This is a genomic window from Pseudomonas sp. X10, from assembly GCF_054889225.1.
The window spans coordinates 920001-1031327 of the sequence record NZ_CM142677.1 but is presented as its reverse complement, the minus strand read 5'-3'; the positions used below and the strand labels follow the sequence as shown (position 1 = coordinate 1031327).

Annotated in this window: 112 protein-coding genes, 5 tRNA genes, 2 rRNA genes and 1 pseudogene (2 of these 120 running past the window's edge); 45 read left to right on the top strand and 75 right to left on the bottom strand. The window is 61.6% G+C overall.

Translation table 11 applies throughout. The features are described 5' to 3' along the window. The 5 genes in view from ACYU03_RS04825 to ACYU03_RS04805 are tightly spaced (at most 4 nt apart) and all read right to left on the bottom strand, a layout consistent with a single transcriptional unit that may run on beyond the window. Positions 1–88, bottom strand: the start of a protein-coding gene (locus ACYU03_RS04825; RefSeq protein ID WP_461888451.1) for a FecR family protein. It extends 896 nt beyond the left edge of the window; only the first 88 of its 984 coding nucleotides appear in the window; the start codon lies at positions 86–88; its stop codon lies off the left edge, out of view. Then, the gene (locus tag ACYU03_RS04820) at positions 85–669 is read right to left on the bottom strand and encodes an RNA polymerase sigma factor (RefSeq protein ID WP_461888449.1); all 585 of its coding nucleotides are present in this window, start codon (positions 667–669) and stop codon (positions 85–87) included. Before ACYU03_RS04820 ends, ACYU03_RS04825 begins: the two co-directional genes overlap by 4 nt. Positions 670–673: 4 nt before the next feature. Next, positions 674–1000, bottom strand: coding sequence for a DUF3325 domain-containing protein (locus ACYU03_RS04815; RefSeq protein ID WP_461888447.1), 327 nt, complete (start codon positions 998–1000; stop codon positions 674–676). Beyond that, the gene (locus ACYU03_RS04810; RefSeq protein ID WP_461888445.1) at positions 1000–2583 is read right to left on the bottom strand and encodes a PepSY-associated TM helix domain-containing protein; all 1584 of its coding nucleotides are present in this window, start codon (positions 2581–2583) and stop codon (positions 1000–1002) included. Before ACYU03_RS04810 ends, ACYU03_RS04815 begins: the two co-directional genes overlap by 1 nt. Beyond that, positions 2580–2885: a DUF3649 domain-containing protein gene (locus ACYU03_RS04805; RefSeq protein ID WP_461888443.1), complete on the bottom strand. Its 306-nt coding sequence runs from the start codon at positions 2883–2885 to the stop codon at positions 2580–2582. Before ACYU03_RS04805 ends, ACYU03_RS04810 begins: the two co-directional genes overlap by 4 nt. Before the next feature lie 396 nt (positions 2886–3281). On the opposite strand from ACYU03_RS04805, the gene ACYU03_RS04800 reads away from it, so the two are divergent. The 5 genes from ACYU03_RS04800 (at position 3282) to ACYU03_RS04780 (ending at position 8186) form a co-directional block, all read left to right on the top strand. Then, positions 3282–3776 carry a sigma-70 family RNA polymerase sigma factor gene (locus ACYU03_RS04800; RefSeq protein ID WP_461888441.1) on the top strand — a complete coding sequence of 165 codons (495 nt, stop codon included), beginning with the start codon at positions 3282–3284 and terminating at the stop codon, positions 3774–3776. Between the two features lie 5 nt (positions 3777–3781). Further along, positions 3782–4708 (top strand): FecR domain-containing protein, encoded by a 927-nt coding sequence (locus tag ACYU03_RS04795; protein WP_461888439.1) that lies wholly within the window; start codon positions 3782–3784, stop codon positions 4706–4708. Positions 4709–4789: 81 nt separating this feature from the next. Then, positions 4790–7123, top strand: coding sequence for a TonB-dependent Fe(3+) dicitrate receptor FecA (gene fecA / locus ACYU03_RS04790; RefSeq protein ID WP_461888437.1), 2334 nt, complete (start codon positions 4790–4792; stop codon positions 7121–7123). A gap of 269 nt (positions 7124–7392) precedes the next feature. Then, a complete protein-coding gene (locus tag ACYU03_RS04785) occupies positions 7393–7746 on the top strand; it encodes an HPF/RaiA family ribosome-associated protein (protein WP_461888436.1) in 354 nt (117 codons plus the stop codon). Between the two features lie 134 nt (positions 7747–7880). Continuing rightward, the gene (locus ACYU03_RS04780) at positions 7881–8186 is read left to right on the top strand and encodes a DUF3509 domain-containing protein (protein ID WP_461888434.1); all 306 of its coding nucleotides are present in this window, start codon (positions 7881–7883) and stop codon (positions 8184–8186) included. A 15-nt stretch (positions 8187–8201) separates the two neighbouring features. Here ACYU03_RS04780 and ACYU03_RS04775 read toward each other — a convergent pair whose 3' ends face one another. The 10 genes from ACYU03_RS04775 to ACYU03_RS04730 form a co-directional block, all read right to left on the bottom strand. Then, positions 8202–9656 carry an HAL/PAL/TAL family ammonia-lyase gene (locus ACYU03_RS04775; RefSeq protein ID WP_461888432.1) on the bottom strand — a complete coding sequence of 485 codons (1455 nt, stop codon included), beginning with the start codon at positions 9654–9656 and terminating at the stop codon, positions 8202–8204. Next, positions 9653–10657, bottom strand: coding sequence for an ornithine cyclodeaminase family protein (locus tag ACYU03_RS04770; RefSeq protein ID WP_461888431.1), 1005 nt, complete (start codon positions 10655–10657; stop codon positions 9653–9655). Before ACYU03_RS04770 ends, ACYU03_RS04775 begins: the two co-directional genes overlap by 4 nt. Positions 10658–10694: 37 nt before the next feature. Then, positions 10695–11621 carry an aliphatic sulfonate ABC transporter substrate-binding protein gene (locus ACYU03_RS04765; RefSeq protein WP_461888429.1) on the bottom strand — a complete coding sequence of 309 codons (927 nt, stop codon included), beginning with the start codon at positions 11619–11621 and terminating at the stop codon, positions 10695–10697. Beyond that, entirely contained in the window at positions 11622–12635 is a 1014-nt protein-coding gene (locus tag ACYU03_RS04760) for an ABC transporter substrate-binding protein (protein WP_461888427.1), read from the bottom strand. A gap of 16 nt (positions 12636–12651) precedes the next feature. Next, on the bottom strand, positions 12652–15330 hold the full coding sequence (locus ACYU03_RS04755) for a TonB-dependent receptor domain-containing protein (protein ID WP_461888425.1): 2679 nt from the start codon (positions 15328–15330) through the stop codon (positions 12652–12654). A gap of 126 nt (positions 15331–15456) precedes the next feature. Further along, entirely contained in the window at positions 15457–16413 is a 957-nt protein-coding gene (locus ACYU03_RS04750) for a DUF4880 domain-containing protein (RefSeq protein WP_461888423.1), read from the bottom strand. Between the two features lies 1 nt (position 16414). Next, entirely contained in the window at positions 16415–16927 is a 513-nt protein-coding gene (locus ACYU03_RS04745) for a sigma-70 family RNA polymerase sigma factor (protein WP_461888421.1), read from the bottom strand. 116 nt (positions 16928–17043) lie between these two features. Continuing rightward, the gene (locus ACYU03_RS04740) at positions 17044–17832 is read right to left on the bottom strand and encodes a phosphate/phosphite/phosphonate ABC transporter substrate-binding protein (protein ID WP_461888419.1); all 789 of its coding nucleotides are present in this window, start codon (positions 17830–17832) and stop codon (positions 17044–17046) included. A gap of 14 nt (positions 17833–17846) precedes the next feature. Beyond that, a complete protein-coding gene (locus tag ACYU03_RS04735) occupies positions 17847–18788 on the bottom strand; it encodes a fatty acid desaturase (protein ID WP_461888418.1) in 942 nt (313 codons plus the stop codon). 543 nt (positions 18789–19331) lie between these two features. After that, positions 19332–19805, bottom strand: coding sequence for a phosphate-starvation-inducible protein PsiE (locus ACYU03_RS04730; protein ID WP_461888416.1), 474 nt, complete (start codon positions 19803–19805; stop codon positions 19332–19334). A 252-nt stretch (positions 19806–20057) separates the two neighbouring features. On the opposite strand from ACYU03_RS04730, the gene ACYU03_RS04725 reads away from it, so the two are divergent. Then, on the top strand, positions 20058–20321 hold the full coding sequence (locus tag ACYU03_RS04725) for a YebG family protein (protein ID WP_461888414.1): 264 nt from the start codon (positions 20058–20060) through the stop codon (positions 20319–20321). A 6-nt stretch (positions 20322–20327) separates the two neighbouring features. On the opposite strand, the gene ACYU03_RS04720 is transcribed toward ACYU03_RS04725, so the two are convergent. Further along, a complete protein-coding gene (locus tag ACYU03_RS04720) occupies positions 20328–21347 on the bottom strand; it encodes a Leu/Phe/Val dehydrogenase (RefSeq protein WP_461888412.1) in 1020 nt (339 codons plus the stop codon). A 124-nt stretch (positions 21348–21471) separates the two neighbouring features. Between ACYU03_RS04720 and ACYU03_RS04715 the strand changes: the two genes are divergently transcribed. Beyond that, the gene (locus ACYU03_RS04715; RefSeq protein WP_461888410.1) at positions 21472–22278 is read left to right on the top strand and encodes a SirB1 family protein; all 807 of its coding nucleotides are present in this window, start codon (positions 21472–21474) and stop codon (positions 22276–22278) included. Here ACYU03_RS04715 and maiA read toward each other — a convergent pair. From maiA to hmgA, 3 genes are read right to left on the bottom strand one after another with little or no spacing between them, the layout of a single operon-like run. Further along, complete coding sequence (gene maiA, locus ACYU03_RS04710) at positions 22272–22904, bottom strand: maleylacetoacetate isomerase (protein WP_461888409.1); 633 nt, start codon at positions 22902–22904, stop codon at positions 22272–22274. The genes ACYU03_RS04715 and maiA overlap by 7 nt on opposite strands. Positions 22905–22918: 14 nt before the next feature. Beyond that, positions 22919–24211, bottom strand: coding sequence for a fumarylacetoacetase (fahA, locus tag ACYU03_RS04705; protein ID WP_461888407.1), 1293 nt, complete (start codon positions 24209–24211; stop codon positions 22919–22921). Between the two features lie 3 nt (positions 24212–24214). Next, on the bottom strand, positions 24215–25513 hold the full coding sequence (gene hmgA / locus ACYU03_RS04700; protein ID WP_461888406.1) for a homogentisate 1,2-dioxygenase: 1299 nt from the start codon (positions 25511–25513) through the stop codon (positions 24215–24217). Positions 25514–25701: 188 nt separating this feature from the next. Between hmgA and ACYU03_RS04695 the strand changes: the two genes are divergently transcribed. Then, entirely contained in the window at positions 25702–26484 is a 783-nt protein-coding gene (locus ACYU03_RS04695) for an IclR family transcriptional regulator (RefSeq protein ID WP_461888405.1), read from the top strand. A gap of 271 nt (positions 26485–26755) precedes the next feature. On the opposite strand, the gene ACYU03_RS04690 is transcribed toward ACYU03_RS04695, so the two are convergent. From ACYU03_RS04690 to ACYU03_RS04675, 4 genes are all read right to left on the bottom strand, one after another. After that, positions 26756–27670, bottom strand: coding sequence for an SDR family oxidoreductase (locus ACYU03_RS04690; protein WP_461888404.1), 915 nt, complete (start codon positions 27668–27670; stop codon positions 26756–26758). Between the two features lie 115 nt (positions 27671–27785). Next, on the bottom strand, positions 27786–28691 hold the full coding sequence (locus tag ACYU03_RS04685; RefSeq protein ID WP_461888402.1) for an alpha/beta fold hydrolase: 906 nt from the start codon (positions 28689–28691) through the stop codon (positions 27786–27788). A gap of 177 nt (positions 28692–28868) precedes the next feature. Beyond that, positions 28869–29555 (bottom strand): LrgB family protein, encoded by a 687-nt coding sequence (locus ACYU03_RS04680; protein WP_461888400.1) that lies wholly within the window; start codon positions 29553–29555, stop codon positions 28869–28871. Then, positions 29545–29931, bottom strand: a complete 387-nt coding sequence (locus ACYU03_RS04675) for a CidA/LrgA family protein (RefSeq protein WP_461888398.1) — start codon at positions 29929–29931, stop codon at positions 29545–29547. The genes ACYU03_RS04680 and ACYU03_RS04675 overlap by 11 nt, the downstream gene beginning before the upstream one ends. A gap of 97 nt (positions 29932–30028) precedes the next feature. Between ACYU03_RS04675 and ACYU03_RS04670 the strand changes: the two genes are divergently transcribed. Further along, the gene (locus ACYU03_RS04670) at positions 30029–30937 is read left to right on the top strand and encodes a LysR family transcriptional regulator (RefSeq protein WP_461888396.1); all 909 of its coding nucleotides are present in this window, start codon (positions 30029–30031) and stop codon (positions 30935–30937) included. On the opposite strand, the gene ACYU03_RS04665 is transcribed toward ACYU03_RS04670, so the two are convergent. Continuing rightward, entirely contained in the window at positions 30918–31373 is a 456-nt protein-coding gene (locus ACYU03_RS04665; protein ID WP_461888394.1) for a flavodoxin, read from the bottom strand. The two genes, ACYU03_RS04670 and ACYU03_RS04665, sit on opposite strands and share 20 nt — an antisense overlap. A gap of 204 nt (positions 31374–31577) precedes the next feature. On the opposite strand from ACYU03_RS04665, the gene ACYU03_RS04660 reads away from it, so the two are divergent. After that, positions 31578–32195 carry a hypothetical protein gene (locus ACYU03_RS04660; RefSeq protein ID WP_461888392.1) on the top strand — a complete coding sequence of 206 codons (618 nt, stop codon included), beginning with the start codon at positions 31578–31580 and terminating at the stop codon, positions 32193–32195. Here the strand turns inward: ACYU03_RS04660 and ACYU03_RS04655 are convergent. Next, complete coding sequence (locus ACYU03_RS04655) at positions 32180–33109, bottom strand: MerR family transcriptional regulator (protein WP_461888391.1); 930 nt, start codon at positions 33107–33109, stop codon at positions 32180–32182. The genes ACYU03_RS04660 and ACYU03_RS04655 overlap by 16 nt on opposite strands. Before the next feature lie 226 nt (positions 33110–33335). On the opposite strand from ACYU03_RS04655, the gene ACYU03_RS04650 reads away from it, so the two are divergent. From ACYU03_RS04650 to ACYU03_RS04635, 4 genes are all read left to right on the top strand, one after another. Continuing rightward, entirely contained in the window at positions 33336–33908 is a 573-nt protein-coding gene (locus ACYU03_RS04650) for an antibiotic biosynthesis monooxygenase (protein ID WP_461888389.1), read from the top strand. 76 nt (positions 33909–33984) lie between these two features. Continuing rightward, positions 33985–34677: a dihydromonapterin reductase gene (folM, locus tag ACYU03_RS04645; protein WP_461888387.1), complete on the top strand. Its 693-nt coding sequence runs from the start codon at positions 33985–33987 to the stop codon at positions 34675–34677. Positions 34678–34687: 10 nt separating this feature from the next. Beyond that, the gene (locus ACYU03_RS04640) at positions 34688–34984 is read left to right on the top strand and encodes a DUF1244 domain-containing protein (RefSeq protein WP_461888385.1); all 297 of its coding nucleotides are present in this window, start codon (positions 34688–34690) and stop codon (positions 34982–34984) included. Then, entirely contained in the window at positions 34977–35318 is a 342-nt protein-coding gene (locus ACYU03_RS04635; protein ID WP_461888383.1) for a HopJ type III effector protein, read from the top strand. The genes ACYU03_RS04640 and ACYU03_RS04635 overlap by 8 nt, the downstream gene beginning before the upstream one ends. Positions 35319–35412: 94 nt before the next feature. On the opposite strand, the gene ACYU03_RS04630 is transcribed toward ACYU03_RS04635, so the two are convergent. The 5 genes from ACYU03_RS04630 to ACYU03_RS04610 all read right to left on the bottom strand — a co-directional run bounded on the left by ACYU03_RS04630 (position 35413) and on the right by ACYU03_RS04610 (position 40316). Continuing rightward, the gene (locus ACYU03_RS04630) at positions 35413–36333 is read right to left on the bottom strand and encodes an alpha/beta hydrolase family protein (RefSeq protein WP_461888381.1); all 921 of its coding nucleotides are present in this window, start codon (positions 36331–36333) and stop codon (positions 35413–35415) included. Between the two features lie 85 nt (positions 36334–36418). Then, entirely contained in the window at positions 36419–37117 is a 699-nt protein-coding gene (locus ACYU03_RS04625; RefSeq protein ID WP_461888379.1) for a GNAT family N-acetyltransferase, read from the bottom strand. 165 nt (positions 37118–37282) lie between these two features. Further along, the gene (gene fabV, locus ACYU03_RS04620; protein WP_461888377.1) at positions 37283–38494 is read right to left on the bottom strand and encodes an enoyl-ACP reductase FabV; all 1212 of its coding nucleotides are present in this window, start codon (positions 38492–38494) and stop codon (positions 37283–37285) included. Positions 38495–38690: 196 nt separating this feature from the next. Continuing rightward, complete coding sequence (locus ACYU03_RS04615; RefSeq protein ID WP_461888375.1) at positions 38691–39245, bottom strand: nucleotidyltransferase family protein; 555 nt, start codon at positions 39243–39245, stop codon at positions 38691–38693. A 66-nt stretch (positions 39246–39311) separates the two neighbouring features. After that, positions 39312–40316 (bottom strand): AraC family transcriptional regulator, encoded by a 1005-nt coding sequence (locus tag ACYU03_RS04610; RefSeq protein WP_461888373.1) that lies wholly within the window; start codon positions 40314–40316, stop codon positions 39312–39314. A gap of 290 nt (positions 40317–40606) precedes the next feature. Between ACYU03_RS04610 and ACYU03_RS04605 the strand changes: the two genes are divergently transcribed. Genes ACYU03_RS04605 through ACYU03_RS04595 form a run of 3 tightly spaced genes read left to right on the top strand, consistent with a single transcriptional unit; the run spans position 40607 to position 44591 of the window. Continuing rightward, the gene (locus ACYU03_RS04605) at positions 40607–42589 is read left to right on the top strand and encodes an alkyl/aryl-sulfatase (protein ID WP_461888371.1); all 1983 of its coding nucleotides are present in this window, start codon (positions 40607–40609) and stop codon (positions 42587–42589) included. A gap of 14 nt (positions 42590–42603) precedes the next feature. Further along, positions 42604–43869 carry an OmpP1/FadL family transporter gene (locus ACYU03_RS04600; RefSeq protein ID WP_461891387.1) on the top strand — a complete coding sequence of 422 codons (1266 nt, stop codon included), beginning with the start codon at positions 42604–42606 and terminating at the stop codon, positions 43867–43869. Positions 43870–43919: 50 nt separating this feature from the next. Further along, positions 43920–44591, top strand: coding sequence for a DUF3313 domain-containing protein (locus ACYU03_RS04595; RefSeq protein WP_461888369.1), 672 nt, complete (start codon positions 43920–43922; stop codon positions 44589–44591). A 308-nt stretch (positions 44592–44899) separates the two neighbouring features. Here ACYU03_RS04595 and ACYU03_RS04590 read toward each other — a convergent pair whose 3' ends face one another. The 7 genes from ACYU03_RS04590 to ACYU03_RS04560 form a co-directional block, all read right to left on the bottom strand. After that, entirely contained in the window at positions 44900–45184 is a 285-nt protein-coding gene (locus ACYU03_RS04590; protein WP_461888367.1) for a hypothetical protein, read from the bottom strand. A gap of 302 nt (positions 45185–45486) precedes the next feature. After that, complete coding sequence (locus ACYU03_RS04585) at positions 45487–45918, bottom strand: arsenate reductase ArsC (protein ID WP_461888365.1); 432 nt, start codon at positions 45916–45918, stop codon at positions 45487–45489. Positions 45919–46110: 192 nt separating this feature from the next. Then, entirely contained in the window at positions 46111–47460 is a 1350-nt protein-coding gene (locus ACYU03_RS04580; RefSeq protein ID WP_461888364.1) for a hypothetical protein, read from the bottom strand. Between the two features lie 513 nt (positions 47461–47973). Further along, positions 47974–50091 (bottom strand): TonB-dependent receptor family protein, encoded by a 2118-nt coding sequence (locus tag ACYU03_RS04575; protein ID WP_461888362.1) that lies wholly within the window; start codon positions 50089–50091, stop codon positions 47974–47976. A gap of 101 nt (positions 50092–50192) precedes the next feature. Then, positions 50193–52406: a membrane-bound PQQ-dependent dehydrogenase, glucose/quinate/shikimate family gene (locus tag ACYU03_RS04570; protein WP_461888360.1), complete on the bottom strand. Its 2214-nt coding sequence runs from the start codon at positions 52404–52406 to the stop codon at positions 50193–50195. A gap of 221 nt (positions 52407–52627) precedes the next feature. Beyond that, positions 52628–53173, bottom strand: a complete 546-nt coding sequence (locus tag ACYU03_RS04565) for a cytochrome b (protein ID WP_461888358.1) — start codon at positions 53171–53173, stop codon at positions 52628–52630. Between the two features lie 262 nt (positions 53174–53435). Next, positions 53436–54362: a LysR family transcriptional regulator gene (locus ACYU03_RS04560; protein WP_461888356.1), complete on the bottom strand. Its 927-nt coding sequence runs from the start codon at positions 54360–54362 to the stop codon at positions 53436–53438. 87 nt (positions 54363–54449) lie between these two features. On the opposite strand from ACYU03_RS04560, the gene ACYU03_RS04555 reads away from it, so the two are divergent. Continuing rightward, positions 54450–55328 carry a DMT family transporter gene (locus tag ACYU03_RS04555; RefSeq protein ID WP_461888354.1) on the top strand — a complete coding sequence of 293 codons (879 nt, stop codon included), beginning with the start codon at positions 54450–54452 and terminating at the stop codon, positions 55326–55328. Between the two features lie 653 nt (positions 55329–55981). On the opposite strand, the gene ACYU03_RS04550 is transcribed toward ACYU03_RS04555, so the two are convergent. The 4 genes from ACYU03_RS04550 to ACYU03_RS04535 all read right to left on the bottom strand — a co-directional run bounded on the left by ACYU03_RS04550 (position 55982) and on the right by ACYU03_RS04535 (position 61779). Further along, a complete protein-coding gene (locus tag ACYU03_RS04550; protein ID WP_461888352.1) occupies positions 55982–58435 on the bottom strand; it encodes a TonB-dependent siderophore receptor in 2454 nt (817 codons plus the stop codon). A gap of 117 nt (positions 58436–58552) precedes the next feature. Continuing rightward, positions 58553–59521 carry a FecR domain-containing protein gene (locus tag ACYU03_RS04545; RefSeq protein ID WP_461888350.1) on the bottom strand — a complete coding sequence of 323 codons (969 nt, stop codon included), beginning with the start codon at positions 59519–59521 and terminating at the stop codon, positions 58553–58555. Beyond that, entirely contained in the window at positions 59518–60021 is a 504-nt protein-coding gene (locus tag ACYU03_RS04540) for a sigma-70 family RNA polymerase sigma factor (protein WP_461888348.1), read from the bottom strand. Before ACYU03_RS04540 ends, ACYU03_RS04545 begins: the two co-directional genes overlap by 4 nt. 435 nt (positions 60022–60456) lie before the next feature. Continuing rightward, positions 60457–61779, bottom strand: coding sequence for a tyrosine-type recombinase/integrase (locus tag ACYU03_RS04535; RefSeq protein WP_461888346.1), 1323 nt, complete (start codon positions 61777–61779; stop codon positions 60457–60459). Between the two features lie 333 nt (positions 61780–62112). On the opposite strand from ACYU03_RS04535, the gene ACYU03_RS04530 reads away from it, so the two are divergent. Then, positions 62113–63321 (top strand): tyrosine-type recombinase/integrase, encoded by a 1209-nt coding sequence (locus ACYU03_RS04530; RefSeq protein WP_461888344.1) that lies wholly within the window; start codon positions 62113–62115, stop codon positions 63319–63321. Here ACYU03_RS04530 and ACYU03_RS04525 read toward each other — a convergent pair. Continuing rightward, positions 63314–63808, bottom strand: coding sequence for a hypothetical protein (locus tag ACYU03_RS04525; RefSeq protein ID WP_461888343.1), 495 nt, complete (start codon positions 63806–63808; stop codon positions 63314–63316). The genes ACYU03_RS04530 and ACYU03_RS04525 overlap by 8 nt on opposite strands. A gap of 152 nt (positions 63809–63960) precedes the next feature. Here ACYU03_RS04525 and ACYU03_RS04520 point away from each other — a divergent pair, with 152 nt between their 5' ends. The 4 genes from ACYU03_RS04520 to ACYU03_RS04505 all read left to right on the top strand — a co-directional run bounded on the left by ACYU03_RS04520 (position 63961) and on the right by ACYU03_RS04505 (position 65347). Then, positions 63961–64161: a helix-turn-helix domain-containing protein gene (locus tag ACYU03_RS04520; RefSeq protein ID WP_461888341.1), complete on the top strand. Its 201-nt coding sequence runs from the start codon at positions 63961–63963 to the stop codon at positions 64159–64161. Continuing rightward, entirely contained in the window at positions 64161–64532 is a 372-nt protein-coding gene (locus tag ACYU03_RS04515) for a hypothetical protein (RefSeq protein ID WP_461888339.1), read from the top strand. The genes ACYU03_RS04520 and ACYU03_RS04515 overlap by 1 nt, the downstream gene beginning before the upstream one ends. An 86-nt stretch (positions 64533–64618) precedes the next feature. After that, complete coding sequence (locus ACYU03_RS04510; protein ID WP_461888337.1) at positions 64619–64888, top strand: helix-turn-helix domain-containing protein; 270 nt, start codon at positions 64619–64621, stop codon at positions 64886–64888. 57 nt (positions 64889–64945) lie between these two features. Beyond that, on the top strand, positions 64946–65347 hold the full coding sequence (locus ACYU03_RS04505) for a helix-turn-helix domain-containing protein (protein WP_461888335.1): 402 nt from the start codon (positions 64946–64948) through the stop codon (positions 65345–65347). A gap of 340 nt (positions 65348–65687) precedes the next feature. Here ACYU03_RS04505 and ACYU03_RS04500 read toward each other — a convergent pair whose 3' ends face one another. Together ACYU03_RS04500 and ACYU03_RS04495 are read right to left on the bottom strand one after the other, a co-directional pair. Next, positions 65688–66158 carry a hypothetical protein gene (locus ACYU03_RS04500; protein ID WP_461888333.1) on the bottom strand — a complete coding sequence of 157 codons (471 nt, stop codon included), beginning with the start codon at positions 66156–66158 and terminating at the stop codon, positions 65688–65690. 91 nt (positions 66159–66249) lie between these two features. Further along, on the bottom strand, positions 66250–66480 hold the full coding sequence (locus ACYU03_RS04495; RefSeq protein WP_461888331.1) for a hypothetical protein: 231 nt from the start codon (positions 66478–66480) through the stop codon (positions 66250–66252). A 1484-nt stretch (positions 66481–67964) separates the two neighbouring features. On the opposite strand from ACYU03_RS04495, the gene ltrA reads away from it, so the two are divergent. Next, the gene (gene ltrA / locus ACYU03_RS04490) at positions 67965–69671 is read left to right on the top strand and encodes a group II intron reverse transcriptase/maturase (protein ID WP_461885033.1); all 1707 of its coding nucleotides are present in this window, start codon (positions 67965–67967) and stop codon (positions 69669–69671) included. A gap of 228 nt (positions 69672–69899) precedes the next feature. On the opposite strand, the gene ACYU03_RS04485 is transcribed toward ltrA, so the two are convergent. Then, the gene (locus ACYU03_RS04485; protein ID WP_461888329.1) at positions 69900–70139 is read right to left on the bottom strand and encodes a hypothetical protein; all 240 of its coding nucleotides are present in this window, start codon (positions 70137–70139) and stop codon (positions 69900–69902) included. Positions 70140–70931: 792 nt separating this feature from the next. On the opposite strand from ACYU03_RS04485, the gene ACYU03_RS04480 reads away from it, so the two are divergent. The 8 genes from ACYU03_RS04480 to ACYU03_RS04445 are packed head-to-tail and all read left to right on the top strand — an operon-like array spanning position 70932 to position 74666. Further along, the gene (locus tag ACYU03_RS04480) at positions 70932–71099 is read left to right on the top strand and encodes a hypothetical protein (RefSeq protein WP_009682986.1); all 168 of its coding nucleotides are present in this window, start codon (positions 70932–70934) and stop codon (positions 71097–71099) included. A gap of 17 nt (positions 71100–71116) precedes the next feature. Beyond that, positions 71117–71827, top strand: a complete 711-nt coding sequence (locus ACYU03_RS04475; protein WP_461888327.1) for a hypothetical protein — start codon at positions 71117–71119, stop codon at positions 71825–71827. Between the two features lie 10 nt (positions 71828–71837). Continuing rightward, positions 71838–72293: a DUF5681 domain-containing protein gene (locus ACYU03_RS04470; RefSeq protein ID WP_461888325.1), complete on the top strand. Its 456-nt coding sequence runs from the start codon at positions 71838–71840 to the stop codon at positions 72291–72293. Continuing rightward, positions 72290–72715, top strand: a complete 426-nt coding sequence (locus ACYU03_RS04465) for a hypothetical protein (RefSeq protein WP_461888323.1) — start codon at positions 72290–72292, stop codon at positions 72713–72715. The genes ACYU03_RS04470 and ACYU03_RS04465 overlap by 4 nt, the downstream gene beginning before the upstream one ends. Then, positions 72693–72905, top strand: a complete 213-nt coding sequence (locus tag ACYU03_RS04460) for a hypothetical protein (RefSeq protein WP_461888322.1) — start codon at positions 72693–72695, stop codon at positions 72903–72905. The genes ACYU03_RS04465 and ACYU03_RS04460 overlap by 23 nt, the downstream gene beginning before the upstream one ends. Further along, positions 72896–73741: a hypothetical protein gene (locus tag ACYU03_RS04455; protein ID WP_461888320.1), complete on the top strand. Its 846-nt coding sequence runs from the start codon at positions 72896–72898 to the stop codon at positions 73739–73741. The genes ACYU03_RS04460 and ACYU03_RS04455 overlap by 10 nt, the downstream gene beginning before the upstream one ends. Beyond that, on the top strand, positions 73741–74082 hold the full coding sequence (locus ACYU03_RS04450; protein ID WP_461888318.1) for a hypothetical protein: 342 nt from the start codon (positions 73741–73743) through the stop codon (positions 74080–74082). Before ACYU03_RS04455 ends, ACYU03_RS04450 begins: the two co-directional genes overlap by 1 nt. Then, complete coding sequence (locus tag ACYU03_RS04445; protein WP_461891385.1) at positions 74082–74666, top strand: tail assembly protein; 585 nt, start codon at positions 74082–74084, stop codon at positions 74664–74666. The genes ACYU03_RS04450 and ACYU03_RS04445 overlap by 1 nt, the downstream gene beginning before the upstream one ends. A 19-nt stretch (positions 74667–74685) precedes the next feature. On the opposite strand, the gene ACYU03_RS04440 is transcribed toward ACYU03_RS04445, so the two are convergent. Further along, entirely contained in the window at positions 74686–75201 is a 516-nt protein-coding gene (locus ACYU03_RS04440) for a competence protein CoiA family protein (protein ID WP_461888316.1), read from the bottom strand. A gap of 406 nt (positions 75202–75607) precedes the next feature. On the opposite strand from ACYU03_RS04440, the gene ACYU03_RS04435 reads away from it, so the two are divergent. Next, positions 75608–76237 (top strand): recombinase family protein, encoded by a 630-nt coding sequence (locus ACYU03_RS04435; protein WP_461888314.1) that lies wholly within the window; start codon positions 75608–75610, stop codon positions 76235–76237. Between the two features lie 7 nt (positions 76238–76244). Here ACYU03_RS04435 and ACYU03_RS04430 read toward each other — a convergent pair whose 3' ends face one another. The 4 genes from ACYU03_RS04430 to ACYU03_RS04415 form a co-directional block, all read right to left on the bottom strand. Further along, positions 76245–76727, bottom strand: coding sequence for a hypothetical protein (locus ACYU03_RS04430; RefSeq protein WP_461888313.1), 483 nt, complete (start codon positions 76725–76727; stop codon positions 76245–76247). 1 nt (position 76728) lies between these two features. Beyond that, positions 76729–77655: a hypothetical protein gene (locus tag ACYU03_RS04425; RefSeq protein ID WP_461888312.1), complete on the bottom strand. Its 927-nt coding sequence runs from the start codon at positions 77653–77655 to the stop codon at positions 76729–76731. A gap of 303 nt (positions 77656–77958) precedes the next feature. Next, positions 77959–78034: transfer RNA gene (locus tag ACYU03_RS04420), tRNA-Thr, on the bottom strand. 82 nt (positions 78035–78116) lie between these two features. Next, on the bottom strand, positions 78117–78527 hold the full coding sequence (locus ACYU03_RS04415) for a pilin (protein WP_461888311.1): 411 nt from the start codon (positions 78525–78527) through the stop codon (positions 78117–78119). 218 nt (positions 78528–78745) lie between these two features. On the opposite strand from ACYU03_RS04415, the gene ACYU03_RS04410 reads away from it, so the two are divergent. The 4 genes from ACYU03_RS04410 to yacG are packed head-to-tail and all read left to right on the top strand — an operon-like array spanning position 78746 to position 81643. Beyond that, complete coding sequence (locus ACYU03_RS04410) at positions 78746–79954, top strand: type II secretion system F family protein (RefSeq protein ID WP_461888310.1); 1209 nt, start codon at positions 78746–78748, stop codon at positions 79952–79954. A 2-nt stretch (positions 79955–79956) separates the two neighbouring features. Then, positions 79957–80826 carry a prepilin peptidase gene (locus ACYU03_RS04405; RefSeq protein ID WP_461888308.1) on the top strand — a complete coding sequence of 290 codons (870 nt, stop codon included), beginning with the start codon at positions 79957–79959 and terminating at the stop codon, positions 80824–80826. Then, positions 80823–81446 carry a dephospho-CoA kinase gene (gene coaE / locus ACYU03_RS04400; protein WP_461888307.1) on the top strand — a complete coding sequence of 208 codons (624 nt, stop codon included), beginning with the start codon at positions 80823–80825 and terminating at the stop codon, positions 81444–81446. The genes ACYU03_RS04405 and coaE overlap by 4 nt, the downstream gene beginning before the upstream one ends. Further along, on the top strand, positions 81443–81643 hold the full coding sequence (gene yacG, locus ACYU03_RS04395) for a DNA gyrase inhibitor YacG (protein WP_461888305.1): 201 nt from the start codon (positions 81443–81445) through the stop codon (positions 81641–81643). The genes coaE and yacG overlap by 4 nt, the downstream gene beginning before the upstream one ends. Positions 81644–81646: 3 nt before the next feature. Here yacG and ACYU03_RS04390 read toward each other — a convergent pair whose 3' ends face one another. Beyond that, complete coding sequence (locus ACYU03_RS04390; RefSeq protein WP_461888304.1) at positions 81647–82336, bottom strand: energy-coupling factor ABC transporter permease; 690 nt, start codon at positions 82334–82336, stop codon at positions 81647–81649. A gap of 188 nt (positions 82337–82524) precedes the next feature. On the opposite strand from ACYU03_RS04390, the gene ACYU03_RS04385 reads away from it, so the two are divergent. From ACYU03_RS04385 to ACYU03_RS04375, 3 genes are all read left to right on the top strand, one after another. Then, positions 82525–83154, top strand: coding sequence for a DUF1780 domain-containing protein (locus ACYU03_RS04385; RefSeq protein WP_461888303.1), 630 nt, complete (start codon positions 82525–82527; stop codon positions 83152–83154). Between the two features lie 132 nt (positions 83155–83286). Then, positions 83287–83460: a DUF3094 family protein gene (locus tag ACYU03_RS04380; protein ID WP_461888302.1), complete on the top strand. Its 174-nt coding sequence runs from the start codon at positions 83287–83289 to the stop codon at positions 83458–83460. An 84-nt stretch (positions 83461–83544) separates the two neighbouring features. After that, a complete protein-coding gene (locus tag ACYU03_RS04375) occupies positions 83545–84840 on the top strand; it encodes an NAD(P)/FAD-dependent oxidoreductase (protein ID WP_461888300.1) in 1296 nt (431 codons plus the stop codon). Between the two features lie 124 nt (positions 84841–84964). Here ACYU03_RS04375 and ACYU03_RS04370 read toward each other — a convergent pair whose 3' ends face one another. From ACYU03_RS04370 to rluD, 8 genes are all read right to left on the bottom strand, one after another. Then, positions 84965–85507, bottom strand: coding sequence for a dihydrofolate reductase family protein (locus ACYU03_RS04370; RefSeq protein ID WP_461888298.1), 543 nt, complete (start codon positions 85505–85507; stop codon positions 84965–84967). Positions 85508–85609: 102 nt separating this feature from the next. Further along, a tRNA-Pro gene (locus ACYU03_RS04365) sits at positions 85610–85686 on the bottom strand. Positions 85687–85786: 100 nt separating this feature from the next. Next, positions 85787–85862, bottom strand: a tRNA-Lys gene (locus ACYU03_RS04360). Positions 85863–85867: 5 nt separating this feature from the next. Continuing rightward, a tRNA-Pro gene (locus ACYU03_RS04355) sits at positions 85868–85944 on the bottom strand. Between the two features lie 4 nt (positions 85945–85948). Further along, positions 85949–86024 (bottom strand) — tRNA-Asn (locus ACYU03_RS04350). Positions 86025–86451: 427 nt separating this feature from the next. Further along, positions 86452–89016 (bottom strand): ATP-dependent chaperone ClpB, encoded by a 2565-nt coding sequence (gene clpB / locus ACYU03_RS04345; RefSeq protein ID WP_461888296.1) that lies wholly within the window; start codon positions 89014–89016, stop codon positions 86452–86454. Positions 89017–89148: 132 nt separating this feature from the next. Next, complete coding sequence (pgeF, locus tag ACYU03_RS04340; RefSeq protein ID WP_461888294.1) at positions 89149–89889, bottom strand: peptidoglycan editing factor PgeF; 741 nt, start codon at positions 89887–89889, stop codon at positions 89149–89151. Then, positions 89886–90848 (bottom strand): 23S rRNA pseudouridine(1911/1915/1917) synthase RluD, encoded by a 963-nt coding sequence (rluD, locus tag ACYU03_RS04335; protein WP_461888292.1) that lies wholly within the window; start codon positions 90846–90848, stop codon positions 89886–89888. Before rluD ends, pgeF begins: the two co-directional genes overlap by 4 nt. Positions 90849–90998: 150 nt before the next feature. On the opposite strand from rluD, the gene ACYU03_RS04330 reads away from it, so the two are divergent. The 3 genes and pseudogenes from ACYU03_RS04330 to ACYU03_RS04320 form a co-directional block, all read left to right on the top strand. After that, positions 90999–92018, top strand: coding sequence for an outer membrane protein assembly factor BamD (locus ACYU03_RS04330; RefSeq protein ID WP_461888291.1), 1020 nt, complete (start codon positions 90999–91001; stop codon positions 92016–92018). 94 nt (positions 92019–92112) lie between these two features. Beyond that, on the top strand, positions 92113–92343 hold the full coding sequence (locus tag ACYU03_RS04325) for a PP0621 family protein (RefSeq protein WP_461888289.1): 231 nt from the start codon (positions 92113–92115) through the stop codon (positions 92341–92343). Between the two features lie 178 nt (positions 92344–92521). After that, a pseudogene (locus ACYU03_RS04320) lies at positions 92522–92938 on the top strand (amidase family protein); the annotation flags it as partial. Positions 92939–93027: 89 nt separating this feature from the next. On the opposite strand, the gene thiO reads toward ACYU03_RS04320, so the two are convergent. The 5 genes from thiO to pilV are packed head-to-tail and all read right to left on the bottom strand — an operon-like array spanning position 93028 to position 96105. Next, the gene (gene thiO / locus ACYU03_RS04315; RefSeq protein WP_461888287.1) at positions 93028–94125 is read right to left on the bottom strand and encodes a glycine oxidase ThiO; all 1098 of its coding nucleotides are present in this window, start codon (positions 94123–94125) and stop codon (positions 93028–93030) included. A 55-nt stretch (positions 94126–94180) separates the two neighbouring features. Then, positions 94181–94588, bottom strand: a complete 408-nt coding sequence (locus ACYU03_RS04310) for a type IV pilin protein (protein WP_461888285.1) — start codon at positions 94586–94588, stop codon at positions 94181–94183. Between the two features lies 1 nt (position 94589). After that, on the bottom strand, positions 94590–95084 hold the full coding sequence (locus ACYU03_RS04305; protein WP_461888284.1) for a pilus assembly PilX family protein: 495 nt from the start codon (positions 95082–95084) through the stop codon (positions 94590–94592). Further along, positions 95081–95743: a PilW family protein gene (locus ACYU03_RS04300; RefSeq protein ID WP_461888282.1), complete on the bottom strand. Its 663-nt coding sequence runs from the start codon at positions 95741–95743 to the stop codon at positions 95081–95083. Before ACYU03_RS04300 ends, ACYU03_RS04305 begins: the two co-directional genes overlap by 4 nt. Beyond that, positions 95740–96105, bottom strand: coding sequence for a type IV pilus modification protein PilV (gene pilV, locus ACYU03_RS04295; RefSeq protein ID WP_461888280.1), 366 nt, complete (start codon positions 96103–96105; stop codon positions 95740–95742). The genes ACYU03_RS04300 and pilV overlap by 4 nt, the downstream gene beginning before the upstream one ends. 109 nt (positions 96106–96214) lie before the next feature. Here pilV and ACYU03_RS04290 point away from each other — a divergent pair, with 109 nt between their 5' ends. After that, on the top strand, positions 96215–96712 hold the full coding sequence (locus ACYU03_RS04290; protein WP_461888278.1) for a GspH/FimT family pseudopilin: 498 nt from the start codon (positions 96215–96217) through the stop codon (positions 96710–96712). Here ACYU03_RS04290 and ispH read toward each other — a convergent pair whose 3' ends face one another. From ispH to murJ, 6 genes are all read right to left on the bottom strand, one after another. After that, positions 96713–97660, bottom strand: coding sequence for a 4-hydroxy-3-methylbut-2-enyl diphosphate reductase (ispH, locus tag ACYU03_RS04285; RefSeq protein WP_461888277.1), 948 nt, complete (start codon positions 97658–97660; stop codon positions 96713–96715). A 14-nt stretch (positions 97661–97674) separates the two neighbouring features. Then, positions 97675–98112, bottom strand: coding sequence for an FKBP-type peptidyl-prolyl cis-trans isomerase (fkpB, locus tag ACYU03_RS04280; RefSeq protein ID WP_461888275.1), 438 nt, complete (start codon positions 98110–98112; stop codon positions 97675–97677). Next, positions 98105–98620 (bottom strand): signal peptidase II, encoded by a 516-nt coding sequence (gene lspA, locus ACYU03_RS04275; RefSeq protein ID WP_461888273.1) that lies wholly within the window; start codon positions 98618–98620, stop codon positions 98105–98107. Before lspA ends, fkpB begins: the two co-directional genes overlap by 8 nt. Further along, on the bottom strand, positions 98613–101444 hold the full coding sequence (gene ileS, locus ACYU03_RS04270) for an isoleucine--tRNA ligase (protein ID WP_461888271.1): 2832 nt from the start codon (positions 101442–101444) through the stop codon (positions 98613–98615). The genes lspA and ileS overlap by 8 nt, the downstream gene beginning before the upstream one ends. After that, positions 101441–102391: a bifunctional riboflavin kinase/FAD synthetase gene (gene ribF / locus ACYU03_RS04265; protein ID WP_461888269.1), complete on the bottom strand. Its 951-nt coding sequence runs from the start codon at positions 102389–102391 to the stop codon at positions 101441–101443. Before ribF ends, ileS begins: the two co-directional genes overlap by 4 nt. A 118-nt stretch (positions 102392–102509) precedes the next feature. Next, positions 102510–104048, bottom strand: a complete 1539-nt coding sequence (murJ, locus tag ACYU03_RS04260; RefSeq protein WP_461888268.1) for a murein biosynthesis integral membrane protein MurJ — start codon at positions 104046–104048, stop codon at positions 102510–102512. A gap of 252 nt (positions 104049–104300) precedes the next feature. Between murJ and rpsT the strand changes: the two genes are divergently transcribed. After that, the gene (gene rpsT, locus ACYU03_RS04255) at positions 104301–104579 is read left to right on the top strand and encodes a 30S ribosomal protein S20 (RefSeq protein WP_133216804.1); all 279 of its coding nucleotides are present in this window, start codon (positions 104301–104303) and stop codon (positions 104577–104579) included. A gap of 163 nt (positions 104580–104742) precedes the next feature. On the opposite strand, the gene ACYU03_RS04250 is transcribed toward rpsT, so the two are convergent. The 5 genes from ACYU03_RS04250 to ACYU03_RS04230 form a co-directional block, all read right to left on the bottom strand. Next, positions 104743–107043, bottom strand: coding sequence for a PqiB family protein (locus tag ACYU03_RS04250; protein WP_461888266.1), 2301 nt, complete (start codon positions 107041–107043; stop codon positions 104743–104745). Further along, complete coding sequence (locus tag ACYU03_RS04245) at positions 107036–107659, bottom strand: paraquat-inducible protein A (RefSeq protein ID WP_461888264.1); 624 nt, start codon at positions 107657–107659, stop codon at positions 107036–107038. The genes ACYU03_RS04250 and ACYU03_RS04245 overlap by 8 nt, the downstream gene beginning before the upstream one ends. Then, positions 107646–108305 carry a paraquat-inducible protein A gene (locus ACYU03_RS04240; RefSeq protein ID WP_461888262.1) on the bottom strand — a complete coding sequence of 220 codons (660 nt, stop codon included), beginning with the start codon at positions 108303–108305 and terminating at the stop codon, positions 107646–107648. Before ACYU03_RS04240 ends, ACYU03_RS04245 begins: the two co-directional genes overlap by 14 nt. 361 nt (positions 108306–108666) lie before the next feature. Then, positions 108667–108782, bottom strand: a 5S ribosomal RNA gene (gene rrf / locus ACYU03_RS04235). A 130-nt stretch (positions 108783–108912) separates the two neighbouring features. Then, a 23S ribosomal RNA gene (locus ACYU03_RS04230) occupies positions 108913–111327 on the bottom strand; it runs 476 nt beyond the window's last position.

Below are 111327 nucleotides of genomic sequence, written 5' to 3'. Positions count from 1 at the left end.
CGCTTTCAGCCGGCTGCTCGTTGATCCGGCTCAGCCACTGCAGGGCCGCTTGCGTCTGTTCGGCGGTGATCTGTGTCGGACGGTTCATCGGGGCGCGCTCCCTGGCCTGGGCAACGTGGAAGCAGGCTCGGCGACACTCGCCTTGCACGCTTCGAGGGCGCGCATCATATGCTTTTCCACCGCGCTCTGGGACAACTGCATGACCTTGGCGATCTCGCCGTACTTGCAGCCATGGATGCGGTTGAGCAGGAAGATCTGCCGGGTTCGCTCCGGCAGTTCACGCAGGGCGGCTTCGATGCGCCGCAGGTCATGGTCGACCTCCAGCGCCTGCTCAGGCGCCTGGCCGGGCGACGCCTGCTCATCCAGCGGTTGTAGGCCTTCGGTTGCACGCCCGCGGCTACCCTCGCTGCGCAGGTGGTCGATGGCCAGGTTGCCCGCGCACCGCAACAGGTAGGTGTCCAGGGACTCGACCTTGACCTGCGGACGTCGCCAGAAACGCAGAAACAGCTCCTGGACCAGGTCCGAGGCGGTAGCGCGACAACCGACCCGGCGGCTGACCAGTGCTTCCATCCGCGCACGCTGGGCCAGGAATACCTGAAGAAAACGCGCCCGGCCGCCCGCCACCTCGGCGTCATTGCCTGGCTCGCGCACGTCCAGTGGGTCGCTCAACGACTCACCCTGGCAGCAAGGCCAGCAGCGGGCCGAGCAGCAGGCTGGCAGCGGCCAGGCCCAGCAACAGGCGCGGCTGGTACGGCAACAGGAACACCCACAGGGTCACCCCGGCCATCAGCACAGCGATCCACTCCACCAGCCCCAGGCCCCAGCCACTCTTGTGGACGGCCAGCACCATCGCCAGCAGCAACAACGCCCATCCGGCGACCCGCAGGACACGGAGCTGCAGCGCCGTTGGCTTGCGCTTGAGCAGTTCACTGAAGTGTTTTTCCATGGCCAGGCACAGGGCGGCGAAGCCGGAAAACCCGAACAGGGCAACGCTCAACATCAATTCACCTCGGGTTCGGCCAGGGGTTTACGGGGCGCCTTCGCGGCACGCGGCGCGCGTTTGGCAGCAGGCTTGGGGTCGCGCAGCATCTTGCCCGCAGCCCAGGCGAGGAACAGGCCAACCGCCAGGGCCGTCAGGTCGAAACCAGCCATGGCCCAGTCGCCGATGGCAATGGAATGGTTCAGGCCCTGGCCAGTGGTCACGGCGTTGAGCAGCGGCAACAGGGCGAATGCCAGCGCGCCCAGCGCCAACTGCTCGCCCCAGGCCCGGCGGCCGGGCCGCAACATGGCATGCAGCAGCGACAGCGCCCAAAGCAGGAAGAAGCTATTCACCTCCCAATCGGCGCGCCCCTCCAACGCCACCGGCAGCAGGCGGTTGGCCCAGAAGAAGGCCGCCACGCCGAGCAGCAAGCCGCTCATGCTGGCGATGTTGAGCACCTCGACCAGGCGCAGTTCGGTGGGCATTCTCTCGCTCTTGGCATGCTTGAGCTGACGCTTGCCCAGCCACATCACCAGACCGGTACCGATCACCGCCGTGCCGGCCACCCCGAACACGAAGTACAGCCAACGCAGCCAGGGGCCGGCGAAGTTGCCCATGTGCAAACCGACGAAGGTGCCGGCCACCAGCACCGGTGCGCTTTCCGCCTGGCCGCTTCGCAGCAGCTCGCCGCTGACACCATCGAAACTCCAGTTGCCACTGCGCCGGTAGGCCACGCTATCGGCCGCGGCGCGGGTGAAGTTCACCCGTGCGTTCTGATCGCCAGGGTTCTGCACCTCGATCCAGCCCAGCCGGGCGCCGGGTACCTGCTCCTGGACCTTGGCATAGAGCGTCGGCAGAGACGTCAGGGGCGCTACCACGCCAGCCGACTTGGGCGCTTCGGACTGGCCGAACAGCTCATTGAAGTAACTACGGGGGTTGTCATAACTGGCCATGATGCTGGCCGGCATGACCATGTACATGAAGATCACCAGGCTGCTGTAGCTGATCATCAGGTGGAACGGCAGCACCAGCACGCCAATGGCATTGTGGCCGTCGAGCCAGGAGCGCTGGCCCTTGCCGGGACGAAAGGTGAAGAACTCCTTGAAGATCTTCTTGTGGGTGATGATCCCGGTAACCAGGCCCAACAGCATGATGAAGGCGCAGAACGTGGACAGCCAGCGGCCCCACGGGTGCGGCATCTCTAACTGGAAATGGAAGCGGTAGAAGAACTCGCCACCCCGGCTTTCGCGGGCCTCGACCACTTCGCCGCTGCGGGCATCCAACTCCTTGTTGGTGAAGCCGCGACGGCCGCTGGCGCCGTCTTCCCGCCAGCCGACCTTCAGGGCCGGCTCGCGCTCGCTGGGCAGGCGGATGAACCAGCTGCTGGCGTTGTTGGCGTGACTTTGCAGGTACTGCTGCGCCAGCCCCAGGCTGGCAGTCGGGTCGGGTGCGTAACTGCGTACCTCCGGCCGGCTCCAGTGATTGATCTCTTCCTTGAAGTAGGCCAGGGTCCCGGTCAGGAAGATGGCGAACAGCAGCCAGCCGAAGATCAGGCCGGTCCAGGTGTGCAGCCAGGCCATGGCCTGACGGAAGCCCTCTTTCATGGGTTTTTCATCCAGTAGGCCAGGCCGTTGATCATCCCCAGCACCAGGCTCGGCAGCAGCACGCCGAACCAGGCGCGCCAAGCGCTACGGCAAGCGAAGCACCAGATGAACGCCAGCACGTAGAACACGAACGACAACATCATGCCGCTGAGCACGGCATCGACCTTGGGCAACGGCGCCAGCAGGGTGATGCAGATGCTGGCCATGGACGCCAGCAGATAACCGCCCAGCAACGCAGCCAGGCTGCGTGAAGTCACGGCCAGACGGTAGCTGATGGGCAGCCCGGCAGTTTTGCTTTTCATGGCAGCGGTCCAAAAAACGAGGATGCAATAGTAATGATTTCAATTCTCATAAGCAAAGCAGCCTGACGTATCACCTAACAGCCGGTTAAAGCACGAGGCTGCGGCTCCTCCCATTAGGGCCTAGCACGCCTCAACTTCCGCGACCGACGCAGGACCTGAGCAGCGGTTCGGCTGCCCCGACTTTCCCGCGTTCGAGGGCAAAGTTCTCGCCTTGCTGATTTGCTTCCTGCACCGGCCCATCGCGGGCAAGCCCGCTCCTACAGGTTGCAATCATTGAGGGATATCCGCACCGAAGCCTGCCGTCAGTCCGCGAGGATTGCCGACGATGAGGGTTAGCCCATACAATGCGAACAATTCTTACTTACAGTTGCGCCTCCAAGCGCCGGAGTGTTCACGGTGCCCAGTGCCCTCTCTTCCTCGGTCGAAGGCCTCTATCACGCTCATCACAACTGGCTGACCGGCTGGTTGCGCCGCCGCTTGGGCTGCCCGCACAGCGCGGCGGACCTGGCCCAGGACACATTCGTACGCTTGCTCCAGGCCCGGGAGACCCCGCAGTTGGTCGAGCCCCGAGCCTTCCTCACTACCGTCGCCAAGCGCGTGCTGTGCAATCACTACCGCCGCCAGGAACTGGAGCACGCTTACCTGCAAGCGCTGGCTCAGGTCCCTGAGGAACTGGCGCCCTCAGAAGAACACCGGGCGATCATCTTCGAGACCCTGCTGGAACTCGACCGCCTGCTCGATGGCTTGCCTGCCGTGGTCAAGCGCGCCTTCCTGCTGGCCCAGGTCGATGGCCTGGGTTATGCCGAGATCGGCAGTCAGTTGGGCATCTCCCTGGCCACGGTCAAGCGCTACCTGAACAAGGCAGCCATGCGCTGTTATTTCGCCCAGTGAATGGAATGAATAGCGCCTTCTCCCCACAGGTGGCCGAACAGGCCGTGCACTGGTTGATCGAGTCCCAGGACGAGGGTTTCGGCCTGTCCGGGCAACAAGCCCTGGAGCGCTGGCTGCAGGCCGACAGTGAACACCAGCGGGCCTGGGCGCACATCCAGCAGGTCAACCAGCGCCTGCGTGGCGTGGCCTCGCCGCTGGTGCACGCGACCCTGCAGGCTCCGCCGTCGCCAGCCCGCCGCCGCGCCCTCAAGGCCCTGCTGTTGTTCGGCGTGGCCAGCGCTGCCGGCCTGGGGCTGCAACAGCACAACCCGTTGCCTGGCCTGATGGCCGATTACCGCAGCCCAGTCGGCCAGCGTCGCCGCATGACGCTGGAAGATGGCAGCGAACTGCACCTGAACACCCGCAGCGCCGCCGACGTGCGCCTCGATGGCCAGCAGCGCCGGGTGCACCTGCTCGAAGGCGAATTGCTGCTGGAGGTGGTCAGCGATCCACGCCCCCTGGTGCTGCGGACGGCCAACGGCGTGCTGCAACTGGGCCAGGGCCGCTTCAACGTGCGGCAGTTCGATAGGTTCAGCCAGGTCTCGGTGTTCGCCGGTACGGCCAGCCTGGCCGGGCAGGTGCTGCCGGCCGGCCAGCAAGCACGCCTGGGCAATGCCGGTTGGCAGGACATCGCGCCCCTGGACCGCAACAGCGGCGCTTGGGTCGACGGCATGCTGGTGGTCTCGCAAATGCGCCTGGCGGATTTTCTTGCCGAACTGTCACGCTACCGCAGCGGCCAGCTCGGCTGCAGCGACCAGATCGCCGACCTGCGCATTTCCGGTACATATCCACTGGCCGACAGCGAGCGCATCCTCGAGCTACTGGAGGTGGCGCTGCCGGTCCGCGTCCGGCGCTTCACCCGCTACTGGGTGACGGTCGAAGCCCGCGCCTGATTTTTTTTCGTTCCACCTGAGCCGATTTTTCATCTCGCGTGACAGAGGAGGTAGAACCCCTTCTTCTCAAGGATCCCGTGCATGCTTTTCCGCCCCAGCCCCCTCGTCCACGCCCTGCTGCTCGCCACCAGCCTGAGTGCCGCCTACCTGCCCGCCGCCTACGCCGACGAAGCCAGCGTGCGCACCTACCACATCGCAGCCGGTTCGCTGGAGGACGCCCTGAACCAGTTCGGTCGGGAAAGCGGTGTACTGATTTCCTTCGGCTCGCAACTCACCCAAGGCCTGCAAAGCCCCGGCCTGGACGGCCAATACAGCGCCAGGGAAGGACTGGACAGGCTGCTGCAGGGCAGTGGCCTGCAAGCCCGTGCCGAAGCTGACAACGCGTTCAGCCTGCAACCGCTCGGCAGCGTCGGCGCCCCGGTCGAACTGGGCGCCTCGACGGTAGTGGGTGACTGGCTGGCCGAAGCGCGCCAGGACGATGTCTTCGAACACCCCGGCGCACGCGACGTGATCCGCCGCGAAGAATTCGAACGCAGCGGCGCCAGCAGCGCCCGCGAAGTGCTCAACCGCATCCCCGGCGTCAACGCCCCGGAAAACAACGGCACCGGCAGCCACGACCTGGCCCTGAACTTCGGTATTCGCGGCCTCAACCCGCGCCTGGCCTCGCGCTCGACCGTGCTGATGGACGGCATCCCGGTACCCTTTGCGCCTTACGGCCAGCCACAGCTGTCCTTCGCCCCGGTGAGCCTGGGCAACATGGATGCGGTGGATGTGGTGCGCGGTGGCGGCGCGGTGCGCTACGGCCCGCAGAACGTCGGTGGCATCGTCAACTTCGTGACCCGGGCGATCCCCCAGGATGCGACTTTCAAGGCCGGCCTGCAGAGCCAGATCAGCCCCTCGTCCAGCCATGACGGTTTCAAGAACAGCGCCAACCTGATGGTCGGCGGCACCAACGCCAACGGCCTGGGCGGCGCCCTGCTCTACTCCGGCACCCGTGGTGGCGACTGGCGCGAGCACAGCGACACAGAGATCGACGACCTGATCCTCAAGGGCAAGCTGCAACTCGACGAGGCCAACAGCCTGCACGCCATGGCCCAGTACTACGAAGGCGAAGCGCAAATGCCGGGGGGCCTGAGCGTGGCCGACTACGCCGCCGACCCGTACCAGTCGACGCGCCTGGACGACAAGTTCTGGGGCCGCCGGACGCTGTTCAATTTCGGCTACGACTACAAGGAAGACGCCCGCCAGTTCAGCGTCAACAGCTTCTTCACCAAGACCCTGCGCAGCGGCTACCTGGACCAGGGCAGCTTCCTCTCCCTGTCGCCACGCGAATACTGGGTACGCGGCATCGAGACCCGATTCTCCCAAGGCCTGGCCCTGGGGGACAGCTGGCACGAGCTGGGCATCGGCTACCGCTACGTCAACGAAGCCGGCCACGAGCTGCGCTTCCGCGAGCCGATCGGCGCCGACCGCCTGCCGACCACCGCCAGCAGCAATGACCGCGACACCCGTGGCAGCACCGAAGCCCACGCGATCTTCCTCGACGACCGCATCGATATCGGCCGTTGGACCATCACCCCGGGCATTCGCTACGAGATGATCGACTCCGAGCAAAGCAACAAGCTCAGCGGCGAGCGTTACCAGGGCGACTACAACACTGCCCTGCCAGCGCTGAACGTGATGTACCACCTGACCGACAACTGGAACCTCTATGCCAACACCGAAGGCTCCTTCGGTAGCGTGCAGTACAGCCAAATGCCCAACCGCGTCAGCAGCGGCGAAGTGAAACCGGAGAAGGCCCGTACCTGGGAAGTCGGTACCCGCTACGACAATGGCGACCTGCAGGCCGAGATCGGCGCGTTCCTGATCAACTTCGACAATCAGTATGAAAGCAACCAGACCAACGATTCGGTGATCGCCCGTGGCGAGACTCGCCACCAAGGCGTCGAGACCAGCGTCAAGTACGCCCTCGACGGCCTCAGCCCAGCACTCACCGGCTTCGACGTCTACGCCACCTATGCCTTCGTCGACGCCACCATCCGTGAAGACGGCCCGAACAAGGGCAACCGCGTGCCCTTCTCGTCCCGCCACAAGGGCAGCCTGGGCATCGGTTACACTGACGGCCCCTGGCAGTTGAACCTGGACAGCAGCTTCCAGAGCAGCCAATTCGCCGACAACGCCAACACCCGCAGCGAGAGCGCCGACGGCAGCAACGGCCGCATCCCCGGCTACATGCTGGTCAGCAGCCGCGCGGCCTACGACTTCGGCCCGCAGCTGTCCAACCTCAAGGTGGCGGTGGGGGTGAAGAACTTGTTCAACCGCGAGTACTACACCCGCTCCTTCGATGACAACAACAAAGGCAAATACGTGGGCGAACCCCGCACCCTGTACCTACAGACCTCCGTCGAGTTCTGATTCAGAGCCCGGCGGATGGCTCAATGCTGGTCACCCAACGGCGGTAGGAGCCAGCGCCAGCTGGCGCTGGCTCCTACCGGTCCCGTGTTGACCTTGGGCAACGAAGCATGCGGAGAGCGCCGGGCTTTTTGATACAAGAAATTTATCTTCGCGGGGGGCTTGAAATCGGCGATCAATTGCCTGACCTTAGAGTCAAGAGGCGAACATTTTCCACAGGCTGCAACGGCCTTGGCGCGCCTCTTGCGAGCTAGCTGAATAAGGATTGAATCATGCAAATCCAGGTCAACAGCGACAACCATATCCAAGGTAACATCCGGCTGAGCGAGTGGGTTCGCAGCACGGTGGAAAGCACGCTCGAACGATTTGAAGAGGACCTGACCCGCATCGAAGTTCACCTGCGCGACGAGAACGGCGCCAAGCCCGGTCCGCATGACAAACGCTGCCAGATGGAGGCACGCCCAAAAGGCCATCAACCGATTTCCGTGACCCACACCGCCACCTCGCTGGAACAGGCGGTCGAGGGTGCCGCCAGCAAGCTGAACAATGCGCTGGATCACTTCTACGGCAAGTTACGCAGCAAACGCAGCGTGCTGCAGCAGAGCGAAAGCGATATTGAAGCCTGATCGAGGCGGGTAACGAAAATGCCCGGTGCAGCGCACCGGGCATTTTCGTTCATGACAGAGAAATCATCGCCCCCCCTGAACCAACCGCCCCTCCCCCGGTCAATCCCTGCAACCCCATCCACAGACTCAGCATCATGACCAACCCATTCGACCTGATCAGTGACGCCTTCGCCCCGGAATACCGTGTCAACCTCAGCATCGAACGGCTCGATGGCAGCATCATGCTGACCTTGTCCAAAGACAACGCCGTGGTGGCCAAACGCTTGATTACCGAAGCCCACCGCAATAACCCGGAACGCCTGCGCCACCTGATCGACAGCATCCGTTTCGGCCTGGCCATCGAACAAGGCCAGAGCGCCATGGCGCTCCTCACGGCGATGGTCGAAGACAACACACGGCGTCACGCGCCTGACGGCCAACGAAATGCCGACAACGCCTAACGGCATCCGTGGCCACTAGCGCCAGGGCGCCATCAGGTCCAACGCCCGATCCTCGTCGACGAAGGCAACGTTGCGCCGAACCTCGTCATACGCCCGCTGCACTCCCTCTCCCAAACGAATCCCTCCGCGCAAGTCGACGGCCTGTGCGGCCGTGATCAGCTCGATGCGTGACAGCCACTCCAGGCGCTCGGTCAAGGCGCAGGTCTTGTCGATGACCGCCAGGGCCTGGCCGGCATAGTCCTCCACTCGGTCGGCCACGGGAATGCTGATGGCCGGGATAGGGTTGGCCAAGTGAGTGATCTGCGCCACCAACGCCGCGGCCGTGCGATGCAAGGCGGCAAGGCCAACCCGGCCAGGGCGTGGCGCCAGCGAGCGCGGCAGCTCGCTGGCACCGGGAGACAACAGCTTGGCGATGCGCTCGGCACTGGCCACGGCCAGCCGGCTGAAGGCCAGGCCAAGCCCTTCGAACGCCAGCGCCAAGTGAGTACTGTCGAAATTGGCGGTGACCAGCACCTGCCCTTCTTCTTCGATCAGCGCCGGGTTGTCGGCGCCACTGGCCAGTTCCATCTGCACCACATCGCGTGCCTGGCCCCAGGCATGCTGGGCTGCGCCGAGGACGATGGCGGCACAACGAAAACTCAAAGGGTCCTGCAAGCGCCGTGCTTGCTTCGGGTCCTCCAGATCGCTCCCCTCCAGCAAGGCCAGCAATGCCGCCGACTGCTCCGCCTGCCCCGGCGCCGGACGCAGGCGCGCAGCCCAAGGCTGGAACGGGCTGAGGTTGGCGCGAAAGCCCTCGCATGACAACGCCAGAGCCGCCAGTTGCCGCTGTAGCACCCGCTGTGCATCAGCCACCAGCAATGTCCCCAGACCAATGCTCGCCGCGTTGACCGAAACCAGTGCAAGCCCGTCCTTACCCATCAGCCGCGCAGTGGGCAAGCCCGCGAGCGCCAAGGCCTGGGCCGCGCTCATCGTCTCGCCGCGATACTCGACCATCCCCTGGCCCAGCAAGGCCAGGCTCAGGTGCGCCAGCGGCGCCAGGTCGCTTTCACCCAGCGAACCGAGCAACGGCACCTGTGGATGAATCCCGTGTTCGAGCAAGGCCAGCAACTGTTCGGCTGTCGCCAGGGAGATGCCCGAACGCCCTTGCGCCAGCCCTGCCAGGCGGGCACAGAGGATGGCGCGCACTTCCCGACGCTGGGCCAGGCGCCCGACACCCACCGCCCGGCCCGGCGCAATGCGCTGCTGGAACAACCGGTCATCGGCAGCCTGCGCCTGGTCGACCGCCGCACCCAATCCAGTGGTGACGCCGTAGACCGGTTGCCCCGCATCAATCCGCTCGAGCAGCAGAGCATGCCCGGCACTGATGCGCTCCCGAGCACAGGCATCAAACGCCAGAGTGGCGCTGCCATCGACCACCGCCAGCAACTGCTCCAGGCCCAGGCCGCCCGGGCCCAGCGGGATGCGGGTCATGAGAAACGCAAGCGCTGGCCGATCCCCAGGCGCTTGGCTTTTTGCAGCAACGCGTGCCCTAGGGCGATATCGCTCAGGCTCAAGCCTCGGTGCCAGAACAGGATGGTTTCCAGCGGGCTCTGCCGAGCGCTTTTCAACCCGGCAACGATCTGTCCGAGTTCGGCGTGCAGGGTCTGCTCGGTGAGTTTTCCGGCGTCGACATGGGCCCGCAACGCACCGAACTGGCCGCCCTTGCACTGCCCCCAGTCGTCGACCACCAGCTTGTCCATGATGTCGGTCAACGACAGTTCGACCGCGCTCATGGTGCCGTAGGGCACGACGAAGGCTCCGGGCTTGATCCACTCGGTGCGCAGGATGGGCTCGGGCCGTTCCAGGCGCGAGGCCTCGACCACGATGTCAGCCCCACGCACCGCGCTTTCCCAGTCCTCGGTGACGGTGACCGGCTTACCCAGGTCGCGGCGCAGGCGTTCGGCGAAGGCTTCGCGGCTCTCGTGCCGGCGCGAGTGCACGCGGATTTCCTCGAAGTCGAACAGGTGGTCGAGCAAGCGCACGTTCCAATAGGCCGTGCCCCGCGCGCCAATATGCGCCAACACCTTGCTCTGCGGATTGGCCAGGTACTTGGCGCCGAGCGCCGTCACCGCACCGGTGCGCATGTCGGTGATCACCGACGCATCGAGGATGGCCTTGGGCACGCCAGTGGCCGGGTCGAGCAGGTTGAGGATCGCCAACTCCGACGGCAATCCATGGCGGTAGTTGTCGACGAAGTCGCCCACCACCTTGACCCCGGCATACCCGATGTCGCCACCCAGCACACCGCGCAACACATTGAAGTGGCCCTTGACCTCGCCGCCGGGAATCAGGTGCGTGCGCGGCTCTATCACCGCCTCGCCACGGCCCTGGATGGTGAGGCTGGTTTCGATGGCTTCGAGGATTTCATCATTGCCCAGGTCCAGGGCGGCGATGTCCGGCCCGTTGAGGAAGTCGATGTAGAGGGGCTGCATGGTCAGGAAACCTTTGCCTGGAAGTGAATGGAGCCGGTCATGGCTGGAAGACGATGTCCTGCACCCGCACGGCCTTGGGAATCAGGCGGTTGGCAAGGAACAGGTCAGCGGTGCGTTGCTGGTTCTCGATGGTGGTCGGGTCCAGCGGGCGGATCGGGGCGCTGTAGCGATGGCTGAAATAACGCTCCACCACATTGCGTTGCAGCCCGAGCACATGAGTCATGCTGTCGATGCTGGCCTCGGGTTGCTCGACTGAGAGTTGCTGCGCCTGCCGGAACGCATCGAGCAGCGTGCCGATGACCTTGCCGTGCTGGTCGGTAAAGCGCCGGCTGGCGACATAGAAAGTGCCGCTGGGGTTCAGGCCCTGGCCATCGCTGAGCAGCCGGGCACTGCCATCGAGCAACGCGGCCGAGTAGTACGGGTCCCAGATGACCCAGGCGTCCAGCTTGCCTTGCTCGAACGCCGCACGGCCGTCGGCCGGCGACAGGTAGACGAGGTTGACATCCGTCAGTTGTATGCCCGCCTGCACCAGGCTCTTGAGGAACAGGTTGTGGGCGCTGGAGCCCTTGAGCAAAGCCACGCGCTTGCCCTTGAGATCCTCCAGGCGCTGCACCGGGCTGTTGCTGGGCACGATGATCGCCTCGGTGCGGCCATCGCTCGGCTCGACGCCGATGTAGCGCAGGTCGATACCGGCCACTTGGGCAAAGATCGGAGGAATGTCGCCGATGTTGCCAATGTCCAGGCTGCCGCCATTGAGTGCTTCGATCAGTTGCGGGCCACCGGGAAACTCGATCCATTGCACCCGGGTCTGCGGCAATGCCGCTTCGAGCAGCTTGTGCTCGCGGGCCAGGACCATGTTCACCGAGCTTTTCTGGTAGCCGATGCGCAATACCTGCGGATCGGCCGCCTGTGCCAACGAGGTCGACAGCGCCAGCACGAGGACTTGCAAAATGAACTTGAACATCTACAGGCTCCGGCTGACGTTGGCGGCGATATCGGCTGGCACCCAGGCGCTCCACACCTGGGGATGCTCGCGCAGGAACGACTGCGCCACAGAGCGCGGGTCCAGGCGCTTCTCACTCATGCGTCCGAGGGTCTGGTTCAACAGGTCGATGGGCAGGTCGACCTGGCTGAAGAACGCCACCAGTTCCGGGTAGCGGGCACGAAACGGCGCAGACACGCCGATCGCCAGGTGCGCCGGCAACGAACGCGAACCCTGGGGGTTGGGGTGGTTGGCGTCGGCCAGGGTCTTCCAGGCCTCGGCGTCGAACGGCGGCTCTTCCAGCTTCACCAGCTTGTAACGCCCCAGTAGTGGAGTGGGCGACCAGTAATAGAAGAGCACCGGCTTACCCCGGCGAATCGATGCGCTGACCTCGGCATCCAGCGCCGCGCCGGAGCCGGTGCGGAAGTTCACGTAGCTGTCGGTCAACCCATAGGCCTTGAGCTTCTGGCTGTTGACGATCTCCGAGGTCCAGCCGGTCGGGCTGTTGAGGAAGCGGCCCTGGCTCGGCGACTCGGGGTCCTTGAACACATCCTTGTAACGGGCCAGGTCAGCCACCGACTTCAGGTCGGGCGCCAACGGCTCGATGCCCCGCGCCGGGTCACCCTTGATCACGAACTCGGGCACCCACCAGCCTTCGGTCGCCCCCTTGACCGTATCGCCGAGGCCGAACACCTTGCCTTCGGCCTCGGCCTTGACCCAGAACGGGCTGCGGCCAACCCACTGCTCGCCGATCACCTGAATGTCGTCCTTGGCCAGCGCCGCTTCCAAGCTGACTGTGCTGCCCGGCAAGGTATCGGTGCGGTAGCCATAGCCCTTCTCGACGATGGTGCGCAGGATTTCCGTGATCAGGCTGCCGCTTTCCCAAGTGATGTCGCCAAAGTGGATCGGCTCCGCCTTCTCGGCTGCCAGGAGCGGTTGGCCGAGCAGGCCGATGGCCAACAGTGAATAGCTCAGCAGTTTCTTTATCGATGTCATGGTCGCCTCGTGGAACTCAGAAGTCGTAGCTCAGCCGGGTGTAGTAGAACGTCCCCTCCGGTGCCGAAGGAGCGAGGTAGCTGTACTGCTGCCCTGGGGTCTGGCGCAGGCGCGTGTTGAAGTCGTCCGGCTTGCTGTCGAACAGGTTGTTGGCCCCCACCGACAGGGTCAGTTGCTTGTTGAACGCGTAGTTCACGTCCAGGTCGGTATTCCACTGCGCCGAAAAGGTCTGGTCGTACTGTGCGTTGTCCGCCGAGGCGGCGTACTTGCGGTACTTGCCATAGCGGGTCTGCGCCAGGCTTACCGTCCAGGGGCCGTAGCGGTGGGTCGCCCCCAGCACCAGCTTGTCTTCGGGGTAGCCGTGCTCCAGGAAGCCTCGGGCTTCGCGGGTCAGCACATCGAAGCCGTACGGGTTGCCGTGGACCTTCCTGATCGTGGTCTTGGCCTTGGTGTAACCGGCCGACAGCGCCAGGTTACCCAGGCCCTCGAGGTCCAGGTTGTACTTACCGACGATGTCGACCCCACGGGTGCGGGTGTCGGCGGCGTTGGTCATGAACTGCGCCCAGCTGTACTGGCCGAAGCCAGCTTCGGTGAGAATCCGTTCGGCCTCGGGGCCCGAGATGCCACCGCTGTACAACAGGCGGTCACGGATGCTGATCTGGTAGGCATCGACGGTCAGCGAAGCCTGCTCGGTCGGCCGCAACACCAGACCCAGGGAGTAGTTGGTGGACTTCTCCGGCTTGAGCTTCTGCGCGCCCAACGCCTGCGCCGCAGGATGATCGACCGGCAGGATGCGGGTGAGCACTGGGTTGCCATTGACATCGACGTTGGTCGTGGTGGTCCAGGAGGTGCCGATCTGGCCCAGGGTCGGCGCGCGGTAGGCACTGTTGATGGTGCCGCGCAGGCCCACCTGCGGGGTGAACTCGTAACGCGCCGAAAGCTTGCCGGTGGTGGCCGAGCCGAAGTCCGAATAGTGTTCGGTGCGCCCAGCGACACCGACCTGGAATTTGTCGGTGACCTGGTTTTCCAGACCGAAGTACACGCCGCCGACTTCGCGCCGGTACGTATCGGCGTCGTCCGGCATCAACCCGGATGCCTGCACCGCCCCGACTTGCACACCGTCGATGCCGCCAAAGGAGTAGGAGTCGAAGTCGCCATCCTGCAACTGGTACTGCTCGCGGCGGTAGGCGATGCCTGCCGAGAGGGTCAGCGGGTTGTCCGACCAGGCGACCTCCAGGTCACGGGCATAGTCGATGGCCAGGTTGGTCTGGGTATTGATCAGCGTGGCGACATCGAACTTGGTCGGGCTGCGCGAACCATAGCTGGGGTTGACCGTATCGAAGGCCAACTCGTCGTGTTTGTCGCGACCATAGGTGGCGCTGATATCCAGGCGCCCGATGGACGCATCCTCGAAGCGCGTACCGATGGTCAGCGAGGCGTCTTCGTAACGATAGCGGTACTTCGGAATGGTGCCGTTGGGGTAGAGCGAGGGGACGTTGTTGGGGTTGTCGCGCAACAGCGGCGGCGTATTGTTGACCGACTTGTCCTGGCCGTAGGTACCGAAACTGTACAACCGCCACTGGTCGTTCAGGCCGACTTCGGCATTGGCGGCCAGGTTGAACTTGTCCCGCCCGGCGCCACCCCAGCGCGGGTCCTGCAACTCACCATCGGCCTCGTATTTGTCGCCAATATCGGTCGGTTTGGTGTTCACACCGTTGAAGCTCAGGGTCAGGAAACCATCCCCTGGCAGGCCAAGGCCATACCAGCCGTCGACGTTCTTGCTGAAACCGTCACCCTGGGCGTACTTGCCCAGTTGCGTGTTGAGCTGCCCACCACTGTCGCGTTCTTTGAGCACGATGTTGATCACCCCGGCCACCGCGTCGGAGCCATACTGCGCCGAGGCGCCGTCACGCAGCACTTCCACATGGTCGATGGCGCTGATCGGGATCATGTCCAGATCCACCGGCTGGGCACCAATGAACGGCACGCCGCCGGAAATGTTCACCACCGCCGAGGCGTGGCGCCGCTTGCCGTTGACCAGCACCAGGGTCTGGTCCGGGGACAGGCCGCGCAACGACGCCCCCTTGGGGTTCTGTCCGCGAGTGGCGCTCTGGTTCTGCGGGAAGTTGAACGACGGCAACAGTTGGAACAGCGCCTGGTTGAGCGTGGTCGCGCCGGTCTGCACCAACTCTTCGCTGCCGATCACGTCTACCGGCGCGGCGCTGGTCAGGGCCGTGGCGTCATTGCGCCGTGTACCGATGGCGATGACCCGGTCCAGGGTCGGCGCACTCGCGGCGGCGACCTGGCTTGCCTGGGCATCGGCAGGCCCAATGGCGGCGGCTTCGCTGCCAGTGTCGCGGACGATGAACGCGCCGCCCGGGCTGACCTGCAATTGCAGGCCCGTGCCGCGCAGGGCTTCACTGATCGCCTGCTCGGCCGTCAGGTCGCCCTCGATCGAAGAAGACGAAAAACGCTCAAGCCCCGGGGTGAACGAAATCACCTGGCCGCTTTGCCGACTGATGCTCAGCAACACTTCGTCCAGGGGGCCGGCACTGATGTGATAAGCCTGCTTGGCCTCATCGGCGGCATAGGCACAGGCCATGAAAAGCCCGACCAGCGGGCCGATGGCAAAGGCCTTGAGCGCGGGGTGGAACGGGGTCGCCGAATGGTTTCTGGTGATGCTCTTGTAGGTCATGCGCACAACGATTCCCTCTCCCGGAATCAACAACGCTGCTCCCTCGGCAGCGCTTACGGAAATGCTGTGGCACGGCGGCGGGAAAACTTGCAGATCGATTGGTTATGTCGTTAGAACCGGCCGCATTCAGGCCGGGCTCAGCATCACCCAGTAGTCACTGTGGCGCGTGACGCGGATGGGCAAGGTCCGGCTCAGCGCCTCCAGGACGATGTCGCTGTCGTCCAGACGGAAAAGCCCGCTGACGCGCAAGCCGGCAATGTCCGGGTCAACACGCAATACCCCACGGCGATAGGGCCTCAAGGCATCGATGACCTCGGCAAGCGGGCTGTCGCGGACCTCGAGCAGGCCATCGACCCAAGCGCCCTCGGTGCTGCTCAGGGCCTGCACGGCACCAAACCTGAAGCGGTCGAAGGTGACGCTCTGCCCTGCCTGCAACAGCAGACCGTCGCCCTGCTGATTGATCAGCTCAAGCTCCGCGCTCAAGGCGCTGACCCGGCAGCTCGCGCCACGCTCATGCAGCAGCAGACGGGATACCTGAGCGCTGATGCTGCCGGCGCGGGTCTGCACCCTGAACGGTCGGGAATCACCGGCGATCTCGATCAACCCCTCCCCGCCACGCCACTTGAGCAGCCGCCACTGATCATCGAAACGCACATCCGCCGCGCTTTCGGCATTCATCGTCAATTGGCTGCCGTCCTGCAGGGCGATGCGTTGGCGCTGGCCCGTTCCGGTGCTGATGTCGGCGCCCAGTTGCATCGGCGCCAGCAGCGGGTTGTTGAGTCCCCAACCAGCCCCCAGCGCCACACCAGCCCCCAGCAGCGCCCCCTGGATGAACTTACGCCGACCCGATGGCGCGGCAAGGGTGCGCTGCAGTACGGCGCCGCCGATGCCCTGGGCCTTCGGTACCTGGAACACGCTCAAGGTGGTCTCCAGCCGCTGGCACAGTTGTTCATGACGCGGGTCCTGGGCGCGCCAGGTCTGGAACGCCTGGTGGTCCGCCTCGCTGGCACTTCCCGAGCGCAACAGCACGATCCAGTGCGTGGCCTGTTCGATCAGTCGTTCCTGGTCGTCGGTTGCGTTCATGTCAATCCAGACTGGCCTTCAGGCAACGGTTGATGGCCTTGGCCATGTAGTCGCTGACCGAGCGTTGCGAGATGCCCAGCTCCCGGGCGATCTGCGGGTAGGTCAGGCCATTGAGTTGCGACAGCAGGAAGGTTGCCTTGACCTTGGCCGGCAAGCCGTCGAGCAAGGTGTCGATGGCCTGCAGTGCCTCGATCATCTGCGCCAGTTGCTCGGGCGATGGTGCCAGCCGTTCCTCGTCGGCTTGCAAGGCTTCCAGGTAGGCCCGCTCCAGATCGCGACGGCGCCACAACTGGTACATCAGGCGCTGGGCAATGGTGGTCAGCAAGGCGCGGGGTTGGCGGATCGGCACCACGCCCGGCGCGCTCAGCAACTGCACGAAGGTGTCGGCGGCGATGTCTTCGGCGTTGCCGCTGCCGGAGCCCAGGTGCCGACGCAAGCGTGCGCACAGCCACGGATAATGACTGCGGAACAGGCCGCCCACGTAATCACTGTGTGAGTTTCCGATGCCGGACATGAAGGCTCCACAAGGGGTAGGTTCGTGGTATGTCCGGTGTTCCGGTGAGCGCATGCTAGCCTGACGTCTTATACTTTAAAAATACTTAAAAAACATTTTTATATTCGATAAAGAAATTAAAGATACTCAAGCCCGAGCAGCCTCGCCTCCTCCTGGTAGTCGAGCAGCACCTGATAATCGGCCTCGCTGGCAGGCAGCACCTCGGCGATGGCCAGGGTCTTCGCCACCTCAGGCAGGTCCGCTAGCGCCTGATTCATCGCGGCGCGTACCCGCTGCACTGCCCGCTCATCGAGATGGCCAGCGCCGATGTAAGGCAGGCAGGGGCCGCTGGCAGTGCGGGCAACGATCCGCAGGCCCGCCACCTCATCGCTGTGGTCACGGGCGAGGTAGCCGTAGGTCACACTGTCGATGGCGGCCAGGTCACCGCGCCGTTCGCGCAACGCCCGCAAGCTGTCGCGGTGCCCGCCCGTCAGGCTGATATCCGCGAAGAACCGCCCACCGCGCTGCAAGGGCGCCAGCCGATGACGGAACAGGTTCATCCCGGAGTTGGAGTCTGCGTTGTTGACCAGGCCATGGCTGCCGCGAAAGTCCATCAGCACCTCCCGCGGATCGTCGCAGCGAGCCAACAGCAGACTGCAATGGTCGCCCCCATGCCCATGGGGTAGCTCATACAGCGGCCGGCCGATCACCCGGACTTGGCCACGCAAGGCCGTCATCAGCGGATAGCCGCAGGTCTGCGCCAGCAGCAATTGCGGCGACTGCCACAGTTGCGGCAGGTCCAGGCCAGCGGCGTCCCCGCGGGTCGCGCCGAGCAATTGCAGGATGCGTGCAAGCCAGGCCTCGCTGGCGGCGCCTACTCGTGGTGGGGCGGTATACATCGACAACTCGGCGAAGCCATGGGTCATGCTCGGACTCCAAGTCAGACAAAGGGGTGTTCCGGGCTATCGACCGGTTTCAGGCTGTGACGGCGAAACAACTCACCGTAGCCCCGCACCAGGAAACCACCGCTGCGGGCCAGCCATTGCTCACGCCGCTGGCGGTAGACCCGGGGCAGGAAGTACCAGGGCAGCCCCGGCAAGTCGTGATGCACCAGGTGCAGGTTCAGATTCAGAAACAGCCAGCGCCAGGGCCAACCGGCTTCGTTGATCACCGTGCGTTGCTCCGGGCGCTCGCTAGGCCGGTGCTCGTAGTAGGAGCGCAGCATTGCCACCGCCAGCGCCGGCACGCTGACGAACGCCAGGTAGTGCACCACCGACAGGGCGCTGTAGCGGGCGATGAACACGAACATCACCCCGCAGAACAAACCGTGGGTCAGCCACATCAGCCAGGCCTGGCGATCACCTCGGGCCAGGCGAGCCAGCTCCTCCCGGACCAGGCCAAGCAGCGCCAGCGGCGCCCCGAGCAACAAGCGGCCAGGCAAGGTCTTGTCCACCCAGCGCAGGGCACGCGTGAATGCGCCGCTGCGCTGCCAATGCAGGCGGCTGAGGTAACGGCTTTCCGGGTCGCGGCCCGGCAGCGTCAGGTCCTCGTCGCGGTGATGACGAAGATGGCTGTCGCGGTACAAGGTATAGGGATACCAGACCGCATACGGGGCATAGCCCAGGGCCTTGTTCAGCCACGGCAGTCGAGTCGGGTGACCGTGCAGCAGCTCGTGCTGGAGCGACAGCCACAACACCAGCAGCGGGACCAGCAGCACAGTGGTTGGCCATACGCCCAACTCGTGGCTGAAGATCATCACGGCAAACCAACCACCCTGCACGGCCACGAGCAACAGCCAGGTCGGCCATTCGCTGCGACCAAGGAAACTGGCATACAGGCGCTGCACATCTTCGCGCTGGGCGTCATCGAGGTAGTGGGGCATCGCGGGGTCCTGCGTCATGTCCGGTATGAACATGTGCAGCGACGCGGGGAAATCTTGCAGATCGTTTGGTTATGAGTTCAGAACCACTAATGACAAATGGAGCCTGGAAGCTTAATGCCAGTCAGTTAAGGCCAATGGCTCCGCTGTGCGGCCCATCGCAGGCTTCGCCAGCCCCACAGAATCCCTGCATACCTCAATTCCTGTGGTTTACACAGAATGGGCCGCGCCCCAAATGTTGGACAGTAAGTTTGTAAGGTGACGCAGCGAGACCCGCTTTAAGCGATCTGCTCCCAATGAGCGGTCAGGTGGCGGGCGTCTGACTTTCAGGTTCCTGCCACGGCTTACCGTCCCGCAGCATGGCATTCAAACGCACCAGCAAGACCGGGAACAGACCGGTCTGTCTGCGGGACTCTACTTGGATGTAGACCATAACGAAAAATGCTCCGTATCTTCTGATACGGAGCATTTTTTGAAGGGCCAGGCAGATGTTTTCACACAATCTGTGCAGGCTTCATTGTCAGTCAGACGCGGGCACCCCAGCCGTCAGACCTTACCGTCGTCGAGGTCCTTGCCACTGGCATCGATGACCTTGGTCGAAGGGTAGCGGTACGACGCATAGCGCACCACCAGGATGGAGAAGGCCAGCAGCAGGATGCCGCCGCACAGGTACAGCAGGCCGACATCCGGCGCCTTGTGGTGCGACACATCGCCGATCAGCAGGCGGGTCAGCGCGGTGATCGCCACGTAGAGCAGAAAGCGGATCGGCATGTGGTTGGTCTTGAAGTAGATCCCCACCATGGCCCCCAACTCAAGGTAGATGAACAACAACAGGATGTCGTCGACGCTGACCCCGCCCTTGTTGAGCATCTCCAGGAAGGTCATCACCGCAGCCCAGGCGGTGATGCCACCGATACCGAACAGCGCCAGGTAGTGGAACGACTCGACACACAGGTTGCCGAGCGAATCGGCCGAGCCATGCAGGCCCTTGCGCAGCTTTTCAGCCCATTTGATGTTCACGATGCTAAGTCCCCGATACGACATGAAGGATGATGCGCCAGGCACATGACGCTTTGTGCCATGCAGTTAAAAGGCCAGGCCCCTGCCTTGAGAAGGCGACCGATTGCCGCAAGGCACTTGGCGGCTACGCTGTACCGGGTGATTCGAGATAAATCGCCACTATCGGGTTGCAGCCGGAAGGCTTATCCTGAATACTGTATATAAATACAGTTAATCCTGACTCAACCAGCAAAAAGGCACATGAGGTGATGAATGGCCGTCGAAGTGGTATACCGCAGCAGCCGCGACCCGGAGCGCTTGTTCATGGATAAGGCCGAAGCAGACCGTCACGACAAGATGCTCGAGCTGGCCGAACGGCTGGCCGAGGTACTGCACAAGGCCGTGCCGTCGCTGAGCGAACAGCAGGTCGAGGAGGCCGGTATCTACATGGCGAAGAACCGCGACATCTTCGCCCGCGCCTTCAAGAACCAGCCCGACGCCCTGGTCGAACTGCTCGACGGCAACGCTGCCGGCTAAGCCCGCTCAACCGTAAAGCAGGCGCTCGGCGAGCATCTGCGCCACCCGCGCTGGCGAACGTTTTTCCGCCTGGGCGTGGGCGAAGACTTCGGTGAGCCGCGAGGGAATGCGCGCCAGGTGCGCGGTAATGGTGCCGAGATCCTCGCCTTGGTGCCTGAGTGCCACATAGATCAGCCCGCCAGCGTTGATCACATAGTCCGGCGCATAGAGGATGCCTCGGCTTTCCAACTGATCGGCCACCTGCAAGGTGGTCAACTGGTTGTTGGCAGCCCCGGCCACTGCCGCGCAACGCAGTTGCATCACGCTCTGACCAGTCAGCACCGGGCCCACGCCGCAGGGCGCGAAGATGTCGCAAGGGGTGCTGATCAGCGCCTCGTTCGCCACCGGGTGGGCATTGAACTGCTGCATGGCCAGTTGCACCCGTCCTGGGTCCAGGTCACTGACCAACAATTCGGCACCGGCCGCATGCAACTGTTCGGCGAGGGCATAGCCGACATTGCCCAACCCCTGCACCGCCACCCGCAAACCTTCGAGGTTGTCGCTGCCCAGGCGCGCCATGGAGGTGGCCCGTATGCCGGCGAACACGCCCATGGCTGCGTGCGGCGACGGGTCGCCGGAGGCCGTGGTGCTGGTGACATGGGGCGTGGCCTGGGCGATGCAGTCCATGTCCAGGGTCGAGGTGCCGCTGTCCACCGCGGTGATGAAGCGCCCCTGCAGCGAGTCGACGAAACGCCCGAAGGCCTCGAACAACGCCGCGCGGTTTTCCACATGGGGGTTGCGGATGATCACCGCCTTGCCGCCTCCCAACGGCAAGCCGGCCAACGCGGCTTTGTAGCTCATGCCCTGGGCCAGACGGATGGCGTCGATCATCGCGCTTTCGTCATCCGCGTACGGCAGGTAGCGGCAGCCGCCCATGGCAGGGCCCATCTGCTCACTGTGGATCGCCACCACGGCCTTGAGGCCAGTGGGCGGGTCGATGCACAGGTGCAGGGACTGGGTGCGGGTGCTTTGCATGAGCGCGAACATCGACGGGCTCCCCCGATGAGGTGCTCCTACCAGTATAGGCATGTCCTTCCTGCACAAGCCCTCGGCGGACCACTGGACGAAAAGCGGCGCTGGGGCTACAACAGAAGCTTGAGCGGAGATACCCATGAACCCACGCCAAGCCTGCCTGGCCTGCCTGGAACGCGAGCCAGTCGCCCTGCTGGAAGCCGCGCTATGGATTGCCGCCGAACATGACCGCAGCGTCGATATCGACGCCTGCCTGTCACAGGTCCACGACCTGCAACGGAACATCAGCGCCGGCCTGCCGATGCTGCCGGTCAACGAGCTGGCCCAGCCGCTGCTGCGTCAGTTGAATGCCCTGGGCTTCCAGCAGGACGAGTACCATCCGCTGCGCCCTCAGGCGGCGCTGATGGACAAGGTTCTGCATCGGCGCCGCGGCCAACCGTTGGCCCTGGCCATCCTGGCACTGGAGCTGGCCCGGCGCTTGTCGATCCCCTTGGAAGGCGTGAACTTCCCCGGCCACTTCCTGCTGCGCGTGCCGGGTGCCGATCACCTGCTCGATCCCTGCGGCGGGCGACGCCTGTACCCTACTGACTGCCGCGAATTGCTGAGCCGCCAGTTCGGTCCGCAACTGCCATTGACTGCGGAACACCTTCGCAGCGCCAATCCGATGCAGATGCTCCAGCGCCTATCACGCAACCTGCGCCAACTGCACTCAAGCAATGACAACGACCTGGCCGCTTTGATCGATGCCGAACGGGTCATGCAGTTGGGCCCGGTCCAGGTCAGCGACTACCTGGCCCGCGCCACCCTCTATCAACACCTGGAATGCCCCCAGGCCGAACGCTTCGACCTGGAGCATGCCCTATTGCTGACCGACGACCCGATCCAGCGCCTGCGCCTGAGCGAGCGCCTCGGCCAGTTGCCGATATCCCCCCGCTCGATTCACTGAGCCGGCGTGTCGGGCTGCCTCGCCGGGTGCGCCGTGATGAACGCCGGATGCTGCTCGGCCAGGGCGGCAACCCGGCGGATGCGCGGATAATCACCAAGATCGACATTGAAGCGCTCAGCCGCATACAACTGCGGAATCAGGTAGGCGTCCGCCAGCCCCGGCTCATCGCCGAAGCAGTAGCCCTGCTCGCCGATCAACTGTTCCACCGCCGCCAGGCCCTGGCCGATCCAATGGGCGATCCACTGGTTGACCTGCGCCTCGTCATGCCCCAGCTGACGCAGTTGGTTGAGCACGCTGACGTTGTGCAATGGATGGATATCGCAACCGATCAGGGCCGCCACGCCACGCACCCTGGCACGCTGTTCGGCGTCTTCCGGGAGCAGCGCAGGCTGTGGATAGGCTTCTTCCAGGTACTCGATGATCGCCGGCGACTGCACCAGCAACGCGCCGTTGTCCGTGCGCAGCGCCGGCACTCGACCTTGGGGGTTGAGCGCGAGAAAACCGTCGCTGCGCTGTTCGCCCTTGAGCAGGTTGACCGGCAGGGCTTGGTAATCCAGGCCCTTGAGCGCCAAGGCAATCCTCACCCGGTACGAGGAGGTGGAACGGAAGTAGGTGAAGAGTTCCATCGCCCTGCCCTCGCTCAGCGTGTCGGAAGGATCTTGCCGCGGCATTCGCCGAAGCCGATGCTGGCCACGCCATCTCGCGTGCAACGGGCGCGCAGGATGATCTCGTCACCGTCCTCGAGGAACTTGCGCACCTCGCCACTGGCCAGCTCCACCGGATGCTTGCCGCCCTCGGTGATCTCCAGCAGGCTGCCGAAGGAACCTGGGACGGCACCAGACAAGGTGCCGGAACCGAACAGGTCGCCCGGCTGCAGCTGGCAACCGTTGACGCTGTGGTGGGCGACCATCTGCGCCACGGTCCAGTACATGCTGCGGGTGCTGCTCAAGGTCAGGCGGTGGGCCGGCAGGTTCTGCTCGCGCATGCGCTCGGTCAGCAGCAGCACTTCCAGTTCGATGTCGAAGGCGCCATTGGCCTGGTCGCGGGTGTCGAGCAGATAGGACAGCGGCTGCGGATCACCCTCTGGACGGGCGCGCTGGGCACAACGGAACGGCTCCAGGGCCTCGGCGGTCACCACCCATGGCGAGACGCTGGTGATGAAGCTCTTGGACAGGAACGGGCCCAGCGGCTGGTATTCCCAAGCCTGGATATCCCGCGCCGACCAGTCGTTGAGCAGACAGAAGCCGGCGACATGCTCACCTGCATCGGCGACCGGAATGGCCTGGCCCATGTCATTGCCCTGGCCGATCCAGATGCCCAGCTCCAGTTCATAGTCCAGGCGCGCGCAGGGGCCGAAGCTTGGCTCGCTCTGCCCGGCCGGCAGGGTCTGGCCGTTAGGCCGGCGCACGTCGGTACCGGAGGGGCGGATGGTCGAAGCGCGGCCGTGGTAGCCGATGGGCACGTACTTGTAGTTCGGCAGCAGCGGGTTGTCGGGGCGGAACAGCTTGCCCACGTTCTTGGCGTGCTCGATGCCCACGTAGAAGTCGGTGTAGTCGCCGATCCGCGCTGGCAGGTGCAGTTGGCAGTCGCTGGCGGGATACAGCGCCGCCTTCAAAGCGGCCTGGTGCTCGCTGTGCTCGCCGAGCAGCGCCAGCAGGCGCTCACGCAGTGCCACGCGGGGCTCGCGGCCCAGGGCGAAGAAAGCGTTCAGCGCGCCACCCCGGGTGGCTTCGACAGCGGCCTTGGCCTGGCCCTCGAACAGGCCGGCGGCCAGGACCGCTTCCAGGTCGAGGATGGCGTCGCCGATGGCCACGCCGCACCGCAGCGCTTCGCCCGGACGGCTGAAGATGCCCAGGGGCAGGTTCTGCAGCGGGAAGTCGCTGTGCCCGTTGGCGTGGTCGACCCAACTGCGGGCAATGGCGGTCTGGTTCATGGCTTATCTCCGGTTCGGGTTGAAGGTGCTCGGCAACGTGGCCCAGCAACTATCGTAGTCGGCCTGCAATTGCGGGCATTCGAGGGCATGGCGGCTCGGGCGCAGCACTTGGCTGGTCTCGAACATGAAGGCCATGGTGTTGTCGATTTTGTGCGGCGCAAGGTCGGCGGCGATCGCCTTGCTGCAAGTCTCGGCATCCGGGCCATGGGCGCTCATGCAACTGTGCAGCGAGGCGCCGCCGGGCAGGAAGCCTTCGGCCTTGGCGTCGTAGGCCCCCTGGATCAGGCCCATGAACTCGTTCATCAGGTTGCGGTGGAACCATGGCGGACGGAAGGTGTTCTCGGCCACCATCCAGCGCGGCGGGAAGATCACGAAGTCGATGTTGGCCAGGCCTGGCACGCTGGTCGGCGAGGTCAGCACGGTGAAGATCGACGGGTCCGGGTGATCGAAGCTGACCGTGCCGATGGTGTTGAAACGGCGCAGGTCGTACTTGTAGGGCACGTTGTTGCCGTGCCAGGCCACCACGTCCAGCGGCGAATGCTGCAGCTCGCAGCCCCAGAGTTCGCCAAGGAACTTCTGCACCAGTTGAACCGGGCCGCTGGATTCTTCATAGCGGGCCACCGGGGCAAGGAAGTCGCGTGGGTTGGCCAGGCCATTGCTGCCAATCGGCCCCAGGTCGGGCAGGCGCAGCGGCGCGCCATGGTTCTCGGCGATGTAGCCGCGAGCCTGGCTATCGAGCAGTTCGACGCGGAACTTCAAGCCACGCGGCAACACAGCGATCTCCAAGGGTTCTAACTCCAGCACGCCCAGTTCGGTAGTGATACGCAGGCGCCCTTGCTCCGGCACCAGCAGCAACTCGCCATCGGCATTGAAGAACACCCGCTCCATCGAACGATTGGCGCAATAGGTGTAGATGCTAACGCCCGCGGGCTTTTCCGCCGCTGAGTTGGCTGCCATGGCTACCCAACCCTCGATGAAATCGGTGGGTTCGCTAGGAATCGGCTGTGGGCTCCAGCGCAGGCGGTTGGGGGTTACCGAACCCAGCGGGCCACCGCTGAGCTGGCGCTCCAGGCGCTCGAAACGCGGGTGCAAGGCCGAGGGCCGGATACGGTAGAGCCAGGTACGACGCAGCTCGCTGCGCGACATGGTGAAGGCGGTACCGGAAAAAAGTTCGGCATACAGGCCATAAGGGGCCTTCTGGGGCGAGTTCTGCCCAACCGGCAAGGCGCCGGGCAAGGCTTCGCTGGCGAATTCGTTGCCGAAACCACTCAGGTAGCTGATGGGGGACGTATCGAGGTTCATCTGCGCCTCCGGGCCCGATGCAGGCCGGTTGATGGCAGCTGGCTGCGGGCCCTGCCGAGGGACGGCTCAGGGGTAGCAGCATGTCTGCATTGTTTTTATCGTAATCAGATTACGAATAACGTAATTTGATTGCCGAAAGGCGTCAAGCTATAAAGACGCCCACCTGTTCTCCCTGGATGCCCACCCCCATGGCCAAAGCCAGCTCCCCTGCCGACAACGGCAAGCAAAAGGTCCGCTCGGCGGAAGTCGGCACCGACATCCTCAAAGCCCTTGCCCAACTCTCGCCCTCCACGCCGCTGTCACGCCTGGCCGAACATGTCGACATGCCGGCCAGCAAGGTGCACCGCTACCTGCAGGCGCTGATCGCCAGCGGCTTTGCCGAACAAGACCCGGCCACCAACCATTACGGCCTGGGACGCGAGGCCTTGCGGGTCGGGCTGGCCGCCCTGGGAGGGATCGATGTACTGAAAGTCGCGGCCCTGCCGCTGTCGCAATTGCGCGACGCGCTCAACGAGAGTTGCTTCATCGCCGTATGGGGTAACCAGGGCGCGACAGTGGTGAGCATCGAACCGGCCGTGCGCGCGGTGACGGTGGTGACCCAGATCGGCTCGGTGCTGCCGCTGCTCAGTTCGTCCACTGGCCTGGTGTTCGCCGCCTACCTGCCGGAGCGCGAGACCGTGGAACTGCGCGATCAGGAACTGGCGGCGCTGAACCACACCGCCAGCGAGTACGCGCCCCTGCTGGCCAGCATCCGCGAGCGTGGCCTGCACCATGTGCACGGGTTGCTGATGCCGGGTGTGGATGCCTTGTCGGCACCGGTGTTCAACGCCATGGGGCAGATCGCCGCGGTGATGACCGTGGTGGGCCCGACCTCGATCTTCCACGCCGATGAACAGGGGCCTGCCGCCCAGCGCCTGCTGGCTGCCACCCAGGCCGTCAGCTGGCGCATGGGCTACGAGCCTGTGCGGTGACAGAGGCATGGCCCTGGCCAGGTACTGTTACCCGAACGGTAATAGAGAATGTCAGAAGCCTCTATTTTTCTCGTCGGATCAAGCCCTTATCCTGATCTCACTGGCACGGCGCGAAGGGCTCTCCCCCGCCTTCCGGGCCTGCAAGGTTCACCGACGTTGATTTTGAAGCTCCTTGATCTAACGTCTCAGTTGGCCGCTGCATTTGCAGCGGCCTTTTTTATCGGCGCAAGAAAATGCATCGCTCAGATGATGGGCCGGAGCATGCAGCGCCTCAGCCCAGCGGATACTTCTGCAAGTTAGCCATCATCTGCTGCAATGCCTGCAGGCTGTCTTGCGGGTGCACGGCGCCGTCGAAATCACAGATCTGCTGCCAGCTGTCCGCCACCTGCTCTGGGGTGAAACCTTCACGCGGGTCGAAGCCCACGCCCAAGCTGCGCTCCCAGCGCACCTTGCCGACCCAGCCGCCTCCCACCTCGAACAGCTCGCCGCTGTCCTGACACTGGTCGCTGCCCAGGTACACCACCAGCGGGCTGATCAGCTCGGGCTTGAGCCGTTCGAACACTTGCGGTGGGATCAGGCCTTCGGTCATGCGCGTGCCGCCAGTCGGGGCGATAGCGTTGACCAGGATGCCGTGCTTGCGTCCTTCGATGGCCAAGGTGCGGGTCAAGCCGTAGAGGCCGAGCTTGGCCATACCATAGTTGGCCTGGCCGAAATTGCCGTAGATGCCGGAGGTCGATGAGGTGAAGATCACCCGCCCCCAGTTCTGCTCGCGCAGATGCGGCCAGGCGGCATGGGTGAGCTTGAAGGCGCCTTCCACATGAACTCGGTAAACCTGGTCCCAGTCGCTTTCATCCATTTTGTGGAATGTCTTGTCGCGCAGGATGCCAGCATTGTTCACCAGCACGTCGACCCTGCCGAAGCTGTCCAGTGCCTGTTCGACGATGCGCTGGCCGTCGGTGACCGAGTCATGGTTGGCCACCGCGTTGCCACCGGCCGCGTGGATCTCGGCCACCACCCGATCAGCCGCCGAGGCGCTGGCGCCTTCGCCGTGGGTCGAGCCACCGAGGTCGTTGACCACTACCTTGGCCCCGCGAGCGGCGAACAGCAGCGCATGGGCGCGGCCCAGGCCTCCCCCGGCCCCTGTGACGATCACCACTTTATCTTGCAGACGTACCGGTTCGCTCATGCTCAAGGCTCCAGGGAATGACGGGAACAACGAGTGTCCGCCAGCACCGGCCGGCGGACAATCAAGCGTACTCAGGCTGAATAGCGGGCGATAAGACAGACCGATGATCGCCCACTCAGGACCAGGCGACCCTCTGTTCGGGGTAGCTCATCGGTTGCTCGCGAAAGGCCAGGTAATGGCGCATCACCTGTGTCGGCGCCTCGGTATGCGGATAATGGCCAATGCCTTGCAGCAGCACGGTGTCGGGCTCCGGCACCAGTTGTCGGTAGCGTTCGACCATATGCACCCCGGAGATCGGGTCGACCGCGCCATTGATGAAGCGCAGCGGTACGCCGTCGCGTTGCAGCGCTCCAACCCAGCGCTCTCGCTGCGCACGACGCTCGGCCAGATAGCCGATCAGCTTGTGCAGGATGCGTGTGCCGCGGTTGGAAACGATCAGGCTCCAGTAGTCATCCAACGCGCTTTCGCTGGGATGGGTGCAAGGCCCGTAGATCTGCGTGACATTGCGCACCAAGTCGTCACGCCCGAAGGAGCGGCCCACCAGCCAGCCCAGGCGGCTGAGCAGCAGCTTCTGGATCAGGGGTGGCTTGTAGCTCTCGGGGAACAACCCGCAGTTGAGAAAGACGCAACTGGCGATCTCGGCACGTTGTTCATGGTGCCGGGCCAACAGCTCCTGGGCTACGCTGCCGCCATAATCATGGGCCAGCAGGTGCACCGGCCGCCCAACGCCCAAGTGGGTGAGCAAGGCCTGCTGCAGGTCGGCTTGTTCCATCAGGCTGTAGTGGTGATCCAGCGGTTTGGCCGAATCACCGAAGCCGAGCATGTCGCAAGCAATCACCCGGAAGCGTTGGGCCAGTGGCGTCCACAGGTAGTGCCAGTCCCAACTGGCGGTAGGGAAGCCGTGAAGCAGCAGCAAGGGTTCGCCCTGCCCTGCTGTCCAGTAACGGATGCTCTGGCCCCGGAAGGAAAAGTTCTGCCCCCGGGTTCGCCAGACGCACAATGGTATTTCGGCCAAAGGCATCAGATTCAATCCCGGTAGTGTGGCAAAAAGGAATCAAGGAAGGCTGTGACTGCGATCATTGCATTCACCTCGGCACATTCGTGTGCTTCTTGAAGACTCAAGTCTAGTCAGCAGCGCTTTGCCGGTAAGTTGCATTGGCAGCCAGCTTGATGGCCGTACGAGTCAGGGGGCGAACGGTCAGAGCAGCGCCGCCAGCAAGGGAGTGGCGAACAGGTTGAGCAAACCGGTCAGGACCATGACCAGGCCGGCCACCGAGCCCTCTTCCCCGCCTACTTCCTGGGCCCGGCTGACGCCAGCGCCATGGGCGCCGACGCCGAACAACGCGCCGCGGGCCAAGGGGGTGCGCAATGGCAGGTACTTGAGCAGGATGCCACCGAGTATCGCCCCCAGCACCCCGGTGAACATCACGAACACAGCGGTCAGTTCCGGCACTCCGCCCAGGTCGCGGGCCAGCGGCATGGCGAAGGGCGTGGTGATCGAACGCGGCAACAGCGAGAGACTCACGGCATTGTCCAGGGCCAATAGGTGCGCCAGCCCCCAGGAACTGCCGATGGAGGCGGCGCTGCCGACCAGCATGCCCAGCGACAACGCCGGCCAATGCCGGGCCAGCAACGCGCGCTGCTGCCAGATCGGCACCGCGAAAGCCACGGTCACCGGGCCCAGGACACTCATCAACCAATGGGTATTGCGCGCATATTCGGCATAGGCGGTGTGCAAAGGCACGGCCACCGCCAGCAGCAAGGCCGGCACCAGGATCAGCGGCGACAGCACATAACGCCCGCTGCGCCGGTACAGCCAACGGCTGCCCAGGTAGGCCAGCAAGGTCAGTGCGAGCCAGAACAGCGGCATGGGTTCAAGACTCATGGCGCAACCTCCAGCGGCAGACCGCCTCCACGGTCACAGCGGTCATCACCATCACCAGCAAGGTGCTGACGCCGATCACCAGCAGGATGCGCCAGCCCTCGTCACGCATCAGCACGCCATAGTCAAGCAGGCTCATCAACGCCGGGATGAAGAACAGCAGCATCTCCGCCATCAGCCAGCCGGCCCCCAGTTGCAGCATGTTGGGTTTGAGCCACCCCAGGGCGAACAACAGCAGGAGCAGCGCCAGGCCCATGACACCACCAGGGATCGGCCACCCCAACCAGGTAGCGAGCTGACCGCCGAAAAGGTAAAGGGCCAACAGCACCGCCAGTTCGGCCAGCAGGCGCAGGGACTTTTTCAGTAACGCGGATTTCATGTCAGGGTTCCTCGAGAGGCCCCTATTTTAAAATCCCAGCACCTAGGCCAGAAGCGAATTGTTAGACTGCTCACCATTCCATAATGGAATCCTGATCATGGAATTCAAACAGCTGCGCAGTTTCATCGAAGTGGTGCACCGCGGGGGCTTCACCCAAGCCGCTCAGACCCTGCATATCAGCCAATCGGCCGTGAGCAAGCAGGTCGCCCAATTGGAGCAGGACCTGGGCGTGCCTTTGCTCGAACGCCAAGGCTCGCAATTGCACCTGACCGCCGCCGGGCGCATCGTCCAGGAGCGCGGCGAGGCCCTGCTGCGCCAGCGCCAGGAATTGCTCAGCGAACTCGACGACCTCAGCCAACTGGCCCGTGGTGAACTGCGCCTGGGCCTGCCGCTGCTAGGCAGCGATGCCCTGTTCGCCCAATTGTTCGCCGAGTACCGGCGCCGCTATCCGAACATCAGCATCCAGTTGCTCGAAGGCGGCAGCCGCACGGTGGAACAAGCAGTGCTCAGTGGCGAGCTGGAACTGGGCGGCAGCCTCACACCAAGCGATCCAGCCTTCGAATTCCAACCATTCTGCAATGAGCCACTGGACGCCCTGTTGCCGCTCGGCCACGGCCTGGCCACGCAAACCCAGGTCAGCCTGCTTGAACTGGCCGAGACACCATTCCTGCTATATCAGCGCAGCTTCGTGCTCAACGACCGCTTGCTCAGCGCCTGCCAACAGCTGGGTTTCACCCCGCGCGAGGGTGGCCGCAGCGGCCAGGCGGACTTTCTCGCCGCACTGGTCGCGGCCGGACAGGGAGTGGTCTTGCTGCCACGGGTGGTGGCCCGCGGGCTGGAGCGCCCAGGGGTGGTGCGGGTGCCCCTGTTGGCACCGGAGCATCTGCGTTGGGACATTGCCTTCATCTGGCGCCGCGGCGCCTATCTGTCCCGTGCCGCCCAAGCCTGGCTGCAGCTGCTGAGGGAACAGCCGCAGCCGGCGATGATCAAGCCTTCAGCGCGCTGATCAGCTCGGCCAGCCAGGGCTCGGCATCGGTTTCCGGGGTCACGGTCTCGCTGGCGTCCAGGCGCAGCATCGGTTGCACTTCGCGCAAACCCAACTCGGCGAACAATTCACGCATCTGCTCGCCACCGCCGCAGTAGGTATCGCCATAGCTGGAGTCGCCCAGGCCGATCACTGCGCCCGGTAGGCCACGCCACTCGGCGGGCAGCACATCGCGGATGCTGCTGAACAGCGGCATCAGGTTGTCCGGCAATTCGCCCATGCCAGTGGTCGAGGTCACGGCCAGGAAGGCCTCGGGGGCGAAACCCTGCAGGTCCTGGAGGGTGGCGCGGGAGGCATGCCAGGCATCGAAGCCGGCGGCCTTGAGCAGGGATTGTGCGTGACGGGCTACTTCTTCGGCGGTGCCATAGACCGAGCCGGAAAGAATGGCGACTTTCATCTGAGGATTCCGAAACTGAGTAAAAGCGTAGGATACTAGCATCGACTAATGGCAAAAGGCCGCCAATTCATAGCAAACGCCCTCCCCTGGCCCACAGACAGCTCGCCGAACAGGAAACTGACAAACGGGTCTAACAAAACGCTTTTTTCGTTGTCCACCCGTGAAGAAAAAAACCTGTACGACCGACAAGCCTTGAGTGTGACCATGCAAGCAAACGCCCTCCTGACCCAGGATGAGCTGGATTTTATCCAGGACATGCAGCATTCGCCCCAACTGAACCAGGCCGACCCAATGTCGAGCCTGCAGGTCAATGGCGAGCGCCGGCTCAAGGATCTGCTCACGCTCCTGGCGGCCAACGCCCAGGTCACGCTCCAGGCGCAGGTCGACAACCAGCAGATCAGCTTCCCGCTGCAACTGGTCGAGGATGAATTCCATGCCCAGCACCTGCAACTGGGCCAGCCCTACATCTACGAAGATGGCCCCATGCCGCGCCCGTGGCGCCTGTCCCTGGATGCCCCGGTGGAGTTGCGCGACGACCAGGACCAGCCCAGCGGGTTATGGGTGAGGGAGATCTCCTTCAAGGGCGCGCTGCTGGAGGTACGCGGTCTGCCGCAACCACCGGAAAGGTTCAGCCTGCATTTCACCCCTGAAGGCATCCCGCCGATCGGTGTGCAGGGGGTGCTGGGCCGGCGTATCGGCAGTGACCTGGCGGCCTATGACCTCAGCCACACCCCGGAAGAAGAAATCGGACGCCTGCGCGAGTACATCCTCCAGGCCCATCGCCAGGCCCATCCGGAGCTGCACACTCAGGTGTCCAGGTGACCTGCCAGGCACCGGCGCATCTGCTTTCCTCCAGCGCCCAGGCAAGCTACCTGGGTTCCAGCCAGGCTCTCCCGGGCCAGCTCGGCAGCCTCACCGGCCAGCAATAGCGGACACGTCAAGACCGGCGCCAGACGTATCAGGCGTTTGCTCTGGTCAAGGGTCGGCTGGCGGTTGGAAAACAGCACCAGTGCCTGCGGCGCCAAGCGCTCGCAAACCAGGGCCAGTTCCTCCAGCGGCTGCCCGCAGGCCAACACCGTCACCGCAATTTCACCGCCGCCCAACAGCAAGCCGGCCACCAGCAACTCCAATTCAAGGCTGTGCCCATCCAATGGCGCCAGCAGCACGCGCCCGGCCTGCGTCTCATGGGCCAGGTGCAGGCGCTGCAGCACACGGGCACGCAGGAAGTGGTCGAGGAACAGCCATTCGCTGGTCTGTCCGAACCCTTCCCTGCAACTGCGCAGCTCCTGCCATACGGGCATGAACACACCTTCGAACACCCCCACCAGCGGATAGCAGGCGAACACCTGGCCGTACAGCTGGTCAAGGCGCCCGGTGTCGAATCCATGCACTGCCTGACGCACCAGGGATTGCCAACGGGCCTTTTCCTCGGGGCCAGCAAAGATTTCCGCGCCAGCCTTGAGCGCGTGGGCCCGCACCAGGATGCCGCCGACCTTGCTCACCGCCACACCTCGCTCAAGCCAGCCGAGGATGCTGCGGATATCGTCGATGTCCGCCTGAGAGTAGAGCCGGTGCCCACTTTCGGTGCGTGTTGGCTGAAGCAGCCCATATCGGCGCTCCCAGGCACGCAGGGTGACTGGGTTGACACCCGTCAACCGGGCGACTTCACGGATCGGAAACAGCACTTCTTGCTTGAGTTCGCTGTTGATCAATGAAGCGGGAACCTGTTCGTTCATTGCCGGAAAACCGCGTTCATGGGTACGAACACGCATTCTACGCCGGGAAACACAGCCGGTCACCGAAACGACCAGCGCCCCCTCTCGTCCACCAGCACTGACGAGTCATGAAATTTAAGGAATAATCCGCGCCCGATTCTTGCATGCACGCCTACGTCGCCCACCACCCCGGGCGGCGTACCAGGGGTCAGCTACCCGCCGGCCCCTCGTTGCCAGGAGATACACGATGTCTACCCCACCCGTTACCTTGATGGTGTCGCGCCGCGCCGCCCACGGCCGCTACCAGGACCTGCTGGCCTGGCTGCACGAAGGCGAGCAGCTGGCCACCGACTTTCCCGGCTACTTGGGCTCGGGCATCCTCGCCCCGCCTGCCGAGGGCGACGAATTCCAGATCATCTTCCGCTTCACTAACGAGCAGACCCTGAATGCCTGGGAGCACTCGGCCTCGCGCCGGGCTTGGCTGCAACGCGGCAATGGCCTGTTCGAGCGCCCGCTGGAGCGGCGCGCCAGTGGCCTGGACGGCTGGTTCGGCAGTTCCTTGGTGCAACGCCCACCGCGTTGGAAGCAGGCCGTCGCGATCTGGCTGGCCTTCTTCCCGGTCTCGCTGCTGTTCAACCTACTGTTCGGCCATTGGCTGGGAGCGCTGGACCTGGTGCCGCGCGTGCTGCTCAGCACCTTGGGCCTGACGCCGGTGATGGTGTATCTGTTCATCCCGTTGTCGACCCGCCTGCTGGCTACTTGGCTCAATGCCAGTCCGGTGCCAGCCAGGGATACCGCGCGCGGCCTGCGCAGCCGCTGAGCCGGGGCACAAGGGCGCGCAGTTCGGGTATGCTGGGGACATTCAAGCACAGCCGTATAAGTTGACCGTCCCTGACATGAACAGCCCAATCCTTGTTACCGGAGCCAGCCAGCGTGTAGGGCTGGCCCTGGCCCTCGAACTGGCACAGGCCGGCCATACAGTGGTCAGTGCCAGCCGTAGCCTGCGCTCTGAAGCGGCGCATCCGAACATCATCCAGTTCCAGGCCGACCTGTGCCAGGAGGCCGACCGCCTGGCCCTGATTGCTCACCTGCAGAGCAACTATCCTGGCCTGCGGGCGATCATCCACAACGCTTCGCTGTGGCTCGACGACAGCCTGGGCAACCTCGACACCATGTTCCGCCTGCACGTCGAGGCGCCCTACCACCTGAACCTGGCCCTTGGCGATCACCTGGCCAAGGTGGATAAGGCCGACATCATCCACATCTGCGACGAGACCTCCTCGCGCGGTAGCAAGAGCCATATCGGTTATGCCGCAACCAAGGCAGCGCTGCAAAACATGGTGCTGTCCTTCGCAGAAAAATACGCGCCCAAGATCCGCGTCAACGGTATCCTGCCCGGCCTGCTGATCTTCAAGGAAGATGGCGACGAGGCCTACCGTGAGCACGCTCTGAAAAAGGCCTTGCTGGAATTCGAGCCTGGCGCCCGCCCGTTGATCGAAGCTGTGATGTTCCTGCTCGAAAGCCAATACAGCACCGGCAGCCAGGTGGTCATCAATGGTGGCCGCCATTTGAAGAACCGCATTGCCTGAGAGAAGCCCAATGACCCCGCAACAACAACTCGAACTCGAAGCCGCCGCATTCCGGCGCCTGGTCGAACACCTGCGTAATCGCACCGATGTGCAGAACATCGACCTGATGAACCTCTCCGGCTTCTGTCGCAACTGCCTGTCCAAGTGGTACAAGGCCGCCGCAGACGAGCGACAGGTCGAGCTGAGCCTGGATGATGCCCGCGAAGTGGTGTACGGCATGCCCTACGCCGAATGGAAAGCCCAATACCAGAAAGAAGCCAGCGCCGAACAACAAGCGGCGTTCGACAAAGGAAAACCCCGTGACTGACCTCGATACCCTGCGCAACAGCCTGAACAGCGGTGAACACGCCTTCGCCGATACCCTGGCGTTCATTGCTGCGAACTACAGCTACCAGCCCCAGGCCTTCAACAACGGCGGCGTGGAAAACGCGGCTGGGCAGAACGAAGGCTCCTGCAAGACCCTGGGCCTGGCCTTGCTCGAAGGCCTGAGCGACCAGGAAGCGCTACTGGCGTTCGGCGAGCACTACCGCAGCGTCCTGGCCACTCCGCAAGGCAGCGACCACGGCAACATCCGTGCGCTGATGGCCCATGGCCTGGCCGCTGTGAAGTTCGCCGAACAGCCGCTCCAGCGCCTGGGCTGATCAACCTGGCGCCAGCCTGTAGGGGGTAGGCGCCAGTTTACGCTGGCGCCTACCGGTATAGCGTCGACCGCACGAATCAAGACAGCATCCCTCCTCAACCGCCATAAGGCGCCACCCGTGCGCCCGGCGTCCCTTCCGTCAGCCGTCCCTGTTGCAACCATGCCAAGGCGATGGACCAGAGCTGTTCGCGAAAACGATCATGAAAGAAGGCGAAATGCCCGATTTCGCTGACGCCGATATCCTCGGGTGCCAGGCGCAGGTGCAGGCGCTCTGCGTCGCTGAAGTAACCCAGCAGACGCTCGGTGGCCTCGACCGTGCCGAAGGGATCGTCCGTCAGGCTGATGGCCAGGGTTGCCGCCCTGAGCGGGGCAAAGGGTGGCTCGCCCAAGGCGCGGCCACTGGGGCGCTGCTCGAATAGCGGCGTGCGGGTGCTCCAGTCATGTACCACGCCTGCGGGCGTATCCTCCAGCCAGCCCAGGCGCTTGCCCGGGAAGTAGCCGAACCACCAGGTCAACAGCGGCATGAGCACATGCCATTTGCCGAACAACTGCCAGCGGCTGCCTGCCGCATAATCACGCCAGTAAGCGAACTGCGCGCCGACCATGACCAAGCGCCGCACCCGCTCCGCCGACGGCGCCAGCCCCGCCGCGCAGCCGCCGAAGCTATGCCCCACCACATCCACCGGCTGTCCGGGAAATGCCTGCGCTGCCAGTTGCAGCATGGCCTCGAAATCCAACCGCCCCCAATCGCTCCAGGAAGCCTGGAAGCCACGCAGCGAGGCCGGCCGCGACTCGCCGATGCCCCGATAGTCGTAGGTCAGCACATCGCAGCCATGGGCAAACAGATAGTCGGCGAAACGCGAGTAGTAGCGGCAACGCACCGAGGTCGCGGCGTTGATGATCACCAGGGGACGCTGGGGATCAGGCTCGGCATGGCGCCAGCAGAAACCTCCGAGGCTGTAGCCATCGGCGGCGGCGTGGCGAAAGGCAGTGGCGGGTTGGGTGATGCTGCTCATGGCATGCTCCCTGCTGCGGCATCGCGCCGCGGCAAGGCGGGTGGACGCGCTGTTGTTGTCCACCCACGCTAGCAAATTTCAGCGGTCAGGCCACCCCCTCAGGGGAGGGAGCCACCCGCGGTGCGCGCTCCTTTCGCAGGCCATCGAGGCGCGACCCCTCGTAGCGGCTTTCACGGAACAGCTTCCAGCGGCCGAACAGGCCATAGACATGAGTGACCCTGCCCTGCTCCTGGTACCCCATGCGCAAGTGCAGTTTCATCGCCGGGATGTTGTGAGTCTCGACCACGTCAACCACTCGCGTGCAGCCTTTGGCATGCATGGCCTCCCACAGCCCGACCTGGGCCGTCACCGACAAGCGGCTACCAAAGAACCGGCGGATCATCTCGCCACCGAACTCGAAGAACTCACCCGGCTGCACCGGGAAGGTACAACCGTAGTAATGACGGTCGTGATAATCGCGCACGCTGGCCCAGATGAACGCGACGGCATCGCCCTGTTCGTCCAGGTACATGTGCCCGGTATGGCCTTCAGCAGCCAGTTCACGCATGGTTTCGACACGATCGCCGAAATGCCGGGCAAAGGCGTCGGCGTTGTCCGTGGTGATCTCCACCAGGGTCACCGGCGGATGATCCTTGAGGTTATGCGGCGGTACCGGGCTGACCAGGTCACGCTCCATCCACAAAAGCTCCCAGTGGAAGAACACGTAGCGTTCGAACAGCGTCTTCAGGGTCCGCAGCAGGCCTTTTTGTCTGATCCGCTCTTTCAATTTTTGCAATGCGCTCATACACCCTCCCCAGCCACGGCAGTTTTGCCCGGCAATTAGGAGCGGTATAGATCAGACGCAACAGCCTCATAGCAAAAGGCCAGCGAAGGATTTGTTTCAGTTTATGTACAAGGCCCGGCGGGAACAGCGCAACCGGAAAAAACGGTTGCGCTGTCAGGGACTTGCTTACAGCTCGATGCAGTCGAACCGTACGTCAGTAGCCACGTCTTCGTCGTAGTTGACGTCGCTGCGCTCGAAGCCGAACAGGTTGAGGAACTCGCGCTTGTAGCCCGCGTAATCGGTCAACTGGAACAGGTTCTCGGTGGTCACTTGCGGCCACAGATCCTTGCAGGCGTCCTGCACGTCATCACGCAGTTCCCAATCGTCCAGGCGCAGGCGGCCCTTCTCGTCGACCTCGCCCGGCTGGCCATCGGTACGGTACAGACGGTCGCGGAACATGCGGTTCAACTGCTCGCCGGTGCCTTCGTGAATGCCCTTTTCCTTCATGACCTTGAAGACCATCGACAGGTACAGCGGCATGACCGGGATAGCCGAGCTGGCCTGGGTCACCACCGACTTGAGCACCGCCACGTTGGCGCCGCCAGCGATCTCGCCAGCCAGCTTGGCGTTCAGGCGCTCGGCGGTGTCGTCCAGGTCCTGCTTGGCCTTGCCCAGTGCGCCGTGCCAGTAGATCGGCCAGGTGATTTCAGTACCGATGTAGCTGAAGGCAACGGTGCGCGCGCCTTGCGCCAGCACGCCGGCCTGGGACAGGGCATCGATCCACAGCTGCCAGTCCTGGCCACCCATGACGGTGACGGTGTCAGCGATTTCCTGCTCGGAGGCCGGCTCGATGGACGCCTCGATGATGGCGTCCTTGTTAGTGTCGATGGCCGTCGACTTGTACGGCTGACCAATCGGCTTGAGCGCCGAACGCACCAGCTCGCCAGTCTGCGGCAGCTTGCGTACCGGCGAAGCCAGGGAGTAGACCACCAGGTCGACCTGGCCGCCCATTTCGTTCTTGATCAGTTCGATGACCTTGGCACGGGCCTCATCGGAGAAGGCGTCACCGTTGATCGATTTGCTGTACAGGCCCTCTGCCTTGGCGAACTTGTCGAAGGCCGCGGCGTTGTACCAACCGGCGGTACCGGCCTTGGTCTCGGTGCCTGGCTTCTCGAAGAACACGCCCAGGGTATCGGCCTTGAAGCCAAAAGCTGCGGTAATGCGCGCCGCCAAGCCATAGCCGCTGGACGCACCGATCACCAGGACCTTCTTCGGGCCATCCTCGCGCACGCCCAGCTTGCGGGTGGCTCCGATCTGGTCACGGACATTCAGCTCGCAGCCCTTCGGGTGGGTCGTGGTGCAGATGAAACCGCGAACTTTTGGATGAATGATGGCCAATGTCTGTACCTCATCAGGTGTTTATGCATGGAACGCACGCCGCGCAGGGCGGTGCATCCGGTGATTAGAGGGTGAGACTACACCCGGAAGCTATCCGACACATCTTAAGGGTTGATGGCGGGCGGCAAAAGCGCAGGTGGGCTGGCGACGACCACATCGGTATTTCGGTATGCAGGCCAAAGATGCGGGAAAAACCTCAACCCAGACGCTGTAAACCCGGCCAGCGGCTCAACCAGCCCTTGCTGCGGATCCGCTCCTCGTACACCTCCCGCTTCTGCGAAACGAAGCGGCGCGTCGGCCTGAGCACCAGCTCGAACAAGTCCTCCAGCCCCAGCGGCGCCAGCACCTCGCACTGGTCCGCAGCCGTGCGCCGCACTGCCACCGCCGTGGCGGTTTCGGGCCAATGGGACATGGCCTCGCCCGTGGAGCCATAAGGCGCATCGCCATTGCGCAGGTGCATCCGCGCCTGGTTCTTCACCGACCAATCGACTCCCGGCGCCCTGGCCAGCAGTTCAGCCTCCAGGCGCTGGTCCTCGGCGGCATCGGTTCGCCCGGGGTCGAACCACAGCACATCCACATCGCCCCCGGGCACCGCAGGCGCTCTGCCGTGCAGGTGATCCCACACGGCATTGCGCACGAAACCGGCGCCGATCCAGCAGTCAGGGAGGCCCAGGGCGCGGACGTGGGCGAGCATCTGCCAGCGCTGTGGGTCGCTTTGGATGATCGCCTGGAGCTGTTCATGGTCATTCAAGTTCGGGAGTCCTTGAGTCTGCTCCTACCCCCATGGCAGGCCTGGCAGCCCTCGATTCTACCGCGTCTACCCAGCCTTCTGGCCAAAGCGCCGCCGGTGCTCCGAAGGCGTAGTGCCGAACCAGCGGTAATGCGCTCTGCTGAAGGAGGTCGCGCAGCGGTATCCCAGCTCCAGGGCTATCAGTGCCACGCTGAGCTTCGAGTCGCGTAGCAGTTGTTCGGCTTGCACACGGCGTAGCTGGTCGACCCGGCGCTCGAAGTCCACGCCTTCGTCCTCCAGGCGCCGCTGCAAGGTGCGCGAAGTCATGCCCATGGCCTGGGCGACCTGCTCAAGGCAACAACGCTGGCGTGGCAGCAGGTTGCGGATATGCTGGTCGACCTCCTCGCCCAGGCCGCCGGCCGGATCGCAGTGCGCGTCAAGGTAGAAGCGCACGATGGCATGCAACTGCGGGTCGTGGTGCACGCAGGGTTTGCACAAGTCGGCGCTGTCCAACACCAAGGCGTTGCGCGCCTGGCGGAACAGCACCGGGCAGTCGAAGTAGCGCCGGTACAGGACCAGCCCCGCCTGCGGCGGATGGCGCAGCAGCACGGCCCGAGGGCGGAAGCCGGCGCCGAGTAATTCGCCGATCATCAGGCAGCCGTGCAGCACAGACTTCTCGATGATCTGCGGCACTTCGGTGGGGCACGGCAGATTGTTCTGGAACTCCAGCAGTGTGACGTCACCCTGGCGTTCGAGGCTGTAGCGGATCGACGGACTGTAGAAGCGCAGGTAATGCAGCACCGATTCGACACCCTCGCCCACCGTGGCGGCCGAACGCGCCAGGTGGCGCAGTGGCCCGATCATCGTCGAGCCCTGGCGGGTCGCCAGCTCCAGGCCGAACTCAGGCATCCCCAGGGCATGGGCGCTGCCCTGGAAGATCTGCGCCAGGCTGCGGTACGACACCCGCTTCTCATAATCCCCCACCACCTCCAGGGCGATGCGGTGCGGCGCCAGGTAGTCGCGCAGCGAGGCGCCACGCTGGTCGAGTATCTTGTCGACATGCAGGAAAGCCGTGCCGCGTACGCTATCCATCGTGATCGTCCGTCCTGATCAACGGGTCTCGGAGCCAATGCTTTGGGAGCAAACCTTGAGAGTATGGCCCAGGCCAGCCACGGTGAGGGGAGTTGGCGAGAGCTGTTGCGAGTGTTTCGCTATCGACTCTATAGCGCTGGATTCTAAGGTGGGGAGCAATTGGCATCAGATGCCAGGCCCCTGTCGTGAAATGCTCGAAGCAGGTCAAAAGGCCTATTCCATACTGGATGCACTTGCCATCCACCCTGCCCCAGGTAGGCGCTGGCAATCGGCTTCAGGAAGGAATGAGCATGAACAAACACACCCGATCACTGCTGCCATTGGGCCTCTCGGCGGCACTGCTGCTGACCGGCAGCGCTCACGCAGACCCGGCAGCTGGGCCCAAGCCGGCCAGCGAGGCGACCAAGGCGGCCAATGCAGCAGTGCTGAACGCCCTGCCGTTCAACGACAAACGCGATTTCGAGGATGCCGAACGCGGCCTGCTGGAGCGCCCGGCCACCCTGACCATCAAGGATGCCAGCGGCAACGTGGTCTGGGACCTGGAAAGCTACAAGCAGTACATCAGCCTGGACAAGCCGGCGCCGGACACCGTCAACCCCAGCCTGTGGCGCAACGCCCAGCTGAACATGCAGTACGGCCTGTACAAGGTCAGCGACCGTATTTACCAAGTGCGCGGTTATGACCTGTCGAACATCAGCTTCATCCAGGGCGACAGCGGCTGGATCGTCTTCGACCCGTTGCTGTCTGCCGAAACCGCCAAGGCCGCCCTCCAGTTGGTGACCGACAAGTTGGGTAGCAAACCCGTGGTGGCGGTGATCTACAGCCACTCGCACGCCGACCACTACGGAGGCGTGCGCGGCGTGGTCGACGAGGCCGACGTGAAGGCCGGCAAGGTACAGATCATCGCGCCCAAGGACTTCACCGAACATGCTGTGAGCGAGAACGTCATCGCTGGCAACGCCATGGGCCGCCGCGCCGTCTACATGTACGGCGCCATGCTGCCACGCAACGCGCAGGGCGGGGTCAACGCCGGCCTCGGCCAGACCAACTCCATGGGCACCGCGACCCTGATCGAGCCAACTCTGTTCATCGAACACACCGGCCAGGAGTTGACCGTGGACGGGGTGAAGATGGTCTTCCAGTCAACGCCCGGGACTGAGGCACCGACCGAGATGAACACTTGGTTCCCGCAGTTCAAGACGATGTGGATGGCTGAGAACACCACCAACACCATGCACAACATCCTCACCCTGCGCGGCGCCCAGGTGCGCGACGCGCTGAAGTGGGCAAGCTTCCTGGACGAGACCATCCGCCTCTATGGGGCGGAGGTCGAAGTTAAGTTCCAGAGCCACCATTGGCCGATGTGGGGGCAAGACAGGATCATCGACTACTGGAAGAAGCAGCGAGATCTCTACAAATACATCCATGACCAGTCGGTGCGGCTGATGAACGAGGGGTACAACGGCGCCGAAATCGCCGAGATGATCACCTTGCCAGCGGAACTGGAGCAGTTCTGGCCAGGACGGGGCTACTACGGCACCCTGCGCCACAATTCGCGGGCGGTCTACCAGCGCTACATGGGCTGGTACGACGGCAACCCCTCGTCCCTCAACGACCTGCCACCACAAGATGCCGCGAAGAAATACGTGGAATACATGGGCGGCGAAGAGGCCATCCTCAAACGTGCGAGGACTGACTTCGACAAGGGCGAGTACCGCTGGGTGGCCATGGCGCTCAAGCATGTAGTCTTCGCCAATCCGCAGAGCACCCAGGGCAAATACCTGCTTGCCGACGCCTATGAGCAAATGGGCTACCAGGCCGAGTCCGGCCCGTGGCGCTCGGTGTACCTGCAAGGCGCCTTTGAGTTGCGCCAGGGTGTACCCAGCAGCGGCGGTATGAAGACCGCCAGCCCCGATACCATCCGGGCGATGGAACCGGACATGCTCTTCGACTACCTGGCCGTACGCCTGAACGGCCCCAAGGCCGCCGGCAAGAAGCTGACCTTGAACATCGACTTCACCGACCTGGACAAGCAGTACGCCCTGCATGTGGAGAACGGTGTACTCAATTACACCCACGAACTGGCGGACAAGGCCGACGTCGGCCTGACCCTGACCAAGGCAACGCTGGACGATATCCAGCTCGGCCAGGCCTCCATGGAGCAGCAGATCGCCGACGGCAAGTTGAAGATCGACGGCAACCCGCAGGTGCTCTCCGACTTCATGGGGATGCTGGATACCTACAACTTCTGGTTCAACATCGTCACGCCATGAACTCCCGGCCCCTGATGATCCTGGGCCTGGCGTTGCTGCTCGGCAGCGTCAGTCCACGGGCCTTGGCCGGTGGCATCCTCATCTACGAGGCCGGCCAGGAAGGTGCCGGCCTGGCCAATGCCGGCGCCGCAGCCCTGGCCAGCGATCCCAGCGTGCTGATGAGCAACCCTGCCGGCCTCACCGAGCTGTCCGGTACCCAGATCAGCGCCAACGCCCAGTTGATCCTCGGCGACCTGCGTTTCTCCCGCGATGGCAACAATCAGTTCAACGGCAATGAAGGCGGCAACGCCCTGCACTACCTGCCCGGCGCCAGCCTGTTCATCAGCCATCAGCTCGACGAACGCTCGGCCATCGGCTTCGGCCTGTACGGCAACTTCGGCCTGGCGCTGGATTATGACGACGACTGGGCCGGACGCTATTTCAGCCAGGAAACGGCGATCATCGGCGTATCCCTTCAACCGACCTTCGCCTACAAGGTCACCGACGACCTGTCCATCGGCATCGGCCCACGGCTCATGTACGCCTACTACCGCGCCGAAGTGGCAGTGGACAACAACCTGCTGGGCCTGCGCGACCGCCCTGACGGCCAGCTGCAATACAAGGACACCGACGTAGGCACCGGGATCAATCTTGGCCTGCTCTACCACCTGGACGCACGGACCCGGATCGGCCTCGCCTACACCAGCAAGGTCAAACTGGAATTCGACGACAAGCCGCACCTGCGTAATATCAGCAGCCCATTGATCAACGCCGCCCTGCGCCGCCTGGATGCCGACGCACTGGAGCTGGATATGGAAGTCCCGCAGACCGTCCTGCTCAGCGTCGCCCATGACCTCGACTCGCAGTGGACACTGCTGGGCAGCCTTGGCTGGCAGGACTGGAGCGCATTCGGCGACATCGGCGTCGAGGTGGATGCCAACGCCGCCGGAGTCAGCCGCAGCGTCGACCGTCAGTACAAGGACACCTGGCACCTCTCCCTTGGCGCCCGCTACCAGGCCACGCCCCAGCTACGCTGGAGCCTGGGCCTTGGCTACGACAGCTCAGCGGTGAACGACCGCGACCGTACCGTGGACAACCCCATGGGCGAGACCTGGCGCCTGGCCACAGGCCTCAACTACCAACTCGAGGAAGGCCTCGACCTGCATCTGAGCTATACCCTGATATGGCTGGGCGACATGGACACTGCCCAGGCCAAAGCGCGCTCCGGCACTACACTGTCCGGCAGCTACCACAACGCGGCCCTGCACATTTTCGGAGGTGGCGCGACCTGGCGTTTCTAGGGCAGCGCTCGCCTGCACACCCGGTACGGTCAATCACAAGGAGCCTCACCATGAAATCCAGATCTCTCCTGACCACGCTGTGCATCGCTTCACTCACTCTTGCCGGGTGCGCGAGCCAGTACGTCGAGCCCGATCAGTACTCCGGGTTCCTCAGCGACTACAGCGTGCTCAAACCAGAAACATCGCCCTCTGGCGCCCCGGTGATGCGCTGGGTCCGCCCTGGAGTGGAAGCCCACCGCTACACCAGCATCTACCTCGAACCGAGCCAGCTTCACCCTCAGCCCCAGCCCACCGAAAAGATCCCGCAGACCACCCTGCAGGGCATCACCCAGTACTACGACCAGGCCCTGCGCCGTGAATTCTCCAAGGCCCTGCCCATCGCCAGCCAGCCTGGCCCCGGTACTCTGGTGGTCCGCCCGGCGATCACCGCCGTCAGTGCCCAGACCAAGGGCCTGCGCCCTTACGAAGTCATCCCCATCGCCCTCGTGGCCGCCGGCGTCAGCACCGCCACCGGCATCCGCGACCAGGACACCAGCATTGCCACCGAAGCCGCCTTCATCGATGGCGGCAACCAGCAGGTCGTCGCTGAAGTCCTACGCAAGGGTGCCGGTGCCGACCTGGACAGTGCCGACCAGGTCATGCAAGTGCAGGACGTGAAAGCCGTGTTGGATGTGTGGGCGTCAGACATGCTCAGGTCGTATCAGATGCTCCACCAGAAGTGATCGGGTGGGGGCTGGTCGTTGGGGGGCTGCGGCGCAGCCCATCACGACGCAAGACCGCTCACCACAGGGCCCCTGCATACCTCAGCCCTTACGGTCCAGAACCTTGTGGGAAGCTGGCTTGTCGGGGCGCCGAACCGCTGCGATTGGGCTGCAAAGCGGCCCCGGCTCACTGGACCGCTTTGCTCTGGACCATAGAATCTCCCACAGGCCAGTGGCAGCGGCCTTGTGTCGCGATGGGGCGCGTAGCGGCCCAATTCGTGAGTGCAGGGACCTGTCGAAGGCGTCAACGAAGCCGACGCCCTACGTCGCTAGACATAAGGCTGATCGCCAAACCCTCTGGGAAGGCGCTGATGCCCTGGCATGTCGGTGAGTCGTGTTGCCCAGGCTACGCGCCAATCAACCGTGGCATGAATGGCTTTCGCCTTGCGCGCGGCCCTGCGCGCCGCGTTCCGTGCGGTTCTGCGGGCATCCTTGAACGCCTCTGTATTACGGCAGTTGCGGCATTTCACACGTGCCAGTTCAGGGGTGGATGTCAGGTTGTCGCCCTGACGACCGCAGGCGAGATGCCCGGCGATCCTGTAGTGAGTAACCATCTGTGCATCTCCTTCGCTGTAAGTGCGACATAGAGCGGGCATCGCTCTAATGTCCACTTCAACGTTGGCAGAAGGCGGGACCGTTCAGCCAAGAGTGAGCGGTGAATCCTGAGAGTGCCTCTCTTAGAAACAAGAAATGGGTGATCTATTCCCGTTTGATTCACACCATGACCATCGAATGAGCGGTCGCGACGTCCTCACTTGTTTGACTCCGGCGCAGGGACGAGGTTCGTGCCAGAGGATGCATTGACGGCCATTAGGCCGCAGTCGGCACCTCCCCTATCGAATGGGAAGAAGATGCGTCACTGCCCCTCAGGCTCATGCGGCCGGTTTTTTACCATCAGGAACAGCTTGATACGATCACTCACCTCCTGGAGCAGGTGCCTGAACCCCTCTTGCCCTTCCTGTCCAACCGGGTCGACAAAACTCCAGGTGATGGTCTGGCTGGAATGAGGCAACTGCTCCAGTTCATCCGTGCCCTTGTCGCAGAGGTCGATGAGGTAATCGAACGGCAGGCCAGCGAACTCCTCGAGCGGTTTGCTTCTGAGACCTTCTGTGGAGATCCCCGCATGCTCGAGTACGGCGAGCGTCCTGGGGTCCGCAGCGGTGGGCTGGACACCGGCGCTGAAGGCTTCGAAATGCTCAGGGTCAGCGTTGCGCAGCACGGCTTCAGCAATCAGCGAGCGGGCATCGTTGGCGACGCAGACGAATAGAACACGCAGTCGATCAGTCATATCTCAATACCTCCGGCGTCTACAGCCTTCAGGGAGTCATGACCATCTTAGCTGCGCCCTTGCGGGGCGAAATTCCTGTAAGGAAAATTTAATAGTGGCGGTCACTCGCTCAATGCCGACCAACAGCTGCAGCTGCTGGATCAGGCCCCAAAGTCAGCCTCCGGGCAACGGGTGCCCGGAGGTTGCCGCACGTTACTCCAGCAATTGTTCGAGGCTCGGGTCGCGGAGCACCCTTTGCATCGGCTGTGGCGCCGCGCTTCCAGGTTTCACCATCTTCAGCTGCATGCTGGCGGCTTTGGCACAGGCGTTTGAACCGTCCGCATAGATGCCGCTCATGTCGCACTTCCATTGATAGAAGTTCACCAGTCCGCCCGACATCTGGAGACTGTAATCCGTGCTCTGGGTGCCCGGAGTGAACGAGTCGCCTGCCGGGATGTTCTGGAACCACTTCATCCATTCAGCCGACCCCACCGCCGGAGGGTTTTCCTGGAAAAGCGGGTTCAAGATCGCCGCTTGTGGCGACTCGGCGGTCATGTGACAGCTCAGGCAGGAACTGCTGGGGTTGTCCACTGGACCATTGAGGCGCCCGTTCCAGCCCAGATGCGTCGGCGGCAACTCCTTGGTATCGGCATTGATGGCGGTCTGTTGCAGCGCGGTGTTGATCTTGGTGACCGTCGGCTGCGGGTTGGTGAACTCATCGCTGGTGACCTGCGGGTCGTTGCCCCACATGATTCCCACCGGCACCAGGTTGTCCCAACCGGGCTTGCCGGTCTTGGCGCCGTTGTACTGGAAGGTGCCGAAGATCCAGCCGGTGTCGCTCATGCGGGTATCACGCACAGCGATGTCCATCTGAATCAGGGCGACCTCCTTCACCACACGGTTGGCGGACTTGAAAGTCTCGGTGATATAGCCTTGCCACACTACCGGGTTGGCCAGAAACGGCACGCTGCTGCGGTCAATATCAGCAAACAGCGCCTTGCACACCACGGTGCCGTTGGCGAAGCTGTTGGGCTTGGAGGTGTAGCTCGGGTCGGGGTTCTGAGGGTCTTTCCAGACCTGCCCGATGGTGTAGGCGCCAATGTCGTTGTAGATACCCACCGCATAGGTCTGGCCGGTGCCGGTTTGCCCAGCCGCCAGCTGTTGGGCCTGGATCTCTGCTTCCTTGGTCAGGCCGTGGATACCTTCACGCCCCAGCGGGCCGTAGTGTTGCCACGGCATGTGATACCACTGCCGCACCTTGTTGTTCTGCACGTACCAATCGGCCTCCACGTTGCCTTCCAGGCAGTAGTCTTTCACTCCGTCCATGTAGGCGCGCCAGGTTTCGAAATTATTGTCCGGCTTGGCCGGCAACTTCTCGAAGAACCCCGGCAGCCCACCCTGGGGCGGTGTGGCGGGATAACTCTGGCTGAGTACGAATGTGGGACCGGTATAGCTCGATGGCGGCGCGTAACCATAGTCAGGGTAGGTTCCGGCCACGGCCTCGACACTGAACAAGGCGGTCGCCACGGCCAATGCTGCAAGCGTTCCTTGGGGCTGCTTCATCGATCATCTCCTTGAAAGAGAGCGCGCCTGCCATCGTCCGAGCTCATGCCCGTCAATGCAGGGCCTCTTTTATTCTTTTAAGTCAGGGCCCCGGTTCGATAGCCGGGGCTGGCTTCACGGGTGAACGGAGTATTGGGTGATGCACCTCCTCGGCAGCGCCGGACGAACGAACACGTTCAATCCCGCCGACTTGCCCGGCGTGACAAAAAAGAGAGGGAAAACGGATGGTGCATGGGGGGATGCGAGGGATAGCGCATGTCGACTCCTGTCGATCGCTTGCCGTTCTTCCTTGCTATCAGGTGTAGGTCATTTCCAGGAAAGCGCCATCCTGCCCATAATCGATTTGCGAATAAGGGGGAGCGTGTAACTAACCAAGCTTGTGTCAGCCAATATGAGGGAGACTCAACTGGCTACTACGGCAATCAAGGTTAGCCGGCATTGATTCGATCGAGCTATTCGTAGTCCATTAGCCACTCTCCATGCGAACTGGCGGATAGCCCGCCGCCTGAAGAGCTAAAAGCGATACTCCACCCCCGCCCCCGCATACCATGAGCGCCCCGGTGCAGCCTCGTAGTACCGGCCGTTGCCATCCCCAACGATCACCGATCCGACATATTGACGATCCAGCAGGTTGTCCACCCGCACCATTTCATAGACGGTGAACCGGTCGAGTTGCTGTTCCATCCGTGCCCGCCAGTTGAAAACCGTATAGGCCGGCGCGGCCTTCTGGTCGTTGCTGTCTTCGACATACACCTGACTGCGGTATTGACCCTCCAGCGCGGTGCTCAGCCCCTCCACCGGCCTCCATACCAGCTCGCCGAACAGGCTGTCCTTGGGCACGCCCGGCAGGCGATTGCCCTTCTCGATCTGGCTGCTGCCCTGGGTCACGTCGTCCCGGTATGTGGCGTCGAGGTGGGTGTATGCAAGGTTCAGTTCCCAGTCCGCGGCGAGTTGGTGTTGCAGCCCGACCTCGAGGCCACGGCGCAGGGTCTTGCCGGCGTTGGTGTAGCTGGTCCGTCCGGAGTTGGACCCCGCCACCACGATTTCATCTTCGGTGTGAATCTCGAAGACGGCGACATTCAGGCGGCTCTGCTCGGTGGGGCGGGCTTTCAAACCGACTTCATATTGGATGCTGGTGGCCGGTTTCAGCCCGAAGTTGAAAGTCTCCGTTACACCCGGCGCATAGGCCATTTCCGCCTGGGTCGGGGTTTCGAACGCTTTGCCGGCGCTGGCATAGCCATGCAGGTCCGGGGTGAAGGCATACATCACCGCTAGCGTCGGGCTGGTGCGCTGGTATTTCTTCGAGCCGCTGGCGTCGCCATTGGACAGGTAGTGGTCATCCACTTCCATTTCCATGCTGCTGTGGCGCAGGCCAGCGTCGAAGGTCCAGCGATCCAGTTCCCAATGGGCCTGGACATAGGGGTCCAGGCTGGTGGCGGTGTCGATCTCGTCACGGCGCAGTTCACCTTTCACACCCAGTACGTTGCCGCTGTAGTTCTGGTAACCACGGCGGTCGTCGCGACTCTGGTCGTAGTCGGCGCCGAAGGTCAGGGTCAGTGCACCCGGTGCGGCCGTGATCGGCTGAATCCAGCGCAGGGTGCCACCGTGGAATTCGCGGTCGAAGTCCACCACGCCGCCGCCCCGCTCATTGGCCGGGGTACCTTTGGGAATGGACAAGTACTGGATCACGCTGCGCTGGCCGGCGTAGAGGTTGAACTGCAAGGTCGCGTCACCGAAGTCACGTTCGTAGTTCATCCCCACCTGCTGGTGATGAATGCTCTTGCGGGTGTTGTATTGCTCGGCCTGAGGAATCACCGAACGCGGATCCTGCTTGTACCCGCTCCAGGTTTGGCCCAGCGGGTCTTCGGTGCCGTTCTGCTCCAAGGTGTTGAAGATCAGCGCCAGGCGGCTGTCCTCGTCGGGACGGACATGGACCTTGGCGAAAGTCTGGTCACGCCGTGCGGAGCTGTGATCGCGATAGCCATCGGTGTCCATGCGCGATGCATCGAGCACGAACCCAGCTTGGTCATTGCCGCCCTGGCTGTAGAGGTGGTTCTTGATAAAGCCATCGCTGCCCAGCAGCGTGCTCGCGCCGATGGTCGCGGGACCGCTGCCGTCTTTGGAGAACATCTGGATCACACCGCCAGCATTGCTGCCGTAGATCGCGGAAGCCGGACCGCGCAGCACTTCGATGCGCTCAGCCACATCCAGATTGAGCGAAGCGGCCTGGCCCTGCCCGTCCGGTGTGCTGGCGGGGATGCCATCGCTGAGCACCTTGATACCCCGGATACCGAAGGCTGCGCGGGCGCCGTAACCACGGGTCGATACCTGCAGGTCCTGGGCATAGTTCTGGCGGTTCTGCACCACCACGCCAGGCACCCGGGACAGGGCTTCGGAAAGGTTGACGCCCGCTTGGCCATCAGTGATCTGGTCACGGTTGACGATATCGATGGAGGCCGGAACGTCGAAGGTCGAGGACGGCACATAGGTGCCGGTCACCGCAACGGGATCGAGGGTAACGGCCTGTTCCTGTGAGACCGCCGGAGCGCTGACAGCAAGGCAAACAAAATAAAAGGAAGCGCGGCTACCGCAAACGAAGAAACGGCTGCGGTCCTTGGGCTGAATGGGCATAAAAAAAATCTGCGCAAGCGGTGTTGAAGAACCCACCCGGGTCGGCGGGCTTCGGAAAACGGCCGTGACTCAGAAGCGCTGAACCACGGCCGGTTTTGCATTTACTTAGCCACGTCTGGCAGTGCGTAGGCAATCACGTAATCGCCACGGTTGTCGTTAGTGCCGGTGCGAGTTGCACCGCCGACAGTAACCACGATGTATTGCTTGCCATCACGACCGATATAGGACATTGGCGCCCCCTGGCCACCGACCGGCAGACGGCCACGCCAGATTTCCTCACCGGTGTCATTGTCCAGGGCACGGATGTAATAGTCCAGGGTGCCGTGGAAGAAGGTCAGGCCACCCTTGGTCACCAGCGGACCGCCCATGGTCGGCATGCCCAGCGGGATATGGACCCCAGGAACGATACCTCGCACCGGCGCGTCCTGGATGCTGCCCATCGGCACCTGCCATTTGGTTTTGCCATTGGTCAGGTCGATCGCAGTCATGGTGCCGAACGGCGGCTTGAAGCATGGAATGCCCAACGGCGAGACGAACATCGAACGCTCTACGCCCCATGGAGTGCCCAGCTGTTCAGAGTACTCACCCTCGGTGCTCGGTTTCAGACCGGTACGTTTGGCATCTTCGCGCTTGATGAAACGCCCCCACTGCGCCATGCGGATGTCGTTGACGATCAGCGTACCGGTGGAGGCATCCAGCGCACCGCCGCCCCAGTTGAAACCACCGTAGTAGCCCGGGTAGATCAGGGTCGCCTGGCCTTCTACCAGCGGAGTGAACTCCCCCTCCCAGCGCATGGCCTTGAAGTCGATACGGCACATCAACTGATCGAAGACGGTACCGCCCCACATATCCGACTCTTTGAGGCGCTCGGTACCGACGGAAAGTTGCGAGTACGGCTGGGTTGGCGAAATGCGCATGCCCGGCACACCGTCAGTGGCAACCTGGCGCTGCTCTACCGGGAACACCGGGGTGCCGTCACGACGGTCGAGCACGAATATCTGGCCGCGCTTGGTCAGGGCAATGACCACCGGAGTCTTGCCGCCTTCCTTGTTGGGCAAGTCATAAAGGATCGGCTGGGCGGACACGTCATAATCGAACATGTCGTTGTTGGCGGTGCGGAAGTGCCACTTGTCGACACCGGTGCGCACGTCGATGGCGACGATGGAGTCGTTGTACTCATCGGAACCAGGGTTGCGGTCGCCATTCCAGAAGTCCGGAGTCTGGTTACCAGTGGGGATGTAGGCCAAGCCCAGCACTGGATCGTAGGACGCAGTACCCCAGAAGTTCGGCGAGTCGCTCGGGTAGTTTTCGCCTTCCGGCAGCGGCACGCCACGCTTCGGATTCAGCGCATCCCAAGCCCACAGCAGGTCACCGGTACGCACATCGAAACCACGGGTCACGCCCGACGGTTCACCAGTTTTGAGGTTATCGTTGATCTTGCCGCCGACGATGACCACATTGCCGGCCACCAGAGGTGCAGAGGTCAGGTAATAAGAACCGTCGGTGTTCGGGCCGATACCCTTGAGCAGATCGACCTGCCCATGTTCGCCGAAGCCTTCGCAGGGCTTGCCTGTCTCGGCATCGAGCGCGATCAGACGGGCATCGACTGTGGTCGTGATGATGCGGCGACGGCACTCGACCGGCTGCGCCACCGCAGTGGCTGCGCTCGATTCGGCAGGCATCGAAGCGTTCTGCGGCGCTTTGTCGGCATCGTAGTAGCCCACGCCACGGCAGCGCTTCCATGCCTTGTTGGACGGGGTTTCCTTGATCTGCGGATCGTATTTCCACTTCTCGGCACCGGTGACCGGGTCCAGGGCGAATACCTTGTTCAGCGGCGTGCACAGATAAACCGTGTCATCGACCTTCAGCGGGGTGCCCTGATACTCCGCGCCGTTGATAGCCATATCGCCAGTGCGGAACGTCCAGGCCACCTGCAGGTCTTTGACGTTGGATTTATTGATCTGATCGAACTGAGCGAAGCGTTCACCGTGTGTGCCACGGCCGTAGGCAGTCCAGTCCTGGCCGTCCTCCGCTTCGCCCGCATCCGGTACCAGCACAGGTGCTTTGCTGCCCTTCTCTGCAACCACGGTCGGATGGGGCTTGAACATGCCATAACCGAAGCCGATCAGGCTGACGACAAGCGCCAGGCTGATCCCGCTGCGAACACCGGCGCCAAGGAATTTACGGCTGCCGTCCAATACAGGCACCAACAGCGTCAGCACCAGCGCAATCACGATGAAGGTCATCAGGCGTGGCACCAGTTGCCAGAAGTCGAAGCCGACCTCCGAAATCGCCCAGACCACAGTGATGAGCAAGAAAAAGCCCCGTCATGCGATAATGCGGTTCACTTAAGACATCTGTCGTATGGCTTGGAGCCGCTGCGCGCCCCATCGCGACACAAGGCCACTTGCAAGCCCTCTGTGGACGGCCTAGTGTCGCGATAGGCTACGTAGCAGCCCCAGCTGAAGGCACTCCAGCTTAAGTGAACAGCATTACCGTCATGCGAGGCTTGTTCATTCGAAAAACAGCGCGGTTACTATCTACGCCCCGGCAACATACCGGACAGCACCCCGTCCCGATCGACGAAATGATGTTTGAGAGCCATGGCGACATGTCCAATGATCAAGGCCCCGCAAAACCAAGACGTATAGGTGTGAATGAGTTTGGCGAGGGCATACTGATCCTGGTCGGGAGCCACCAGTGCCGGCAACTGCAACAATCCCAGCAGCATGATCGGTTTGTCCGCTACCGAACTCCAATACCAGCCAGATAACGGCAAGAACACCAGCGCCACGACATACAACAGCACATGACCGGCAAATGCGCCCTGTTTCAAGCGTGGGCTCATCGAGTCCGGCAGCGCAGGCGCGGGATGGCTCGCACGCCAGAACAGGCGAACCACCACGAGAAAGATCAAGGTGCTTGCCAACGCCTTGTGCAATACCGTCAATGAGTGGTTCGAATTGAACTCATCTCGCCAGTGGGTAGCAACGAAGCCGATGCACCACGCCGCCATCCATATCGCCGCACTTCCCCAATGCAACAGCATCGCCGTCGGTGTATAGCCCTTGCTGCCTGTCATCGGTAATCTCCTCAGCCTGACCGGCGTGCCATTGCGAGTGAGCGATAAATCTAACAGCACCACTGCGGGAGTCGCAGAGCGATAGTGGAATTCAGATTTTCATGAATGGAAATCTGCGTGGGGCGGATAGGCAAGCGAGCATTACTAATGCTGTCCCACAGACACCTTTGCCGCAATGATGGGGCGATGTTGACCATCCCTCATTTAAAGTGTGTTCCGCTGCCAACTGTTCAGTGTGGCCACTCGTTCGATGGCGGCAACTCTACTCCGCCTTGTCGATGGTTACCGCTTCAGCCAGCCCGGTTGCCAGATGATCGAGCAACGCTCGCAGCTTGGGTGGCAGGTGGCGGTTGGATGGGTACAGCGCCCAGGCAGTGCCCTGGTAACTGCCGGTGTAGCGCCAATCGCCCAACACCTCCAGCAGTCGGCCTTCGGCCAGTGCTCCGGCGGCGGTGAAGCTCGGCAGACAGGCGATGCCCAGATGGTTCAGTGCACCGTTCAGGCGCACCTCGCTATGGTTGCTGGCCAGGCGCCCACGTACTACGACCATGCACTGCTCACCATCGCGGGCAAAGTGCCAGCGGTGATCGTCCGATCGTTCATCCAGATACAAGCACTGGTGGCGCACCAATTCCTGCGGGTGCTGTGGTGTGCCATGACGTGCCAGATACTCCGGCGTGGCGCACAGCAGTTGCCGTACCTGGCACAAAGGTCGACCAACCATCTGCTCCGGCGGCTGCTCGGTGATCCGCACGATCAGATCGAAACCATCGGCGATCGGGTCTGGGCTGTGGTCACTGAGATTGAGGCTGACGTCCACCTCCGGATAGCGAACAAGAAAGTCCGCCAGCAACGGCGCCACGAGGTACTTGCCAAACGCTTTGGGCACCGACAGGCGCACCTGCCCACGCGGGTGACTCATCAGCCGCTCGCCCACCGCCATAGCTGCCTGCCCCGCCGCGAGCATCTCCCGACAGCGCTCGAACACCTCGGCGCCAGCCTCGGACAAGCGCAGCCGCCGAGTGGTTCGCTCCAGCAGGCGCAAGCCGAGGGCCACCTCCAACTGGGCGACCTGCCGGCTCAGAGCCGAGGCGCTGGTGTTCGACTGGCGGGCAGCGGCGGAGAAGCTGCCACACTCCACCACGCGGACGAAACCGGCCATTAGCGGCAGTAGATGATTAATGCTCATGGGGAATAGGTCTTTCACGAAATGAACCTATTATCACGCTCAGCATAGCAATGGACAATTGCCGGGTTCCTTTCACGAGTACCCGCCATGACCACACTGACCACTGCCAGCCGCCTCCGCCTGGTCCAGACCAGCGACCTGCTACTGCTGCTGGTCGCGCTGGTCTGGGGCACGAGCTATGGGGTCGCCAAACAGGCTCTGAGCTTCTACCCAGTGCTCGGCTTCCTCGCCGTGCGCTTCTGCATCACCTTCCTCTTGCTCGCCCCACAACTGCGCGGCCCCGGCCGTGCCGCACTACTCCCGGGGCTGCCGTCCGGCCTGGTGATGCTGGCGATCTTCCTCTGCGAAACCTATGGCGTCGCCCACACCAGCGCCAGCAACGCGGCCTTCCTGATCAGCCTGTGCGTAGTATTCACCCCATTCGTCGAGTGGGCGCTGCTTGGCCAGCGACCGGACGCGCGCCTACTGCCGGCGGTGATGTTGTCGCTGCTCGGCACCTGGCTGCTCAGCGGCGGAGTGGATCTGGATTTCGGACTGGGCGACGCGCTGATGCTGGCCGCTGCCCTGGTACGGGCCTTCGGAGTGTGCTTGATCCGTCGCCTCACCGCCGACAGCCAAGTGCCGCCACTGGCCTTCACCGCAGTTCAGACGGGCGTAGTGGGGGGCGGCTGCCTGCTCATCGGCAGCCTGCTACCCGGCGGCCTACCGCCGCTGCCGAACGCCCCCACGTTCTGGCTGGGCAGCCTGTACCTGGTACTGTTCGCCACCCTGTTCGCCTTCTACGTACAGAACTGGGCGCTCGTCCGCAGCAGCCCGACCCGGGTCAGCCTGCTAATGGGCAGCGAACCCCTGTTCGGTGCGCTGTTCGCTGTCCTCTGGCTTAGCGAACGACTGAGCCTGCAAGCCTGGATCGGCGGCCTGCTGATCGTCACCGCCACGCTGTGGACCGGCTGGTCGCGGCGCTGACTGACTGTCCGGGACGGGACAGGACGGGACAGGACGGGACAGGACAGGACGGGACAGTAGACATAAGAAAGCCCGCGGAGGGCGTAATGCTGTTCGCTTAAGACATCGGCCGTAGGGTTTGGGGTTGCTGCATGTGATGGGCTGCAAAGCAGGGGGCTATTACTGATGATGCGGTACTTGAGTGAACAGCATTGCGTACAGGGCGGGCTTTTCTGGGGGGCGGATATAAGGGGATATGTGGGAGACAGGAATCGTATCAACACGAAAGAGGCTGAATTCAATGGGTATTGTTCTTCAGGGTATGACTCTTTATCTCTAAAATTATCCTCAGCCTATTTCCGGGTTGAGGACCAGCGTGAAAAAGCCCTGACAGGACGATGGAAGTCGCTGAAGCGTTCTGCCACCCATGCACCAAAGCGGGCCTAAGGCGCTATTGCGGACAGTAAATGGGCTGAAGTGTTTTCCTTGGCATCCCCGGCGCCCGCGAGATCGAGCGCCGCGGGCGGCGCATCGATCTTGATAGGTGAAGCAGGGCACACTGTAATCGGTGGGAACGGATCATGGAAAAGGCGCAACCAACTCTCAAGATCGATGATCTCGACACAGCGAATACCATGCTGCTCACAGAGGATGTAGCTCTCGACCGAATTGGCTCAGAACGTTCCGCGTAGCGTCAACATATAGTTGCGAGGCGCTCCGTACCAGTTACCGCCAGCAGTGGAGTCGACCGTCTGGTAATAGGTCTTGTCAAACAGATTATTGCCATTGAGTTGCGCGGTCCAATGCTGATCAATCTTATACTCGACCAGGCCATTCCACACCGCATAACCTGACTGTTCGAATGCATAAGCCTCGGCGCTGCTCAGGCCACCGTCAGGCAACCGCTGCTGTACGGTGCCACTCTTGTAGCTGTCGCTCTGGATCGTCGCGCCGACGCCCACCTTCCACCGCTCGAAATTCCCCGGCAGCTGGTACGTGGTGAAAAACTTGAACAGGTGCTTGGGTGTCTGTGAGCTGGTCGGCTTGCCGTTATTGCTGGTTGTATTACCCGAGCGCTGTTCGTTGAAGTTCAGCGTGTAGCCCACCATGGCCTGCCAGCCCGGCGCCAGTTCGCCGGAGATTTCGCTGTCCAGCCCCTTGCTTATGGCTTCGCCAGAGGCCGTATAGAAACCGTTACCTGTGCTGATAGCTTCGTTCATGCGCTTGGTGTAATACAGCGCAGACGAGACGTTCAAGCGACCGCCGAACAGTTCGCCTTTTGTCCCGAACTCGTAGGTCTCACCTTCGATCGGATCGAGTGGCGAGCCGCTGAGGCTCTTGTAGGCAGTTTGAGGCTGGTAGATTTCAGCGTAGCTGGTGTACAGCGACCACTGCTCACTGACATCCAGAACCAGCGAACCGAATGGGGTAATAACCCCGCGGTTGCTCTCCTTGACTGGGGTGTCCATGTTGAAACTGGGCACCACTGTACGCACATAGTCACGGTAGTCGGAATAGCGAGCACCAAGGGTCAGGTGCAGCGGCTCTGCCAGTTGTGCTTTGAACGTGGTGTAAGCACCGGATTTACGCTGGTTCCAGTCCGGATTGTAGTAGTAGATACCCGGTTTGGCCGGCTTGGGCATGGAGCCGGCGTCATCGGTGTCAGGGTCGAACGGCACATTGATATCGCTGACAGTCCTCAGGTCCGTGTGGTCCGAATAGGTGCGTTTGACTTCCGAGTAGTCAGCCCCTATCAACCATTCGTGCTGCAGGCCGAACGCCTCGAATTTGCCAGCCAGGTTGATATCGAACAGATCTTGCTCGTTGGTGTAGCCGCGGATGAAGCGCGAGAACGTTCCACCATCGGCAACGCCCTGGGTGGAGTCGAACTTGGTCTTGGTGTAGCTGCTGTTGATCTTCCAGTTTTCGTTGAAAGCGTGCTCGACCTTGGCAAAGTAGTCGGTGCGTTTGTAGTTATTGGAGGACCAGTCGGCGGCCAGTGAAGTGCTGCGCGAGGCGTTCAACGGCGTACCGTCCTTGTAGCGGACCAGGCCTCTGTCCCAGTAACCGTCCATGTCGCGCCACTCGTAGGTACCGCCCACCGTCAGCAGTGTATCGGGCGTCAGGTCCGCTTCCAGGGTGCCGAAGATCACGTGCTTTTCGCTGTCGGCATTGTCGTAGAAATATTGCTTATCCTCATACGACATGGCCACTCGACCACGCAGGGCACCCTCGAAGGCCAGAGGGCCGGTGAGGTCGATCTCGCTGCGGTAGTTGTTCCAGCTGCCGGCGGACTGGCTGATCTTCAACTGGTTGTACGGCAGCGCACGCTTGCGCACCAGGTTGATGCTGCCTCCGGGGTCGCCTGTTCCGCCAAAAAGGCCGTCGGACCCGCGCAGCACTTCGACGTGATCGAAGGCGGTCATATCCGGCAGGCTGTCATACGCCTCGTTGCGAAGCATTGGCGCCCCGCCATCAACCTGGATACTGCGGATGAGAAAACCGCGGGAGTAGATCTCGTTCTTCGAGTCGTTGCCACCGACTACAGTGATGCCGGTGGTCTGGTCGAGCACCTGGGTCAAGCTGTTGAGGTTCTGATCTTCCATGCGTTGCTTGGTCATGACCGTGACCGATTGCGGAATCTCACGCAGAGTTTTCTGGGTCTTGCCACCGATGCTGGCAGTACCGGTGGTGTATGAGCCCGTACCCTCTGTGGTGGCGCCGAGCACAATGCCCACTACACTGGTCGGCTCCAGCGCCACCGTACCCGCCGGAAGGATATCCGGGGCCATTATCAGGCGATAGCCGCCGTCCTGCTGTAACACGGCCTGCAGGCCGCTGCCGGCCAATAACCGCTGAAGTGCCTGGGCGCTGCTGAAGCGGCCTTGCAGCCCAGGGGTGTACTTACCGGCCAGGTCGCCAGGGGCGAACGCAATGTTAAGGCCTGTGCTGCGGCTTAGCGCGGTGAGCGCGGCATCCAGCGAGCCGGCAGGCAGTGCCAGGTCATGTACCTGGTCGCTGTAACCGGCCGTGGCCGCCTGGGCTAGGCAAGGAATGCTACCGAGGCCAAGGCTGGCACAGAACATGGCACAGTGGATGGCGATGCGAAGTGGCGAGTGGTGGGGCACGTGAAGGTCTCGTTGGCAAATGAGTTGTTCTGATGTGTATGCCGGACGAAAAAGGAAACCCCTTCACAAACCGCTGATTTTTTTATTCTCACCTGCCAAAGCCCAGCTATAGCGAGCTCAAGCGCCCAGGCGCACCCAGTATTGAGTCATGGACCGCAGGCGCAGGCCATGCGTCTGGGCGATGAAGGCCAGCGTCGCATCGGTGTCTTTGAGATTGAAATTGCCGCTGACGCTGCGCTGCGCAATCCGTGGCTCGCATCCAAGGTAACCGCTGCGGTAGCGGCCCAGTTCAGCGAGCACGTCGACCAGGGGCATATCACGTGCAATCAACACGCCTTCGCGCCAGGCCGCTGCATCCTCCGCATTGCCAGGCATGCGCTGCACACTGCTGCCCGTCATCGCCCACGTCTCCCCCGCCTGGGCAACGGCGCCCGCGCCTGTCAGCGGTTGCAACCTTACCGTGCCTTCGCTTACGCCCAACAGGCAGCTTTGCTGGAGCCTGCGCACGCTGAACCGGGTACCCAGGGCTTCAAATGCACCGAATGCTGTCGATACCTGCAGTGGTCGGTGCCTCGGGCTGGAGCCATCGGCGCCGGTGGCCAGGTACAGCTCACCGCGCAGCAGTTCGACCACACGCGCATCGGCGTTAAAGCGGAGGCGCACCGCACTGTCGGTGTTGAGCTCCAGCAAGCTGCCGTCGCTCAGTGCCCAGCTTCGATGCTCGCCAACCCGGGTGCTGTAATCAGCGACTAGGCGCTGCCAGGACACGTTATCGCGACCGGTCCATGCCAACGTAGCCGCCCCCCCCCACAGTGCGAGCATACTGAGCACCTGCCGGCGCTGCAGCCGCGCCTCTGGTAGCTTGCCCATTGCCTGACGCACCAGCCCGGCAGGCATGTTGCTGAAGCGACTGCTCAGGCTCTGCAAACGCGCCCAAGCCAGGCGATGCGACTCATCACTGGCCAGCCAAGCCTCGAAAGCGTTGCGAGTGGCCGCGTCGGGCTCGTTATAGGTGATACGAATGGACCACTGGATGGCCTGTTCGAGCGCCTGTTCCGGCAGGCTCTGCAGCCCGGCGCTTTTCAAACCGGTGCCTCGAACATCAGTTGGTAGCAATGGCGCAAAACCTTGGCCAAATCACGTTCGACGGTCGACAGCGAAATACCCAAGTGTTCGGCAATGCGCGGGCACGGCAACCCATCGAGCTGTGCCATCAGGAAGATGCTGCGCATGCGCTCAGGTAGCGTGTCCAGCATGCGGTCGATGCTGACCAATGCCTCAATGGCCAACGCACTGACTTCCGGTGACGGCACTTGCGCTTCCGGCAGCCCGGCCAAGGTTTCCAGCCAGGCCTGTTCAATGTCGCGATGCCGCCACAGGTCGATCACCAGGCCCCGCGCAATGGTACGCAGATAGGCCCGTGGCTCCAGCACCGCGGGAACCTGACGGCGCTGCAATATTCGCAGGAATGTGTCATGAGCCAGGTCTGCGGCATCAGCTGCGTTGTTCAAGCGCGTATGCAGCCAGCTTTGCAGCCAACCGTGGTGCTCGACGTAGAGGCGTTGCAGGGGGTGCGGAGCGGACATGCCGAAAGATTCCATTTCGGTGTTATTGCTAATCAGTCGCATTATTACCTGGAATGGGCAACGGCTACCAGATGTGATTTGAACAAGGCCCGGACGAAGTTGGTCCGCGTCCGGTTAACTAGAAACCTAAGCGGACGGTGAATGGCCAAAGGGTATGCTAGGAAACTTACAGCGCCTGTGGAGATTGAGCGACATGCGCGGCACCTAATCTTCACAAGCACCTCGGATGCCAAGGCAAATACTTCAGGCTACTCACTGTCCACACTCGAAAGCGGTTGAAAATGGCATTGGGCGTGTACGGAACACCGTGGCGCCCAGTGGCCGATTTGGTGCTTTGGATTTTTAGGTGAAGTCCATCCAAACAGGGCGGCTTTGCAGCCCTGTTTGGATGGACCCGCATGGAAGGCAGATCACCGAAATTTCAAAGCCGTGCGCTCACTCGACTGCGCCACGCCTGGCTCTTAGGCTAGAAACGTTTACCCCGGTCTGATTCGCGAACTCATGCGGAGAGATATGCTCCTGCCGGTTCGCTTCGAGGTAACGGCTCCACCAACTCATGATCATTCGCCGCTCCTCCAAGAACTCGGCCTTGTGGATATACGCCGCCCGAACATTGTTGCGCTCCCTGTGGCTCATCTGCCGTTCGATAGCCGTCTCTGACCACAGCCCGGATTCGACCAAAGCACGGCACGCCATGGAGCGAAAGCCATGCCCGCAAACTTCGGTCTTGGTGTCGTAGCCCATGTTCCGCAAAGCGCTGTTGACCGTGTTCTCGGACATAGGCTTCCACGAGCGAGCGTCACTGGTGAACACCAGGTCGAAGTACCCCGTGATCGCATGAATCTGTTCGAGCAACGCCACCGCTTGCTGTGAAAGCGGGACAAGGTGGATGTCGCCCGCCATCTTCGTACCTCTGGTCGAATACGGAACGCCGTCCAACGCGGGCCGCGTGTCAGGTATCTCCCAGATACCGCGCTTCAGGTCGAACTCACTCCAGCGCGCGAAGCGCAGTTCGCTGGACCGGACAAACACATGCAGCGAGAGCATGACGGTCAGCCGAGTGAGCGTGCGTCCCTTGTAGTGCTCGATGCGGTCCATCAACTCGGGCAAACGAGAGAGCGGAAGTGCAGGCCGGTGCGTAACTCGTGGCGCGCTGATGAAGCCCTCAAGGTCATATGCAGGATTTACCATGATCAGCCGCTGCCGCTTCGCCTCACGCATGATGCTTTGTAGGTAGTTTTGCACCCTCAAGGCCACATCGATCGTGCCGCGTTTCTTGATCTCTTCCAGCGGCTGCATAAGGTCAAAGGTATCCAGATCAACGATGGCGCGTGCGCCTAGCAGCGGGAATACGTGAGTCTTCAAACGACTCAGCGCGGTCCTCGAATGGCCAGGCGCCCACTTCACGGACATTTCCTTATGCCAGTCCAAGGCAACGCGTTCGAATGTGTGGCCTCTGACAACCGCTTCGGCCTTGGCCTGCTGCTTGGACGCAATCGGATCAATGCCCTCAGCCAGCATCCGCTTAGTCTCCAGACGCTTCTGCCGGGCATCTGCGAGACCGGTGACGGGATAGTTGCCAAACGAGGTCAGCCCCTCTCGCCCATCAGGTTTCACATACCTGAAGCGCCAGCCTTTGCGGCCATTGGGGTAAACGAGGAGGTAAAGACCGTCACCGTCGAAAAGCTTGTATGGGCGGTCAGTAGGCTTGGCCGAGCGGCAGGCGGTGTCAGTCAAGGGAGCAGTAGTACGAGCCATAAGGGTAAACCCCTTTATCGAATCGACTTTATCCCAAACGTTACCCCTAAATCGGCTGGCAGCTGTCGGATTCCAACGGAACGCCATAACGAAAAAACCCGCCAGAAGGCGGGTTTTACGGGGGTTCCAGAGATTTTGGTGGCCTTCGCTGGAACCTGAACTGGTGCGGAGACAGGAATCGAACCTGCGACCTTCGCGTTACGAGTGCGTTATAGCGCCCTGCCATTACGGGCAAAGTCCCGAATTCATTGGGCAATATCGTCTGGTTGAGTCCACCGAGACAGGTCCGTATAGTCATTTTTGCTGTCACCCTGCTGTCACGGACGCCAACCCATGAAAACCAAGATCACCGCCAAAGTCCTCTCCAGCATCCAGCCCCAGGAGAAGGCCTACCGCATCCACGACACCGCCCAGCCAGGCCTGTCTATCCGCGTCCTGCCCAGTGGCCACGCCAGCTATATGGTGACCTGGGGCCGGAACCAGGCCGCCACCCTGGGCCGGGTTGGAATGATGACCTTGGACCAGGCGCGCACCGAGGCTGCACGCTGGCTTGCTGAGGCCCACGCCCACGGAGCGCCGCTGGTTGCAGCCAAGAGCAAGCGCCGGGCCGCTCACACTCTCCAGAGCTATCTTGAGGAAAGCTACTATCCATGGCTGGAGACCCACCACAAGGCCCACAAGAAGACCCGACACGCAATAGAGTACAGCTTCGGCGCATTGATGCGTAAACCGCTGGCAGACATCACCCAGCGCGATCTGGAGGCTATGCGCGTGAAGTGGCTGGCTGCCGGCTTGAAGGATGCCACCGCCAACAGGAAGCTAGCGGCCTTGCGCGGCGCGCTTTCCAAGGCCGTCGAGTGGGGCGCGCTCGAACAGCACCCGATGACCAAACTGAAGCCCATGCGGCTCGACTCCCGCGCCCGGGTTCGATTCCTATCCTCGGAAGAGAACCGGCGACTGCGCCAAGCGCTGGACGATCGGGAGGAGCGCATCAGGGGCGAGCGTGACAGCGCCAACCGGTGGCGTAGGGAACGGAAAAAGGCCGAACTGCCGGATCTTCGAAAGGTGGCGTTTGCTGATCACCTGAAGCCAATGGCCATCATCAGCCTTAATACCGGCCTGCGCCGAGGCGAGTTATTTAATCTAACTTGGGCTGATATCGATCTTGGGCAGAAGACGCTGACAGTAGTTGGCGAGGGTGCGAAGTCCGATCAAACCAGGCACATTCCATTGAATAAGGAAGCGCTGGAAACTATCAAAGAGTGGAAGGCGCAATCTAATGGCCTCCCCCTGCTCTTCCCGAGCCAAACTGGCGGAGTAATGGATAACGTAAAGAAGTCCTGGGACGGGGTTCTGAAAGAGGCAAAAGTCAGTTCATTCCGCTGGCATGACCTGCGCCATACTTTCGCGTCAAACCTGGCCATGAAAGGCGTGCCGCTGAATACGATCAGGGATCTGCTGGGGCACGCCGACCTCAAGATGACACTGCGCTACGCACACCTGGCGCCAGACAGCAAGGCGGCTGCAGTCGAGCTTATTTAGGCTCGTAAGGCACTACGGTCGGAGAGCTTTTATGCTCATCTACGTGTTTCAGTAGGCTGACCCAATGCTCTCGAAGGAGATCAGTGTGTATGTCTTCTGTAGGTTTTACACTTTCAGGATATTCATCCCAGAAAAACTCTGAACTATAAATTGTTTCTTTAAGCCTGAGCTCCTCATAGCTTAAAAGTCTCGGACAATGCCATACCAGCATCATGAAACGGAAAGAATCATCTGTGGTATAAAGCTCTTTAGAGAGCTTATACATTGATACTAACTGTGTTTTCTCTTCTCCATCTTCCTCACTCCACAAATCTGCCTCAATGTGGAAATTCGTTGCGTAAGTCTCAATCGCAGATTCAATTACGCCGGTTATTGACTGTCGCTTCTGCCTCGCTAATAGGTCGATGAGGAACCGCACCTTGGGGTCCAAGCGGAGCGTCAGCGCTTCAGTTTTGCGCGCACCCTGATTCGGCTTGTTTTTGCTCATCACCACTCCTCCATCGCAGACCGGCAAGCGTATACGGCACGTCCACAGAAGTCCATGCATTCACATTACGCACTGCACATCAGTTGACGTGCATCGACCCCTTCGCCTAGCATTCCTCTCGAGCCCGCGCCGCGGGATGAAGGAGAGACACCATGGAACAAGCACCACAAGCCGCCCCACTTTCCGTGGGCGTAGAGGAAGCAGGCCGTATCCTCGGGATTTCCCGGTCAGCCACCTATGAGTTCATTGCCAAGGGCGAGATCAAGACGTTCAAGATTGGGCGCCGCCGCCTGGCCCTGATGTCGGAACTGAAGGCGTTCATCGAACGCGCAGCAAAGGAAGGTGGGCGCTAATGGCCAGTGACGAGCAAACACCGAAACTGGTGCTTGTGAAAGGCGGTGCTGAGCCAGTGTTAGAGGCACTGGCCCAGCGTGCCGCAAAGCAATCTGGAGACAGCCCGCAGCGCCTCGATTCTACCCATTCGCCCGCCCCGGGCGCCACTCCCTACCGCCCCACCTATGACGACTTGCGAGAAGCCGTGGACGAAGCCCACGCAATGCTCAGCCTCTTGGCTACGGGTATGCGGATGATTGCCGGCGGCTATGGCAGTGCGCAGGAGGTCAGAAAGTTGGCCAGTTCAACAGCAAAAGCTGCCGCTACGAGTCAGCACTACCTTGGGCGTCTGCTTGAGGGGCTTGTGGCAACTGATGGCCGCGAGGCATAGCGAAGGGATGGAGACGAGGAGAGAGAAATTGCCCAGGCAGTGCACCACCACCGCCTGGGCCTGACCCCTATCGAAAAGGAGCCTGTATGACGGCCGAAACTATCGCAGATGCTGATCTGCCTGACAACCACTCCAGCAATGCCCAGGCCTTGCGGATGATCGCCGCATTGCGCAAGGGCCCTGTATCGTCCATCGAGGCGGCGCAGGCGCTGGATATCGTCCACCCACCATCCACGATCCGCCACCTCAGGCGCCAAGGCTGGGGCATCTTGACCCGGTGGTGCTACCAGGCGGCAGCGCCAGGTCGGCGCCCGCATCGGGTGGGCCTGTATGTCCTGGACAAGGAAATCGACTGAGGCAACGGCCGGGGCGCGATACGGTTCGCGCTCCGGCTTCTTGGTGTGAGCCGCCGAATGGCAAGAAAGAAACAGTACAAGGTCGATTTTGGCGGGCGGGTGTTCGCCCTACCCTATCGATTACTCGTGCACCCCGCTTTCGACAATCTCAGCCCAAAGGCAGTGACCGTCCTCATCAAGCTGGGGCGGCACTATAACGGGCGCAATAACGGCGATCTGGCGTGCACGGTCGAGATGATGGCCGAGGGGCGCAAAATGGACGCCAAGACCCTCGCGTCTGCTCTCCAAGAGCTGATTGATGCAGGCCTGATCATTCGCACCCGCACCTACCGGAAGGGCGGCAGGGAACCGGGAATGGCGCAGTGCGCGCTCTATGCGCTCGCCTGGGCGTACATCGACGAATGCCCCGGGAAAAACCTCGAAGTGGCACCAGGGCCGGCACCTTTCAAGTTCACCTGATTTCGATTTTTTCGGTGGGATTTTTTCCGCCATCGACTGGGATTTTTTCCCATACGGTTTTCCGGTTGTGTCCGAGTGCGTTGGGCGCCCTCCTAGCGACTGGGATTTTTTCCTAGTCATCTGCCGAATTTGCTGGGTTTGCCGGGAGTCTGTGAACGGAAAAAATCCCAGTCTTTATAATTTACCACCCCCAGGGGTATTAATTACGCGCACTGCAGGACCAGGGCGGCGACACCGTGATGCAGATCCGGACTACCGGGCCAGCAACGAAAAAGGGCACCACCCCGATCCAGGGTAGTGCCCAATTATCAACATTATGGTGATGGTTTGCTTGCTGCCCTCAGTTCTTCCACTCTGCCGGAGCTCTGAACGCGAGGCCCTTGTTCGCCTCCTTGAGTAAATTCTTCTCGTCCCAGGAGTCAGTGTCGTAGCCGGCGTGGAGCAGGCCGCCGATTACCGCCGCCTCAACGGTACGCATGAAGCCGAGCACCTGGCCGCGCAACGTTACGAACTCCTCTGGTGTGGCCTGCTGAGCGCGTTCCAGCCAGCTCGCCGCGACCCCGCCGAGGTGGCCTATCGGATTGTCGTGATGGGCCTTGATGTGTTTAAGGGCGATAAGCGAGAGAGCCTGGCCAGTGTCCCATCCTCCCCAGTAGTCACCGGTTAATGGGACATCCCACAAACAGTGCCCATGGGATCTGGGAGTGTAAAAATCGGTGCCGATATAGGGCAGCCTCGCCGCCGGATGCTTGCGCCGCTTGAACTTAAGTTGGCCTTGTTGCTTGGTGCTGGTATCTTGTTTACGTTGCATGACGTGTCTCTCTAAGGTCGTCGTGTGATAGGCCCTCCCGGTGTTCGCGCACCGGGTTGGCCACCTTCCACATGTGGGGGAATCCCACCCTTTACTGCTTGCCCTTCTCGTTCAGCCACCCGATCGCCCAGCTTATAGGGTCTTTGCTCCCCTGGGGCTTGAGTGGCTTGCCGTCTCGCGCCGCCTGGCGCCCTTCCTGCTCCGTTTCCGTGTGAATCCATACCGAGGTATGCCTAAAGCCAGCTTCGCGCTGACGCTCCTTGAAGAGCCTTTGGCGCTCTGCTGCCGATAGGGGCTGCTTTGGGTTTTCTGAATCGCCCATACAATCTCCGTTACCACTTACGATGAACCAATAATGGATTAATGTGAGTGGTAACGCAAGAGGCGGGATGAAATTGTTTTGCACCCCTCTCGAAGGAGGCGACCAAAGTGATGCACCCTTGATCGAGCCGCATCGACTCTTCCTCAAATTGAGGATGTTTCCAGGCTGGATGAACCGGGCGGTATGTCCAAAGCTGGACGGATCTCTGTGGGAGCGGGCCGGCGAGATGTGAGCAAAGCTGCTCACAATGCCCAGGTGGCCCGTTTGGGGAAAACCAGCAACCAAGGATGCGGAAAACCAACAGGCTGGTGGCAAAGGTGTCTCCGAGACGGAGATGCCCTGAAATCTGAGGACATTGCCAGGCCGGGAGATGCGCTCAGATCTGAGCACATCGAGATGCCGGTAAATTATCCGCCATCTCGTGCGACACGCGTAGCGTGTCTCCTCCACCAAGCTGTATGGTCAGCTTGATGGGATTTCCGGGAGGAAATCGAATACTTGGGTATCCATCCCCAAGAAACAAAACCAGCCCAGAAGTTCATTGCCTTCAAGAACTTACCGCTGCGGCGGATGGCAAAACCCAAGGTCGTTCAGCTCTCGGTAGCACGACCGCAAAACCAGCAACATCCGGTTTTGGAGAGCCCTCTACATACCAACCCAAGCGGGGGATCTGACCCCCGCAGGGGTCTCCTCCTGCTCATTTTGAACCAGGAGGCATCAACTTTCCGACCAACGGCTATCTTGCTGTCTTGGTTCGGTCTTCCAGGAGACATGAGCGAAAGCTCTGTCTGTCATTGTCCAACTGCCGCCTCTATGGAGCAGTAGCGGACTCGTTGTGCGACCAACGGTAGCCTACGACGGCATGCATCACTGACAACGGTGGTGTGTGAAGCCCGTCAGACAACGTAGCCCCCATATGGGTGCATCTCTCCCGCGAGGAAGAATGCAGAGACTCGGAGCAGTACCGGGTTGAGGCGCTAGGCTGGCTGGTACGGCCAACACAAGTGAATCGCTGATAAACACCGTAAGGATAACCATGCCAAAGCTGCTGTTAGGCATGAACCAAAATGGTACGAGGTTGGATATCCCTGTGGGATGTGGGGATACGTCGCCATCATAACCTCCGGTGAAAAGGCGGGGCCTAACCCAGTCGTGTGACAGACAGGGAACGTGGTAAGCCCGTATATCTGCCCTCAGGGCAGGTGGACCGTAAGGAACACTGTTAGTTATGCGGGTATGGGATCGCAGAGAAAGCGAATGCCAGACCGTAATATTCTGGATAGAGGTTGAAACATCACCTCACGGGAAACCGGGCAGACTTCTGCGTGGTCTTTCGTCGCAATAACTCTGACTGAGACCGTCTCATTAACCTCAGGGCCTAGCTCCATTGGCCCTTGATAATCCTACCCTGACGGGGTGCATGCACCCCTCAGGGGGTACGTGCGCCTTCCGCTCGGGTGGTTTCACTTTGAGAGGAAAGCAGCATGAAAGAGCTCAGCCAGCAAGGTGAGTCTGCGCTTTCCGGCACTCCGCAACAGTGGCACGACGTCGATTGGCGCCGAGTCCACCGGAATGTCCGGGGAATGCAGATGCGAATTGCGAAGGCTTGTCGGGAAGGCAAATGGCGCAGAGTCAAATCTCTGCAACGGATGCTCACCCGCTCGAAGTCGGCCAGATACCTGGCTGTACGGAGAGTCACGGAAAATCAGGGGAGCCGCACGGCGGGAGTCGATAAGCAACTCTGGGATACACCCAACGCAAAATGGATTGCGGTTGGTCAGTTGAAGACGCGGGGATACGAGGCTCGGCCACTACGGCGAGTCTACATCCCGAAGTCGGACGGACGGGAACGCCCACTGGGAATACCGACCATGACGGACAGAGCCATGCAAGCGCTGTACATGCTGGCCCTGTCTCCCATCGCTGAAACCCGAGGAGATCCGAACAGCTACGGCTTCAGGATCGAACGCTGTACGGCGGATGCGATGGCGCAATTGTTCTTGTGCCTATCCAAGCGGGCTTCGGCCTGCTGGGTATTAGACGCGGACATCGAGGGATTCTTCGACAACATCAACCACGAATGGCTATTAAGGAACGCCCCCACGGATGCACGGATTCTCCGGCAGTGGTTAAAAGCTGGAGTTATCCACAAGGGGCAGCTACACGCAACGGACGCAGGTACGCCACAAGGGGGAATTATCTCCCCCGTGTTAGCGAATCTGGCACTGGATGGTCTGGAAAGACTCCTTAAGCAGCACCTAGGAGTGACAAGGGCGAAGAAGCTGAAGGTGAACGTGGTGCGATACGCCGATGACTTCGTAATCACAGGGGCCTCTCCGGAGGTTCTGGAAAACGAAGTTAAACCTTGGGTAGAGCAGTTCCTCGCAACGCGTGGGCTGCGGCTGTCACTCAAGAAAACGCGTATCGCCCACATCGACGAAGGCTTCGACTTTCTTGGATGGAATTTCCGGAAGTACGACGGAACGTTACTGATCAAGCCGAGCAAGAAGAACGTCAAAGCGTTCTACAGCAAGATCAGAGAGGCGATTGACTCTCACAAGACGGTCAAGCAGGAGGATCTGATCCGACTGCTCAACCCGAAACTGAGGGGCTGGGCGCTGTACCACCAACCAGTTGTCGCGAAACAGGCGTACAGCCGAATGGACCACAGAGTGTTTATCAAACTCTGGCGTTGGGCGAAAAGGCGACACCCCAACAAGTCCCTCGACTGGGTAAGGAAGAAATATTTCCGGACCTCAGGCGACAGGAGCTGGGTGTTTGCCACCACGGTAGTAGACGAAGCTGGAGGTAAAAGGGAGGTCGAGTTGTACTCGCTCGCGAGTACTCCGATCGAACGGCACAGGAAGGTGAGTGGGGACTATAACCCCTACGATCCCACCATGGAGGCTCAAGGCGAGAAACTGCGGATGGACCGGATGCTGAGCAAGCTCAAGTACCGGAAACAAATCAACAGCCTCTTCGCCAGTCAAAATGGACTGTGTCTGCTGTGTAAGCAACCGATAACCAGGGAAACAGGGTGGCATGACCACCACATCATTCACCGCGCTTCGGGCGGTGGCGATGAATTGGGCAATCGGGTACTCTTGCACCCCAACTGTCACAGCCAGCTCCACACGCGTGGTCTGCACGTGAGCAAACCGGCTCCCCATGGGAGCTTCGTAAAGGCTTGAGCCGTATGCGCTGAAAGGTGCACGTACGGTTCTTAGGGGGGGAGGGGTCAGGAATGGCTCCTCCCTACCCGACTCGCCGGTGCCCGAAACTACCAAAATCAGTCGACTCGACAACCAGAGATCGGCTGAAACCTCAGCCAATCCCCTTTAGCGACTTGGTCGTAAAAGCCGGTCCGTGTTGATCTCTACACAGTGTGTCGTTTTCCACACGATGGATGCGCTGCTGCATCAGGCTGAAGGTTTGCGCGCCCGGCGAATGCTGAGGCGGTAAATCGGAGGCTTGCCTTTGTTGCTGATGGTAATGCCGATCGCGTACCTCTCAATGGCTTTGCGGCCCTTCTCTGTCGGTGCCTGGTACCCACCAGGAACCTTGACGATATCGCCGCTCTCGATGAGCGCATTCAGGTCTGGCCGAGGCGGAAAGTTCTCGACCGCCTCCCGCATCTTGCGCAACAGCTCTTCATCCATACCGACTCTCCTTTCGTGGTAGATGATGGCGATCGTACATCAGCGCAGCACGCCAGTTGCCAAAGCCGTGATTCCGGCTTAGACCCAAAGTGGGGATTCCCGCTTTGAGGTCCGATCCTCGGACTACAGCCGAGTCAGACCATATCGTCCGATTCGGACCTTCAGGCCTGACAGCAGGCCGGAGCAGGTAATTGTGACGGTGGCTCACATTTGAGCCATGGGGGTCAGCGAAGTGCGACCCCCTTCCAATTCTGCTACCGGGCAGAGTTGGCCAGGGGTGTAGGGATAAGCCCATTCCCTCGATGTGAGGAAATCCCACTTCGCTTCAGCTAGGCCGGGTGCGGGGCGCGATTTCAAATCGAACCCCTCCTGCTGCCGGGTATTCCCCCGTTGGGGGTGAACGATTCGTTCACCTGGTGGCCGGGGCGTCCTCAAAAATGAGGAGCCGGTAACTACCCAGCAATTGGGTAGTTCGCGCGCCACAAAATGGAGAGGTTCGGTTTCGTGGCGCGAAGTTTCCACCAGCGGTGTGAACCTGCATCACCTCCTGGGTGATGCTGAGACAGCAACCCCTTTCCATTCTCGTTATACCCGACCGTATCACTTAGGGTGATGATCAATAAGTGCAACGAAAATACCCCCTCTTGATCGCCTGAAATCTAGGGCTATTCGTCCAGTTGTGTCCCGTTATGTGTAGCACCTGGGGTGCACCCATAAAGCACTGGATAGAAAGCCAGATACGACCTAATTTGACCTCTGCAAGGCTTTCAACAGCTATCAGAGGAATGCCCCATGACAGCCCCCACCAAGGCCCGCGGCCAGCAGATCAAGCCAACCATTGCCGAAGTGAATGCGGCCTGGGCACGCCTGCGCGCTGCTGCCGGGAAAGGCGATGTGCACGCAAACGCTTTGCTTATCGCACTCACTGAGCAGCGACCAGTAATGAGCCTCCCGGCCTGACCTCAAAGGAGAACCATATGTTCGAGAAGATCACCACCATCGTGAACGGCAGGGACCGAATCCTAGCCGTCTGGCAGGGCGACCAGACCAGCGAGCTCTACAGCATCGCCAAGGCTGCAGGGCGCGAGGTTGAGAACACAGCCCTACGCCTCGACCGCATCACCAGCGACACCCGCCTGAGCACAGCCGCGAAGCGCGACGACCGCAAAGCGGCGGGGATCGACAGCCTCCGGAGCCTGGCCAAGTTCTCTACCCGCCTGGAAGCATTGCGAGGCGACTATCAGGAGCGGATGAATCGCCTGTCGGCTGTGACTCCGTACCGTGATGGCGACACCGCAACCCCGCTGATCGATATGGAAATTGCTCGCAAGCTGAGCTCCATGGATGACGCGAGCGCCCGGCGCCTACTCCTGCTGACCGGCGAGCAACCACGACTGACCGAAGCCGTTTTGCGCCTCCCCCCCTTCCTGTCCGGACTGAATGACGCCGAGCACCGCCGCATTGCCAACGTCACGCTGGAACGGGCCAATCCGGAAGCATTTGCCCTGATCACCCAGGAAGGCGAAGACCTCGACTCAGCAACCAAAGCGGTTAGCAAGGCCTTCCGCTTAGTCGTAGAGGCCACTGGTGCAGAACTGGTTGCCCAGATCGAGGCGGCAGGCGATCGGGCGGAGTTTTTGGTTAACGCCTCTCCGGAAGTAGTTCATGGCCTCAGCGGCGCTGCATAGGGAGCGCGCATTGAGTCAGAACGACGAAGGCTTGGTTGGTTCACCGAAGTCCACGCAGCGCCGCGGGAACGGCACGTTTGCGCCAGGCCACAGCGGCAACCCGGGCGGCCGATCAGGCCAAACACAAGCCATCCGCGCGCGCCTCGCCGAGGGCGCAGAAGCTGTCACCAGGAAGGTATTAGCCGCCGCCAAGAAGGGTGATATGCAAGCCTGCCGGCTGATCTTGGAGCGCCTGGTTCCGCCAGTGAAGCCAATAGCCGAGCCGGTCCAGTTCAACCTAGACGACTCCGATCTGCCAAGCGCGGCGAAATCCATCCTGCGGGCCATTGCTGCTGGCGAGTTGCCGCCGGATCAAGGCCGCCACCTGATCGAAGCAATCAGTTCAGTTGCCAAGGTGATTGAAGTGGAGGAGCTACAGAAAGCCGTCGAAGGCCTGCGGGAGCAGATCGAGGAGATGCAGCGATGAATGCGCGCAGCCTTCGTTCCGAGGTGAAACGCCTGGCAGCACTCGTCGGAGCAGATGAGGAGCCGGTACACCTGGTGACGCTGACCGTTGTGGATGCATCCGCCGGGCAGATGGATTTCCCTGACGACACGGGCCACGTCCTGTCATATCGCGTCCAGGGGCGTCCCGCATCGTTCTTCTTCCCCTTCTCGGCGATGAGTAGCGCTCAGGCAGAGGAACTAGCCCTGGCGATTGTCCAGCACGCCCGAAAGACCGAGCGGCTGGGTCGCAGGAGCCCGGCCGGCCTTCTCGATATGACATTCCCTTCACCTGGAGCGGTTACAGCTGAACAGCTCCCGGCAGGCGTCTCCATTCCCGATTACGCGGCCGCCCTCTATCAACAAGCCATCGAGGCACGCCATGAGTACACGCAAGCGCATTGATGGCCTGCGCAGGCAGGTCTCTACCCTGAGCGAGGACCAGACCGTGATGGAGATCAGCAAGATCATGGATGAGCTGAGCGCCGCGGCCGGCGGCGAAAGCAGCGCCAAGACAAACGACCTAGCAACCCTGTTCTCCGAACTGGAGGCAGAGCAGAAAACCACCCAAAAAGGGATCGAACCATGCAACTGAATCACGCTGTAGGCACCCTCACCCGCATCGGTGACGCGAGCGCCTTCGTAAACGACTTCGTCCAGTATCAAGGTCAGAACCTGCCGGGCACCAAGTGGGCGCTCTGGCCGAACGTTGGCCCACTCATGCGCCTACAGAACCTGATCATGGATCAGCACGGGACCGCGCTCGCCAAGGCTCAGCGAATCCGCGAGAACGCCGATCTGACGACCGCGGCCAAGGCCCGCCAGTCGCTCGACGCATACACCCTCTTCGCCGACGCCGCTAAAGCGGCTTTGCCCAGCATCGCCGAAACAGCGACCAACCTTCACGCCTTCGCATCCACCCAGTTGTTGCCGGTCCAGCCACTAGCTCCGACCGATGCAGCAGGCGCGGCGATGGATGCCGAGTGCAGGGCCTACGTCTATGACCTGACCTCCAAAGACCGCTCCGAGCTCATGAGCGAGATTCGTCTAGGCCGTGAACAGCGTATTACCGCGGCCATCCTGCGCGGTCCCGCTCGCCTCAGCGGATTCACCAATGCTCAGTTGGTCCAGCTCGGCGCCGCCGGCATTGCCGTGAACCACGCCGACGCCGTGTTGACGCTGGGCCGCCTGGCGGGCGGTATGCGCGACCTGTTGCATATGGTTCAGACCTTGGGCCACGACGTCATCCGGGCCGGGGTAGAGCTTGACAGCAAAACGGCAGAGATCGGTTCTCTCACCAAGGTAAGCCAGGGCCTGATTGATCTGATCGAATGGCTCAAGCCGATTCCACTGGAACTGCCAAGCAACACCCCTCTTCCGCCTGAGATGGCTGAGCGGATGAAGCAGCATACCTCTGGGGAGGCGGCCTGATGAGCTACAAAGATCGATTCAGCGAGGCGTGCAAGACCGCCGACTTCGCCGCCAATCCTATCGCCATCAGCGGCTATGACGTCTGGAATGTGCAGTGCGTACAGAGCGGTCGCCACGTCAACATAGACGGCCCATTTTTCACCGAAGAAGAGGCGCGCATCTCGGCCGACCTGCTACGGGGGTCTTACCGCGGCGTGAAGGCGGTATCGGCCTGCCACTGCGCTGCCTGGAACCCTGACCCAGCCCGTGAGAAGGCTATCCGCATCCAGGGCCTGCAGAGCCGTGAGATGTTAGCTCGCCGACTTGGTGTGTATCTGCCGATGCCCCAGGAGAACCCATGATGGCTGCCAAAGTCCAAAACGCATCTTCCATGACCACCGTTTACCTTTCCGGGCCACTGATTCGTAAATTCTTCCGCAAGAAGGATTACCTGCTGGATAACCAAAATACTTGGGAGGTTTTTCGGGCCTTGAAGGCGACGCTGAAAGGGTTTGAGCAAGAGATCAAACGACTTGAGGCGCTGGGCATGAGGTTTGCGATTTTCAGGAACCGGAAGAACGTAGGACAACAGGATTTTGCACGTAGCGGTACGCGTGAGGTGCGTATCGTTCCAGTTGTGGCTGGCAGCAAGCGGGGCGGTATTTTACAAACGGTAATTGGGGCCGCCCTCATTGTCGCCAGCTTCTTTGGTGCACCGACCTTGCCGGCTGGTATCGCCATGGTCGCCGGCGGCGTCGTCCAGATGCTCAGCCCCCAGGCTAAGGGCCTTTCCCAGAGCGCAGCGCCGGAGAACCTGCCGTCCTACGCCTTCGGCAGCGCCAAGAACACCACGGCCAGCGGCAACCCGGTACCGATCTGCATCGGCGACCGCCGGTGGGGCGGGGCGATCATCTCGGCCTCGATCCGCGCGGAGGACAAGGCATAAGCGACTAGGCTCTAACCATCTAATCCGATGAGGCGCTAGGATTTGATGCAGAGGGCATCAGAGCCGATAGATCTTCACCTGCAACAGAGGTTAGGAACCGGCGGATTGTCAAAGGGGCCAGCGCAAACTGGCCCTTTGCCTGACGACTCACCAAAGAACGGCAAGCGGCGTTGGTCGCTAGATAGTACACTTGGGAGCCAAAATGTAAGAATACGTGCGCCCGGGACTGCTTCCACTTGTCCAGCATCGTACCGCGCATGATCCACTCCATATGGTAGAAATCATGCCCCCCGATTTTCTCGCGCATATTTTCTTTGAAATTGAGACACTGCTCAAAACTGAATGCAAGGGATTTGGTTCTGTGCATGTTCAAGAGCCAGAACATTCGATGCTCCTTTGAATAAAAGGCCTCCCTAGCAGAACGCTCCTCCTCTGAAATATGGGAGTGCTGCAGCTCGAGAACTACACCCTTGCCTTTATCACTAGGGCACATGACGTCAGCTCTGTGTATTTCCTGGGTATCAGGATCGCGCATGAACACTTCGCAATGGATAGGTTTGAAGAACCCTTTCCAGGTCCTGTGCCATTCCCCCTCAGGTTCACTCCATGGGTCGCAGTCACCTCCTTCATGCCGCCAGTGCGCGACTTTAAATTGAGGCATTACCGCTGTGAGGGTACCTCCGCACCCACTGCATATGGTTCGCTCGCCCTTCATTTTTGGAGGTCGTTTTTCCCCGTCGATCATTGCTGAGATCATCGCGCACCCAATGCTGGCCATTGGCAATTATGCTAGGTGGTACTGCGCCTCTGCTCAAGAGTGCTCATTAGGTATGCCTAGGCTGATACGGGCAGTCTGAGCCTTTATCAGCCTTTTCGCTTGATAAGTACCACCCAAAATGCAACAGTATTAGGAAAACACCCTAACTGATACAGGTTGCACTATGTTTATCCGCGCCTACCTTCGGGCATCCACCGATGAGCAAGACGCCGGTCGCGCCCGGGCCTCCCTGGATAAGTTCGCCAGCGATAACAACAAGGTCATCGCCTGCGAGTACCTGGAGAATGCCAGCGGTGCTGCCGCAGATCGGCCGGAGCTTCTGCGCCTGCTCAAGGATGCCCGCAAGGGTGACGTGTTGCTTGTTGAATCTATCGATCGCCTTTCTCGCCTCCCCGCCGCTGACTGGGCCAAGCTCAAGGCTACGATCGACGCCAAAGGCCTGCGCATCGTCGCGCTCGACCTGCCCACCAGCCACCAGGGTATGCGCGACACCAAGGGTGACGAGTTCACCGACCGTATGCTGGCCGCGATAAATTCAATGCTGGTGGAAATGATGGCGGCAATCGCCAGGAAAGATTACGAGCAGCGCCGAGAGCGGCAAGCTCAAGGTATTCAGAAGGCTAGGGCGGCCGGCAAGTATCAGGGCCGCCCAGTGGATGAAGAACTGCACAATCGAGTGAGGGAGCTACTGGCAGCTGGCCTTGGCATCCGTGCCACTGCCCGGCACGCTAACTGTTCAACCACAACCGTGCTACGTATCCGAGAAAAACAGCTCAGCCAGCAAACTGCTTAATCGCTGATCATTCTGGTTTTTTTTGAGCCTCGACAAGTTCATCATACCGATCAACTTGCAGCTCCATAAGACGATTTGGAAGAGTCAACGAGATGATAAAAGCGTAGGCAGCAAGACTGAGATACACATACTCCAATTTTACAGAAATTGAAATATACTCATTCTTTTTGCTATCAATCAGCAGATTATCAATAAATATCATACCCAAAACAAGCAAATAGGACATGAACAGCCACTTATACCGAATAATCCTCCTCACAAAGTTATTCTTTTTGGCTGCCGTACCACGCCATACTTTTGCATCAGCTTTGGGCTCCATCAATAAAGTTAGCACGGTCATTAGGAAGCCGGCTAAAATTGCAAATACATCTGTGATCATAGAGCGCGCATCACTACTCTCATGAATCAGAGGTTGCCCCTTCCAGCCACACCAAATGGCTACAATGCTCGCCCCAATAGCAAATGACACACGCCGATAATCAACAGACATATTATTGCTCCAAAAGCTTTTGCTTTTTAAGCTGCCCGAAATACACCTTCATTCCATCCCAAATAATAGCACGACTCAGCGAGCTGCCTTCTTTTTCTGGACGGACTGTAGTGTGTAATCGCACATCACCACCGGTAATAGGCGTATTTTCTCTTGTGAGGATCGTGAAGCTATCTAGGTCGAATAGCTCATCATCCTCGATGATTTCCTTGGCCAAATCTACCACCGTGGCCTTAGAATCCTCAGCGGCACGAGAATTTCCCTCCAAACCTACTTCGATGGAAACCATCAAATCCTCAAGGGCTTTCTCCTCAGAGCGTGTGGCATCCTTCTTAATTAGCGCTGCGAGCTCATCAGTCACCGAAGTGAAAGATTGAGAAATCCAATTTCTCCTTACTTTAGGCAGGCTTAATTTATACGCAGCAATATTAAGACGGATCGACTTCACGCCCTGCTCATTCAAGAGCTGTAGCTTATCGACATTACTAATAGGCATAAATCTAAAGTTATCGACCTCCCTAGCATTATCCTTAAGAAGCCTGAAGAAATATTGCGCTGCCTTGGCATGAGTCAATCCATGCCCACAAAACAGAATATGAAAACCGGAGACAAAAATGTAACACTCACCAGATTTAAATTCTTTTCCTTTGGGCGGATCCACGCCGACTTCTTCATCCTCTTTTACCGCCGCTCTCGGGGTGAGCGTAGTGTTCTGCGAGCCTGGAGAATATTTTGTAATATGATAAAGCCGACCGTCAGCGGTATCTTCGAATCGCTGAATCCGAACCACTTCATCAATCATTGTGATCTCACTATCACCGATAGTTATACGATCAGAAATTTCTGCTAACGCTTCACTAAAATCTAACGCACTGCCTGAACCATCAAGAACACGGAAGTAATAAATTCTCTTATTAACCTTTGCCATAAAAAGCCCTAGCCAATCGCAAATTAATTATATTTATATGATAATACAAAAACCCCGCTTTAAGTTCTAAAGCGGGGAAGTAGAAGTTTTAAGGTATATGATTTACCGCCAAACATTGATGCCCACCGAAGAAGGCATGAATATTGCCAGCGTATGCAAAGTACAGAGGGATCATCCATGAAAGCCTCTAGCCTGTGGCAGGTTATCCATTCTTTTCAGGGTCAGTCATCTCGGTTTTGCTGTCACGATGCTGTCATGATAAAAAATCAGCTGATCACAAAACCTTGAGAGCCCTGTAAATACTGGTGCCGGAGACAGGAATCGAACCTGCGACCTTCGCGTTACGAGTGCGCTGCTCTACCGACTGAGCTACACCGGCGTGTGCGCAACGCTACCACTGCCGTGGCGGTTACGCAAACCCCTGTTTCCTAACGGCTATTGCCGTTGCCCGTGCCTGTACTTCAGGGGGCCTTGCAGCCAGCGGGGGCGAGGTCTTCCTCTAGGGTACTGGTGCAGGCCCAACCGTTGGCGGCGCGGGTTAGGGTTAGGGTCTTGCCGAGGACGTTGGCCGGGGCGTCGATCAGGGTGCAGGTGATGGTGCCAGCGCCGCTGGCTGCCGAGCCGGTCGCGGTGATGGCGCAGTGGGCGGTGTCGGGTTTGCCGCCCAGGGCGGCGACGTCAGGGACGTCCTTGCCTTCGTTCAGGCGCAGGTCCATGGCGGTCTTGAGGGCGGAGATTTCCACCAGGGCGGCAGCGGCCTTGGTGCGCGATTGGTTGTTGGTGTACATGGGAATGGCGATGGTCGCCAGGATGCCGATGATCGCCACCACGATCATCAGTTCGATCAGGGTGATGCCTCGTTGCCCTTTCATGAACGCTTTTCCTTGTTGATACGGGTTTGCCTTGCGGCTTGTGTATGACGCCGCGCCAGCAGGCGCGCAGTAGGCCTGAACAGACACCTTTTGTCACCCCTGCCGGTCATTACGTCATCTTCGCTGGACTACTCTAGTGAGCATCATGAAGACGCGCCCAGTCAGGGGCCCGGCAAGCTGTTTCCAGGCTTGTCGCCGACAGCAGCAAGGACCTACGCATGAACAACAGAACCCGTCTGTACGCCTGGGAAGGCACAGACGCCAACGGCACGCGCGTGAGTGGTCGCAGCCAGGGCCGCACGCCAGCCTTCGTCCGGGCCGGGCTGCAGCGCCAGGGTATTCGCGTGTCGCGGGTACAGCCAGCCAAGGCCCTCGCCTGGCGCTGGCCGGTACGCGAGGGGCGCAGCGATCCCGCCGGTTTCAGCCGTCAGTTGGCAACCTTGCTCAAAGCCGGCGTGCCGCTGCTGCAAGCCTTCGAGGTCATGGGCCGCAGTGGTTGCAGCGCCAGCATGGCGCGGCTGCTGGAGAACCTGAAGCGCGACGTCGGTGCCGGGCAAAACCTGGCCGATGCGCTGCAACGCAATCCCGGCTGGTTCGATACGCTCTACTGCAACTTGGTCCGTGTTGGCGAACAGTCCGGTACCCTCGATACCCAGCTCGAACAGCTGGCCAACCTGCTGGAGCAACGCCAGGCGCTGCGCAAGCGGGTGCGCAAGGCCATGCTCTATCCATTGCTGCTCCTGCTGACCGGGCTGGGGGTGTCGGGGTTGTTACTGCTGGAGGTGGTACCGCGCTTCCAGGCGCTGTTCGCCAGCTTCGACAGCGCGTTACCAGCATTCACCCAGTGGGTCATCGACTTGTCCACAGGGCTGGGGCAGTATGCGTTGCCATTGCTGCTGGGCCTTGGTGCCACCGGCCTGGGCCTGCGCTTGCTCTATCAGCGCCATCAGCCTGCGCGCCTGTGGCTGCTGCATCAGGTCATGCGGTTGCCGGTCATTGGTACGCTCTTGAGCCAGGCGGCCTTGGCGCGCTTCGCCCGCAGCCTCGCCACCGCCTTCACGGCCGGAGTGCCGCTGCTGGACGCCCTGGGCACGGTGGCAGCGGCCAGCGGCGACGCCTTGCATGAGCAGGCCATCCTGCGGCTGCGCCAGGCCATGGCCAATGGCCGGGGCCTGAGCGACGCGATGACCGAGGACCGCCGCTTCACTCCTCTGCTGGTGCAGATGTGCGCCATCGGTGAGAGCAGCGGCACCTTGGACAACATGCTGGACAGGGCGGCCAGCCATTACGAGGAGCAGGTCAGCCAATCGCTCGACCAGTTGACCGGCCTGCTGGAACCCGCGATCGTGCTGGTGCTCGGCCTGCTGGTCGGCGGCCTGGTGGTCGCCATGTACCTGCCTATCTTCCAGTTGGGGAACCTGATCTGAACATGAACCTGTGGACTGCCCTGGCTGACCAGCCGCTGTTCTTTTACTCCATCGCTGCTGTGCTCGGGCTCATCGTCGGTAGTTTTCTCAATGTGCTGGTCCACCGTTTGCCGATCATGCTGGAACGGCAGTGGCAACGCGAAGCGCAGCAAGTGCTGGGGTTGCCGACCGTTACCCACGCGCCGTTCAACCTTTGCCTGCCCGCCTCCCACTGCCCCCACTGTGGCCACCGCATCCGATTCTGGGAAAACGTACCGCTGCTGAGTTACCTGGCCCTTCGCGGACGCTGCTCGGCCTGCCGCAGTGCCATCAGTGTCCGCTATCCCTTGGTGGAGCTTGGGTGTGCCGTGCTGACCCTGCTTATCGCCTGGCACTCAGGCCCGAGCTTGGAGGCCCTGCTGCTGATGCTGCTAGCCTGGTGCCTGCTGGCTCTGAGCCTGATCGACGTGGAGCATCAGTTGCTGCCGGACGTGCTGGTGCTGCCGATGCTCTGGCTGGGGTTGATCGTCAATGCCTTTGGCCTGCTCGTGCCGCTGGAGGCTGCCTTGTGGGGCGTAGTGGTCGGCTACCTGAGCCTGTGGTCGGTGTTCTGGGTGTTCAAGCTGCTCACCGGCAAGGAAGGCATGGGCTACGGCGACTTCAAGCTGATGGCCATGCTGGGCGCCTGGGGTGGTTGGCAGGTGCTGCCGCTGACCTTGCTGTTGTCGTCCCTGCTGGGAGCGCTGGCCGGCTTGTGCCTGTTGCGCCTGCGCAGGGCTTCGATCGGCACGGCCATCCCTTTTGGCCCCTACCTGGCTATTGCGGGGTGGATCGCATTGCTCTGGGGTGATGAAATAGGCACCTTCTACTTGGACTTGATCGGATTTTCATGACGACTGCGGCATTCACTCCCTGGATACTCGGCCTGACCGGCGGTATCGGCAGCGGCAAGAGCGCAGCGGCGCAACGCTTCGTCGAGCTGGGCGTGCACTTGGTCGATGCCGACCAGGCCGCGCGCTGGGTCGTCGAACCCGGGCGCCCTGCCCTGACCAGCATCGTCGAGCGTTTCGGCCCGGGGGTGCTGCTGGAAGACGGCCAGCTCAACCGTGCGGCGCTGCGCGAGCTGATCTTCGCCGACCCGGCCCAACGGCTCTGGCTGGAGCAGTTGCTGCACCCGTTGATCGGCCAGGAGATCTTCAGCTACCTGGCCAAGGCAGAATCCCCTTATGCGGTGTTCGTCTCGCCGCTGATGATCGAGTCCGGCCAGTACAAGAAGACCCAACGCCTGCTGGTCATCGATGCGCCCGAGGCCTTGCAGGTGCAACGCACCCTGGTTCGCGACCAGACCAGCCCCGAGCAGGTCCAGGCCATCCTCAAGGTCCAGGCCAGCCGCGAGGAGCGCCTGCGCCATGCGCATGATGTGGTGGTCAATGACCGCGACCTGCCCTGGCTGCACGAGCAGATCGACCGTCTGCACCACTTTTACCTGACATTGAGAGGAGGCCAGCCATGAGCCAGCCAATGACCGTTGACTGCCCGACATGCGGCGCCCCTGTGGAATGGAGCGCGGCCAGCCCGTTCCGGCCCTTCTGTTCCGACCGCTGCAAGCTGATCGACCTGGGCGCCTGGGCCGCCGAGGAACACAAGATCCCGGTAGCACCGGATGCCGAGGACGAGCTGTTCTCTGGTGAGTTCGACCCCCGCCATTAAGCCTTAGTCCCCGGGCTCGTCGTCCTTCCACGGCGCCTGCAGGTAGCGGGTGCGGTTGAAGGTCTCGAGCCAGTCGGGGCAGAACACCACCAGCGCGCTGACCACCATCCCATTGATGAAGGCCTCGGGAAAGATGATCAGCCACAGGTAGCCGACGAAGTCTTCCAGCCATTCCGGCATGGCGAAACGCCCGTCCAGCCACAATAGTCCGAGCCCGGCGAGCAGGCATAGCAAGGCCGCCAGCGCAGCGGCGAAAAAACCCGAACAGAAGATGTAGACGAACAGGTTACGCGGCTGCGCCCGTTCAACCAGGAGCGCGCAAATTTCCGTGACCAGCACTGGCAAGCCGATCAACAGCAGGCCATTGACGCCCATCGCCGCCAGGTCCTGGCGCCCCATCGCTAGTAAGCCGAGCTGGGCGAGCAAACCGCCCAGGATCGCCAGCGGCCAGTCCAGCAGCAAGGTGACTGCGGTCATGCCGATGAAGTGATAGGACACGCCTGTGTCGAAGTCACGCCTGACCAGCCACAAAGCGAACAGCGCGAAGACTGTGCCGAACAGCAGGTGCTGGCGTCGACTGTCGGTGAACAGCTCGACCCAACCGGTGCGGGCAGCGGCCCAGATCAACAAGGGAACAAAGCCGATCCAGCCCAGGGTAAGACTGGTAGTGGACAGGACCTGTGCGCTAATCACCTGAACCTCGCTTTTCGACACGCCGCACCCGTGATGGATGCCTCGAGTCTACACCGATTCAGCACACCACCTGCCAGGGGCGCGGGCTGGCGCATATACCCGGGGCCTTTCAGATCTGGGAGCAGCGGGGCTGAATCTTGTGGACATACAGGACCTTACCGTTCGCGATTACGGCTAAGCTTGTTCCCATGGATGACTCAGACTACCTGCGCCTGCTCACCATTCAGGCCGAACAAGCCAATGCCTTCCTGTCCAATGCCCGCAAATGGGAACGCGAGCGTTGGGTCTGCCAGCGCCTGCTGCAAGGGCTGAACATTCCCTACCGCAGCGAGGATTTCGCCCCGGCGGACCAGGAGCCACCTGATGTGCTGTTCCGCGATGCCGCCTTCGAGGTGTTCTTCGTGCTCGACGAGGGGCGTCGGCTCAATGATGAATGGCGTGAGGAGCTGCAACGCCGGCGCAGTGCGTTCTCCCTCAGCCAGTTGGTGCGCCGTGAGGCCCGTCCCCGACGCATCAGCGCCCAGGAGTTGCTGCAGCGGCTGGCGCCGACCTTGCGCAAGAAGGCGCACAACTACCGCGAACGGGGGCTGGACCTGGGCGAGTTGGACATCATCGCCTTCTCCAGCCTCAAGCGCGAGGTGCTTGACCTCAACAGCCACTTTCCACCGCCCACCGAATACTTGCGCCAAGGCTGGCGCTCGCTGTCGCTGGTCGGCCCGACATTCGCCAGGGTGCTGTTCGCCCACCCCGACGCGCCGGATTTCCTGCGCGGTAATCTGGGGCGTAGCATCGTCTTCGATGTGGGTATAAGTCTTTGATCCACTGCCGCACGCGTGCCGGATGGCGTACACTCAGCGCCAGTGATACAAAGTATTATCATTCGTTATCAAGACCTTGCTCGAACCCTGTAGCGTTCCCACAGTCACAAGCGTCTACCTGACGAGGCCTACATGACCAGCCGCCTGAATCCCGATGATCAGCGTCGTGTCGATGAATACCTGCGAGCCCCCCAGCATCAAGTCGAGCGCAAGCCTTTCCGGCCGTGGCTGCTCCTTCTCCTGGTGGTGGCTGTAACCATCGGCTTGGGCTTGTTGAGCCGCCTTCTGAGTCAACTGGTGCTATGAGCTGCCTCGCGCTCGCCCGAACCGCCCGCCCTGCGCGGCCGGCCACTCAGGACCCGAATTCCGTAAACCTTATGAGATATCCCTATGACTCATCGCATCGTGATTGTCGGCGGCGGCGCCGGCGGCCTGGAACTGGCGACCCGCCTGGGTAAGACCCTGGGCAAGCGTGGCAAAGCCGAGGTCACTCTGGTCGACGCCAACCTGACGCACATCTGGAAGCCACTGCTGCACGAAGTGGCCGCCGGCAGCCTGAACTCTTCCGAAGACGAACTGAACTACGTGGCCCAAGCCAAGTGGAATCACTTCCAGTTCCAACTAGGGCGCATGAGCGGCCTGGACCGGGAGAACAAGCAGATCCAGTTGGCCGCGACCCTCGATGAAGAGGGCCGTGAGCTGCTGCCTGCGCGCACCCTGGGCTACGACAGCCTGGTCATCGCCGTGGGCAGCAACACCAACGACTTCGGCACCCTCGGCGCGGCCCAGCACTGCCTGTTCCTCGACACCCGCAAGCAGGCCGAGCGCTTCCACCAACAATTGCTCAATCACTACCTGCGCGCCCATGCCGGCGACCAGGCCAGCGAGAAGATCAGCGTAGCCATCGTCGGTGCCGGCGCCACTGGGGTGGAACTGGCCGCCGAGCTGCACCATGCCGCGCATGAGCTGGCGGCCTACGGCCTGGACCGTATCCAGCCCAAGGACATGCACATCACCGTGATCGAGGCTGGCCCACGTGTGCTGCCAGCCCTTCCGGAGCGTATCAGCGTGCCGGTACACAAGACCCTGGAGAAGCTTGGCATCACCGTCATGACCAACGCGGCGGTCAGCGAAGTGACCGCTGAAGGTATGAAGACAGCCAATGGCGACATGATCCAGGCCAGCCTCAAGGTCTGGGCCGCCGGTATCCGGGCGCCCGCCTTCCTCAAGGACATCGACGGCCTGGAGACCAATCGCATCAACCAACTGGTGGTGCGCCCGACCCTGCAGACCACGCTGGACGACGATATCTTCGCCTTCGGTGACTGCGCAGCCTGCCCACAGCCGGGCAGCGACCGCAACGTGCCGCCACGGGCGCAGGCCGCGCACCAGCAGGCCTCGATGCTGGCCAAGAGCTTCAAGGCGCGCCTGGAAGGCAAGCCGCTGCCGACCTACGCATACAAGGACTATGGCTCGCTGGTATCGCTGTCGCGCTTCTCGGCGGTGGGGAACCTGATGGGCAACCTGACCGGTAGCGTGATGCTCGAAGGTTGGCTGGCGCGGATGTTCTATGTGTCGCTGTACCGCATGCACCAGATGGCGCTGTACGGGACCTTCCGTACCTTGATGCTGATGCTGGGCAGCCGGATTGGCCGGGGTACCGAGCCACGGTTGAAGCTGCACTGAGTCTGCAAGGGTCCATTGCGGCCGGGGATGCACGTGCCGCGGGCCCTGTCTCTGGCTCCTGCAGCGTCCTGCGCCGGCCTCATGTTTTGGGGCGTGCAGGACCATGCAGGAGCTGGCATTTACTCTACCTGACCACGCGATAAGTGCTCTGTACAAAGCCATTCTCGAAGGTGGTCGTGCGCACGTGCTGCAACGGCACATCACGCGCCAACGCGCCGAACAAGGGAATGCCGCTACCTAGCAGCACCGGTATGTAGGTAATGGTCAGCTCGTCCACCCTGCCCTCGCTCAAGAACCCTTGAATCAGCTTGCCGCCATCCAGGTACAGGCTTTTCGCGCCTGTAGCCTGCAAGTGTTCGAGCAAATCCTCCAACGGCCCCGGGTGCACTTCGACCGGGCCACCCAGCCCCTGTGGAATAGCCGTTGCCTGGAGCGTCCGGCTGAGTACCACGACGCGCTTTTGCGTGTAAGGCCACTCACCGAAGGTCAGTACCTTCTCGAAGGTATGCCGGCCCATCACCAAAGTATCGACACTCGCCATAAAGGCATCGTAGCCATGGTCGTCGCTGGAACTGGTGGCGCCCATCAGCCAGTCGAGGCTGCCATCTTCGCGGGCAATGAAGCCATCCAGGCTGGTGGCGATAAAGACACAGGCTCTGACAGGCATGGTCGATGCTCCTTCACGACAAAGATGCAAAGGCTAGCAAGGACAGCTCGTGGATGCAGAAAAAAAGGGCATCTCTCGCGAGATGCCCTTTTTTTCTGAAGATGGTCGGGGTGAGGGGATTCGAACTCCTGACATCCTGCTCCCAAAGCAGGCGCGCTACCGGACTGCGCTACACCCCGGTAAAAAAAAGGCACCCTTTGAAGGCGCCTTTTTTCAGTGGCTGGAAGCGAATGGCATTCCAGCCCTTTAAGATTAGAGACCTGGGTACGGACTCTAAAATGGTGGGTCGTGTAGGATTCGAACCTACGACCAATTGGTTAAAAGCCAACTGCTCTACCAACTGAGCTAACGACCCAAATATGGTCGGGGTGAGGGGATTCGAACTCCTGACATCCTGCTCCCAAAGCAGGCGCGCTACCGGACTGCGCTACACCCCGAATTTGGCTCCGCGACCTGGACTCGAACCAGGGACCCAATGATTAACAGTCATTTGCTCTACCGACTGAGCTATCGCGGAACTGAAACTCGTACAACTTTTACTGCTTGCTTCGAACGCTGTATCACTACCGCTTCGAGCTCTTCGACCTTGTGCATCGCTGCGTTCATGTCTCTGAGGCGCGCTATTCTACAACCTTCAAAAGCCTTGTCAACCCCTAATTTGCTTTCAACTTACTGATTTGCAAATTGTTTTCAGAATCCGATCTTGCCTGGATCTGCGTGGTGACTGACAGCGGGGCGCATATTAAAAGCACTCGAAGGAAAATGCAAAGAAAAATTTCATTGGGCACAACAACTTATCCGTGACGAAGCCAATTGGGGCCGCTACGCGCCCTATCGCGACACAAGGACGCTCCCACAGGTACAGTGCTAGCCCGGCTCCATTGCGGGTCAGTCCAAGAAGAAAGGCCTCGGAAACCGAGGCCTTTCTTGTCAGCACTGCCCGATCAAGCGAAGACGATTTCCTCGCCCTCGACCGTGGCGGTGATCGCCGTACCCGGCAGGAACTGACCAGACAGGATCAACTGCGCCAACGGGTTTTCGATCCAGCGCTGGATCGCCCGCTTCAGCGGTCGGGCGCCATACACCGGGTCGTAACCGACAGCGATCAGCTTGTCCAACGCCTCGGGGCTCAGTTCCAGGCTCAGGTCGCGCTCGGCCAGTCGGCCACGCAAGCGGCCCAACTGGATCTCGGTGATACCGGCGATCTGCTCGCGCCCCAAGGGTTCGAACACCACCACTTCGTCGATCCGGTTGATGAACTCCGGCCTGAAGTGCGCGCCCACCGCATCCATCACTGCAGCCCGTTGCGCCTCGCGGTCACCGGCCAGCTCCTGGATCTGCGCAGAGCCCAGGTTGGAGGTCATCACGATCACGGTGTTGCGGAAGTCCACCGTACGACCATGGCTATCGGTCAGGCGGCCGTCTTCGAGCACTTGCAGCAGCACGTTGAACACGTCCGGGTGAGCCTTTTCCACCTCGTCGAGCAGCACCACCGAGTAGGGCTTGCGCCGTACCGCCTCGGTCAGGTAACCGCCCTCTTCATAACCGACGTAGCCAGGCGGAGCACCGATCAGACGCGCCACCGAGTGCTTCTCCATGAATTCGGACATGTCGATCCGCACCATGGCCTCTTCGGTATCGAAGAGGAACTCGGCCAAGGCCTTGCACAGCTCGGTCTTGCCCACCCCGGTCGGGCCGAGGAAGAGGAACGAGCCACTCGGCCGGTTCGGGTCGGACAACCCGGCACGGGAACGGCGCACGGCGTTGGCCACGGCAGTCACTGCCTCGTCCTGGCCGATCACCCGCTGGTGCAGGAGGTCTTCCATCTTCAGCAGTTTTTCCCGCTCGCCTTCGAGCATCTTGGCCACAGGAATGCCGGTCCACTTGGAGACCACTTCGGCAATCTCTTCCTCGGTGACCTTGTTGCGCAGCAGTTGGTTTTCCGCCTTGCCGTGCTGGTCGACCATCTGCAGGCTGCGCTCCAAGTCTGGGATGACCCCGTACTGCAGCTCGGCCATGCGGCTCAGGTCGCCACGGCGGCGGGCGGCTTCCAGCTCCTGACGCGATTGCTCGATCTTCTGCTGGATCTGCGCCGAGCCCTGTACCTCGGCCTTCTCGGAAGCCCAAACCTCTTCCAGATCGGAGTATTCACGCTCCAGGCGGGCGATTTCCTCGGTCAGCTTCTCCAGACGCTTGATCGCGGCTTCGTCGTCTTCCTTCTTCAGGGCCTGGGACTCCACCTTCAGTTGGATCAAACGACGCTCCAGGCGGTCGAGCACCTCAGGCTTGGAGTCGATCTCCATGCGGATGCGGCTGGCCGCTTCGTCGATCAGGTCGATCGCCTTGTCCGGCAGTTGGCGGTCAGTGATGTAACGGTGGCTGAGCTTGGCCGCGGCAATGATCGCCCCGTCGGTGATGGCCACCTTGTGGTGCACTTCGTAGCGCTCTTTGAGGCCACGCAGGATGGCGATGGTGTCTTCCTCGCTCGGCTCTTCGACCAGCACCTTCTGAAAGCGCCGCTCCAGCGCCGCGTCCTTCTCGATGTACTGGCGGTATTCGTTCAGCGTGGTGGCGCCAACACAATGCAGCTCGCCACGGGCCAGGGCTGGCTTGAGCATGTTACCTGCGTCCATCGAGCCTTCGCCCTTGCCGGCGCCGACCATGGTGTGCAGTTCGTCGATGAATAGAATGATCTGCCCTTCCTGCTTGGACAGTTCATTGAGCAGGGCCTTGAGGCGCTCCTCGAACTCGCCGCGGAACTTGGCGCCAGCGATCAGTGCGCCCATGTCCAGGGCGAGCAAGCGCTTGCCCTTGAGGCCGTCGGGCACCTCGCCATTGATGATGCGCTGGGCCAGGCCCTCGGCGATGGCAGTCTTGCCGACGCCGGGCTCGCCGATCAGCACCGGGTTGTTCTTGGTGCGACGCTGCAGGACCTGCACGGTGCGGCGGATTTCATCGTCACGACCGATCACCGGGTCGAGCTTGCCTTCTTCGGCGCGCTTGGTCAGGTCGACGGTGTACTTGTCCAGGGCCTGGCGTGACTCTTCGGCGTTCGGGTCGTTGACCGCCTCGCCACCGCGCAGGTTGCTGATGGCGTTCTCCAAGGCCTTCTTGCTCACGCCCTGGCTGAGCAGTAGCTTACCGAGCTTGCTGTTCTCGTCCATGGCGGCAAGCAGCACCAGCTCACTGGAGATGAACTGGTCGCCCTTCTGCTGGGCCAGGCGGTCGGCCTGGTTGAGCAGGCGCGCCAGATCCTGCGACATGTTGACGTCGCCGGTGGGGTTCTGGATCTTCGGCAGTTGGTCCAGTTCCTGGGTCAACGCCTTGCGCAAGCTGTTGATGTCGAAGCCGACCTGCATCAGCAGCGGCCTGATCGAGCCGCCCTGCTGGTCGATCAGGGCCTGCATGAGGTGCAACGGCTCGATGGCAGGATGATCCATGCCCACGGCCAGGGACTGGGAGTCGGATAATGCAAGTTGAAGCTTGCTGGTCAAACGGTCTATTCGCATGAGTTACCTTCCTATATGGGCAGGCCGGAGCGATGGACACACCTGATGAAGAAACCTGCCAGAGATACCCTGTAGATAAGGGTGATTCTGGAAGAATCAAGCTTAGCGGGATTGACGCAGGTCAGTGCGGAGTCAGCGTGGTGCCAACCAGACCAGGGAGGCGAAACGACCGCCGTGCGGGGTCTGCCGGTAGGAGAAGAAGCGCGGGTCGGTCACCGTGCAGAAGCCACCGCCATACACGGCGGTGACGCCCCGAGCAGCCAGGCGCAGGCGCGCCAGAGCATAGATGTCGGCCATCAGCTTGCCAGGACGCTCGCCCGCAACGAAGGCTTCGGCAGTCTGCGGATGAACGGCGGTGAAGGCATCACGCACCTCCATGCCGACTTCGAAGGCCTGCGGGCCGATGGCCGGGCCGAGCCAGACCAACACATCCTCGGCGGGCACGTCCAGGCTATCCAGGGTGGCCTCCAGCACGCCACCGGCCAAGCCCCGCCAACCGGCATGGGCCGCCGCCACGCGGGTGCCGGCACGGTTGCAGAACAATGCCGGCAGGCAGTCGGCGGTCATCACTGTGCAGGCGATGCCGGGCTTGTCTGTCCAACTGGCGTCCGCCTCGGCCACGGTGGCCGGGTCGGCATCAGCCACGGTCAGGCCATGCACCTGCTTCAGCCAGACGGGCTGGATGGCGAACGCATCGCCCAGGCGGCGGCGGTTCTCGGCAACGGCTGCCGGTTCATCGCCGACGTGATCGCCGAGGTTGAAGCTGTCATAGGGCGGCAGGCTGACGCCCCCCGCCCGGGTGGTGACGCAGGCGCGAACCGAGGCCGGGGCCGGCCAGTCGGGAAACAGCAGCGACTGCGCCAGGTCACTCATCCGACAAAGCTCTCGCGGTCCTGCTTGAGCAACGACAGCAGCCAGACGAAGTCATCTGGCAACGGTGACTCCCAGCCCATGCGCTCACCGGTAACCGGGTGCTCCAGTTCGAGGAAGCGCGCATGCAGGGCTTGACGCGGGAAGGTCTTGAGCGCCTCGACCATCGACGGGTTGGCCGCCGGCGGAATGCGGAAGCGTCCGCCATAGACCGGATCGCCGACCAGCGGGAAGTTGACGTGGGCCATGTGCACGCGGATCTGGTGGGTGCGCCCGGTCTCCAGCTTGACCCTGACATGGGTGTGCGAACGAAAGCGCTCCAGCACGCGGTAGTGGCTGACCGCCTGCTTGCCGCCCTCGGTCACCGCCATGCGCTGACGCTGGGTGCCATGTCGGCCGATCGGTGCATCGATCTTGCCGCCGGCGGTAACCACGCCGACCACGATGCATTCATAGATACGGCTGACACTGCGGCGTTGCAACTGGGCCACCAGGTTGGTCTGCGCCTGCAGGGTCTTGGCTACCACCATCAGACCGGTGGTGTCCTTGTCCAGGCGGTGGACGATGCCCGCGCGCGGCACGTTGACGATGTCCGGCACATGGTGCAACAGGGCATTGAGCAGGGTGCCGTCGGCATGTCCTGCCGCCGGGTGGACCACCAGGCCTGCCGGCTTGTTGATCACCAGCAACTGGTCGTCTTCATAGACGATGTCCAGCTCGATGTCCTGGGGCGTCCATTCGCCCTGGGCCTCGTGCTCGGCCTCCAGGGCCAGCTGCGCGCCGCCGTGGACGATGTCGCGTGGGCGCAGGACCGCGCCATCGACGGTCAGGCGGCCCTCCTTGATCCAGGAGGACAGGCGCGAACGCGAGTACTCGGCGAACAATTGGGCGGCGACCTGGTCGAGGCGTTGCCCGCCCAGTTCGGACGGTACCTCTGCGCTAAGTTGAATGATCTCGGACATGCTCGAATCAGCGGGCGGCACAGCCTTTGGTTTCGACTGCGCGCTTGTGGTTAAATACGGCTTCTTTTGCCCCGTGGGTTGCCCGGGGGCGCTTATCATAACAGGACGGCACCGCCCAAGACAGCGGCCGTCAAAGGGACGCAAGCCGCCATGCAAGTGAAACACCTGCTGCTGATCGCCATCCTCGGAATGACCGCTGCATGTTCTTCGAACAAGGAAGTCGTCGATGAAAACCTGAGCGAAGCCGAGCTGTACCAGCAGGCGCAGGCCGACCTGGACAACCATAGCTACACCAGCGCCACTAGCAAGTTGAAGGCTCTGGAATCGCGCTATCCGTTCGGCCGCTACGCCGACCAGGCGCAGTTGGAGCTGATCTACGCGAACTACAAGAATGCCGAGCCGGAGGCCGCCAAGTCCGCCGCCGAGCGTTTCATCCGCCTGCACCCGCAGCACCCGAACGTCGACTACGCCTACTACCTCAAGGGCCTGACCTCGTTCGACCAGGACCGTGGCCTGCTGGCGCGCTTCCTGCCGCTGGACATGACCAAGCGTGACCCAGGCGCTGCCCGCGACTCTTACAACGAGTTCGCCCAGCTCACCAGCCGCTTCCCCAACAGCCGCTACGCACCTGACGCCAAGCAGCGCATGATCTACCTGCGCAACCTGCTGGCTTCCTACGAAATCCACGTGGCCGACTACTACCTGACCCGCCAGGCCTATGTCGCCGCCGCCAACCGTGGCCGCTACGTGGTGGAGAACTTCCAGGAAACCCCATCGGTCGGCGACGGCCTTGCCGTGATGGTCGAGGCCTACCAGCGCCTGCACCTGGACGACCTGGCAGCCACCAGCCTGGAAACCCTCAAGCTCAACTACCCTGACCACCCGAGCCTGGTCGACGGCGAGTTCGTACCCAAGCAAGACGAAGCCGACAACCGCTCTTGGCTGTCCAAGGCCACCCTGGGCCTGATCGAGTCCGACGCGCCGCTGCCACCAGGCGAAACCCGCGCCAACCAGGACGTGATCAAGCAGTACCAAGACGCCAAGGCAGAGATCCCGCAAGAACTGCTGCCCAAGGACGAAGATGGCAATCCGATCGAGCCAGAAGGTCCGAAAGAAGCCGAGAAAGAGCGCTCTTGGTTCAGCTACATGACCTTCGGTCTGTTCGACTGATCCATCGCGCATAGATAAAGGGAGGCCCAGGCCTCCCTTTTTTCATGGCCTCGCCCTAGACTATCGACTCTTCCTTATAGACAAGCTGGACACCATGGTTCGCCTACTTTTCTGGATCGCCCTGATCGCCGCCGCGTTCTGGCTGTGGCGCAAATTCAAGATCAGCACCGGATCCCGCCCCGACAGCACCCTCGATGACCCGCTGAAGATGGTCCGCTGCGCCCATTGCGGCGTACACCTGCCCAACGACCGCGCCCTGCAGCAAGGCGACAACTGGTATTGCAGCCAGGCGCACCTGGAGCAAGGACCCGGGCAGCAACGCTGAGGCGCAACCTGGTTGCCGGCTCCTCACAGTCCGTAGGAGCCCTTGCCTGAGGCAGGGCCTCTACGCGGACGTACGTGTCCCCTGCCCATCGCCAACTGACGCTGGCTCCTACCTTGATCTGCGCCGCCCCTGGCATCTACCCCATTCCACTTATCCCTCTCCGCCCCTTTCACACCATGCGCTGCTCGACCCAGGCCTGCGCAAGATCGCCGAACAAGGTGCCGGCATCAGCCTGAGCGATTACACCCAAGCCCTGGAAGCGCGCGCCGAGCTGGTGGCGCGGATGAATGCCTTCCACCAACAGTACGACGTGCTGGTGTCGCCGATGATGCCGCTGGTGGCGTTCGAGGCCGGGCATAACGTCCCACCAGGCTCGGACTATGCGCAATGGATGGATTGGACGCCGTTCAGCTACCCCTTCAACCTGACCCAGCAGCCGGCCGCTTCGGTGCCGTGTGGCTTCACCCGCGAAGGGTTGCCGGTTGGGTTGCAGGTGGTGGCCGGGCGTTTTGCCGATGAGCAGGTACTCAGGGTGTGCCAGGTGTATGAGCGGCATTATCCGAGCCGGCACCTACAGACGCCGGTCATCGGCTGATGTTTTTCGGGGCCACTTGGCAGCCTATCGCGGGCAAGCACGCTCCTAGAGCCGGTGCTCGCGATAGGCCACAAAGCGACCTCAATCGGTCAGCACAAGCGACCTTCTGGCGCATACGGTGCCGGGTCGATGATCGGCTCGCGTCCCAGCAGCAGGTCGCTGAACAGCTGGCAGGATGCTGGCGCCAGCACCAGGCCATTGCGGTAGTGACCGCAGTTCAACCACAAGCCGGCATGCCCTGGCACTTTGCCGATGTAAGGGATGCCCTCGGGCGAGCCCGGGCGCAACCCGGCCCAATGCGCCACCGGCGTGGCATCGGCAAGCGCCGGTAGCAAGTCGACCGCAGACGCCTTGAGGCTCTCCAGCGCGTCCTCGGTCGGGGTTTTGTCGTAGCCCGCGTGCTCCAGGGTGCTGCCCACCAGGATATGCCCATCACGCCGGGGGATCGCATAGCGTCCTTTAGCCAGGACCATGCTCGGCAAAAAGTCCTCGGCACACTTGTATAGGATCATCTGGCCCTTGACCGGCTCGACCGGCAACTTCAGGCCTAGGGTACGCAGCAGGTCGCCACTCCAGGCCCCTGCACTGAGGACCACGTCATCGGCAGCGAGCAGGCCATCGTCGGTCTGCACGCCCGTGATTCGTCCGCCTTCCTGGCTAAACCCGGTGATCCGGCAGTGCTCGCGCAAGGTCACGTTCGGCAACGCCAACAAGGCCGCCTTGAGCGACTTGACCAGACGCGGGTTGCGCACATTGGCCACACCGGCCATATAGATGGCGCGCTCGAAACCAGGCCCCAGCACCGGCACCGCGTCATAGGCCGCAGCGATATCCACGGCGCTGAGCGGCCGGCCTTCGCGGGCCGCCCAGGCCAGCGCCTCGGCTTCATCGTCGAGGTCCAGCCAGTACAACCCAGTGGTATGCACTTCCGGATCGAGACCGGTGCTGGCGAACAGGCGCTCACCCAACTGTGGATAGAAGTCCTGGGACCAATGCGCCAGGGCCGTCACCGCCGGGCTGTAGCGCCAAGGGTAAAGCGGCGAGACGATACCGCCGCCGGCCCAGGACGACTCGCGCCCCACTTCGCCCTGGTCGCACACCACCACCTGCTCGACTTCCGCCGCCAGGTTGAACGCTGTCAGCAGGCCGATCACCCCGCCGCCGACAATCACTACTTGCTTGCTCATCTGTCGATCCAACACCTGAAGTAAACCGCGGCGCCCGTCAGGCGCCATTCAACCTTCAGCTTCCCCAGCAACCCGCTGCGTCACCGACGCTGTCCGGGTTACCTTGCACACCGGCCTGGTCGAGCAGGAAATCACCGCAGCGATCGCCGTCCATCAGCCCGCGCGGGAGGCGCCGGGCCAAAAGACGAAAAGTCTCCGCCCCACGCTCTACCTGCAGGCTGTAGTAGCGGCTGCCGGTGGGCAAGGGTGTCACCAGGTTCTCACTGTCGGCGTATTGTCCGACGCGCGAATAGTGACGCTCCAGGCGCAGGGCGCTGTCATGCAGCAGGCCGACCACCTCGATGCGTGCGGCACGCCTGACCGGGTCGCTGTAACTGGGGTAGGCAATGCCCGCCAGCATGCCGACCATGGCCACGACAATCAACAATTCCATCAGGCTCAATCCTTGTTGCCCCGTACGCATCTCATTCCTCCTGTAGTCGCTGGCGCCACAGAATCCGTTGCGGCGCCTCATCGTCATCCAGCGCCAGCACCGTTTCCAGCACATGCCGCCCTTGTACCTGACGGCTCACCGCCGTCACCCGCACCAAAACCACCCGATGCCCTTTGGGCATATGGGCCACACGTTCGCTCTCCCCAAGGTTCTGCAACAGATAGAAGCCATGGACAGTGGCCTCCCAAGGCAGGCCTGAACCACCCTGCCGGCCGGCGCCGCTAACCCCATGAGCTTCAGGAGGTGGCAGGCAGTACTGGCACGGCGCTGGAAGCGCGCCCAGCAGGTGCGACTCTCCCTCCAGCAGAGTCGACTCGGCCTGCTCCAGGGCGCGGACGCTGGCCTGCAGGTTGCCGGCGATGCGCTCCTGCAGGAGAGCGCCCTGAAGGGCCGACGCGCCAAGCAGGCCAAGCAGCAGTGTCAGGACCAAACCAAGCAGCAGGACCACGCCCTCTTGCCTGCTCATGGGCCAAGCAACCTGTTACGCAAGGTCACGCTCAGGTCATAGCGCTGTTCGATACGTTGGCGCGGGTCGAATACGGTCAGCAACAGGTCAACACGCTCATGCTCGCCCAACCGCACACGGGATACCCGCAGGTCGCGCACGTGATCGATGATCGCCGCAGTGCTGCCACCGCTGCCGAGCCGCAGGCTGTCGCCCACCAGGCGATAAACCTGGCGACGGACCGGCAATGCGATCTCGTCCCCCACTGCCGCCCGCCTTTTCGGATGTACGTGTGCCCACGTCAGGCAGTCCGTAAGCACTGTCCAGTCCGGATCCCCGGCTGCGCCAGGAAGTTCGCCGCCGACCAGAGTCAGGGCCAGCAAGCGACCGTCACGGTCCAAGCTCAGTTGAAATGGCTGGGCAAACGCCTGGGCCGCCACGGGGTCGAGGAAGTCGCTGTGTTCAAGACTCAGGCAACCGTACATACCGGCCATGCGCAGGTCCTGGGCCAAGCGTTGCAAGGCCAAGCGCGCATCCTCCTGCAAGCGGGCCGACGCCCCCTGAAACTGCCAAGACTGCTGGGCCGAAACGAACACCTGGCTGGCGGCAGCCAGCAATAACAGGCCTAACCCCAGGGCCAGCAGGCCTTCGAGCAAACCAAAACCGAGCTGGCGCCTCATCGCCTCACCCGCCCCTGCAAGCTGAACGAGCGCAGGCCATCTCCAGCGCGGCTGTCGCTCCAACGGATGTCCACGTCGAGCCCGTCATGCGCTACCCGCGCCCGTCCCTCGGCCGACTCGCCCACCAAGGCGACGGCACGTTGCTGCAAGCCGTCCAGTTCGTCGGCCACCACCCCATCGCGTGCCCGGACCCGCTCGAACATGCCCTGGGCAAGGTAGGCCACCTGGCTACTGCGCAGGGCACTGTCGGTCGCCTGTAAAGCGCGCACCTGCAGCGAGGCGGCGGAGAACAAACCAAGCGCCAGCAGCACCAGGGCCACCAAGACTTCGATGAGGGTCATGCCTCGTTGCTGCACAGACATCGTTGCGCCTCCTGCGACTTTTCCGGCGACCATTACCGCGAGGGCCGACTGGACCTCCCTGGCTCCGGCCTCGAAGCTATAGCGAAGCACTTCCAGGGAGGAATGCACGGTGAGGCAACAGGGAGTAACACTGATACAACTAATGTCCGGGTTGGCTTTGGTGGGCCTGCTCACACAGATAGGAATCCCCTCCTACACGCACATGAGCATGGAACTCCAACAGCAAACGGCCGCCAGGGACCTGGCGCAAACGCTGCGCATCGCCCGCAGTCATGCGGTGCTACGCAATCAGCGGGTGGTGGTGCAAGCGCTGCAGGGTGATTGGGGGTTGGGCTGGCGCATGCTGCGGGCCGAGGACCAGCAGTTGCTGCAGGAAAAACGCCATGGGCGGCCGTTAACCATCATCGGTAACCAGCCTGTGGCGACGCAGGTGACATTCAGCGGTTTGGGTGTTCCCTTGCGGGCAGGCGGCGCCTTTCAGGGCGGAACGCTGCATGTCTGCCAGCGTCCCGAAGGGACCAGCCAGCACCAAGTGGTGCTGTCGCCCAGTGGCAGGGTCAGCCTGCGCCAGGAAGTGCTCGAGCACCGCCTGTGCGCAGGTACCTGATCAGATCAACGAGCGGACCCTCAGCTCCTTGGGCATGGAGAAAGTGATGTTCTCCTCGCGGCCGTCGAGTTCTTCGGCGCCGGTCGCGCCCCACTCGCGCAACTGTTCGATGACCCCCCGCACCAGAACCTCCGGCGCCGACGCGCCAGCGGTGATGCCAATGCGCCCGACGCCATCGAACCAGCTCTGCTGCAGATCCTCGGCACCGTCGATCAGGTAGGCCGGGGTCGCCATGCGTTCGGCCAGCTCACGCAGGCGGTTGGAGTTGGAACTGTTGGGGCTGCCGACCACCAACACCACATCGCACTCGCCGGCCAGCTGCTTGACTGCATCTTGGCGGTTCTGGGTGGCGTAGCAGATGTCGTCCTTGCGCGGACCGCCGATGTTGGGGAAGCGCGCACGCAGGGCATCGATGACCCGACTGGTGTCATCCATCGACAGGGTGGTCTGGGTCACGAAGGCCAGGCGGTCCGGATCGCGCACCTGTAGCTTGGCGACGTCCTCCTCGTCTTCGACCAGATAGATCGAACCACCATTGCTGGCGTCGTACTGGCCCATGGTGCCCTCGACCTCCGGGTGACCGGCGTGGCCGATGAGAATGCATTCCTTGCCGTCACGGCTGTACTTGGCGACTTCGATATGCACCTTGGTCACCAGCGGACATGTCGCATCGAAGACCTTCAAGCCACGGCCAGCCGCTTCCTGGCGCACGGCCTGGGAGACACCGTGGGCACTGAAGATGACGATGACGTCGTCCGGCACCTGCTCCAACTCCTCGACGAAGATGGCGCCACGGGCGCGCAGGTCCTCGACCACGAACTTGTTGTGCACCACTTCATGGCGCACGTAGATCGGTGGGCCGAAGACTTCCAGCGCACGGTTGACGATTTCGATCGCCCGGTCCACCCCAGCGCAGAAGCCACGGGGGTTGGCGAGTTTGATTTGCATGCTCGGCTCCAGGCTTACAGCGCCTTGACCTCGAGGATTTCCACCTCGAAGCTCAGGGTTTTGCCAGCCAGTGGGTGATTGAAGTCAATGGTCACCTGGGCGTCGTCGAACGCCTTGACCACCCCGGGCAGCTCGGCATTGGCGGCATCGTTGAAGATCACCAGAAGGCCTTCGGACAGTTCCATGTCGTTGAACTGCGATCGGGGCATGACCTGCACGTTCTGCGGGTTGGGCTGGCCGAAGGCGTTTTCCGGGGCCACGGTGACGGTGCGCTTGTCGCCGGCCTTGAAGCCGAACAGCGCCGCCTCGAAGCCAGGCAACAGGTTGCCATCGCCGACCTTGAACACCGCCGGCGACTTGTCGAAGGTGCTGTCGACGGTATCGCCGTTTTCCAGGTGCAGCGCGAAGTGCAAGGTTACTTCGGTGTTCTGGCCAATGCGGGTCTCAGTCATGGACAGGCTCTCCGGACTTCTTGCTCTTGAACATATCCAGCGCCAGCATCACCGCACCGACGGAGATGGCGCTGTCGGCCAGGTTGAAGGCCGGGAAATACCAGCGGTTCTGCCAGTGGACCAGGATGAAGTCGACCACATGGCCGAGCACGATCCGGTCGTACAGGTTGCCCAGCGCGCCACCCAGCACCAGGGCCAGGGCGATGGCCAGCCAGGTATCGTTGCGGCCAAGGCGCTTGAGCCAGACCACCAGCACGACGCTGACCACCAGGGCGATCAGGGCGAACAGCCAGCGCTGCCAGCCGGAGCTGTCAGCCAGGAAGCTGAAGGCGGCCCCGGTATTGTACGCCAGGGTCCAGCTGAAGTAGTCGGGAATGACCACGATCTGCTGGTACAGGCTCAAGGCCCCCTCGAAGTAGGCCTTGCTAGCCTGGTCGAGGACCAGGACCAGCAAGCTCAGCCAGAGCCAGCCAAGGCGCCCGAAGCGCCCTGCACCAGGGTTAGGCATAGTGGCGCACCTCGCCGTTGCCGCTGATGTTTTCGACGCAACGGCTGCAGATTTCCGGGTACTCCGGATTGGCGCCGACGTCAGCGCGGAAGTGCCAGCAACGACCGCACTTGGCGTGACCGGACTTGACCACCTTGAGCTTGAGGCCTTCGACCTCGGTCACCACGGCATCGGCCGGCGCCTGGACGAACGGCACCACGCTGGCGGCGGAGGTGATGAGCACGAAACGCAGCTCGTCGCCCAGCTTGCCCAGATCGGTGCTCAGGGACTCATCGGCGAACAAGGTCACTTCGGCCTGCAGGTTGCCACCGATGGCCTTGGCCGCGCGTTGGTTCTCCAGTTCCTTGTTGACCGCAGCCTTCACAGCCATGACGCGGTCCCAGTAAGCGCGGTCCAGTTCGGTGCCTTCCGGCAGTTCCGACAGGCCCTGGTACCAAGTGTTGAGCATGACCGACTCGTTGCGCTCGCCCGGCAGGTACTGCCACAGCTCGTCAGCGGTGAACGCCAGGATCGGCGCGATCCAGCGCACCAGCGCCTCGCTGATGTGGTACAGCGCGGTCTGGCAGGAGCGGCGGGCGACACTGTTGGCACCAGTGGTGTACTGGCGGTCCTTGATGATGTCGAGGTAGAAACCGCCCAGTTCCTGGACACAGAAGTTGTGGACCTTGGAGTAGACGTTCCAGAAACGGTACTCGCTGTAGTGCTCTTCCAGCTCGCGCTGCAGCAGCAGGGTGCGGTCCACCGCCCAACGGTCCAGTGCCAGCATGTCTTCGGCCGGCAGCAGGTCGCGGGCCGGATCGAAGCCGGACAGGTTAGACAGCAGGAAGCGCGCGGTGTTGCGGATACGGCGGTAGGCGTCGGCACTGCGCTGCAGGATCTGCTCGGACACGGCCATTTCGCCGGAGTAGTCGGTGGCCGAGACCCACAGACGCAGGATGTCGGCACCCAGGGTGTCGTTGACCTTCTGCGGCTCGATGGTGTTACCCAGCGACTTGGACATCTTGCGGCCGTTCTCATCCACGGTGAAACCGTGGGTCAGCAGCTCGCGGTACGGCGCATGGTTGTCGATGGCGCAACCGGTCAGCAGCGAGGAATGGAACCAGCCGCGGTGTTGATCGGAACCTTCCAGGTACAGGTCGGCACGCGGGCCGGTGGCGTGGCCGATGTCGTGCGAGCCACGCAGCACATGCCAGTGGGTGGTGCCGGAGTCGAACCAGACGTCGAGGGTATCGTCGATCTTGTCGTACTGGGCGGCCTCGTCGCCGAGCAGCTCGGCGGCGTCCAGCTTGAACCAGGCCTCGATGCCTTCCTTCTCGACGCGCTTGGCCACTTCTTCCATCAGCTCGACAGTGCGTGGGTGCAGCTCACCGGTCTGCTTGTCCAGAAAGAACGGGATCGGCACGCCCCAGTTGCGCTGACGCGAAATGCACCAGTCCGGGCGGTTGGCAATCATCGAGTGCAGGCGCGCCTGCCCCCAGGACGGTACGAACTTGGTCTCTTCGATAGCCTTGAGGGCGCGCTCGCGCAGGGGGTCGCCAGTGTTCGGCTGCTTGTCCATGCCGACGAACCACTGCGCCGTGGCGCGGTAGATCAGCGGGGTCTTGTGGCGCCAGCAGTGCATGTAGCTGTGGCTGATGGTTTCGGTGTGCAACAGCGCACCGACCTCGGCCAGCTTATCGACGATGGCTGGGTTGGCCTTCCAGATGAACTGGCCGCCGAAGAACTCCAGCGACGGCACGTACACGCCGTTGCTCTGCACCGGGGTCAGGATGTCGTCGTTGACCATGCCGTAGCGCTTGCAGGTGATGAAGTCGTCCTCACCATAGGCAGGTGACGAGTGGACCACGCCGGTGCCGGCGCTCAGTTCGACGTAGTCGGCCAGGTACACGGGCGACAAGCGGTCATAGAACGGATGGCGGAAGTTGATCAGTTCCAGGGCCGAACCCGGTGCGGTGGCCAGCACCGAACCCTCCAGGCCGTAGCGCTGCAGGCACGACTCGACCAGTTCTTCAGCCAGCACCAGCAGCTTGTCGCCGGTGTCGACCAGGGCGTAGTTGAACTCCGGGTGGATGTTCAGCGCCTGGTTGGCGGGAATGGTCCAAGGAGTGGTAGTCCAGATCACGATCGAGGCCGGCTTGGCCAGGCTGGCCAGGCCGAAGGCGGCGGCCAGCTTGTCGGCATCGGCGACTTCGAAGGCGACGTCGATGGTCTGGGACTTCTTGTCGGCGTACTCGACCTCGGCCTCGGCCAGTGCCGAACCGCAATCGAAGCACCAGTTGACCGGCTTGAGGCCCTTGAACACGAAGCCCTGCTTGACCATCTCGGCCAGGGCACGGATCTCGCCAGCCTCGTTGACGAAGTTCATGGTCTTGTAGGGGTTGTCCCAATCACCCAGCACGCCCAAGCGGATGAACTCGGCCTTCTGCCCTTCGATCTGCTCAGCCGCGTAGGCGCGGCACAGCTCGCGAGTCTGGTCCGGGCTAAGGTGCTTGCCGTGGGTAACCTCGACTTTGTGCTCGATCGGCAGGCCATGGCAGTCCCAACCCGGCACGTAAGGCGCGTCGAAGCCCGACAGGGTCTTGGAGCGGACAATCATGTCCTTGAGAATCTTGTTCAGCGCATGACCGATGTGAATCTTGCCGTTGGCATAGGGCGGGCCGTCGTGCAACACGAACTTCGGACGGTCCTTGCCAATCTCGCGCAGCTTCTGGTACAGGCCAATGCTGTCCCAGCGCTGCAGAATCTGCGGTTCGCGCTGAGGCAGGCCGGCCTTCATCGGGAAGGCGGTGTCCGGAAGGTTTAGCGTGGCTTTGTAGTCGGTCATTTCAGGCTCTTCGTTAGCGGTTGAGCGTGCCAGTGGGCACGTGCGGCGGCGATATCCGCGTCGATCGCCGACTTCAGCGCCTCCAGGGAGGCGAAACGCTGCTCTTCGCGCAGCTTCTGGTGGAACTCCACCGTCAGGCGCCGGCCATAGAGATCGCCGGCAAAATCCAGGAGATGAATCTCCAGGTGGGGACGGCCATCACCGGCGACGGTGGGACGAACCCCGATGTTGGCGACACCCGGCCAGACCTTGCCGTCGATTTCGGCACTGGTCAGGTAGACCCCGCTCAGCGGCACTCGGCGGCGCTTGAGCTGGATGTTGGCGGTTGGTGTGCCGAGCTGGCGAGCCAGCTTCTGGCCATGCAGCACCCGGCCGGTAATGCGATACGGACGACCGAGCAGATGCTCGGCCAGGTCGAAGTCGGCGCCGGCCAGGGCCTTGCGTACTTCCGTGCTGCTGACCCGCAGGCCATCCTGCACCACGGTATTGGCCGCTTCGACGGTAAAGCCATGCTCGCGCCCGGCCTCGACCAAGAAGGTGAAATCGCCGGCGCGGTCGCAGCCGAAACGGAAATCGTCACCCACTTCCAGGTGCTTAACACCCAGCCCGTCGACCAAGATAGTCTCGACGAAGGCACTGGCGCTGAGCTTCCTCAGGCGCTGGTTGAAGGCCAGGCACAGCACCTGGTCGATACCCTCGGCCGCCAGCAGCTCGACCTTGTCGCGCAGCCGGGCCAGGCGGGCCGGCGCGGAGTCCGGGGCAAAGTATTCGCGAGGCTGTGGCTCGAAGATCACCACGCACGTGGGCAGGCCAAGCTCCTGGCCACGCTCGCGCAGGCGCGCCAGGATTGCCTGGTGGCCCCGGTGAACCCCGTCGAAGTTGCCAATGGTGGCGACACAGCCCCGGTGCTCGGGGCGCAGGTTGTGAAGACCTCGAACCAGCTGCATAACGCGCTTCTTGCTCATAAAGTGGCCGATTATAACCACACCCGGGCGCTGGCGACAGGCAGCAGCGCCATACCAGGGCGTGGAACGAAAAAAACCGACGCCTGACCCCGCCCCAGCCTCAGTGCAGGACCCTGCGCACGAAGTGCCGCGGGCGGAAACCGCACAGGAACAAGCAGCCGAAATAAGTCACCACGCCCGCCAGAACCAACACGCCCAGGCGCAACAAACGCTCAAGCATGCTGCCCTCCTCCCAAGCCGGCAGGTAGTGCATGCCCAGCAGCAGCACAACCGACATCAACAACACCGCCAGTACCAGCTTGAGCAGGAACACCGGCCAGCCCGGCTGGGGCTGGAACAGCTGCTGCTGACGCAACTTCCAATACAGCAGGCCAGCATTGAGGCAAGCGCCGATACTGATCGCCAGGGCCAGCCCGGCATGTTGCAAGGGGCCGATCAGGATCAGGTTGAACAATTGCGTAGAAACCAGGGTGACGATCGCGATCTTCACCGGCGTGCGGATATTCTGCTGCGCATAGAAGCCCGGGGCCAGCACCTTGACCAGGATGATCGCCAACAGCCCCACCGAATAGGCGATCAGCGCCCGCTGGGTCATCGCGGCATCGAAGGCGGTGAACTTGCCGTACTGGAACAGCGCTACGGTCAGCGGCTCGGCCAGGATCGCCAGGGCCAGAGTGCAGGGCAGCACCAGCAGGAAGCACAGGCGCAGGCCCCAGTCGAGGATGCGTGAGTACTCATGACGATCGCGGTTGGCGTAAGTCTTGGCCAGGGTCGGCAGCAAGATAGTGCCCAGTGCCACGCCCAGCACGCCCGAGGGCAGCTCCATCAGGCGGTCGGCGTAGTACATCCAGGACACCGAACCTGCCACCAGGAAGGAGGCGAAGATAGTGTTGATGATCAAGGAAATCTGACTGACCGATACCCCGAGGATGGCCGGCAGCATCTGCTTGAGCACCCGCCATACGCCGGTGTCGCGCAGGTTCAACCGCGGCAGCACGAGCATGCCGATCTTCTTCAGGTGCGGCAGTTGGTACAGCAACTGCGCCAGGCCGCCGGCCAGCACACCCCAGCCCAGGGCCATGATCGGCGGGTCGAAATAAGGCGTGAGGAACAGGGCGAAACCGATCATCGCGACGTTGAGCAAGGTCGGCGTGAACGCTGGCACGGAAAAGCGGTTCCAGGTATTGAGGACGGCCCCGACCAGCGATGACAGCGAGATCAGCAATATATAAGGAAAGGTCACCCGGAGCAGGTCCGTGGTCAACTGGTACTTCTCGGCACTGTCGACAAACCCCGGGGCCGTGACCCAGACCACCCAAGGCGCAGCCAGGATGCCCAGGGCAGTTACCAAGGCCAGGACCAGGGTCAGCAGGCCGCTGACATAGGCGATGAAGGTACGGGTCGCTTCCTCCCCCTGCTGGGTCTTGTACTCGGCCAGAATCGGCACGAACGCCTGGGAAAAGGCGCCCTCGGCAAAGATCCGGCGCAGCAGGTTGGGCAGTTTGAACGCAATGAAGAAGGCGTCGGTGGCGATACCGGCGCCGAACACCCGCGCCAGGATGGTGTCACGGATAAAGCCCAGCACCCGGGAAATCATGGTGATGGAACTGACAGCGGCCAGGGATTTGAGCAGGTTCATCGAAAAGTTTCATGCCTGAAGACAGAGAGCGCTGCCAGACAGCGCCCAAGTATGCGATACTCCCCCACTCATTGCAGGGGAGCCAAAAATTCCCGAGTTTACAGGTCACGGCGCAGAAAGGAATCATTCCATCACGCACCGGGACCACTCGGCGGAACCCTGCAAGTGGCCTTGACAACCGGTCAACTGATCGGCATGATTCGCGGCCTATTTTGTTTGCTATTTACTCAAAGTCTTTCGAGGAGCTCGACGGTGGCCAACTCACCTTCCGCCAAGAAACGTGCAAAACAGGCTGAGAAGCGTCGCAGCCACAACGCCAGCCTGCGTTCCATGGTCCGCACCTACATCAAGAATGTAGTCAAGGCCATCGACGCAAAAGACGCCGAAAAAGCGCAAGCTGCTTACATCCTGGCTGTGCCAGTTATCGACCGTATGGCCGATAAAGGCATCATCCACAAGAACAAGGCTGCTCGCCATAAAGGCCGTCTGAATGGCCACATCAAGGCGCTGAAAGAAGCTGCTGCAGCCTAAGCGACGCGCTTGTTGAAAAAACCGACCTTAGGGTCGGTTTTTTATTGCCTGTAGTTTTTGTGTCGTCCGCGGAAAGCCACAACTAGCGCTGGGCCTGCGGCATGCAGCGGCCTACGACGCTATCCCCTGCCGGGATAGCGTCGCCCCCATGAGCCGAGGCGGCTTACTTGCCGATCTGGATCTTCGGCGCCCATAGCAGCCAGTCATCTTCCGGCTTGTCGAACAAGGCGAAAGTCTGCTGTGGCCGCGCTGGATTCCCCATCTTCTCGCCATCCGGCGTAGCGAAGGCGATACCACCTTCGATCAAGGTTTCCAGTGACTCGGTACGCACCGTCGCGCCCTTGAACAGACCAAAATCGAAACCGAAGCCACTGCTGTTCCAGAAGCGGCTGCCACCACGCACCAACGAGGCATAACGCGGCTCGATGAGGATATGGATCAGTACACGGTCAGCGGTCTGCCCTAACTCGTAACCAGTGACCTTGCCCACCGTCACCTCCCGGTAGGTCACAGGCACACCAGGCTTGATCGACCCTCGGCGCGCGGCACTAAGCGTCAGTGGCAGTCCGGCTTCCCGCTCGGAAAAGTCCGGGGCCCGGGGCAAGGCGTTGAAGCTGTATTGCGGGCCCTGGCTTTTCGATGCCGGCTGCACTTCCAAGTATTGCCCGGTAACCAACGTCTCCAGGTTTTCGGTACGAACGATGCCCAAGGCCGGCTTGACCACCCAGAATTGCGTGCCGACACGCGCGATACGCTCTGGCACTTCGGTGATGCGCGCCTTGAGCAGGACCGCCTGCAAGTCGTCTGTCAGGTCCACGCTCTCGACCTTGCCGACATCCAAGCCCTTGAAGCGGATTGGCGTCCCCGGCTTCAGGCCATCGGCACGTTCGACACGAATGCTGATGGAAGTGCCGGTACGGTTGGCCGCCTCTTGGTTCTCGTGCAGACGGAAGCGCGGAATACGTTGTTTCAGGGGCACGCTCGGGTTCGGGGTATCAAAGGAAATACCGCCGGCCATCAAGCTCTGCAGCGACTCACTCTTGACCTGGATACCCGACAAGCCCCCCGTGAGGGTGATACCACTGGCATTCCAGAAACGCGTGGAGCCGTTGACCAGATTCGCGTACTCCTTCTCGATATGCACACCGATCAGCAGGCGTTTGCTGTTCTTGGCGAACTGATAACTCTGCACGCTACCGACTTTGACCTGGCGATAGAGTACCGGACTGCCGACCTCAAGGGAGCCCAGGTTCTCGCCAAACAGCACCAGGTGCAGGCCTGGCGCCTTGAGATCCAGTGGCGGCGCCTTGGCCCGCGCCTCAAACTCACGCTGCGGCGTAGCCCCCTTCTCACCTGGCCGGATGGCGATGTAGTTACCTTTGACCAGCGCCTCGAGGCCGGTGATGCCCGCCAGCGAGATGGAGGGTTTGACCACCCAGAACTGAGTACCGTCGACCAGGTAGTCCTCGGCCAAGGGGTCGAGGGTAAGCTCTGCCATGGCACTGGCGAGGTCCCCCTCGATCTTCAAGGTCTTCATGGAGCCAATCTGGATACCCTTGTACATGACCGGGGTACGGCCAGCCTGCAATCCCTCGTAGTCACTCAACCTGACCTTGATGCGTATTCCGGCCTGGGCCGCATCGAAGTCTTCGTAGAGCCGGAACGGAAGGCTCGGGTCGGTGGCCGGGCTGTCTTTGCGGTATTCCGGGGTGGCGAAAGCGATACCGCCCGCGACAATGCTCGACAGAGACTCGCTGCGCACCTTCACACCCGACAAGTTGGCATCGATACTGATGCCGCTGGCATTCCAGAACCTTGTATGTTTACGCACCAGGCTGGCATAGGCCGGCTCGATGAACACCTTGATCTCGACCGTGTCCTGGTCTTCAGACAAACGATAGCTTTTCACTCGGCCGACCTGGATCTGCTTGTAGAAGACCGGACTGTCACGATTGAGCGAACCCAGGCGGTCGGCCTTGAGCGTAAGGTGCAGGCCCGGCTCGCTGTCGGACAACGGCGGCGCTACGGGCAATGCGGTGAAGCTCCTAGTCGGCTCGCCCTCGCCAGGGCTCACGGCAATATAGTTACCGGAGACCAGCGTCTCCAACCCGGTGATGCCAGCCAGGCTGACGCTGGGCTTGACCAGCCAGAAACGCGTCCCGGTGGTGAGGTGCGGCTCAGCAGCCTTGTTCATCTCGATGGTCGCGATCACGCCGGCGTCACTACCCTCGGCGTCAAGAACCAGGGCCTTCACCTTACCGACCGACATGCCTTTGTAGACCACCTCGGTCTTGTTGGCGACGATACCCTCGCCACTGGTGAAGCGAACCTGAATGTCCACCCCAGAATCACGATAAGCCTGCCATCCCAGCCAGGCGCCAATAACCAAAGCGATCAGAGGTAGGATCCAGATGGCCGACCAATTCGAAGCTGGGCGGGTTTTAGCCTTAGGCAAGTCACTCATGGTCGTCATCCGACTCCGTGTTATCCCAAATCAGTCGGGGATCAAAAGTTAAAGCAGCGAACATCGTCAGCACCACCACAGAGGCAAAGGCGACGGCGCCCAGATTGGCTTCGACACTGGCAATCCGGCCGAAATTCACGACCGCCACCAAGATGGCAATCACGAAAATATCCAGCATCGACCAGCGCCCGATAAACTCGATGAAGCGGTACATCAGAATCCTTTGACGCGCGGAAAGAGGCTGGTGCCGCTGCACGGAATACAGCAACAGCGCGATACCCACCAGCTTGAAGGTCGGCACCAGGATACTGGCGATGAACACCACGGCGGCAATCGGTAGCATGCCGTGCTTCATCAGGGTGATGACGCCGGACATGATGGTGTCCGGGCTGCCCTGCCCCAGGGCGCTGACCGTCATGATCGGCAGCACATTGGCGGGTATATAGAGAATCGAAGCCGTGATCAGCAACGCCCAGGTTCGCACGATGCTGTTGGGCCGCCGCGCATGCACCACCGCGCCACAGCGGGTACAGGTCTGCGAGGTGCTGCCAGGCTCCTGATGGTTCAACTCATGGCATTCATTGCAGACCACAATGCCCGCATCAATCGCCCGCATGTACATCCTCCCCCGACAAGGCGACCCAGACCTGGTGTGGCGACATCACCACTTCCAGCCATACCTGGACCAGCAAGAGACTAACGAAACAGAACAGGCCCAGGCCTACGGTCAGTTCGGCCATGTCGACCAGTTTGACGATCGCGACGAGTACACCCATGAAGTAAACCTCGAGCATGCCCCAGTCACGCAAATGGTGATAAATGCGGTAGAACAGCAGGCCATGGCTGCGGCCAATATCCAGGCGGATGCTCAGCAATACCGCCAGCTGACACAGCAGCTTGAGCAGGGGGATCGCCATACTGCACAGAAACACCACGACCGCGACCTCCCCCATGCCGCTATTGTAGAGGCCCACCACACCGCTCCAGACGGTGTCGTCGGAGGTCTGGCCAAGCAGATGGAGCTGCATGATCGGCAGGAAGTTTGCCGGCACATAGAGCAGCAAAGCGGTCAGCACCAACGCCAGGCTACGGTTGACGACATTATGGCGGTGGGCGTACAGCTCGTACCCACAACGCGGGCAATGGGCCTTTTCGTCATTCTGCAGCACCGGCTTGCGCATCAGCAGGTCGCACTCATGGCAGGCCACCAGCTCGTCCAGCGGCAACTGCGCCAGTGCATGGGAATCGACAGGATCGGACATATTGAGATTCTGAATGGAAGCGTGGGCTCTATTCTAGTGTTCCAGCTCCAATTGTGGGAGTCGGGCACTACTTATGGAGCGGTTATGTTGTTTGTACTCACAGGCTTTGCGGGAGCAACTACCTAGATACGTTTGTGTAAGACCGCATCAATTGGCGCTTGATGGCCATTGGGGCCACTGCGCGCCCCATCGCGACACAAGGCCGCTCCCACAGGGACGGCACCGTCCATGAGTGAGGTGAACACGGCATCTGTGGGAGCGGCCTTGTGTCGCGATGGACGACATAGCAGCCCTGCTCTTCAAACCCCAGAAAAGACAAAACCCCTACCTGCTTACACAGATAGGGGTTTTGCGAAATGAATCTTGACGATGACCTACTCTCACATGGGGAAACCCCACACTACCATCGGCGATGCATCGTTTCACTGCTGAGTTCGGGATGGGATCAGGTGGTTCCAATGCTCTATGGTCGTCAAGAAATTCTGTTACCAGAACGTCCTGTTGGACACTCCAGTCAATTCGGATATGTGCATTTGTGGTTTTGCGAATCTTCGGCTGTTGCGTCTTCACCACCGCCATCTGCGTCAGCAGATTGCTTGGGTGTTATATGGTCAAGCCTCACGGGCAATTAGTATCGGTTAGCTCAACGCCTCACAGCGCTTACACACCCGACCTATCAACGTCGTAGTCTTCGACGGCCCTTCAGGGAGCTCAAGGCTCCAGTGAGATCTCATCTTGAGGCAAGTTTCCCGCTTAGATGCTTTCAGCGGTTATCTCTTCCGAACATAGCTACCCGGCAATGCCACTGGCGTGACAACCGGAACACCAGAGGTTCGTCCACTCCGGTCCTCTCGTACTAGGAGCAGCCCCTCTCAAATCTCAAACGTCCACGGCAGATAGGGACCGAACTGTCTCACGACGTTCTAAACCCAGCTCGCGTACCACTTTAAATGGCGAACAGCCATACCCTTGGGACCGGCTTCAGCCCCAGGATGTGATGAGCCGACATCGAGGTGCCAAACACCGCCGTCGATATGAACTCTTGGGCGGTATCAGCCTGTTATCCCCGGAGTACCTTTTATCCGTTGAGCGATGGCCCTTCCATACAGAACCACCGGATCACTAAGACCTACTTTCGTACCTGCTCGACGTGTCTGTCTCGCAGTCAAGCGCGCTTTTGCCTTTATACTCTGCGACCGATTTCCGACCGGTCTGAGCGCACCTTCGTACTCCTCCGTTACTCTTTGGGAGGAGACCGCCCCAGTCAAACTACCCACCATACACTGTCCTCGATCCGGATGACGGACCTGAGTTAGAACCTCAAAGTTGCCAGGGTGGTATTTCAAGGATGGCTCCACGCGAACTGGCGTCCACGCTTCAAAGCCTCCCACCTATCCTACACAAGCAAATTCAAAGTCCAGTGCAAAGCTATAGTAAAGGTTCACGGGGTCTTTCCGTCTAGCCGCGGATACACTGCATCTTCACAGCGATTTCAATTTCACTGAGTCTCGGGTGGAGACAGCGCCGCCATCGTTACGCCATTCGTGCAGGTCGGAACTTACCCGACAAGGAATTTCGCTACCTTAGGACCGTTATAGTTACGGCCGCCGTTTACCGGGGCTTCGATCAAGAGCTTCGCGTTAGCTAACCCCATCAATTAACCTTCCGGCACCGGGCAGGCGTCACACCCTATACGTCCACTTTCGTGTTTGCAGAGTGCTGTGTTTTTAATAAACAGTCGCAGCGGCCTGGTATCTTCGACCGGCATGGGCTTACGGAGCAAGTCCTTCACCCTCACCGGCGCACCTTCTCCCGAAGTTACGGTGCCATTTTGCCTAGTTCCTTCACCCGAGTTCTCTCAAGCGCCTTGGTATTCTCTACCCAACCACCTGTGTCGGTTTGGGGTACGGTTCCCGGTTATCTGAAGCTTAGAAGCTTTTCTTGGAAGCATGGCATCAACCACTTCGTCGCCTAAAGGCAACTCGTCATCAGCTCTCGGCCTTGAGATCCCGGATTTACCTAAGATCTCGGCCTACCACCTTAAACTTGGACAACCAACGCCAAGCTGGCCTAGCCTTCTCCGTCCCTCCATCGCAATAACCGGAAGTACAGGAATATTAACCTGTTTTCCATCGACTACGCTTTTCAGCCTCGCCTTAGGGACCGACTAACCCTGCGTCGATTAACGTTGCGCAGGAAACCTTGGTCTTTCGGCGTGGGTGTTTTTCACACCCATTGTCGTTACTCATGTCAGCATTCGCACTTCTGATACCTCCAGCAAGCTTCTCAACTCACCTTCACAGGCTTACAGAACGCTCCTCTACCGCATCACCTAAGTGATACCCGTAGCTTCGGTGCATGGTTTGAGCCCCGTTACATCTTCCGCGCAGGCCGACTCGACTAGTGAGCTATTACGCTTTCTTTAAAGGATGGCTGCTTCTAAGCCAACCTCCTAGCTGTCTAAGCCTTCCCACATCGTTTCCCACTTAACCATGACTTTGGGACCTTAGCTGACGGTCTGGGTTGTTTCCCTTTTCACGACGGACGTTAGCACCCGCCGTGTGTCTCCCATGCTCGGCACTTCCAGGTATTCGGAGTTTGCATCGGTTTGGTAAGTCGGGATGACCCCCTAGCCGAAACAGTGCTCTACCCCCTGGAGTGATACATGAGGCGCTACCTAAATAGCTTTCGAGGAGAACCAGCTATCTCCGAGCTTGATTAGCCTTTCACTCCGATCCACAGGTCATCCGCTAACTTTTCAACGGTAGTCGGTTCGGTCCTCCAGTCAGTGTTACCTAACCTTCAACCTGCCCATGGATAGATCGCCCGGTTTCGGGTCTATACCCAGCGACTAAACGCCCTATTAAGACTCGCTTTCGCTACGCCTCCCCTATTCGGTTAAGCTCGCCACTGAATATAAGTCGCTGACCCATTATACAAAAGGTACGCAGTCACCTAACAAAGTAGGCTCCCACTGCTTGTACGCATACGGTTTCAGGTTCTATTTCACTCCCCTCTCCGG

Bases quoted from the DNA above. Each gene is read 5' to 3' on its own strand.
- ACYU03_RS04815 (WP_461888447.1), bottom strand. From the start codon at position 1,000: ATGTTGAGCGTTGCCCTGTTCGGGTTTTCCGGCTTCGCCGCCCTGTGC.
- fahA (WP_461888407.1), bottom strand. From the start codon at position 24,211: ATGAACCAGACCGCCATTGCCCGCAGTTGGGTCGACCACGCCAACGGG.
- ACYU03_RS04250 (WP_461888266.1), bottom strand. From the start codon at position 107,043: ATGAGTGACTTGCCTAAGGCTAAAACCCGCCCAGCTTCGAATTGGTCG.
- pilV (WP_461888280.1), bottom strand. From the start codon at position 96,105: ATGTCTGTGCAGCAACGAGGCATGACCCTCATCGAAGTCTTGGTGGCC.
- ACYU03_RS04585 (WP_461888365.1), bottom strand. From the start codon at position 45,918: ATGACTGATCGACTGCGTGTTCTATTCGTCTGCGTCGCCAACGATGCC.
- ACYU03_RS04610 (WP_461888373.1), bottom strand. From the start codon at position 40,316: ATGGATAGCGTACGCGGCACGGCTTTCCTGCATGTCGACAAGATACTC.
- ACYU03_RS04625 (WP_461888379.1), bottom strand. From the start codon at position 37,117: ATGAGCGCATTGCAAAAATTGAAAGAGCGGATCAGACAAAAAGGCCTG.
- ispH (WP_461888277.1), bottom strand. From the start codon at position 97,660: ATGCAAATCAAACTCGCCAACCCCCGTGGCTTCTGCGCTGGGGTGGAC.
- ACYU03_RS04245 (WP_461888264.1), bottom strand. From the start codon at position 107,659: ATGCGGGCGATTGATGCGGGCATTGTGGTCTGCAATGAATGCCATGAG.
- ACYU03_RS04455 (WP_461888320.1), top strand. From the start codon at position 72,896: ATGCAACTGAATCACGCTGTAGGCACCCTCACCCGCATCGGTGACGCG.
- ACYU03_RS04380 (WP_461888302.1), top strand. From the start codon at position 83,287: ATGACCAGCCGCCTGAATCCCGATGATCAGCGTCGTGTCGATGAATAC.
- fkpB (WP_461888275.1), bottom strand. From the start codon at position 98,112: ATGACTGAGACCCGCATTGGCCAGAACACCGAAGTAACCTTGCACTTC.
- ACYU03_RS04745 (WP_461888421.1), bottom strand. From the start codon at position 16,927: ATGTCCGGCATCGGAAACTCACACAGTGATTACGTGGGCGGCCTGTTC.
- ACYU03_RS04480 (WP_009682986.1), top strand. From the start codon at position 70,932: ATGACAGCCCCCACCAAGGCCCGCGGCCAGCAGATCAAGCCAACCATT.
- ACYU03_RS04660 (WP_461888392.1), top strand. From the start codon at position 31,578: ATGCAAGCAAACGCCCTCCTGACCCAGGATGAGCTGGATTTTATCCAG.
- ACYU03_RS04795 (WP_461888439.1), top strand. From the start codon at position 3,782: ATGAATAGCGCCTTCTCCCCACAGGTGGCCGAACAGGCCGTGCACTGG.
- ACYU03_RS04740 (WP_461888419.1), bottom strand. From the start codon at position 17,832: ATGACCCATGGCTTCGCCGAGTTGTCGATGTATACCGCCCCACCACGA.
- ACYU03_RS04325 (WP_461888289.1), top strand. From the start codon at position 92,113: ATGGTTCGCCTACTTTTCTGGATCGCCCTGATCGCCGCCGCGTTCTGG.
- ACYU03_RS04370 (WP_461888298.1), bottom strand. From the start codon at position 85,507: ATGCCTGTCAGAGCCTGTGTCTTTATCGCCACCAGCCTGGATGGCTTC.
- ACYU03_RS04375 (WP_461888300.1), top strand. From the start codon at position 83,545: ATGACTCATCGCATCGTGATTGTCGGCGGCGGCGCCGGCGGCCTGGAA.
- ACYU03_RS04520 (WP_461888341.1), top strand. From the start codon at position 63,961: ATGGAACAAGCACCACAAGCCGCCCCACTTTCCGTGGGCGTAGAGGAA.
- ACYU03_RS04450 (WP_461888318.1), top strand. From the start codon at position 73,741: ATGAGCTACAAAGATCGATTCAGCGAGGCGTGCAAGACCGCCGACTTC.
- ACYU03_RS04695 (WP_461888405.1), top strand. From the start codon at position 25,702: ATGGCCAAAGCCAGCTCCCCTGCCGACAACGGCAAGCAAAAGGTCCGC.
- ACYU03_RS04760 (WP_461888427.1), bottom strand. From the start codon at position 12,635: ATGACATCGATAAAGAAACTGCTGAGCTATTCACTGTTGGCCATCGGC.
- ACYU03_RS04510 (WP_461888337.1), top strand. From the start codon at position 64,619: ATGACGGCCGAAACTATCGCAGATGCTGATCTGCCTGACAACCACTCC.
- lspA (WP_461888273.1), bottom strand. From the start codon at position 98,620: ATGCCTAACCCTGGTGCAGGGCGCTTCGGGCGCCTTGGCTGGCTCTGG.
- ACYU03_RS04505 (WP_461888335.1), top strand. From the start codon at position 64,946: ATGGCAAGAAAGAAACAGTACAAGGTCGATTTTGGCGGGCGGGTGTTC.
- ribF (WP_461888269.1), bottom strand. From the start codon at position 102,391: ATGCAGCTGGTTCGAGGTCTTCACAACCTGCGCCCCGAGCACCGGGGC.
- hmgA (WP_461888406.1), bottom strand. From the start codon at position 25,513: ATGAACCTCGATACGTCCCCCATCAGCTACCTGAGTGGTTTCGGCAAC.
- ltrA (WP_461885033.1), top strand. From the start codon at position 67,965: ATGAAAGAGCTCAGCCAGCAAGGTGAGTCTGCGCTTTCCGGCACTCCG.
- ACYU03_RS04685 (WP_461888402.1), bottom strand. From the start codon at position 28,691: ATGCCTTTGGCCGAAATACCATTGTGCGTCTGGCGAACCCGGGGGCAG.
- ACYU03_RS04415 (WP_461888311.1), bottom strand. From the start codon at position 78,527: ATGAAAGGGCAACGAGGCATCACCCTGATCGAACTGATGATCGTGGTG.
- ACYU03_RS04460 (WP_461888322.1), top strand. From the start codon at position 72,693: ATGAGTACACGCAAGCGCATTGATGGCCTGCGCAGGCAGGTCTCTACC.
- fecA (WP_461888437.1), top strand. From the start codon at position 4,790: ATGCTTTTCCGCCCCAGCCCCCTCGTCCACGCCCTGCTGCTCGCCACC.
- yacG (WP_461888305.1), top strand. From the start codon at position 81,443: ATGAGCCAGCCAATGACCGTTGACTGCCCGACATGCGGCGCCCCTGTG.
- ACYU03_RS04775 (WP_461888432.1), bottom strand. From the start codon at position 9,656: ATGACCCGCATCCCGCTGGGCCCGGGCGGCCTGGGCCTGGAGCAGTTG.
- ACYU03_RS04425 (WP_461888312.1), bottom strand. From the start codon at position 77,655: ATGGCAAAGGTTAATAAGAGAATTTATTACTTCCGTGTTCTTGATGGT.
- ACYU03_RS04735 (WP_461888418.1), bottom strand. From the start codon at position 18,788: ATGCCCCACTACCTCGATGACGCCCAGCGCGAAGATGTGCAGCGCCTG.
- ACYU03_RS04725 (WP_461888414.1), top strand. From the start codon at position 20,058: ATGGCCGTCGAAGTGGTATACCGCAGCAGCCGCGACCCGGAGCGCTTG.
- ACYU03_RS04385 (WP_461888303.1), top strand. From the start codon at position 82,525: ATGGATGACTCAGACTACCTGCGCCTGCTCACCATTCAGGCCGAACAA.
- ACYU03_RS04765 (WP_461888429.1), bottom strand. From the start codon at position 11,621: ATGTTCAAGTTCATTTTGCAAGTCCTCGTGCTGGCGCTGTCGACCTCG.
- ACYU03_RS04500 (WP_461888333.1), bottom strand. From the start codon at position 66,158: ATGCAACGTAAACAAGATACCAGCACCAAGCAACAAGGCCAACTTAAG.
- ACYU03_RS04475 (WP_461888327.1), top strand. From the start codon at position 71,117: ATGTTCGAGAAGATCACCACCATCGTGAACGGCAGGGACCGAATCCTA.
- ACYU03_RS04525 (WP_461888343.1), bottom strand. From the start codon at position 63,808: ATGAGCAAAAACAAGCCGAATCAGGGTGCGCGCAAAACTGAAGCGCTG.
- ACYU03_RS04650 (WP_461888389.1), top strand. From the start codon at position 33,336: ATGTCTACCCCACCCGTTACCTTGATGGTGTCGCGCCGCGCCGCCCAC.
- ACYU03_RS04465 (WP_461888323.1), top strand. From the start codon at position 72,290: ATGAATGCGCGCAGCCTTCGTTCCGAGGTGAAACGCCTGGCAGCACTC.
- ACYU03_RS04410 (WP_461888310.1), top strand. From the start codon at position 78,746: ATGAACAACAGAACCCGTCTGTACGCCTGGGAAGGCACAGACGCCAAC.
- ACYU03_RS04310 (WP_461888285.1), bottom strand. From the start codon at position 94,588: ATGCGTACGGGGCAACAAGGATTGAGCCTGATGGAATTGTTGATTGTC.
- ACYU03_RS04540 (WP_461888348.1), bottom strand. From the start codon at position 60,021: ATGTCCGCTCCGCACCCCCTGCAACGCCTCTACGTCGAGCACCACGGT.
- ACYU03_RS04330 (WP_461888291.1), top strand. From the start codon at position 90,999: ATGCAAGTGAAACACCTGCTGCTGATCGCCATCCTCGGAATGACCGCT.
- ACYU03_RS04605 (WP_461888371.1), top strand. From the start codon at position 40,607: ATGAACAAACACACCCGATCACTGCTGCCATTGGGCCTCTCGGCGGCA.
- ACYU03_RS04555 (WP_461888354.1), top strand. From the start codon at position 54,450: ATGACCACACTGACCACTGCCAGCCGCCTCCGCCTGGTCCAGACCAGC.
- ACYU03_RS04580 (WP_461888364.1), bottom strand. From the start codon at position 47,460: ATGAAGCAGCCCCAAGGAACGCTTGCAGCATTGGCCGTGGCGACCGCC.
- thiO (WP_461888287.1), bottom strand. From the start codon at position 94,125: ATGAGCAAGCAAGTAGTGATTGTCGGCGGCGGGGTGATCGGCCTGCTG.
- ACYU03_RS04495 (WP_461888331.1), bottom strand. From the start codon at position 66,480: ATGGGCGATTCAGAAAACCCAAAGCAGCCCCTATCGGCAGCAGAGCGC.
- ACYU03_RS04530 (WP_461888344.1), top strand. From the start codon at position 62,113: ATGAAAACCAAGATCACCGCCAAAGTCCTCTCCAGCATCCAGCCCCAG.
- ileS (WP_461888271.1), bottom strand. From the start codon at position 101,444: ATGACCGACTACAAAGCCACGCTAAACCTTCCGGACACCGCCTTCCCG.
- ACYU03_RS04690 (WP_461888404.1), bottom strand. From the start codon at position 27,670: ATGAGCGAACCGGTACGTCTGCAAGATAAAGTGGTGATCGTCACAGGG.
- ACYU03_RS04675 (WP_461888398.1), bottom strand. From the start codon at position 29,931: ATGAAATCCGCGTTACTGAAAAAGTCCCTGCGCCTGCTGGCCGAACTG.
- clpB (WP_461888296.1), bottom strand. From the start codon at position 89,016: ATGCGAATAGACCGTTTGACCAGCAAGCTTCAACTTGCATTATCCGAC.
- ACYU03_RS04515 (WP_461888339.1), top strand. From the start codon at position 64,161: ATGGCCAGTGACGAGCAAACACCGAAACTGGTGCTTGTGAAAGGCGGT.
- maiA (WP_461888409.1), bottom strand. From the start codon at position 22,904: ATGGAACTCTTCACCTACTTCCGTTCCACCTCCTCGTACCGGGTGAGG.
- ACYU03_RS04440 (WP_461888316.1), bottom strand. From the start codon at position 75,201: ATGCGCGATCCTGATACCCAGGAAATACACAGAGCTGACGTCATGTGC.
- coaE (WP_461888307.1), top strand. From the start codon at position 80,823: ATGACGACTGCGGCATTCACTCCCTGGATACTCGGCCTGACCGGCGGT.
- pgeF (WP_461888294.1), bottom strand. From the start codon at position 89,889: ATGAGTGACCTGGCGCAGTCGCTGCTGTTTCCCGACTGGCCGGCCCCG.
- ACYU03_RS04810 (WP_461888445.1), bottom strand. From the start codon at position 2,583: ATGAAAGAGGGCTTCCGTCAGGCCATGGCCTGGCTGCACACCTGGACC.
- ACYU03_RS04805 (WP_461888443.1), bottom strand. From the start codon at position 2,885: ATGAAAAGCAAAACTGCCGGGCTGCCCATCAGCTACCGTCTGGCCGTG.
- ACYU03_RS04430 (WP_461888313.1), bottom strand. From the start codon at position 76,727: ATGTCTGTTGATTATCGGCGTGTGTCATTTGCTATTGGGGCGAGCATT.
- rluD (WP_461888292.1), bottom strand. From the start codon at position 90,848: ATGTCCGAGATCATTCAACTTAGCGCAGAGGTACCGTCCGAACTGGGC.
- ACYU03_RS04435 (WP_461888314.1), top strand. From the start codon at position 75,608: ATGTTTATCCGCGCCTACCTTCGGGCATCCACCGATGAGCAAGACGCC.
- ACYU03_RS04535 (WP_461888346.1), bottom strand. From the start codon at position 61,779: ATGGCTCGTACTACTGCTCCCTTGACTGACACCGCCTGCCGCTCGGCC.
- ACYU03_RS04595 (WP_461888369.1), top strand. From the start codon at position 43,920: ATGAAATCCAGATCTCTCCTGACCACGCTGTGCATCGCTTCACTCACT.
- ACYU03_RS04600 (WP_461891387.1), top strand. From the start codon at position 42,604: ATGATCCTGGGCCTGGCGTTGCTGCTCGGCAGCGTCAGTCCACGGGCC.
- ACYU03_RS04575 (WP_461888362.1), bottom strand. From the start codon at position 50,091: ATGCCCATTCAGCCCAAGGACCGCAGCCGTTTCTTCGTTTGCGGTAGC.
- ACYU03_RS04785 (WP_461888436.1), top strand. From the start codon at position 7,393: ATGCAAATCCAGGTCAACAGCGACAACCATATCCAAGGTAACATCCGG.
- ACYU03_RS04680 (WP_461888400.1), bottom strand. From the start codon at position 29,555: ATGAGTCTTGAACCCATGCCGCTGTTCTGGCTCGCACTGACCTTGCTG.
- ACYU03_RS04565 (WP_461888358.1), bottom strand. From the start codon at position 53,173: ATGACAGGCAGCAAGGGCTATACACCGACGGCGATGCTGTTGCATTGG.
- ACYU03_RS04240 (WP_461888262.1), bottom strand. From the start codon at position 108,305: ATGTCCGATCCTGTCGATTCCCATGCACTGGCGCAGTTGCCGCTGGAC.
- ACYU03_RS04445 (WP_461891385.1), top strand. From the start codon at position 74,082: ATGGCTGCCAAAGTCCAAAACGCATCTTCCATGACCACCGTTTACCTT.
- ACYU03_RS04560 (WP_461888356.1), bottom strand. From the start codon at position 54,362: ATGAGCATTAATCATCTACTGCCGCTAATGGCCGGTTTCGTCCGCGTG.
- ACYU03_RS04715 (WP_461888410.1), top strand. From the start codon at position 21,472: ATGAACCCACGCCAAGCCTGCCTGGCCTGCCTGGAACGCGAGCCAGTC.
- ACYU03_RS04780 (WP_461888434.1), top strand. From the start codon at position 7,881: ATGACCAACCCATTCGACCTGATCAGTGACGCCTTCGCCCCGGAATAC.
- ACYU03_RS04720 (WP_461888412.1), bottom strand. From the start codon at position 21,347: ATGTTCGCGCTCATGCAAAGCACCCGCACCCAGTCCCTGCACCTGTGC.
- ACYU03_RS04405 (WP_461888308.1), top strand. From the start codon at position 79,957: ATGAACCTGTGGACTGCCCTGGCTGACCAGCCGCTGTTCTTTTACTCC.
- ACYU03_RS04640 (WP_461888385.1), top strand. From the start codon at position 34,688: ATGACCCCGCAACAACAACTCGAACTCGAAGCCGCCGCATTCCGGCGC.
- ACYU03_RS04485 (WP_461888329.1), bottom strand. From the start codon at position 70,139: ATGGATGAAGAGCTGTTGCGCAAGATGCGGGAGGCGGTCGAGAACTTT.
- ACYU03_RS04655 (WP_461888391.1), bottom strand. From the start codon at position 33,109: ATGAACGAACAGGTTCCCGCTTCATTGATCAACAGCGAACTCAAGCAA.
- ACYU03_RS04305 (WP_461888284.1), bottom strand. From the start codon at position 95,084: ATGAGCAGGCAAGAGGGCGTGGTCCTGCTGCTTGGTTTGGTCCTGACA.
- ACYU03_RS04770 (WP_461888431.1), bottom strand. From the start codon at position 10,657: ATGCAGCCCCTCTACATCGACTTCCTCAACGGGCCGGACATCGCCGCC.
- ACYU03_RS04630 (WP_461888381.1), bottom strand. From the start codon at position 36,333: ATGAGCAGCATCACCCAACCCGCCACTGCCTTTCGCCACGCCGCCGCC.
- ACYU03_RS04300 (WP_461888282.1), bottom strand. From the start codon at position 95,743: ATGAGGCGCCAGCTCGGTTTTGGTTTGCTCGAAGGCCTGCTGGCCCTG.
- ACYU03_RS04665 (WP_461888394.1), bottom strand. From the start codon at position 31,373: ATGAAAGTCGCCATTCTTTCCGGCTCGGTCTATGGCACCGCCGAAGAA.
- ACYU03_RS04590 (WP_461888367.1), bottom strand. From the start codon at position 45,184: ATGGTTACTCACTACAGGATCGCCGGGCATCTCGCCTGCGGTCGTCAG.
- ACYU03_RS04755 (WP_461888425.1), bottom strand. From the start codon at position 15,330: ATGACCTACAAGAGCATCACCAGAAACCATTCGGCGACCCCGTTCCAC.
- folM (WP_461888387.1), top strand. From the start codon at position 33,985: ATGAACAGCCCAATCCTTGTTACCGGAGCCAGCCAGCGTGTAGGGCTG.
- ACYU03_RS04750 (WP_461888423.1), bottom strand. From the start codon at position 16,413: ATGAACGCAACCGACGACCAGGAACGACTGATCGAACAGGCCACGCAC.
- murJ (WP_461888268.1), bottom strand. From the start codon at position 104,048: ATGAACCTGCTCAAATCCCTGGCCGCTGTCAGTTCCATCACCATGATT.
- ACYU03_RS04670 (WP_461888396.1), top strand. From the start codon at position 30,029: ATGGAATTCAAACAGCTGCGCAGTTTCATCGAAGTGGTGCACCGCGGG.